Here is a 112,313-nt window from a genome sequence, read left to right on the forward strand (position 1 = left end):
CGAGTACAAGCGCGACAAGATCGAGGATCTGGAGCGCCAGCGCACCATCGGTACCGGTCCGGGTTATCAGTTCTGGGACAACGAGCTGGGCGCCTTCTCCATGGCCACGCTGCTTAACCGTTCCGACTATGAGTACGCCAACGGCGAGAAAGATAACTTCTACGCCATCAGCATGCGTTGGGATTACAACCGTTACCTGATCGGCAAGACGTTCGAGCTGTTCAGCACCGGTGAAGTAGGCAAGCCGCTGGCCAGCGCCGCCGACTACTCGCTGGATGCCGAAGTGGGCCTGCGTTACAAGGTTACCGACTGGGCGTCGCTGAACATGAAGGCCTCAAAGGATCAGGTCAGCGGTTCGGAAGGCGACAAGGACGAGACCCGCTACACAATCGGCTTCGGTGTGGGCTGGTAACGGATCCCCGCGAGATGCACGACGAAAAAGCCCCACATCACGCGGGGCTTTTTCGTATCTGGGCTATCCAGGGCTCGCGGTTGCTACAGACGGAAGCCGCCGTCGAGTTCGAGAATGCGCCCGGTGAAGTAGTCGTTTTCCAGCAGGTAGGCCACCGAGTGGGCAATTTCCCGCGGTTTGCCCAGGCGCTTGAGCGGAATTACCGCCGTCATGCGCTCCAGGGCTTCGGGTTTCATGCTGGCGACCATGTCGGTCTCGATGAAGCCCGGCGCCACCCCCGCCACGCGTATGCCATAACGGGCCAGCTCTCGGGCCCAGACCACGGTGTCGGCGGCGACGCCGGCCTTGGCGGCCGAGTAGTTGGCCTGGCCGACGTTGCCAGCACGGGAAACCGAAGAAATATTGATGATCGCGCCTTCGTTCTGCAGTTCGATCATCTTCGCCGCCACTTCCCGCGTGCACAGGAACACGCCGGTCAGGTTCACATCGATCACCGACTGCCACTGCGCCAAGCTCATCTTGCTCATTTCGCCGTCCTTGACCTTGATGGTCAGGCCGTCGCGCAGAATACCGGCGTTGTTGACCAAACCATTGATCGAGCCGAAGTCATCGGCGATCTGGGCGATGGTCTGGGTCACTTGCTCTTCACTTGCCACGTTGCACAGATAGGTGCGGGCCTGGACGCCCAGCGCCCGACAGGCCGCCGCGGTTTCGTCGAGTTTCTCCTGGTTGAGATCGACCAGGGCCAGACGCACCCGTTTCTCCGCGAGGTACTCGGCCATGGCCCGGCCAAGGCCCTGACCGCCGCCGGTGATGATGATGACCTTGTCTTCGAGTTGCATGCCGATCCCCTTCGAATCAGTTTGGCGGGATGCCGTTACAGCACTGTAGCGATTATCCTAAGCGCTTGTCTGCGTCCGCCAGGAGTCTTGATATGAGTGTGCAAGCCAATCGCCAGGCCCGGGAGTTACTGCTCGGGGAGTACCGTGGCGCGCTGTCCACTCACTCCAAAGCGATGCCCGGCTTTCCTTTCGGCTCGGTGGTGCCCTACTGCCTGGATGCTCAGGGGTGGCCGCTGATTCTGATCAGCCGCATTGCCCAGCACACCCATAACCTCAAGGCGGACGCAAAGTGCTCGCTACTGGTCGGGGAGCGCGGTGCCGAGGACGTTCAGGCGGTGGGGCGGCTGACCCTGCTGGCCGAAGCGAAGATGCTCGATGATGCCGCCGATATTGAAGCGGCTGCCGAGCGCTATTACCGGTACTTTCCCGAATCACGCGGTTATCACAGTGCCCACGACTTCGATTTCTGGCACATGCAACCCGTGCGTTGGCGTTACATCGGCGGTTTCGGCGCGATTCACTGGCTCGATGAGGTGGCGCTGGGCAACCACTTCGCCGGTGACACCGAGCGGCGTATGCTTGAACACATGAACAGCGATCATGCCGACGCCATCGCGCATTACGTCGCCTTGAGCGGGCTGCCCGCCACGGAACCTGCACGGATGGTCGGGATCGACAGTGAGGGGTTTCACCTGCGTATAGGTCACAGCCTGTACTGGCTGGCCTTTCCAATATCCTGTAACACTGCCGGGGAAGTGCGCGAAGCCTTGGTGCGCCTGGCGCGGGCCGATACGTGGCCAGCGCAATTCGAGGCTTCAGCTTGAATTAAGCGCAACACCCCATACTTACCTCCTACTGGAAGTCGTTCTTCCGTCAAGGAAACCGCGATGCGCATTTTCATGTTGTTGTTCCTGTTGTTCCCAATCTTGGAACTGACAGTACTTATTTCGGTGGGTAGTGCCATTGGTGTGCTGCCGACCATCGCACTGGTGATCGCTACGTCGATCTTCGGTGGTCTGATGCTACGTATCGCTGGCATCACCACAGCCTGGCGTGCCCGCGAAAGACTGGCCCGTGGCGAAATGCCGGATCAGGAAGTCCTGCAGGGGCTGATGATGGCCGTAGGTGGCGCACTGTTGCTGCTGCCGGGCTTCATCAGCGACGCCATCGGTCTGCTGTGTCTGCTGCCGTTCACCCGTCGCAAGCTGGTCGAACGCGTGCGTCGTCGTGCCGCCGAGCAGGCCGAGCGTCAGCGCGCCTTCGCTGATGATCTGGCCGCGCGCAATGGTCAGCCCGGTTCTGGCGCAAGTCGTCCGAACGTGCTCGAGGGCGAGTACGAGCGCCGCGACTGACCGAGCACTTTTTAACTGCAATCGAACCCCGATCTGGCCTCGTCAGTTCGGGGTTCGCTGTTTTCGCACGGACGATTTTCGTTCCCCTGACGGGAAAAATTTTCACCCCGTGCCCTTGAATTGCTCTTGTTCGACCTTATGTAGCGGTCACCGCAAGGTTTTTCAGCGTATCTGCGTTGAAACATATTTCGGCGTTACGTGTAGTGCGCAGCGCCATGATCCTGCCGGTGAGAACACCGGTTGAAGTCAACAACTATTGGGAGAGATCGACAATGAAGCTTCGTCCTTTGCATGACCGCGTCGTGATCCGTCGCAGCGAAGAAGAAACCAAAACCGCTGGCGGTATCGTGCTGCCGGGCTCGGCCGCTGAAAAGCCGAATCAGGGCGAAATCGTCGCTGTTGGCACTGGCCGCGTTCTGGATAGCGGTGAAGTTCGTGCGCTGGCCGTCAAGGTTGGTGACAAAGTGGTTTTCGGCCCTTACTCGGGCAGCAACACTGTCAAAGTCGACGGCGAAGACCTGCTGGTGATGAGCGAGAACGAAATCCTCGCTGTTGTCGAAGCCTGATTTCCCGCAAATCTCCGTTTAACCGTCAAGAATTGAGGATCAATTTCCATGGCTGCTAAAGAAGTTAAATTCGGCGACTCTGGCCGTAAAAAAATGCTCGCCGGTGTCAACGTCCTGGCCGACGCAGTAAAAGCAACCCTCGGCCCAAAAGGCCGTAACGTCATTATCGAGAAGAGCTTCGGCGCTCCTCTGATCACCAAAGACGGTGTTTCGGTTGCTAAAGAAATCGAACTGAAAGATCGCTTCGAAAACATGGGCGCGCAACTGGTCAAAGACGTTGCTTCCCGTGCTAACGATGACGCCGGTGACGGTACTACCACCGCAACCGTTCTGGCTCAGGCTATCGTCAACGAAGGCCTGAAAGCCGTCGCTGCTGGCATGAACCCGATGGATCTGAAGCGCGGCATCGACAAGGCGACCATCGCCATCGTTGCTGAGCTGAAGAAACTTTCCAAGCCGTGCACCGACACCAAGGCTATCGCTCAGGTAGGTACTATCTCCGCGAACTCCGACCATTCCATCGGCGAGATCATTGCCGAAGCCATGGAAAAAGTGACCAAAGACGGCGTCATCACCGTTGAGGAAGGCACTGGCCTGGAAAACGAACTGTCGGTTGTTGAAGGCATGCAGTTCGACCGCGGCTACCTGTCCCCGTACTTCATCAACAAGCCGGACACCATGGTTGCCGAGCTGGACAGCCCGCTGCTGCTGCTGGTTGACAAGAAGATCTCCAACATCCGCGAACTGCTGCCAGTTCTGGAAGCAGTGGCCAAAGCTGGTCGTCCGCTGTTGATAGTGGCTGAAGACGTTGAAGGCGAAGCCCTGGCGACTCTGGTTGTGAACAACATGCGTGGCATCGTCAAAGTTGCAGCCGTCAAGGCTCCAGGTTTTGGTGATCGTCGCAAGGCCATGCTGCAGGACATCGCTGTTCTGACTGGCGGCACCGTCATCTCCGAAGAGATCGGTCTGAGCCTGGAGACCACTACCCTGGAACACCTGGGTAATGCCAAGCGCGTCATCCTGAACAAAGAAAACACCACCATCATCGACGGCGCTGGCGTCAAGACCGATATCGATGGTCGTATCTCGCAGATTCGTCAGCAGATCGGCGACACCAGCTCGGATTACGACAAAGAAAAACTGCAAGAGCGTCTGGCCAAGCTGTCCGGCGGCGTTGCAGTGATCAAGGTCGGTGCCGGTTCCGAAGTTGAAATGAAAGAGAAGAAAGCCCGCGTTGAAGACGCCCTGCACGCAACCCGCGCAGCCGTCGAAGAAGGTGTGGTACCTGGCGGTGGCGTGGCACTGGTTCGCTCCCTGCAGGCTATCTCCGAGCTGCGCGGCGACAACGCTGATCAGAACGTAGGTATCGCTCTGCTGCGTCGCGCTGTTGAAGCGCCCCTGCGCCAGATCGTGGCTAACTCCGGTGACGAGCCAAGCGTTGTGGTCGACAAGGTCAAGCAGGGTTCGGGTAACTACGGTTACAACGCTGCTACCGGCGAATACGGCGACATGATCGAAATGGGTATCCTGGATCCAGCCAAAGTGACCCGTTCGGCACTGCAGGCTGCTTCCTCGATCGCCAGCCTGATGATCACCACCGAAGCCATGATCGCCGAGATCAAGGAAGACGCTCCAGCTGGCGGCGGTATGCCAGACATGGGCGGCATGGGTGGCATGGGCGGCATGATGTAAGCCACCCGGTACCTGCAGTAACAAGAAACCCCGCGCTTGCCGCGGGGTTTTTTTATCTGTAGTTTCTGGCGACTGCCGTGGCGGTATACCGTTCGTCTTGAGAAAAGTTGCAACTGCTTATCGTGATCTAGTGTTAGCAGACGGCGTTTGCAGCGCCATCAAGAGGTTGCAATCATGAGATTAGAAATAGCGCGAGGTTTGTTCCTCGTCGCGGCGCTCAGTGTATCGGTGGCTGCGGCTGCTTCCTGGTACGAGCCTGGCCATGGCGTGGTGAGCAGCCATGGGCGCAGCTATTGTGCCAACCCTGATCTCAAGCGCATCTCGGCTGCTCAGGCGCAGGCCAGTCAGAATCTGCTCTGGTTGGTGTTGGGCCTGTCTCAGGGCATGCGACCGCAAGGTTGAAAGCGCCCACTCATACCCCGCTGACAAAACAGTGAATTTCTCCCCTGCTGGAAAACTCCGATACCCTGCGAGCTGACCCGAGCACATCGGCCAGATTTCAGGGAGTTCCAGCATGTCCACCCAACAGCGCCTCGGCGAAAGCTTCAGTCAGTTGCATCGACAGGATGGCCTGCTGGTGCTGCCTAATCCCTGGGATGCTGGCTCGGCGAAGATGCTGGCGAGCCTTGGCTTCCAGGCCCTGGCCACCACCAGCGCAGGATTAGCGTTTTCTCTGGGCCGGCGTGACGCCGAAGGTGCGGTATCCCGCGACGAGGCCCTGGCCAATGCGCGGGATATCGTCGCCGCTACGGCGCTGCCGGTGGCCGCGGATCTGGAAAACGGCTATGGCGACAGCCCGCAGGACTGTGCCGAGACGTTGCGTTTGGCGGCTGCGGTCGGCCTGGTTGGTGGCTCCATCGAGGACGCCACGGGGCGAGCCGATGCGCCCATCTATGCGTTCGAGCTGGCGGTGGAGCGCATCCGTGTCTCGGTCGCCGCTGCCCGTAGCCTGGGCTTTCCCTTCACCCTCACCGCGCGTGCAGAGAATTACCTGCACGGCCGCGCGGATCTGGACGACACCATCCGCCGCCTAGTGGCCTACGCCGAGGCGGGAGCCGACGTGCTCTACGCACCCGGGCTGACACGGCGCGAGGAGATCAGCGCGGTGGTGCAGGCGGTGGCGCCGCGGCCGGTCAACGTGCTGGTCGGCTCGCCAAGTCTGAACCTGTCGCTGGACGAATTGGCCGAACTCGGCGTCAAGCGGGTGAGCCTCGGTTCCAACCTGGCTAGGGTGGCCTATGGCGCCTTTCTGCAAGCCGCTACGGGGCTTGCCGACGGCGGCGATCTGCGTGGTGCCCAGCAAGCGCTGCCGTTTGACCGAATTAATGATCTGTTTCGCGGCTGAGCATGCGCAATTTTCTGATCGCCTTGCTGTTGCTCGTCGTCGTGGGTGGGCCGCTGGCGCTGTACCGGCAGTGGATCGACGTACCGCCACGCTGGAACCCCTGGGCACCGCTGGATCTGCGTGATTCGCCAAACTGGCTGACCGGCTACAAGCTCGGGCGCCTGCAGGACGACCCTGCGTTGTGCCGCACCGTGCTGGACACCTCCTCGCTGCGCTATGTGACGTTGGCCGACAGCACGCCCAGCGCTGATTGCCCGCTGACCAACACGGTACGCGTGCAGGGCAGTGAGGTGCGCTTGAGCAGCACGTTCATCGCCACCTGCCCGGTAGCGGCGGCATTCGCTCTGTTCGAGCAGCATGGCCTGCAGCTGGCGGCGCAGCAGGTATTTGGTCAGCGTGTCACGCAGGTTGATCATGTCGGCAGCTTCGCTTGTCGCACCATCGCTGGCAGTCAGCGGCGTAGCCAGCATGCGTCGGCCAATGCGCTGGATATCGTCGGTTTTCGCCTGGCCGATGGCAGCCGTATCAGCGTGCTGCGCGACTGGCCCGGCAGCGATGACAAATCGCTGTTCCTGCGTCAGGTACAGCAGGCTGCCTGCACCACCTTCAACACCACCTTGGGGCCCGACTACAACGCTGCTCATCGCGACCATTTCCATCTGGATATGGGCCTATTTCGGATGTGCCGCTGAGCGATCAGACGGCCAGGCGTTGTTGCAGCGTCAGACGGCCAAGCAACAGCTCCCAGGGATTCAGTGATTCCGTGAGCAACTCGTTGGTCTTGCCCTGTTCGCTTTCATCAAGCGTTGTCAGGGACTGCGGTTGCAGGGCCAGTTGATCAAGGGTGAGGGCACTGTCGGTGTCGTGCACCGAGCAGACGAACTGGCGCTGCATCATCACATCTTCGAGGGTGCGAATGCCTTGTACCGGGGCCTCATCCGCTGCTGCCGGCGCGGGGAGCGGGAGCATGCTATTGGCAGGGCTCTCCATCGACAGCAGCACGCTGCGCAGAATCTGGTCGTACAGCGCCGAGCTGGCACTCGAGGGTGTGCCGGCTTTCTGAGACGCGACCCGGGTATCACCGGGAATACGGGAGATGACATCGAACATCAGACGGCTGGCTCTGGCAAACTATCGCATAGACAGGGTATCGGCCGCGTAACGGTTGAATTGAGCCCATTACCGTTATTGATGGACGATCCGCAATGAGTGAAAAACAGCCCGCCGCGCGCATCCGCATGGAGGCCCTGGCCCCGCATCTGCACGAGGCCGCACAACAGTGGGCGCAGCGCCTCGGGTTGCCGGTGGAGGGGGATGCCGAGTTCGCGCTGCAACTGGGCGAAGCTGGCTTGCAACTGGTCGAACTTGGCCCTCTGGCGCCGGGGCCGGTGCGGGTGGATTTCGTCGAGGGCGCGGTCGCTCATCGGCGTCAGTTCGGCGGCGGCACCGGGCAGATGATCGCCAAAGCGGTCGGCGTTCAGCCGGGCATTCGCCCGCAGGTGCTGGATGCCACCGCTGGCCTCGGGCGTGATGCCTTCGTGCTGGCCAGCCTCGGCTGCACCATCAGCCTGATCGAACGCCAGCCGCTGATTGGCGCGCTGCTCGAGGATGGCCTGCAGCGGGCTGCCACTGATGCCGAGGTGGCGGCCATCGTCGCGCGCATGCGTCTGCTGCAGGGCAACGCCATTTCCATCATGGCCGACTGGCAGGAGGAAGCGCCTCAGGTGATCTACCTCGACCCGATGTTTCCCCATCGCGACAAAAGCGCGCTGGTGAAGAAGGAGATGCGCCTGTTCCGTCCTTTCGTAGGAGACGACCCGGATGCTCCGGCGTTGCTCGAAGCGGCCCTCAAACTCGCCAGCCATCGTGTGGTGGTCAAGCGCCCACGCAAGGCGCCGGTCATCGAGGGGGCGAAACCGGGTTACGCGCTGGAGGGCAAATCCAGCCGTTACGACATCTACCCGCTGAAGAAACTCACGCCTTAGAGCCTGTTCACGATCTTTCGGCTCGACTTCAGCGTTTTAGCTGCAAAGTGGCGGGAGCGGACATGGGGTGCTGCTGCTTTTGTGGGAGGGGCTTTAGCCCCGATTTGGTCTGTCTAGGCATAAAGAGTTCGCGGCTAAAGCCGCTCCCACGAGGTCGCTGAAAGTCAGCTTTTGCCTTGTAGCAGCCTCTTTAACGTCGCCTAGAAAGATCGTGAACAGGTTCTTGAACCAACCGCTCTGCGGTCGCGATCCAACCTGAACGTTTTTACTGGCACCTACCTCAGATTCTGAACGGATGCACCAGACATCCGAGCGAACCGAGGTAGCCCCATGAGCGAGACCATCACTGACGGCTCAGAACGCCGTGCGATTTCCCTGTCGTTGAACGGCAGCCCCCTTAACGTCGAGGTGTATCCGTGGATCACCGCTCTCGATCTGTTGCGTGAACAGCTCGACCTGATCGGTACCAAGAAGGGCTGTGATCATGGTCAGTGCGGTGCCTGCACGGTGCTGCTCGACGGCCGCAGGATCAACGCCTGCCTGACCCTGGCGGTAATGCTCGACGGTCATGAACTGACGACCATCGAAGGTCTGGCGCAGAACGGTGAACTGCACCCGATGCAGCGCGCGTTCGTCAAACATGATGCCTTCCAGTGCGGCTACTGCACGCCCGGACAGATCTGTTCGGCGGTTGGGCTGGCTGCTGAAGGGCGCATCGACGATGCCGCTGACATTCGCGAGCGGATGAGCGGCAACCTCTGCCGTTGCGGTGCCTACAGCAACATCGTCGCCGCCATCGAAGAAGCCTTGCCGGCCTGCGAGAAGGCGGTGCGCCCATGACGCCTTTCGCCTACAGCAAACCCCAGGGCATCGACGAAGCCGTGCGCATGGCCGGGCCGGATAGCCAGTTCATCGCCGGTGGCACCAACATCGTCGACCTGATGAAGGAAAACCTGGTGCGGCCCAAGCGGTTGATCGATATCAACGCCTTGCCCCTGCGCGACGTGGAGCCCACTGCCGATGGCGGCCTGCGCATCGGTGCGCTGGTCAGCAATGCCGATCTGGCCTGGCACCCGGAGGTGGAGCAGCGCTATCCGCTGCTCAGCCAGGCGCTGTTGTCCGGCGCTTCGCCGCAGTTGCGCAACATGGCCAGTGCCGGCGGCAACCTGCTGCAGCGCACCCGCTGCCATTATTTCTATGACAGCCAGGTGTCGTGCAACAAGCGCGAGCCCGGCAGTGGTTGCCCGGCACGTGAGGGCCTCAATCGCTACCACGCGTTGTTCGGTGCCAGCGAGCACTGCGTGGCGGTGCATCCGTCGGACTTCTGCGTGGCACTTGCTGCGCTCGACGCTCAGGTAATGATTACAGGGCCCGGCGGAGAACGTCACGTGCCCTTCGCCGAGTTTCATCGCTTGCCGGGGGACACGCCGCAGCACGACACCGTGCTGGAAGCCGGTGAGCTGATCCTGGCCATCGAGTTGCCGGCCGAGGGTTTCGCGTCCCACAGCGCCTACCTCAAGTTGCGTGATCGGGCCTCGTTCGCCTTCGCCCTGGTATCGGTGGCGGCAGCGCTGAAGTTCGATGCCGACGGTCAGATCCGCCAGGCTCGCCTGGCCCTGGGCGGGGTTGCGCACAAACCCTGGCGGCGCACCGAGGTGGAAGACAGCCTGGTTGGCCTGGTGCCCAGCAACGAGCACTTCGAGGCGGCCGCCGAGCTGCTTCTCAAGGATGCTCAGCCGCTAACCCACAACGCCTTCAAGGTGGAGCTGGCGCGCCGCGCCATCGTTCGCGCCCTGACCACCGCCGCAGAAGGAGTTCGCTCATGAACGCGCCTACGCTCGGCAAACCTCTCGACCGCGTCGACGGCCCGCTGAAGGTCAGCGGCCAGGCCCGCTATGCGGCTGAGTACTCCGCTGACGGTTTGCTGCACGGCAGCGTGATCTGCAGTGTGATCGCACGCGGCCGCATCACCCGCATCAATGCTTCGGCAGCCCAGGCTCTGCCCGGCGTGAAGCTGGTGCTCAGCCACGAAAATCGTCCGCCGATGGCGCAGGACGACGAGAGCTATGAAGACGACGATGCGGCCGACGGCTCGCCGTTTCGCCCGTTGTTCAATGCACGCGTGCGTTACAGCGGCCAGCCGGTGGCGCTGGTGGTCGCCAGCAGCCTGGAGCTCGCTCGCCATGCCGCTTCGCTGGTGCGTATCGAGTATCAGCAGCAGCCTCATGCCACGGATCTGCTGCAGGCGCTGGACAGCGCCCATGCAGCGCCGGCCGAACTGCCGGAGCGGCGCGGTGATGCTGACGCGGTCATTGCCGGCGCGCCGGTTCGCCTGGAACTCGAATACGAGTTGCCCAACGAATATCACCACCCGATGGAGCCCCATGCCTCGACGGTGATCTACCAGGCGGACGGGAGCCTGCTGGTGCATGACAAGACTCAGGGGCCGCAGAACAGCCAGCAGTACCTGGCCAGCGTGCTCAAGCTCGATCCTGAGCGAGTGCGCATTCTGTCGTCCTTCGTGGGTGGCGCATTCGGCTCGGGGCTGCGTCCGCAGTATCAGTTGCCACTGGCCGCCATGGCGGCGCTGAAGTTGCAGCAGTCGGTGCGCGTCACGCTGACCCGTCAGCAGATGTTCACCTTCGGCTATCGCCCACGCACCGTACAGCGGCTGCAATTGGGGGCTACCGCCGACGGCAGGCTGCAGGGGCTGGTGCACGAAGTGATCGGCCAGACCTCGCGTTTCGAAGATTTCACCGAACACGTCGCCGAGTGGTCGGGCATGCTCTACCACTGTGACCATCTGCGCCTGGCTTATCGGCTGGCGCCACTGGACGTCTACACCCCGCTGGACATGCGCGCGCCTGGCGCCGCGACAGGGTTGTTCGCCCTGGAGTCGGCGATGGATGAACTGGCCTGGGCGGCGGGCGTCGACCCGGTGCAACTGCGCCTGACCAACTACGCCGAGACCAACCAGAACGAGGGCAAGCCCTACTCCAGCAAGGAGCTGCGCGCGTGTTATCAGCAGGGCGCCGACGCCTTCGGTTGGAGCGACCGCAGCCCGCAGCCGCGCAGCATGCGCAACGGTAATCAGCTGGTCGGCTATGGCATGGCTACCGGCGTCTGGGAGGCCATGCAGATGCCTGCCAGTGCCCGCGCCACACTGACCGCCGATGGTCGTCTGATCGTCGCCAGCGCGACCTGTGATATCGGCCCCGGTACCGCCACGGTGATGACCCAGATCGCCGCCGATACCCTCGGCATCGATCCCGCCCACGTCGAGTTCCGGCTCGGCGATTCGAGCCTGCCCAAGGCGCCGCTGCAGGGCGGCTCCTTCACCGTCTCTTCGGTCGGCAGTGCGGTGCGTGAAGCCTGCCTGGCGCTCGCCGAGCAGCTCTGTGATGCCGCCCGGCAACTGCCGACTGCGCCGTTCACCGATGCTAGCGCATTGCGTTTCGTCGGCGGGCGCGTGCAACAAGGTGAGGACGCTACCCGCTCGGTTGATCTCGGTACGCTGCTGGCTCGCCATGGCAGCATCGAGGCCGAGGTGCAGGCGCAGCCGGGCAAACTGCGCGAGCGTTATGCCAGCGCCACGCACTCGGCAGTGTTCGTCGAGGTGCAGGTGGATGAGACCTTGGGTACGGTGCGGGTTACTCGGGTGGTCAGCGCGATTGCCGCTGGCCGGGTGATCAATGCCAAGACCGCGCGCAGCCAGATTCTCGGCGGCGTGGTTTGGGGGATCGGAATGGCACTGCACGAGGAGGCGATGATCGATCACGAGCTGGGTCGCTGCATGAACCACAACCTGGCCGATTATCACCTGCCGGTACATGCCGATATTGGCGACATTGAAGTGATATTCGTCGACGAGGATGACCAGATCGTCAACCCGCTGGGCTCCAAGGGCGTTGGTGAAATCGGTATCGTCGGCGTCGCTGCGGCGGTCGCGAATGCGGTTTATCACGCTACCGGCAAGCGCATCCGCCAGTTGCCGATCACCCTCGACAAACTGCTCTGATCGTCAGTTGCCGAAGTCAGTGAAGCTGTCGTTACCGACCGCTTCACTGAAGATTCTCTGCCGGCTCGCTGCGCAGCACCATCCAGATGCCGACAGCCGATATCGCCGTACCGAGCGCCATCAGCCAGGACAGTGGCTCATCGAACATGGCCCAGGCCCACAGCAGCGTCACTGCTGGGCTGAGATAGAGCACGCTGGCCACGCGAGTCGGTGTGGAGCGTTTCAGGCATATCCAATAAAGCCCGTAGCCGGCGAGGGTGGATATCCCCGCTGTCCACAACACACTCAGCACGAAACCTGTCGACGGCACAGGTTTCAAGCTGCCCTCCAGCAAAGCAAGCAGCGCGAAGCCGATACTGGAAACGCAGCATTGCAGCCACAGGTTGGCAAGCAGGCCCAGCGAGGCGGCGCCGGTCGAGTGTTTCTGCCAGAGGGTGGCAACCGCCAGCGACAGCATGCCCAGAAGAGGCAGGCCATAGGCCCAGAGCGGCGCATCGCCCCAGGCGAGGGCGTCGGATGTCACCAGTACCACGCCGAGCAGGCCGATGGTCAGCCCTACCCAGGTACGCCATGCCAGGCGTTGCCGAAACGCTAGTGCCGCGAGTATCGCCATGCCGATTGGCAGCAGGTCGGCGAGCAATGCCGCCAGGCCTGCCGGTACGCCGAGTGCAATGCCCTGAACTACACCGGCAAGGTAGCCAGCCATGGCCAGAAAACCGATACCGGCATTGCGCAGCAGCACGGCCGCTGACGCCTGGCGCAACTGCCTGAGTACGAACGGCAGCAGTACCACGCAGACCAGTACGCAGCGCCAGAACACCACCAGCATGGCCGGTGCGTGATCGATGGAAAACCGCGCGCCGATGAAACCGGAGCTCCAGGCCACCACCAGCCCCGCTTCGAGCAGCAGCAGGGGAATGGTTTTGTGCCAGATGCGCATCGCGTGTTGGCCAGGCATGACAATCCAGGGGATGAAGGGTGTATGCACAGGCTAAGGAATGCGGATAATCTAATAAATCAAAATGTATTGAATCAGTGATTCGGTTTTGGTGAAGTATGAATGGCGTTCTCGATATCGAGCTGGTGCGTACCTTCCATGCGGTAGCGCGCAGCGGTAGGTTCAAGGCCGCAGCCGAGCAGCTGCACAAGAGCCCGGCGGCGATCAGCGTGCATATCCAACGGCTCGAAGCCGTCGCTGGCGGGCGTTTGCTGGATCGCGACAATCAGTCGGTTGGTCTCACGGCACTGGGCCGGCGGCTGCTGATTTCGACCACCGATCTGCTCTCCACCCACGACCGGGTGTTGGCGGAGTTACATGGGCCGCGCCTGGTCGGACGAATCGGGCTGGGGGTGCCCGATGAGTACGCCGCACATGTGATTCGCGACATCCTGCCGATTTTCGCGGCAGCCTGGCCCAACGTCGTGCTGGAAGTGAAAACGGCGCCCAGCCACTCGCTGCGCGATCAGGTGCAGCGCGGCAAACTGCACGCTGCGGTGCTGACCCAGCCCAAGGGGCAGGAGGGCGAGCCGGCAAACGTTCTGGTCGCCACCACGCCGGTCTGGGTCGGTGCAACGATCAGCCTGTTCGAGCAACGTGATGCGCTGCCGCTGGCCGTCCACGCCGCGGATTGCCCTTACCGCAGTGCGATGCTGGAGTCGTTGAAGCAGAGTGGTCGCAAGTGGCGCGTGGTGCTCGACAGCCCCTCGAGTCAGGCCATCAAGGCCTGTGTGGAAGCAGGCCTGGCGGTCACCCTGATAGACCGTGCCCGAGTCTCTGAAAGCATGCGCATTCTCGACGGTTTGCCGCAGGTAGCCGAGCATGAGGTGGTGTTTCTGCGCTCATCTACGGCGCAGAGCAACGAGGCCCTCGAGCTGCTCGCGCAGGCGATTCACCAGCATTTCCGGCTCTGATGGGGCTGGTCATCCTGCCAGCTCACCCGTCGTTCTGCGCAGTCGGTTGGCATCCTTGGCGGGTGGCAGGCCGAACATGCGTGCATAGTCTCGGCTGAACTGCGAAGGGCTTTCGTAGCCCACTCGGTATCCGGCGCCTGCCGCATCAAGCGCTTGCGCCACCATCAGTCGGCGCGCCTCCTGTAACCGCAACTGGCTGCGAAATTCCAGCGGGCTCATCGAGGTGACCGCCTTGAAATGGGCGTGAAACGTGGAGCGGCTCATGCCGGCCATATCGGCGATGTCATCGATCCGGCAGGTTTCGCTGTAATGGTCGCGTAGCCAGGCAATCGCTTTGGATATCTGGCTCAGTCGGCTGTCCGCTTTGGCCATTTGCCGAACCACGCCGTTGCCGCTATTGGCCAGCAGCCGGTAAAGGATCTCGCGCACCGTCAATGGCGCCAGCTCTTCGGCATCGCCTGGTGTATCCAGCAGCATGGCAAGCCTGGCTGCTGCATCCAGCAGTTCGGGTGTGGTGTCGTTGAGTTCGATGCCGGCAACTGGCGGGCCATTATTCTCGTCCGCAGCGGGGTGGCGCAGCACGAGATCACTCAACACCGTCCTATCCAGATCAAGCACCAGGCACAGATAGGGCGCCGCCTCACTGGCCTCGATGACCGAACCCATCACCGGTATGTCCACGGACGCGACCAGGTATTTGGCTGCGTCATAGACATACGACGTGGTTCCGGCCGTCACGTGCTTGCGGCCTTGGGCGATAAGGCAGAGCGTCGGTGCATAGACGACAGGCATCGGCATTGTGGGTGTGCCCGAGCGCACCAGGCTGACACCCGCAATCGGTGTCCGATGTATGCCATCGGTTGTGGCATGACGGCTGATGAGGTCGATCAGCTTTTCCAGAGAACCCATGCTCGCTCCTGCAAGGCCCGTGAATTAGGCATCTGCCCATCCGGACGATCGTGTAAGGACACAGGACAATCCTGCTACAAGCCGGCGCTCCTGAAAGGGCAGACTCATTCCCTAGACATTAAGGCTCTGTTTTCTGCAAGGCGTTCATCATGAACGCTCTTTCAGTGCTCTACCACTACGGCTTGTTCGGACGATCAGGCAGTAGTACCCAGTGGAACTCGATGGTTCGGAAACGCTACCCGCCTCCACGGGGGCGTGAAGGCTGGGCTTGGTAACTGCCGTTGAGCCCTGATGCAAAGGCACCACGCCATGATCATTTCTGGCCAAACCCGTGGAAACCATCACACCAAGAGGATCTTTACGCATGGGCACATCAATCGTTAAACACACCCGCTTAGCCGTTTTGGCATGCGCGATGCTGATCGGCATCGGGTTGTTGTCAGGTGTGGCCAACGCTGCGGCAAAAAACGATGTGGCGGCACGTAACAAGCAAATTGTCACCGAAGCATTCGATCGCTGGGCCGCCGGTGGAAGCACGTTTTTCAGTGATGTGCTGACACCGGATGTGGTCTGGACGATCAAGGGCTCTGGCCCCACTGCGGGCGTTTATCGAGGCGTCGATGCGTTCGTCGAGCAGGCTGTCCGGCCGTTCGTATCTCGCTTGTCCAGCCCCATAAAACCGGTCAGCAAGCAGGTTTGGGCGGATGGCGAGCACGTCATTATTCAATGGGAAGGCAGTGGTGTTGCGCGTGACGGGCAAGCCTACAGCAACAGCTATGCTTGGATTTTCCACATGCGCAATGGCAAGGCCTTTGAGGTCACTGCCTACCTCGACCTGGTGCCTTACGACGATGTTTTACAGCGTATTCCTGCGCCCGAGTGATCGAACCGGCTTGGGTTGTCGCATCTGCTCGGCATTGCAGGCGATAGCCCAGCTTTGGCTGCGACTAAACGGAGGCTGACATGAACTATCGATCAGCAGTCATGAGTGGCCTGATGTTGGGCATGCTCCATTTGCCAAGCGTGCCCGCAGCAATGGCCTCGAACCAGGCTGCCATCACCGATAACTGCGAACAGCGATCACTGGAGAACAGCATGGCCCAGCACCCCTATGTCGGCATGTGGGTAACCGATGACGGCCACATTCGCCACGAACTCTTGCCGAATGGCCGCTACGACGAGGCCCGTGGCAAGCAGGAAAGTGCCTACCAGGGTCGCTATGAGGTCGAAGGTAGCCACATCGATTATTGGGACGACACCGGCTTTACCGCTGACGGTGAGTTCGTCGATCACGATACCTTGCACCATGGTGGGATGATCTTTCGGCGCCAGTGATAGCAGCTGTTGAAGCAACATCAAATGGTGGTGTTATTGGCTTCATAGGTTCTATGAAATTACCGATGTGCGCTGGCAATGGTCTGTGTCTCTTTTCATTGTCTGGGTGAAAAGACAACAGACCTGCGTGCCGGTCAGGTTGAGATAATTTGCAATAAGTGAGTGCTTGAGTGCGGCGTGGCGCCTGATAAATTGTCGCGGCGACACCGGGCCCCTCTGACAGCTTTCCAGCTGCCATGTCGGAGTTGCAGTTTGTACAACTCTGACTTAGGAGGGGCTTATGAGCACCCTAGAACCGTTCTTAATGGCCGAGTTCCTCGGCACTGCCACCTGGTTGTGGCTCATCTTCATCACCATCGTCATCAGCTTGCTGGTCTTCGACCTCGGGGTGCTTCACCGTGAGCACCGCGAAATCGGCGTCAAGGAAAGCCTGCTGCTGTCCGGCGGCTACATCACCGCCGGCCTGCTGTTTGGCCTGTGGGTCTGGCACATGAAGGGCGCCACCTCCGGTATGGATTTCTATACCGGCTTTCTGATCGAGAAATCGCTGTCCATGGACAACGTCTTTCTCATGGCGATGATCTTCAGCTTCCTGGCCATCCCGCGTAAGTACCAGCATGAAGTGCTGTTCTGGGGCATCCTCGGAGTCATCGTGCTGCGCGCGATCATGATCGGCCTGGGCGCCGCATTGATCTCCGAGTTCAGCTGGATTCTCTACGTGTTCGGCGCCTTCCTGCTGCTGACCGGCGTGAAGATGCTGTTCAGCAAGGTCGATGACCACCCGGATCTGTCCGAGAACAAGCTGATCAAGTTCGTGCGCAAGCGCATGCGCGTCACCGACCGCTTGCACGAGGGCCGCTTCTTCGTGCGTCAGCCGGATGCGAACGGCAACATGGTGCGCTGGGCTACGCCGCTGTTCCTGGCGCTGGTGCTGATCGAGTGTGCCGACCTGGTGTTCGCGATCGACAGCGTGCCGGCGATCTTCGCCATCACCCAGGATCCGTTCATCGTCTATACCTCGAACATCTTCGCGATCCTTGGCCTGCGCGCGCTGTACTTCGCCCTGGCGGCGATGATCCACCGCTTCGCTTACCTCAAGTACGCCCTGGCTCTGGTGCTGGTGTTCATCGGCGGCAAGATCTTCCTGGTCGGCATCATCGGCAAGACCCCACCGGTGATCTCGCTGAGCGTCACGCTCGGCCTATTGATCGGTGGCGTGCTGCTGTCGCTGTGGAAAACCCGCAACGATCCGCCCGCCGTCGAAGCCGAAACGCCCCGCCAGTAACGCTCTAATGCCCCGGCTTGCCGGGGCCTTCATCACCTCTGGAGATGATCCATGAATCCATCACCCATCGCTGCGTTCGTGCTGGTTGCCGTGATTGGTTTGACCTCGGCCGGCTGCGGTGTCGCCGAAGAGTCGGCGCAGAAGCTTACCGAAAAGGCCGAGCAGGCCGTGCAGGAGATCGCTCGCGAGGCGGTCAGTGACACCCTCAATGCCTTTAACGAGCAGATCGATCAGGTACAGAAGTCGACCCGCGAGATGCTCGGCCAGCCTGAGGACAAACCCGAGCGAGAGGCCGAGAAGCCTTCACCTTCTTTCAAGGAGGGCGTCGAAACCTGAATATGTTGAGCCGGCTGTCAGAGGGTTGCCGCTGAGCTGAATGCTCGGTGGCGGTTTCTGAGTCGGCCTACGCTATGGCGCCCTGCGTAATAATCGGTGAGCGCCTGGGCAGCTTGCTCACTGTCTAGAAATGCGCGTTTCGCTGAGTAGGATTCGACCGGGAGGCGACTCCATCCACTCAAGCGGTAGGGCTGCATCCACAGGGTCACAGCCCTACCGCTATCGCTAACCTCCAGTAGCCCTCTGGGACTTCAGCGGCGTACCATCACGCTTCCGTTAACCAGGCGGCCGTGATTGGCTGCCGACCCGAGGCGCCGCATCGGAAATGCTTTCTGCCGAGCTCAAGTCCTTTCACATGGTCGCCCGCCTGGGCAGCATCACTCATGCGGCGAAGAAGCTCGGCCTCAGCCAGCCTACGGTCACCACCCAGATTCGCAATCTGGAGTCGCAGTATGGTGTCGAGCTGTTCTACCGAGGCGGGCGGCGCTTCACCCTGAGCGAGGATGGCGCGCGCCTGCTGCCGATGGTGCAGGCACTGCTGCAGCAAGAAGCCGATATCGAATTCTACCTGCGCAATTGCGGGCAGTTACAGGGCAGCCTGCGCATCGCCGCTACTGCTCCGTACTACGTGCTCGACCTGGTTCAACGCTTTCGCGAGCGACTGCCGCAGATTCAGGTGACGCTGGAAATAGGCAATTCGCTGCAGGTGATCGAGGCACTGGAGGAGTATCGAGTCGATCTGGCTGCCTCCTCGCAACTGGAAGAGGACACGCGCTTCACCCGTTTGCTGCTCGGCGAGGATCCCTTGGTACTGGCCGTACACCGCAGCCATCCGCTGGCCAATCACAAGCGTCTACCGCCCTCAGCGCTGGCCGGACACAGTCTGTTGATGCGCGAAGTGGGCTCGACCACGCGCCAGCTTACCGAGCAGATGCTCCGCGATGCTGGCGTCGCCTTGGGATCGTTGCTGGAAATCGGCAGCCGCGAGTCGATTCGCGAGGCGGTGCTGCGCAATATCGGCATCAGTGTCATCGCTCGTCACGAGGTGCCGGACAATCAGGAGCTGCGCGTCATCGCCCTGGACGGCGCACCGCTGATTCCCGAATACCTCTACTGCCTGCGCGAACGCCGCCAGGCGCGCCTGCCGGCGGCCTTCCTGGCCATCGCCCGTGAGTACATCGAGGCCTGATCGGGGCTTTGTCTTCACAAAAACGCTGATACCACTATCGGCGGCTTTTGCCCTACTGCCACAAAGCCTTCGCATGCCGGCCCCAAGATGACACTCGTTCGATTCCAAACGAGGTTCCTGGCATGGCTACCGTCGACCTGCAACTGCGCGACATTCACAAAGGCTTCGGCACCTTCAAGGCGCTGGATGGCGTATCACTGGATGTCAAAGCCGGCGAGCTGGTCTGCCTGCTCGGGCCATCCGGCTGCGGCAAGACCACGCTGCTGCGCTGCATCGCCGGCCTGGAGCATCAGGAGCAGGGCAGCCTGCACTTCGCCGGGCGAGACGTTTCCGCGCTGCCGCCCCAGGCGCGTGACTACGGCATCCTGTTTCAGTCCTATGCGCTGTTTCCCAACCTGACGGTCACCCAGAACATCGCCTATGGCCTGTCCGGCCGTGGGCGAGACGAGGTGCGTCGACGTGTCGAGGAGATGCTCGAGCTGGTCAGCCTGAGCGGCAGTGGGCACAAATATCCGGCACAGCTCTCCGGCGGCCAGCAACAGCGCGTTGCATTGGCCCGCGCCCTGGCGCCGAGCCCTTCGTTGTTGTTGCTCGACGAGCCGATGTCGGCCCTTGATGCCCAGGTACGCGAGCACCTGTGCGGCGAGCTGCGCAGCCTGCAGCGCCAGCTTGGCATCACCACCCTGATGGTCACGCACAATCAGGAAGAGGCCATGTTGATGGCTGACCGCATCGCGGTGATGAATCAGGGGCGGATCGAGCAGTACGCCACGCCACAGACCATCTACAACGCCCCGGCGACGCCTTTCGTTGCCGAGTTCGTCGGCCAGGGCAACTGGTTGCCGTTCGAGCGCGATGGCGCCCACGCCCGTGTCGGCCGACTGAGCATGCGCCTGGCAGACACCGGGCAAGGTACGGGCGGGCGCCTGTTCTGCCGCCCGGAAGCGATCCTGGTCAACCCCGAGCTGGAGCAGGACAACCTGTTCCCGGCGCATATGCGCGAGCTCACCTTCCTCGGCAATCGCTGCCGCCTGAGCTTCGAACTCGACGATCTGCCGGGTCACGCGCTTTTGGCCGAAATGGCCCCCGAAGCGCTGCCGCATCTGCACGGTAAGCAGATTCGCGTGGCCTTGCCGCCGCGCAGCCTGCAGGTGTTCGCCTGATGGAGCAGGTCACGACGTTGGGTCGTGCCGTGAAAACCGCACAGCGCTCGACGAACCTGGTCGACCGGCTATTCGTGCTGGGCGGGCAGTGGCTGTTGCTGGCGCTGTTGGTGCTGGCCGTGCTGCTGCCCCTGCTGGCCATGCTCTGGCGCGGGCTGGCGGGTGACCCGGAGCAGGGTGGTGGCCTGGCGGCTGCGGCAGAGCTGTTCGGCAGTGCCAATTTTCGCTGGCTGCTCGGCAACAGCCTGACCAGCGCGCTGGCGGTGGTGATGATCGTGCTGCCCCTGGCGTATGGCTTCGCTTATGGCTTGCTGCGCACTTGCCTGCCGGGCAAGGGGCTGTGGCGCGGCCTATCGCTGCTGCCCCTGCTGGCGCCCTCGATGTTGCCGGGGATCGCGCTGATCTACCTGTTCGGCAATCAGGGCATGCTGCGCGATTGGATGCCCGACAGCATCTACGGCTTCTGGGGCATCGTCCTGGGCCAGGCCATCTACACCTTTCCCCATGCCCTGATGGTGTTGCTCAGCGCCCTGGCGCTGGCTGACGCGCGCCTGTTCGACGCTGCTTCGAGCATGGGCGCCTCACCCTGGCGCGCTTTTCGCAGCATCACTTGGCCAAGTAGCCGACAGGGCGTTTTCGCTGCCGGCTGCCTGGTCTTCACCCTGTGCATCACTGATTTCGGCGTCCCTGTGGTGGTCGGTGGTGACTACCAGGTGCTGGCGCTGGAAGCCTACAAGGCGGTGCTTGGTCAACAGCAGTTTGGCCGTGGCGCTCTGATCGGGCTGTTCCTGCTGCTGCCGGCGCTGTTCAGCTTCAGCGTCGACTTGTGGTTGCGCCGCCGTCAGCGTGACGCCATGGGCGGTCGTGCCCAGGTTTATCACCCGCAGCCCCGTGCTGGTCGCGACAGTGCCTTTCTGCTGCTGGTGGTGCTGGTGTGCACGGTTCTGCTCGGCGTGTTCGGCATGGCGGTGTACTCGTCGCTGGTCAAGTTCTGGCCTTACGACCTGTCGCTGTCGCTGCACAACTACGCGTTCTCGGATCTACCCGGTGGCTGGCTGGCCTATCGCAACAGCCTGTTGCTGGCCACTGCCACGGCACTGTTCGGCAGCGTGCTGATCTTCACCGGCAGCTACCTGCTGGAAAAGACCCGGCAAAGCCCGTTGACCCAGGTGCTGCGCCTGTTGTGCTTCATCCCCATGGCCGTGCCCGGGCTGGTGCTCGGGTTGGGTTACGTCTTCTTCTTCAACCTGCCCGCCAATCCGCTGCATGACCTCTACGGCAGCTTGGCGTTGCTGGTGGTGTGCACCGTGGCACATTTTCTGACCACCGCGCAGATGAGCGCCGCCGCTGCCCTGCGCCAGCTCGACGGCGAGTTCGAGTCCGCCGCGCTGTCGTTGAAGGTGCCGCTGTTGCGCCACTTCCTGCGGGTGACCGTGCCGATCTGCCTGCCGGCGCTGCTGGATATCGTCCGCTATCTGTTCGTTTCGGCGATGACCACCGTCTCGGCGGTGATCTTCCTCTACAGCCCGGACAGCGTGGTGGCGTCCGTCGCCGTGCTGAACATGGACGATGCCGGCAACGTTGGCGGTGCCGCCGCGATGTCGACCCTCATTCTTCTCACCTCCGCCAGCGTGTCGCTCCTGCTGGCCTGGGCGTCGCGCGGCTTGCTGCGCCGCTCCCAGGCCTGGCGTGCGGCGCCTGGCCTTTGATCTCCCGGAGCATCTCTATGCGCTACCAGCACCCCGATCATCTGCAGGCCGTCATCCTCGACTGGGCGGGCACCGTGGTCGATTTCGGCTCCTTCGCCCCGACCCGCATCTTCGTCGAGGCGTTCGCCGAGTTCGACGTACAGATCAGCCTCGCTGAGGCTCGCGGCCCCATGGGCATGGGCAAGTGGGATCACATCCGTACCCTGTGCGACCAGCCTGCGGTCGCCGAGCGGTTCCAGAAGCGCTTCGGGCGCCTGCCGAGCGATGCCGACGTGACCGCCATCTACGAGCGCTTCATGCCTCTGCAGATCGCCAAGGTCGGCGAGCATTCAGCGCCGATTCCCGGAGCGCTGGAGGCGGTGGCAAGCCTGCGTGAGCGCGGCCTGAAAATCGGCAGCTGTTCAGGCTACCCGAAGGTCGTCATGCAGCAGGTGGTCGAACTGGCTGCTGTGGCCGGCTATCGCCCGGATCATGTCGTCGCCACCGATGAAGTGCCCAAGGGCCGCCCAAGCCCCGCTCAGGCGTTGGCCAACGTGATCGCGCTGGGGCTCGACGACGTGGCCGCCTGCGTCAAGGTCGATGACACCGAGCCCGGCATTCTGGAGGGCCGTGGTGCCGGTATGTGGACGGTGGCGCTGCGCTTTTCCGGCAACTTTCTGGGCCTTACCTGGGAGCAGTACCAGGCGCTGCCCAGTGAGCGCCTGGAGGCCGAGCGTCAGCGTATCGATGCATTGTTCGCCGACAGTCAGCCCCATTACCTGATCGACACCCTGGCCGATCTGCCGCCGGTGATCGATGCCATCAACGCTCGTCTGGTTCGCGGCGAAAGCCCGCAAGGCTGCTGAGCCCGTCTTCCCTATTCGTACGCCCATCCTTCGCACACAGGAACCACACCATGTTCAAGCGCATCGCCCTTACCGCTGGCCTGCTCGCTGCCGGCGCCCTGCATGCCCAGGCCGCCACCGAACTGACCGTCTACAGCGCTCTGGAAGTGGAGCAACTCAAGCCTTACCAGCAGGCATTCGAGAAGCAGCATCCCGACATCCGCATCAAGTGGGTACGTGATTCCACCGGGATCGTCACCGCCAAGCTGCTGGCCGAGAAGGATCGCCCACAGGCCGATGCCGTCTGGGGCCTGGCGGGCTCCAGCCTGGCCATCCTCAAGCAGCAGGGCATGCTCGAAGCCTACGCGCCGGCCAGCCTGGACAAGATCGGCGCCAACTACCGGGACAGCGACAATCCGCCGTCCTGGGTGGGCATGGACGTATGGGCCGCGAGCATCTGCTTCAACACCATCGAGGCGGAAAAACAGGGCTTGCCGAAGCCGACCAAATGGGAAGACCTGACCGACCCGGTCTACAAGGGCAAGATCGTCATGCCCAACCCGGCGTCTTCCGGTACCGGCTACCTGGACGTCAGCGCCTGGCTGCAGATCTTCGGCGAAGACGGCGGTTGGGCCTACATGGACAAGCTGCACCAGAACATCGGCCAGTACACCCATTCCGGTTCCAAACCCTGCAAGCAGGCAGCCGCCGGCGAGTTCCCCATCGGCATATCGTTCGAGTACCCAGCCATTCAGCTCAAGCGCAAGGGTGCGCCGCTGGCCATCGTGTTGCCCAAGGAGGGCCTGGGCTGGGAGATCGAAGCGAGCGCGATCATCAAGGGCACTCAGCACCTGGATGCAGCCAGGAAGCTTGCGGATTTCGCTGCCAGCCGGGAGGCCATGGAACTGTACAAGGCCAACTTCGCCGTACTGGCTCAGCCGGGCATCGCCGAGCGTTTTCAGGAGCTGCCGGCCGACTACGAACAACGCCTGATCAACAACGACTTCGGCTGGGCCTCGGAGAACCGCGACCGCATTCTCGCCGAATGGCGCAAGCGCTATGACGGCAAGTCCGAGCCGGTCAGCCAGTAACCCGCGCGTTCTCCATTTCAATCTGCTGGCCGCTCCGGCGGCCACGTCCCCTCTCGAGGAGTTTTCCATGAGTCAGCACGACTGTGACTTGCTGATCGTAGGTGCCGGGATACTGGGCCTTGCTCATGCCTGGGCGGGTGTTCGTCGCGGCCTCAAGGTTCGCGTATTCGAACGCAGCTACATGCCTCTGGGTGCATCCATTCGCAATTTTGGTCAGGCCCTGGTGACCGGCCAGGCTCCCGGCCCGATGCTCGACCTGGCGCGCCAGTCCCACGGCCTTTGGGCGCAGCTGGGCGCGGCCGCCGGGCTGTCGATGAAGAAACAGGGTTCCCTGGTGCTGGCCCGCACCGAAGCCGAAGAGGCCATGCTGTCGGCATTCTGCGCCGGTCGTGCCCAAGAGCTTGGCTACCGCACCGAACTACTGCGCGGGGCAGCCCTCGACAGTCTTTATGACGGCCGCTTCGCCCATCACCGTGCAGCCCTGCATGGCCTGGACGACCAGCAGCTGTTCTCCCGGGAAGCGCTGCCACAGATTATCGATTACCTGGCTGGCCAGGGTGTCGACTTCCACTTTTCGACGCTGGTACGGGACGTCGAGCCCGGCAGTGCTCTGACCACGGCGGGGCGCTTTTCGGCACGGCACATCGTCGTCTGCTCCGGCCACGACTATCAGACCTTGCTGGCCGAACAAATGGCCAGGTTGCAGCCGTCTGTCTGCCGCCTGCAGATGCTGCGGGCTCGGCTGGCGCAGCCGCTGGATCTGCAGCACGCGGTGCTCACGGGACTGAGCTGCGTGCATTACGGCGCCTTCAGCGATCTGCCCGAGGCAGAGGCGATCCGCACCGAGATACGCCGCGATTACCCGATATTGGAAGAGCGCGGCATTCATTTGCTGATCAGCCCGACGCCTTACGGTGAGCTGATCATCGGCGACTCCCACGACTACGGCAGCGATGCCGTGCCGTTCAACGAGGAAGATGTGGATGATCTGCTCATCGAACTTGCTGAGCACACGCTGGGCGGGCGCCTGCAGGTGCTCGAGCGCTGGCAGGGCGTATACGGTACGCGCGGCCCAGGGCCATTCAGCGTGTCGCGTGCTGCCGAGGGCGTGACTGCGGTGCTGATGCACACCGGCTTGGGCATGAGCGTTGGCCTCGGCCTGGGCGAGCGAACCGTTGCGGCACTGTTTGGCGAAGGGGCGTGGCCGGACGCGCACTCGGCGTGAGGGCTGGCTAAGTGTTATGGCGTCATGCCCGATGGCAGATAGCGCCTACGCCATGATGGCTGGCCGACCACAGCTTCTGCGCGATCAGGCGACAGGGGCCACGTGGGCAGCCGTGGCGTAGCGATTCTTGCCCTCGTGTTTGGCTTCATACAGCGCCAGATCAGCGCGGCGCATCAGGCTGGTAAGGGGCTCCCCCTGTTCGCGTTCTGCCAGGCCCGCGCTGATGGACAAGTTGAGGCCATACAACTGGTTCGAGTTGACTGCTTCGACAATGCCCTGAGCCAGACCCTGTGCCGCCGCTAAATCTGCCACGTGGGCGGCGACTGCGAATTCTTCACCACCCAGACGCGCGAAGCTGTGCCCGCTGCTTTGCTCGTTAAGCACCTTGGCCACTTCTACCAATACCCGATCGCCAACCTCATGGCCGAAGCTGTCGTTTATCTTTTTGAAGTCGTCGATGTCGAGCATCAGGAAAAACAGCCGGGTTGTCACCGCGTTATCTGTCGCGGTTGCAGCAAGCGCCTCCATGAACGCCCGCCGGTTGGGCAGGCCGGTGAGGGTGTCCTTGTAGGCCATGTCATGAAGCTGTTGCTGTAAGTCGAAAACGTTTTTGCGAATGCGGCAAAACGTTTGGCACACCAGCATGGCGACCATCATGCTCGCGAGGATGAGCATCAGCGTCAGGGTCAGATCCAGCTGGCGCTCGAAGCTTGGTTGCACCACGTAGAACAACGTGGCCCAAACCGCTGCGCCGGTACTCAACGCGTGCCATGGGCGAACATGCATCGCCGAAACCGGCAAGCTCATGACCAAACCGATGGGCAAGAACCAGGTGATGGGGTTACCCACCGCGTTCGCTATCGAGCCCAGGCACGCAGTGGTGGTGCATACCAGCAGCAAGTCGGTGAGCCACAACTGATGCGTCGTGGTCGCCCGGTAAGTGAGGTAGCAGGCGAGTGTCGTGACTAGGCAGTAGCTGTAGAGAAGCGGAGATATGCCTTGTGTCGCGTCGACCACCACGAGCACCAGAAAGCCCGCTACTGCCGCCAGAATGTCACTTCTGAGTACCAAGGGACGCAGTTGCACGAACGACTTCTGCTCAAAGCTTTCTTCAGGGCCGTACATTTTCTTACTACCTCGCCAATGCTCGGGCGCCTATCAAGTGTTTCGGTAACCGTCTTGCGCGAGCAGGCGTGCTTCACGGGTAATGATTATCATGGTTGATCTGCTCATGCTAGCGGGCAGAGAGTGCGCGCAGATTGCGGGGTAGATTAAATGAATTCGTCGCCCTGATGAGCCGCTGAAAACGAAGTGTCGCGTGGTATTGGCATTTTCAACGGTGTTCCACGGGCTCGTTACCGAGTAGTAGAACGCTGCCTTTTGACCCGATACATCTCGCCATCCGCATGGCTGAGCAGCGTGTCGGCATCTTCCCCATGCGCAGGGTAGCGGGCCACGCCGATGCTGCAGGAGGGCATTTTCAATCCGTCGAATTCATCGCCCAACGGCTCGGCCATTGCCGCAAGAATCTGCTCCACCTTTTCGCTGATGGCGCTCTCCGACTGGATATCCGTCAACAGCACGGTGAATTCGTCGCCGCCCAGGCGGGCCACCGTATCCGTCTCGCGCACGCAGCTTTCCAGCCGGCGGGCGATCACGCAGAGCACCTGATCGCCCGCGGCATGCCCGTGGAGATCGTTGATACCCTTGAAGTCGTTGATATCCAGAAACAGCAGCGCCAGATTGCTGTTGTGGCGGTGTGCCGCTCGCAGCGCCGATGCCAGCCGATCATTGAACAGCGAGCGGTTGGTCAGTTTGGTGAGCGGGTCACGATGGGCGAGGAAACGTAATTCCTCTTCGGCTTTGGCGAGGGCCGTCACATCGCGAGCGACACCGATCCGTGCGCCCACCTCTTCAGACCAGAAGGCAGCCCAGAGGATGTAGACGATGCCGCCATCCTTGCGGATGTAACGGTTGCGGAAATCGAAGTGGGGCTGGCCATTCATGACGCGGACAATGGAGGCCTTGGTGGCCGCCAGATCGTCCGGGTGCATGTAATGGGTGATCGTGGTGCCGATCAGCTCGTCGGCACGGTAACCCAGCAGCGCCTCGCAGGCAGCGCTGACGAATACGATCTGGTTGTCGCTATCGACCACAAACACCGTGTCCAGCATCAGGTGGATCAGTTTGGGGTAGAGCGCTTGCAGGTCAACGGGCATAAGTCAGGATTGTCCGGTTTAGGGCGCTTGCTCACGGTTCGATCGCGAAGAGAGGCGGCGAATGATCCTGCAGCTGACCGGCAGGCATGTGCCAGGTGCTGCGGCAGTTATGCGCGCCAGGACAGCCTACACAGAGTCATGCCGCCCTAACTAGCTGGCGTAAAAAAAAACCTTGGCGAGACGGCTGGGCCAAGATCCTAGCCTTTGCTTCTCTAGCCATCTTCGGCGTGTTTGTCGGAGAGCGCTGATAATCCAATACTACGATTTTCAGAAGCCCGTGGGCCGCCAGTTAGACTGATGGCTGGGCAGGATTGCCGTCACACCGGCTCACTCGATTCGCGAAGCGCCGGTAAGCCACGAGTGCGCTCAGCAACACCACGGCGGCCCCGCACAGTGCCACGCTGAAACCCGCAGAGGCCTGTGCAAGGTCGACTACCTGACCCGAGGCGAATGCACCTGCCGCTACGCCGACGTTCAATCCGGCCAGCAGCCAGGTCATTCCTTCGGTGAGCTGGCTTTGCGGTACGGCGCGCTCGATCAGGGACATGGCGACGATCATCGTGGGCGCGAAGAACAGACCCGCGACGAAAACGCTGGCAGCCAGTGTCGGGATGCTGTCGGCCAGCAGCAGGGGCAGGGTGGTGATCGCCGTTGCAGAGCCGCCGAGGAAAAGCAGGCGGTGCATCGGTGTGCGTAGCGTAAGGGCTCCGAAAACCAGGCCTGCAAGGCAGGAACCCACTGCATAGGCCGATAGCACCAGGCTCGCCGCCGCCGGGTTGCCTGCCTCATCGGCAAACGCCACGCTGACGATATCCACAGTGCCGACGATGATGCCCAGGCCCACCATCAGCAGCGTCAGCAGACGCACGTCAGGTAGATGAATCACCGACCTCGAGCGAGTAGCGGCAGTGTCCCCCGTCTCGCTTGGCGGCTCGCTCGCGCGCTGCACGACTAGCGCAAACACACCAATCGCCAGCAACAGCATTCCGACCAGTAAGCCGGCTTGAGGAAACACCGCCACGCTCAACCCGACTGACAGTGGAGGCCCGACCACGAATGTCACCTCGTCGAGCACGGTCTCCAGAGAGAAGGCGGTCTGCAATTGCGGCTGGCCACGGTAAATGGCCGTCCAACGGGCGCGTATCATCGCCGAGATGCTCGGCATGGCGCCCGCCATCAGTGCGCCGATGAACAGCAATGCGTCGTGCATCTGTAGCCAGGTCGCGGCGAGTAGCAACGCCAAGCCAGCGATGCAGACTGCAGCAGCAACAGGCAATACCCGGTACTGACCGTGGCGATCGACCAGACGCGAAATCTGTGGCGACAGCAGCGCATAGGCCAGCACGAAAGAGGCCGCAACCGCTCCAGCCAGCGCGTAGCTACCGCGTAATTGCGCCAGCAGGGTGATGATGCCGATTCCGGTCATCGGCAACGGAATTCGCGCAATCAGCCCGGCTAGCACGAAGCCCTTCGAGCCTGGCGCAGTGAACAGTCCCAGGTAGGGGTTGGCCATTTCATTCTCCTTTTTCATGGCCACCATAGGGGCCTGCGATCACTTACATACGGTATGTATGTATAAAATCATAGATTCATACGCTTCGTATGTAAATAATGGTTTACCTGGCTCTAAGGAGAAAACGATGGCTCGCCGCACCCGCGCCGAAATGGAGAAAACCCGTTCAGCCTTGCTGGTCACCGCACGCAAGGTGTTCTGCGAACGCGGTTATGCCGAGACTTCGATGGATGATCTAACCGCGCAAGCGGGCCTCACTCGCGGCGCGCTCTACCACCATTTCGGCGACAAGCAGGGATTGCTGGCTGCGGTAGTGGCGGAGATCGACGCTGAGATGGATGCGCGCCTGCAGGCTATCTCCGACAACGGCACCGATACCTGGGCGGGATTCCGTGATCGCTGTCGGGCCTATCTGCAAATGGCCCTGGAGCCTGAAATCCAGCGCATCGTGCTGCGTGACGCGCGTGCCGTACTCGGAGGGGCCACGCCCGATTCTCAACAGCAGTGCATCCGCTCCCTGCAGCAACTGATCGAAGGGCTGATCCAGCAGGGGATCGTCGATGACGTTGATCCGCAGGCATTGGCATTGCTGATCAATGGCAGCCTCGCCGAGGCGGCCTTCTGGATCGCCAGCGGTGAAGATGGCAACGCCCGGCTGGCACAGAGCATGGCTGCTCTGGAACTCTTGCTCAGAGGCCTGCTTATCGAGCGGTGATTGCACGGGCAGGGCATCTGTCTACGTTTTCTCTTCACCTGTTCTGGGCAAAGCAGGCAATGGTCATTCACCGCTATCGATTGGAAAGCCCTGAGTTTGCTCCCGCCAAATCAGGCAAAACGGTTCGAAGGAATGCGCGCTTTGCAGTCATCGGCATAGGTGCCTGTCCATCCGGGTGTAGTGGGTTTCCGGGATCACCGCGCGATACCTCGAGGGCTGCTTGCTCGTGTGAATCCTTCAGCGGTTCAGAACATGGCGATACAAATGCACCCGCTCCAGGCCGGGTTTTTTGACGAAATTTCTACATTTCCCGCAGCAATAATTGCGCCCGTTCGACCGCTCCAGTTCGACTACGCATTTAATGAGGCCTACATGAAATCTCGACTCAATTACCTGGCAATCGGTGCCCTGAGTATCATTGTTCTTAGCGGGTGTGATGCTGCGGAAAACGCGGCCAATAAAGCCGTTGAAGATGCCAAGGAAAGCGCCAGTCAAATTGCCAAGGACACCTTCAGCGAATCGGTAAAGCAGTTCAGCAAGCAGCTCGATGACGCCCAGGAAGCGACCAACTCCTGGATCGATGGCAAGGCGCCGGAAGACAAAGAGTCTGAAAATAGTGAAGCTGACGAGCCTCGTGATAACGAAGCGTGATTCGTCTCTCGGCGTTGACTCATCTGGTCTCTTTGGTGGGAATCAAGGGGCTTGACGCCTCCTCAATCCTCGATGCGATCCGTGGCCTCACGGTCGTGCCTGTAGTGGGTCTTGCAGGGGAAGTGCGGTAGCCAGGACTCGCGCCGGGTCGTCCAGCTTTCGTAGGTTGGCAGCAACTGGTCTGGCGCATCGAGTGCGCCCAGATGCACTTCGATTTCATCGGCGCTACGGGCGAAAACCGATGAGCCGCAGCGGGGGCAGAAGCAGCGCCCGGCGTAATCCGCCGTTTCGCCGCTGATAGTCACCGCACCTTCAGGAAATACCGCTGCCGCGTAGAACAGCGCGCCGTGATGCTTGCGGCAGTCGAGGCAGTGGCAAATACCGACCCGGTAGGGAAGGCCCCGGGCTTCGATGCGTACCTTGCCGCACAGGCAGCCACCGGTGAATCGATCCATACGCGCCTCCTCTGACCGACCAGCCAGGCTACACACTGGCTGCCACTCGCAACTGCAAGCGTGATGTAGACGGTAGCAGCCAGACGCAGAACGAGGGGCGGTCAGGCCCGGTAGGCGCGCAGGAACATCCGTACTGCTTCCTGAGCATGTTGCTCCTGCTCGGCCGCACTCTGGGGCGCGCCACAACCGATCAGCAGGCGGAAGTTGGCGCAGCCCTTGAACAGAGAAAAGAACTGATCCGCGGCTACCTTGGGCGAGTCGATGGATAGCTGGCCATTCTGATTCGCCTTGCTCAGCAAGCGCTCCATTTCCGCCAGTAGGGGCTGCGGGCCAGCCTCATAAAAGACTTTCGCCAGCAGCGGATCCTTGCTGCCGAGGCTGGTCATCAGGCGATGCAGTTCGACGGATTCGGCACTGTTGATCAGGCGACTGAAGCCGCTGGCGATATTCAGCAGCACCGTTTCCACATCGGCATGCTCAGGCAGCTCGAACAACAGTTCAGGTAGCTGCTCCTCACATTTGGCCTTCACCGCCGCGCAGAACAGCGTCTCCTTGTCGGTGAAGTGGCTGTACACGGTGAGCTTGGAAACACCCGCGTGGGCGGCGATGGCGTCCATGCTGCTGCCGGCATAGCCGTAGCGCAGGAACAGGCATTTCGCGGCTTCGAGGATGGCCTCGCGCTTGGCGGGATCTTTGGGGCGGCCGGGACCGCTGGGGGGCAATGAAGTATTCGACATCGGGCTATCTTAATACTGGACTGGCGAGTACGCTATTTTTACTATACCGAGCAGTACAAGTATTAAAAGTTCCCTGAAAGGACGCTCATCATGTTCCGCCATGCTCTGTCTCGCGTTGTGCCTGCTTGTCTTGTCCTGTCCCTGGTCGCCTGCAGCAATGCGGAGGCTCCGCAGCCGGGCATTCGCCCCGCCATGGTGGCGCAGCCGCAATTGGCTGCGGAGTTGGCAGATGTTTACCCTGGTGAGATAAGGGCGCGGCTGGAGCCGGAGCTGGCGTTCCGCATTGGCGGCAAGGTGACCAAGCGCCTGGTCGAGGTAGGGCAGCGGGTCGACAAAGAGGCACCGTTGGCCGAACTCGATCCGCAGGATGTGCGCCTGCAACTGGATGCATCCCGTGCCCAGTTGCAATCGGCCGAGTCCAATCTGCAACTGGCGCGTGCCGAGCGTGACCGCTACCGCACCCTGCAGCAGCGCGGGATGATCAGCAAGTCGCAGTCCGACAGTGCCGAAAATACCTTCCGCGCCGCCGAGGCTCGCCTGCGTCAGGTGCGTGCCGAACTCAATGTTGCCGATAACCAGGCCGGTTACGCGGTGCTCAAGGCGTCGCAGAGTGGCGTTATCGTGCAGCGCAGCGCCGAGGTCGGTCAGGTGGTGTCAGCCGGGCAGACGGTGTTCGTGTTGGCGGCCGATGGCGAGCGCGAGGTGCTGATCGACCTGCCCGAGCAGGTGATCGGTAGTCTGAACGTCGGCCAGGACGTCGCCGTGGAGCTGTGGTCGCAGCCAGGCGAGCGACTGGCTGGGCGTATCCGTGAGCTGTCGCCGGCGGCCGATCCGCGCTCGCGTACCTACGCCGCACGCATCGCCCTGCAGCAGCGCGACGCGCAGGTGGAACTCGGCCAGAGCGCACGGGTGTTCATCGCCCGTAACGGCGATGTACCGCTGGCAGTGCCGCTGTCGGCACTGACCGCCGAGAAGGATCAGCCCTACGTCTGGGTGGTCGATCCGCAAACCTCGAAGCTCAAGCGCACTGCGGTGCGGGTCGGCCCCTATGGTGAAAAGCAGGTGCCGGTGCTGGAAGGCCTGAAGGCCAGCGACTGGGTGGTGGTGGCCGGCGTACAGGTATTGCTGGACGGGCAGCAGATACGTCCCGTGGATCGGCAGAACCGAGCGGTAGACCTGGCGGTGAAGGAGTAAGCGTCGATGTCCTTCAACCTTTCCGCCTGGGCGCTGCATCATCGTCAGATCGTCCTGTACCTCATGCTGTTGCTGGGCATCGTCGGCGCCCTGTCGTACTCCAAGCTCGGTCAGAGCGAGGATCCGCCATTCACCTTCAAGGCCATGGTGGTGAAAACCAACTGGCCCGGCGCCACGGCCGAGCAGGTGGCGCGGCAGATCACCGAGCGCATCGAGAAGAAGCTGATGGAGACCGGCGAGTACGAGCGCATCGTGTCCTTCTCGCGGCCCGGTGAATCCCAGGTCACCTTCCTGGCCCGCGACTCCATGCACTCCAACGAGATTCCCGAACTCTGGTACCAGCTGCGCAAGAAGATCGGTGACATTCGCCATACCCTGCCAGGTGGCATTCAGGGGCCGTTTTTCAACGATGAGTTCGGCACCACCTTCGGCAATATCTACGCCCTGACCGGCAGCGGCTTCGATTACGCGGTGCTCAAGGATTACGCCGACCGCGTGCAGCTGCAGCTACAGCGGGTCAAGGACGTCGGCAAGGTCGAGCTGGTCGGCCTGCAGGACGAAAAGATCTGGATCGAGCTGTCCAACACCAAGCTGGCCACCCTTGGCCTGCCGCTCGCTGCGGTGCAGCAAGCCCTCGAACAACAGAATGCGATGGCCGTGGCGGGCTTCTTCGAGACCGGCTCCGACCGCGTACAGTTGCGGGTCAGCGGCAGTTTCGAGACGGTCGAGCAGATCCGCGATTTCCCCATCCGGGTGGCCGATCGTACCTTCCGCATTGGCGACGTCGCCGAGATCAGCCGTGGCTTCAACGATCCCCCCGCGCCGCGCATGCGTTTCATGGGTGAGGATGCCATCGGCCTGGCCGTGTCGATGAAGCCCGGCGGCGACATTCTGGTGCTCGGCAAGGCGCTGGAGGGTGAGTTCACGCGTTTGCAGAACAACCTGCCGGCAGGCATGCAGCTGCGCAAGGTGTCGGATCAACCGGCGGCGGTGAAAACCAGCGTCGGCGAGTTCGTCAAGGTACTCACCGAAGCGCTGATCATCGTGCTGCTGGTGAGCTTCTTCTCACTGGGCCTGCGCACCGGGTTGGTGGTGGCACTGTCGATTCCCCTGGTGCTGGCGATGACCTTCGCCGCCATGTACTACCTGAACATCGGCCTGCACAAAATTTCCCTGGGCGCCCTGGTGCTGGCTCTGGGCCTGCTGGTGGACGACGCGATCATTGCCGTGGAGATCATGGCGATAAAGATGGAGCAGGGCTACGACCGCCTCAAGGCGGCGAGCTTCGCCTGGACGAGTACGGCGTTTCCGATGCTCACCGGTACCCTGATCACCGCCGCAGGCTTTCTACCGATCGCCACGGCGCAATCGGGTACCGGCGAGTACACCCGGTCGATCTTCCAGGTGGTGACCATCGCGCTGCTGATGTCCTGGGTCGCTGCGGTAATGTTTGTCCCTTACCTGGGCGCGCGTTTGCTACCGGATCTGGCCAAGCAGGCTGCACAGAAACACGGCGGCAGCGCTGCCGGGCACGATCCCTATGACACGGCGTTCTACAAGCGCGTGCGGCGGGTGATCAACTGGTGCGTGCGACGCCGCAAGACGGTCATCGTGTTGACCCTGGCCCTGTTTGTTGGCTCGATCCTGCTATTCCGCTTCGTGCCGCAGCAGTTCTTTCCGGCATCGGGGCGGCTGGAGCTGATGGTCGATTTCAAGCTGGCCGAAGGCGCTTCGCTGATCGCCACCGAGGCCGAGGTGCGACGTTTCGAAGAGCGCCTGGCCGGGCATCCCGGTGTGGATAACTACGTGGCTTACGTCGGAACCGGCTCGCCGCGTTTCTACCTGCCGCTGGATCAGCAACTGCCGGCGACCAGCTTCGCGCAGATCGTGGTACTGGCGAAAACCATCGAGGATCGTGAGCTGGTGCGCAGCTGGCTGATCGGCGTGTTGAATGACGAGTTCCCAAGCTTGCGTACGCGCATCTCGCGTCTGGAGAACGGCCCGCCGGTGGGCTACCCGGTGCAGTTCCGCGTTTCCGGCGAGCATATCGATGAGGTTCGCGGGCTGGCCCGGCAGGTCGCAGGCAAAGTGCGTGACAACCCCTACGTGGTCAACGTGCACCTGGACTGGGAAGAACCGAGCAAGGTGGTGTACCTGAACATCGATCAGGATCGCGCCCGGGCGCTGGGCGTCAGTACCTCTGACGTGTCGAAGTTCCTGCGCAGCTCTTTGAATGGCTCGTCGGTCAGCGATTATCGTGAGGACAACGAACTGATCGAAATCCTCCTGCGCGGTACGCCAGTAGAGCGTCAGGCCCTGCAGTTGTTGCCGAGCCTGGCGGTGCCGACCGAGAGCGGCAAGAGCGTGGCGCTGTCACAGATCGCCACCCTCGAGTACGGCTTCGAGGAAGGGGTGATCTGGCACCGCAACCGCTTGCCGACGGTGACCGTGCGTGCCGACATCTATGGCCCGCAGCAGCCGGCGACGCTGACCCAGCAGATTCTGCCGACGCTGGCCGAAGTGCGCGCGAACCTGCCGGATGGCTACCTGCTGGAAGTGGGCGGTGCGGTGGAGGATTCCTCCAAGGGCCAGGCCTCGGTGAATGCGGGTGTGCCGCTGTTCATCGTGGTGGTGCTGACGTTGCTGATGCTGCAGCTGAAGAGCTTCTCGCGTTCGGCGATGGTGTTTCTCACCGCACCGCTGGGGTTGATCGGTGTGACGCTGTTCCTGCTGCTGTTCGGTCAGCCGTTCGGTTTCGTGGCCATGCTGGGCACCATCGCGCTGTCAGGCATGATCATGCGCAACTCAGTGATTCTGGTCGACCAGATCGAGCAGGACAGAGCCGCGGGGCTGGACACCTGGGATGCCATCGTCGAAGCCACGGTACGGCGCTTCCGGCCCATTGTGCTGACCTCCCTGGCCGCCGTGCTGGCAATGATTCCCTTGTCGCGCAGCGTGTTCTTCGGGCCGATGGCAGTGGCGATCATGGGCGGGTTGATAGTGGCCACCGCGCTGACCCTGTTGTTCCTGCCCGCGCTGTACGCGGGATGGTTCAGGGTCAAACCCGGCGACAAGTTGCAAGCCGTAAGCGACACCTGACGGCAAGTACCTGACCGCGCCGGGTGCGCGGTCAGGCGTGTTGCAGCTGCTTTAGAGCGCGCCGAAGACTTTCTTCGCCAGGCTGGTGGCGGCGGCCGCCGGGTTCTCGCGGATGCCGGCTTCCTGTTTGGCGATCATCTCGAACAGGCCATCGAGTGCCTGTTCGGTCACGTAGCTTTCGATATTCGCGCTCTTGGCGTCGAGCACGCCGAAGGTGGCTGCCTGGCCGGCGAAGCTGTTGTACTGCTTGGCCAGGCCGACCTGATCCGTTGCCTGCTTGACGATGGGCAGGAACTTGGCGCGGATCTGCTCGCGGCTGCTCTTGTTCAGGTATTGAGTGGCCGAGTCCTGCGGGCCGGAGAGAATGCTCTTGGCGTCCTGAACGGTCATTTTCTTAACGGCGTCGACCAGCAGGGCCTGGGCTTGCGGCACGGCGGCTTCGGCGGCCTTGTTCATGCTGGTTTCCAGCTGCTCGACCTGAGCGCCCATGCCCATCATCTTCATGGTCTTGGCCGCTTTGCCGAGGTTGCCCGGCAGCTCGATGCGCACCTCGGGGTTGCCGCTGAAACCACCCGGCTTGCCGAGCTGCTGCACGGCCACCTTGGCGCCCTGAGTGAGGGCATCTTTCAGGCCGCCGCTGGCGTCCTTCTGGCTGAGATCGGAAAGCGACAGGGCGAACACGTTGGCGGACAGCAGCAGACCGGCGACGAGAACAGGGATGCGGAGCATGGCAGTAACCTTCGAGCGGTGAGATATGCAGCGAGCTTAGCAGGCTGTCGATGTTCTCGGCGAAGGTTGAGCGGGGAAGGTACGAAGCGCTAGAGGGGAAACGGCACGCCCTGAGGGCGTGCCGGGTACATCGTTACTGGACTTCGAGAGCGGTCAGGCTTTCCAGGGTCAGTGCGCCGACGGCTTGGCCATTGGCGGTCTGGTATTCGGTCAGCGCGTCGAGGGTGCGCTTACCGAGCTTGCCATCCACTGTGCCCGGGTTGAAGCCGCGCTTGACCAGGCTTTGCTGCAGACGGGTCACCAAGTTGTCGTTGATATCGCCGTCGCAGATGGTCTGGCGCGACACGATGCGCGCGTTGCCTTCGAAGCGGGTGACCTGCAGCTGGCGCTTCTCTTCTGGGACGATGATCTGGTTGGCTTCGACCGGACGAACCACTTCGGTGGAAGCGACCTTGGTGTACTCCGGATCCAGCGTCACTTCGATGGCCTGGGCAGGCTTGTCGACGATCCAGCGTGTCACGCTCTTGTATTGGGCCGGGTCGGTCTCGATGCGTACGGTTTCCGGGGAAACCAGTTTCTTGACCTTGACCACTTCCTGCTTGGCCGGTACCTGGCGTGCACAGAACGACATCGCGCCGGTACCGCTCGAGTAGCGGGTGCCGGCTGCACGACACTGGTCGAGCACGGTCTTGGCTTCTTCGAGGGTGACGGTTTCCTGGGTGTTTTCGTAGACCGCCGGCACGACGATGAAGCGCTTGACCTCAGGGCGGATCTTCACCTGCTCGGATACCACGCGGTAGGTCGGCGGTTCGATGCGATAAGTCTTGGTGCCCTCACGGGTGACCACCTGCTTGAAGCCCTTGTCGAGCTCGGCAGGGGTGACGGTGATCTTGTTGACCGAGTCCTTGATCACGACTTCCTGGGTGCTCTGCACCGGACGCGGTCTGACCTGGGCATGAACCCAGCACTGACCCGGCTGGATTTCGTATTCCTGAGGCTCCTGGGCACTCGCTGCAGGCACCGACGGGCTGGCCACTGCGGACTGAACGCTTGGCGCTACTGCTGGTGTCGGCTGCGCTGCTGCGGGCGCGGCAGCGGCTTGCTGAGCGACTGGAACCGGTTGTGCCGGCTTTTCTTCGTTATTGGTCGATGTGGCCGAAGGCTGCATGGCGCAGCCCGAAACCATGATCGCCAGTGATCCCAGAATTGTGTAATAACGCACGAAAATCCCTGCCCTAAATGGCCCCAACGACGCATCTTAGGGACTGTTGCCGTAAAGCTCAATAACGGACGAAGCCTATCGTCGTGTCAGATCGACATGATGGCTCGACCCCAGCCCTCAGGCTTAGAGTCCGTCCAGCAACTCCTCGCTGCGATCCATGGTCACCTGGCGGATCGACAGACGAATTTCCGCTGGCAGCACGCGCTTGGCGGCGCCTTCGGCCAGTTCGGCGAACTCCGGGTGGTGGCTGAGTTTGCCGGCTTCGTCCTTGCGCAGCACGCCCTGGTCGAGCAGGGTCTGGATGAAGTGGCGGAACAGGCTCTTGTCGAAGAATTCCGGGGCGTTCAGACCATGCAGGATCGACAGGCGCTGGGCCATGACCGTACACAAGTCTTCCAGCTCCTCGGCGCTGATGCTGTTCTGCCCGGCATTGAGCAGCAGTGCGCTGGCCATATAGAAGCGCTGCAGCGTTTGGGCGATGGCGCGTGACAGCAGGGTCAACAGCACGAAGTGCCGCGAGCTCGGCGCCGGGCGCACGTACAGGTCGTTCTCGACCTTGAGCAGACCCTGTTCGACGAAGGCCTCCAGCCACTGATCGACCACGCCTTCGAGCTCGTCCGCAGACCAGCGGATGTACAGTTCGGCCTGCAGGTACGGATACAGCGCGTGAACGAAGCGCAGGATCTGTTCGCGGCTCATCCGCCCGCTGCTCTGGAAGAAGCTCGCCAGCAGGCCGGGCAGGGCGAAGATGTGCAACACGTTGTTGCGGTAGTAGGTCATCAGGACGGCGTTCTGCTCATCCAGATAGAGGATGCGCCCCAGGGCATCCTTCTGCTCGGAAAGCAATTCCATGCCGCGCACGTATTCGATCAGGGCCAGACCATCGCCTTCCGGCAAGGTGGTATGTGGCGAGTAGGGCACGCGGCGCAGCAGGCTCTGATACAGGTCGAGGATGCGGGTCAGCGCGCGCTCATCCAGAGCCAGTTTGCTAGTGGAAAGCAGCGCCAGGGCCACCAGGTTGACCGGGTTGATCGCCGCTGCCTCGTTGAGGCGCTGAGCCACCCGCTCACCGAGGCGGTTGGTGGTTTCGTTGAGCCACGCCGGGCGATAGTCCGGTCCCAGGTTCTGGTCGCGCCAGTCCGGCTGCTGCCCGTCGAGAAAGCTGTCGAGCTTGATCGGCTCGCCGAAGTTGACCCACACATGACCAAAGCGCTGCTTGAGCGCACCGATGACCTTGAAGATATCGAAGATCGATTCCTTCTTCTTGCTCGCACCACGCAGCTCGCCCAGGTAAGTGCGGCCTTCCAGTACACGCTCGTAGCCGATGTACACCGGCACGAAAACCACCGGCAGGCGATGGCTCTGCAGGTAACTGCGCAGAGTGATGGCAAGCATGCCGGTCTTCGGTCGCAGCATGCGGCCGGTGCGCGAGCGGCCACCTTCGACGAAGTATTCAACTGGGTAACCCTTGCTGATCAGGGTGTGCAGGTACTCGTTGAACACCGCCGTATAGAGCGGGTTGCCCTTGAAGGTGCGGCGCATGAAAAACGCCCCGCCACGGCGCAGCAGACCACCGATGATCGGCATGTTGAGGTTGATACCGGCGGCAATGTGCGGCGGTGTCAGGCCGTTGCGGAACAGCAGGTAGGACAGCAGCAGGTAATCGATATGGCTGCGGTGACAGGGCACGTAGATCACCTCGTGACCCTGGGCGATGTCCTGCACGCCTTCGATGTGATTGACCTTGATGCCGTCGTAGATCTTGTTCCAGAACCAGGACAGGATCAGCTCGAGAAAGCGGATCGCCGTGTAGGTGTAGTCCGAGGCGATTTCGTTACCGTAACGCAGGGCGAGGGCTTCGGCCTTTTGCGCCGAGATGTTCTCGCGCTCGGCTTCCTCGGTTATGGCCTGGCGAACCTGAGGGCCATGCACCAGGCCTTTGACCAGGTTACGCCGGTGCGACACGTCCGGGCCGATGACCGCGGCCTTCTGGTTGCGAAAGTGCACCCGCAGGATGCGATGCACCATACGCAGGGTGCGTTCTTCGCCCTTGTTCTGGGCGATCAGCTCGCGCAGTTGAATCGGTGTGGAAAACTGCACGCGGGTGGTACGGCCGAGAATCAGAATGCTGACCAGGCGGCGCAGGCGACCGGTGACGGCCCAGCTGTCGGCGAACAGCAGTTTCCAGGCGCTGGTTTCATGATCCGGCGACTGGCCCCAGAACACGCTGACCGGAATGATCTGCGCCTCTTCCGCGCTGTTTTCGCCCAGGGCGGCGACCATCCGCTGCAAGGTCGGCGAGATGCCGCGCTTGTCCTGGCGACCTAGCCAGTCGGGCTCCGGAGTCAGGTAGAAGAACGCCGCCGGCTCCATCAGGTCGCCCACTGCTACCGACAGTACCGGCCGTGGCAAACCGGCCTTGGTGCATTCGCGGTCGAGTACCGCCAGATCACTCACCGAAGGCTGCTGCAGCACGTAGAACACCGGCTTGCTGCGGTCGAGCTTGAGAGTGAACGCCGACTGGTTGATGGTTTCCGAGCGCACCCACAGGTACAGCAGGCGGCGCAGGGTACCGAATGCAAGACGGCGAAGCGGGGAGCGGGTCATACGGTTCTGGCTACGGCAACGAGCCTGGGCCCGGGGGCGTTAGTGTGCCGGATCACTGCTCTGGCGGCAAAATCTTGTAAAGGTTGGTGTTTCGTCGGGGAAACTTCATTTAACCGCTACTTGGCTGGTCTGTCGCGTGCTCTTCCTTGACCGCATTGATGAAAGCCTGCATGGCTGACGACTGGATGCGGTGGCGCCGGGTAATCAGGCCGTAAGGCGGCAGGCGTGGCTCGAAGGTGATGGGTAGCACCGTGAGCAGGTGTTTGCCGGGGTAATCGTTGACCACCGATACCGGGGTCACACCGATCATGTCGGTCTGCTGCAGTAGCGACAGCAGGGTCATGATCGAGGTGGTTTCGACGATGCTGCTGGGAATGTCGACCCGCGCATTGTGAAACGCCTGGTTGATGATGGTACGCATCGGGCTCGGGTGCTGTTGCAGCACCCAGGTCATATCCTGCAGTTCTTCCCAGGTCAGATGCGTGGCGCTTGCCATCGGATGTTGGGCGCCGGCAATCACGCAGAGGGTTTCCTCGCCGAGGCTGTCGAACAACAAATCATCGGTGCGTGCGCCATCGGGAATACGGCCGAGCACTACGTCCAGTTGATCCTGTTGCAGGGCCTGCACCAGTACGTCGCTGGTGTCGACCTGAATGCTCATGGACAGCCGAGGGTGGCTTTGCTTCAGGGTAGCGATGGTGCGTGTCAGTAGACCCGAGGCCAGCGCCGGAATCGCGCCGATGGTGACCCGCCCGAGGTTGCCGGACTCGAGCGCGGCGAACTCCTCGCGCATGCCTGACAGTTCAGCGAAAATCATTTTTGCGTAATAGATCGCGGTTTCGCCGAAAGCCGTGGCGCGCATGCCGCGCGGCAGACGCTCGAACAGTTCGACGCCCAGCAGGCTCTCCGCTTCATGAAGCATCTTGGTCGCTGCTGGCTGGGTCATGCCGATTTCTTCGGCGGCCCTGCGCAGCGATCCAAATTCCTGCAGGGCCAGCATCAGGCGCAGCTGCCGCAGGCGCAGGCGGCTGTGGATGATGCTGGCGTCTGGAATGCGGGACATGGCGCGGCTCGTGATTGGAGAATTGGCCAAGGGTGACAAGAAATCGCGGCGCTCGCCAGTCATCAGCGAGCGTCCGGTTGCGGTGGCCAGGAATAACCCGGCTTGCTGACGATCACGAGGCATGGTTTGTCTGCCTGGAGTGCGCAACGGCCATGGTGTTGTCACTGGGCGCAGCCGCGGGGGGGATTGGAATGATGGGATAACCGAGTGTCTTGAGCGTATAACCCAGGGTGCTGAAGATCTGCATCAGCTCGCAGAACCTCGCCACGGCGGCCGTCGAGAGGGCCTGGATGGGCGGCAGGCTTGGCTCATAACGCATCAGGCCAATGTGCATGGCTTATCTCATTATCGTTATTAGGGATTGCCCGGAGTGTGCGAAGCGACGCGATAAGCGTCTACTCAAAATAACTGATAGTCCGATAGCCTGAGGTTATCTCTTGGATTTTCCCGAGCGATAACCTCAGGCTATGTCCGTATGAGCAGCTTTGATTAGACGGTTATCGTTGGGCAGGCCGATAGTTTGGCTCAGCCCAGCGGCCATCTGCCGGCCGGCACTACAAAAACAACAACGTAGAGGTACTTCACATGGCCCAGGCTCAACCTGTTGCCCTGCAGGTGCGCGCACCCTTGGATCAGCCACTGACCAGTAGGCTGCCCCGCGCATACTGGCGTCTCTTCGTCATCCTTTTCGTACTCCCCGTTATCGCTCTGATCGACAGGGCTCTTCTGTCTATCGGCAAGCCAGCCAGCATGGGCGAGTTCAGCCTGAGCCTGGACGTCGTGCTGCCTCGCGCGCAGCAGCAATCGCTTTTTTACCGTAACGCACGGCGCCTCTACCGCACCGTGCCCGATGTCATCCGCCCGTTGGGGATGTCGGCCGACCTGAGGACTTTTGTATGAGCAAGCCAACCCTTCCCCGCCTGGCCATGGTACTGGGCGACCCGGCCGGCATCGGCATGAGCTGATCGCTCGTCTGCTCGCCGAGCCGGAAGTACGCCGCAAGGCCCAGGTGTTGCTGATCGCCGACGAGGCGGAAGTGCGTCGCGGCATGGATATCGCGGGGCTGTCGTTCCCTTACCGCATCATCGATTCAACCGAGACCTTGGAATTTGCCGATGATACGCCGCTGCTGCTGCCGTTTCGTGGCGCTGCTGAAGGTGAGTTTCCGCGCAGCGAAGCCAGCGTGATCGGCGGACGCTACAGCCTTGACACGCTCGAACAGGCACTGCGTCTGACTGCCGCTGGCGCCACCGATGCCATCCTGTTCGGTCCGTTGAACAAGACCTCGCTGCACATGGCGGGCATGGGCCACAGCGATGAACTGCACTGGTTCGCCGAGTATCTGGGCTTCGATGGCCCGTTCTGCGAGTTCAACGTGCTCGACAACCTGTGGACCTCGCGGGTGACCTCCCATGTAGCGCTGGCCGAGGTGCCGGGCATGCTCAGTCAGGATCGGGTGATCGAAGCGATTCGCCTGATCGACACGGCGCTCAAACGTAGCGGCATGGAGAAACCGCGCATCGGCGTTTGCGGGCTGAACCCGCACAACGGCGACAACGGCAGCTTCGGGCGTGAGGAGCTGGACATCATCGGCCCGGCGGTGGAGCGCGCTCGCCAGCAGGGTATCGACGCCATTGGCCCGTACCCGGGTGACACCATCTTTCTCAAGGTGCAGGGCGACAGCCAGGCCTTCGACGCGGTGGTGACCATGTACCACGACCAGGGCCAGATCGCGATCAAGCTGATGGGCTTCTCGCGTGGAGTCACGGTGCAGGGCGGCTTGCCGATTCCGATCACCACGCCGGCCCACGGTACTGCCTTCGATATCGCCGGGCAGGGCAAGGCCAATGTCGGCGCGACCCGTCAGGCCTTCGAGATCGCCTGCCGCATGGGAAGTCGCCAGCGGGGCTGATCCAACAACGCAGTTTTCGAGAACAACAATAACAAGGAGCCATTCATGGCTAGCTCATTTCGCAATGATCGGCAGCCCCTGCGGCCGCCGATGAGCCGCTCTGTGCGCGGCGTACAGGATCGGGTGGAGGATCTGCCATGCGTCTGCTAACGCTGCTGTTCTCACGTCTGTTCGAGAGCATCGTGGTGTTCTGCCTGGCCACCATGATGGTTCTGGTGTTCTTCAACGTGGTGCTGCGCTACGGCTTCAACTCTGGCATCGCCTTGTCGGACGAAGGCGCCCGCTACCTGTTCGTCTGGCTGACCTTCATCGGTGCAGTGATTGCGCTACGCGACAATGCGCACCTGGGCGTTGACCTGCTGTATCGCCGTCTTCCCCCCTCGGCCAGCGTGTCTGCGCGGTGGTTGCCGAGCTGCTGATGCTGTTCTGCTGCGGTTTGTTCCTGATTGGCAGCTACAAGCAGACGGTCATCAACATGGACAACCTGTCGCCCGTCGCCGGCCTGCCGCTGGGGCTGATGTACGCCGCCGGCGTGGTGTGCAGCGTAGCGATGTCGGCAATCATCCTTAATCGTCTGTATCTGCTGCTGTTTCGCCATGTCGCTGCGGATTTGGTGATGCCCAAGAGCCCTGAAGACGTGCTGATTTCCGAGGTGACGAAATGACCATTGTGGTGTTCCTCGGCTCCCTGCTGGGTGCCATGGCCATGCGCATTCCCGTGGCATTCGCCTTGCTGCTGGCGGGCGTCGCATTGATGATTCAGCTCGATACCTTCGACGCGCAGATCCTGGCCCAGAATCTGGTCAGTGGGGCCGACAGCTTCCCGCTGCTGGCCATCCCGTTCTTCATGCTCGCTGGCGAGCTGATGAACGCCGGCGGCCTGTCGCGCCGCATCGTTGCCTTGCCGATGGCGCTGGTGGGCCACAAGCGTGGCGGCCTGGGCTTCGTGGCGATCATCGCCGCCATTGTCATGGCGTCGCTGTCCGGCTCGGCCGTGGCCGATACCGCCGCGGTGGCAGCAATGCTGATGCCGATGATGCGCAAGGCCGGCTACGACCCGAATCGGTCGGCGGGATTGATCGCCGCAGGCGGGATCATCGCGCCGGTCATTCCGCCATCGATTCCGCTGGTGGTGTTTGGTGTAGCGGGTGGTGTATCGATCACCAAGCTGTTCATGGCCGGCATCGTACCGGGGCTGATGATGGGGCTGGCGTTGTGGGCAACCTGGTGGTGGTTGGCACGCAAGAGTGATCTGCCTTGCGGTGAAAAGGCACCACTGTCGGAGGTCTACAAGGCGTTCACCGACGGTATCTGGGCGCTGATGCTGCCGGTGCTGATCATCGGTGGTCTGAAACTGGGTATCTTCACACCCACCGAGGCGGCGGCCGTGGCGGCGATGTATGCGCTGTTCATTTCGCTATTCGTCTACCGCGAGCTGAAGTTCAGGGATCTGTTCAAGGTCTTCCTGGATGCCGGGCGTACCACAGCGGTGGTGATGTTCCTGGTGGCCGCAGCGCTGGTGTCGTCCTGGCTGATGACCATCGCCGAACTGCCGATGATGGTCAGTGGGCTGCTCGAGCCGCTGATCGATCGGCCGCAACTGCTGCTCGTGGTGATCATGCTGATTGTGCTGATGGTGGGCACCACCATGGATCTGATGCCGATCGTGCTGATCCTCACGCCGGTATTCATGCCGGTGATCAAGATGGCCGGTATCGACCCGGTGTACTTCGGCATCCTGTTCATCCTCAACACCTCCATCGGTTTGATCACGCCGCCTATCGGCAACGTGCTCAGCGTCATGAGCGGGGTCGGCAAGGTGCCCCTCGATGGCGTGATGCGCGGTGTCATGCCGTTCCTGTTCGCCCATCTAGTGGTGCTCTCGTCGCTGATCATGTTCCCCGCGCTGGTGATGACGCCGATGCGCTGGTTCCTCCCGTAACGCTCCGTTTACCTCACTGCAAGGAAGAAACGATGAAAAATAACAAGAACAAACTGCGTGTGTGCGGCTGCCTGCTGTTGCTGGCGTGTTCGGTCTGGCGGGCCGATGCGGCGACCACCCTGCGTTTCGGCTTCGCCGGCTCCGATAGTGACACCCAGAGTGTGGCGGCGAAGGAGTTCGCTCAACTGGTCAAGGATGGTTCCAACGGCGAGCTGGTGGTACGCCCCTACGGCAACAGCATGCTGGGCAACGACCAGGCGATGATTGCCGGCGTACGGGGCGGCACTATCGAGCTGGAAATGTCAGGTACACCTAACTTCAGCGGCCTGACCCCGCGCATGTCGGTGCTCGATCTGCCGTTCGTGTTCGCCGACAGCGCGCATGCCTACCGTGTGCTTGACGGCGAGATCGGCCAGAAGTTGCTCGACGACCTGGAAGCTCACAACCTCAAAGGCCTGGCCTACTGGGAGGTGGGCTTCCGTGACATTACCAACTCGCGCAAACCGGTGCGTGTGCCGGATGACGTCAAGGGCCTGAAAATTCGTACCTCCAGCAACCCGTCACAGATCGAGGCCTTCCGCCTGCTCGGCGCCAACCCGCAGCCGCTGCCGCTGGCCGAACTCTACAACGCGCTGGAAATGAAGGCCGTGGATGCCCAGGAACACCCGCTGAGTATCACCTGGTCGTCGGGCTTCTACGAAGTGCAGAAGTACCTGTCGCAGACTCATCATGCCTACACCGCGCTGATCCTGGTCATGAACAAGGAGAAGTTCGATGCCATGCCCGCTGCCCAGCAGAAACTGCTGGTCGATTCGGCCCGCGCCGCCGGCCGCTCGCAACGCAAGATGAACGCCGAGAATGACAGCAAATTCCTCGTCGAGCTTGAAGCCAAGGGCATGCAGATAGAGAAGGACGTCGACCGCGAAGCCTTCCGCAAGGCTGTTTCTGCGCCGCTGCGCGAGACCTTCATCAAGCAGCACGGCAGTGATTTGCTCGAGGCCATCGACGCTCAGCGTTGAGTACCGTTCACACTTTCGCGGTGCCTCGGCGCCGCCTTTAGGAATCGACACGATGAGTCAGGAAATTCTTCTTCTGGTGCAGAAATGCGCGCACACCTTCAGCTTCTACGACGTATCGACCGGCGATGCGATCAAGCACATCCGCCTGCCGGATTTCCCCCACGAATTTGTGGTGGATTCCAAGAACCGCTTCGCCTATGTCGGCCACTACGGCATCGAAACTTCCAGCCATGAAGGCGAGGGCGGCTGCTCGGTGTTCGTCATCGACCTGGAGCGCGGCGAGCACGTGCGCACCCTGAGCATCTGGCCGTTCCGTCGCCCCCATGGTTTGGCGATGGATGATCAGGATCGTCTCTATGTGCTCAGCGAGGGCGACTCGACCCTGCTGATCTTCGATCAGCCGCATATCAAGGACGTGCCGGATCGGGCGATTCCGTCCGGCGGTTACAAGAGCCATCTGGTTGCCCTCAACCGTAGTGGTGAGACCGCCTTCGCCCTCAACCTGCTGAGCAACACCATCACCCGTCTCAAGCCCCAAGATCCGACCGTTGCGCCTGTGCCTCTGCAGCCGGGCAGCATGCCCGAAGGCAACTGCTTCAGCCGTGACGAGCGCACGTTGTACGTCGCCACCCGTGGTGACAACAGCATCGTCGCCGTGGATGTGGAGACGCTCGAAGTGACCCATCGCGGACGCACTGGTGCCGACCCGACACGTATCTACCGTGACCGCCAGGATCGCCTCTACGTGACCAACTACGCGGAGCATTCGATCTCGGTATTCAACACCGCACTGGAGCAAATCCACCGCATCGAGCTGGATACCCACGCCATCGCCATGAGCCTGCACCCGACCCGCGACCTGGCCTTCGTCACCCTCAAGGATCAGCGTGTCGGCATGCTGGATCTGCAGACCTTCACCTTCCAGCGCTACTTCCACACCCTGCTCGAGCCAGATGTGTCTCAGGTCATCGTGCGCTGAATTCCCGTCATCATCGGAGAGTACTCATGAGTAATCTGTTCATTCGCGGTGTCGCCGCCCTTAGCCTGGCCCTGTTGCTGCCAGGCGTTGCCGCCCAGGCGCAGGAGCGCACGTTCAAGCTCAGCGCCGGTGACCCCATCGACGCCCCCGGGCCTCAGGGTGCCAAGCTGTTCGCCGAGCACCTGAAGGCCGAAAGCGCTGGGGCGTTGAGCGTCAAGGTGTTCCCTTCGGCGATGATCGGCAACGATGTGCAGATGCTCGGCGCACTGCCAGCGGGCACCGTCGAATTCGCCCTGGTGGGGGCGCCGACACTGGTCGGGCTGGTCAAGGATTTTGGCGTGCTGGATCTGCCCTACCAGTTCAACTCCACTGCCGAAGTGGATGCCATGCTCGACGGGCCGATGGGCCAGCAACTGCTCGCCAAGCTGGAAGAAAAGGGCCTGGTGGGCCTGGGCTTCTGGGAGATCGGGTTTCGTAACCTGACCAACAGCAAGCGGCCTATCGAAAAGTGGGAAGACCTCAAAGGCTTGAAAATTCGCACCGTGCAGAGCCCGATTTTCCGTACCTTCTTTGATCACCTGGGGGCCAACGCCCAGCCGATGCCGATCAACGAGGTGTTCGGTGCTCTGGAAATGCATGCCATCGACGGCCAGGAGAACCCTATCTCGCTGATCGCCACCCAGCGCTACAACGAGGTGCAGAAGTACCTGACCCTCAGCGAGCACATCTATACCGCCTACGTGCTGCTGATGAGCAAGAAGACCTGGGACTCTCTGGATGACGCGCAGCAGGCGCAGGTGCGCAAGGCCGCCGAGCAGGCGCGCAGCGAGCAGCGCCAACTGGCCCGTCAGGCCAACAGTGAGAAGCTCGCCGAGTTGAAGGCGTCGGGCATGCAGGTCAATGCCCTCAGCAATGAACAGCGCCAGCGCTTCGTCGATCAGGCGAAGATCGTCACCGAGCAGGTGCGTGGCAGCATCGACGCCGATTTCGTCAGCGCCTGGCAGGCCGAATTGCAGCGCTTGCGCGAGGCCAACTGAAATGTCCGAGTGCCTGCATCAGCGTCTCGGTCTGCCCCATGCAGCCGACGGGCAGCGATTGATCGATGCCCACCACCACCTGTGGAACCTCGATACCCATCGCTATCCGTGGCTGCAGGACGACGTCGATCAGGGCTTCTTTCTCGGCGACTACGCGCCCCTGCGTCGCAACTATCTGCCAGAGGATTATCTGGCCGACAGCGCTGGGCAGCGGGTGCTCGCCACGGTGCATTGCGAAGCCGAGCACGAGCGTGCCGATCAGGTGGCGGAAACCCGTTGGGTGCACGAGCAGCATGCGCGCTACGGCTTTCCCAATGCGGTGGTGGCCCATGTCTGGTTCCACCGCCCGGACTGCGAGGACATCCTTGGCCGACATCTGCAATACCCGCTGCTGCGCGGTATTCGCAGCAAGCCGGTGACGGCCTCGCGCCCCGAACTGGCCTCCAGCGTGCGCGGCCAGGCCGGCAGCATGCAGGACGACGACTGGCTACGGGGCTTTGCCTTGTTGGCCAAGCACGGTCTGTCCTGGGATTTGCGTGTGCCGTACTGGCACCTGCAGGAAGCGGCGCAGGTCGCCGCTGCCTTTCCCGAGGTGCCCATCGTGCTCAACCACATGGGCTTCCCCTGGGATCGCAGCGCGGCCGGGCTCGAAGGTTGGCGCACCGGCATGCAGGCTCTGGCGGCGCAGCCGAATGTCAGCGTCAAGATTTCCGAGCTCGGCCTACGTGATGAACCGTGGACGCTGCAGAGCAACCGCGGCGTGATCGAGGAAACCTTGTCGATGTTCGGCATCGAGCGTTGCCTGTTTGCCAGCAACTACCCAGTGGCCGGTTTGCGCATCGGTTACGGCGACCTGGTCACCGCGATGAGCACGGTGCTGGAGGGATATGACAGCGCGCAGCGCGATGCCTTTTTCTGGCGTAACGCCAGGGATTTCTACCGGATCGCCCTGGAGGGCTAGCCCTATCAGTGGCATCCCGTAGTCGCTGGCGAGCGTCTATCACCTGATATTTCACAGGTACTCAGCATCGGTTCATTGGCCCGAGGGGGAGGCGTTTGCCCGACGTTTCATCTACCGCCCCGGTGACGCTTTGCCGGATGCGGCTGCCCGATAACGCGCAGATGGCTTTTTTCGTTCAAGGCATTTCCTGTGGTTATCACTGAATGCGCATAAGTGATTATCCGCCGCCAAACGCTCTGGCTAGAGTCGGCGGCAATAGGCAGCGATGGCTGTCGCGATAAACCAATAAGAAGCCCGCCTTGAGTCCTCGCAAGGTGATGACAGGCAAAGAAGGAGCTGACCATGACAACAAGAATAACGGTCGAGGCACTGTCCTCGTCCATCGCCAAACGCTGCGTGCGGCTCCTGTCCCTTCTGATCCACCGATCCAATCGTCCCTCAACCACCCTAGCCGTGCCGCTGAACACAGCGCATGTCGGCTGACCGCCAATACGTAGTGAAAGGAGCTGTGAACATGAAAATAAAATCTATCCGTACCCGCGTCTTCGAATGGAAAGGCAAGGTGGTACCGCCGCAGGCCCACTTCTGCACCAATGCCAGCGATATTCTCTTCGAGCGCGGCGATGCCATGGGCTCGTTCCGTTTCCATGGTTGGCTGGTGGTGGAAGTGGAGACCGACACCGGCATCGTCGGCATCGGTAACTGCGCCCTGGCACCGCGTGTGGCCAAGGAAATCATCGACACCTACCTGGCACCCATCGCCATCGGTGAAGACCCCTTCGACAACGAATACATCTGGCAGAAAATGTACCGTCAGAGCCACGCTTGGGGCCGCAAGGGCATCGGCATGGCAGCGATCTCGGCGATTGATATCGCCATCTGGGACATCATGGGCAAGGCGGTGGGCAAGCCGGTCTTCAAGCTGCTTGGCGGGCGTACCAAGGAAAAAATCTGGACCTACGCGTCGAAACTCTACGCTAACGACAACCTCGACCTGTTCCTCGAGGAAGCTCAGGGTTATCTCGACCAGGGCTTCACCGCACTGAAGATGCGCTTCGGTTACGGCCCTAAAGACGGCCCGGCGGGTATGCGCCGTAATATCGAGCAGGTGCGCGCGTTGCGTGAGCTGGCTGGCCCGGATATCGACATCATGCTCGAGTGCTACATGGGCTGGACCCTGGAATACGCCCGGCGCATGCTGCCGAAACTCGCCGAGTTCGAGCCTCGCTGGCTGGAAGAACCGGTGATCGCCGATGACCTGGAAGGCTACATCGAGCTGAAGAAGATGGGGATCATGCCGATCTCCGGCGGCGAGCACGAGTTCACCTCGTATGGCTTCAAGGACATGCTCGAGCGCCGTGCCGTGGACGTGATTCAGTACGACACCAACCGCGTCGGCGGCATCACCGCAGCGCGCAAGATCAACGCCATGGCCGAAGCCTGGTCGGTGCCGGTCATTCCCCACGCCGGGCAGATGCACAACTACCACCTGACGATGTCGACCACCGCTTCACCGATGGCCGAGTTTTTCCCGGTGTTCGATGTCGAGGTCGGCAACGAACTCTTCTACTACGTGTTCAAGGGCGAGCCGGCGCCGGTCAACGGCTACATCCAGTTGGACGACAACAAGCCGGGCCTGGGCCTGGAAATCTCCACCGAGTACCTGAGCGAGTTCAACATCATCGAGTGATGGTTGGCTGCGCCTTTCGCAACATCAAAGCCCCGGTCTGACCGGGGCTTTTCATTAGCGTCGGCGCAACAGCCCGAATAGACCGATAACGGCCAGCAACAGCAGCAATGCCACAGCAGAGGTGCTCACGTACAGGCCCGTGGTGCCGAGCAGCGGTTTCTCCACCCGTTGATAGGTGGGCTGTTTGAGTAGCAGGTTCAGCGCCGCGTCTAGCTGTGCAGTGTGAATCTGGCGCAGTTCCTTGGAGTGATCGGCGAAGCGACCCTCCTCGTAGTCGGCCAACGAACTCCAGTACGTGTCGGCGAGGGCGCTGTTGCCCTGGGCCGTCCAGCTCTGGCGGGCGAGGGCGACGTTGCGCAGGCGCTCGACGGTTGCGTCATCCAGGCCGTCTCTGGCGAGCCTGTGCAACAGGTCGTGCAGACGCTGTAGAGTTTGCTCGACATCGCCGCGCGCCACCTCGGCGTTGATGCTGAAGAAGCTGCTGCTGGCATAGGCACTGCGTTCGACGCTCGGCCCATAGGCCAGACCGTGATCGAGACGCAGATCGCGGTACACCGCCCACTGCAGATAGTCGCGCAGCAACTGCCAGGTGCCGTGGTCGAGCTCGCCGACGAAGGGCTCGGCGAAGATCAGATGCACCTTGGCGGTTTCACCGACCAGGCCATTGACCAGCGTACGTTCGGGCTCGGCCTTGCCGGTGCTTTCCGGCAGGTCGCGCAGCTCGGGCATGGGGCCGGGCGGCAATTCGCCGAAGCGCCGCTCGAGGTAGGCGGGCAGGCGGCGATCGAGATCACCGACCATGATCAGGGTGATGTTGTTGGCGACGTACCACTCGCTACGCAGGCGCTCCAGGGCATCGGCCGTCAGATGCTCCAGGTTGTCCGGCTCGGCGCAGGCCAGGCCCAGTTCTGCAGCCAGCTGCGCGGTGGCGTCATCCGCGCTGCCGGAGCTGCCGAGCAGGCGCTGCCAGGCAGCAGGGTGTTCGCCATTCTCGTGGGCGATGACGCCCTTGGCGGCGTCGATGCGCGCTTCGTTCAGCTCGGTGTTGAACAGTGCCGAGAGCAGCAGATCGAGGGCGGCGCGCTGATTGGCGGCCGGCACTTCAAGTACGAAGGTGGTGTCGCTATCGCGGGTGTAGGCGTTCCAGTCGCCGCCCAGGGCCTGCATACGCTCTTCCAGCCCCGCCTCGCCGCTGTCGTCGATGCCGCTGAACAACAGGTGTTCGAGCAGGTGCGGCAGCTCCTTGTGGCGGCAGTCGAACTGATCGAAACCGACACCGACTACCAGGCGAATGGACACATGGCCGCGTTCGCTGGTGGGCTTGAGGATCAGTTGCAGGCCGTTGTCCAGCGGATAGCCTTCCACCTTGAGGCGGTCCGCCGCCAGCAGGTGGCTACACAGCAACAGGCTCAGCAACAACGTCAGCGTGCGGCCGGTGGAAAGCACTACTCGCCACCTTCTTCGGCGAGCAGGGCGCCGGTTTCATGGCTGCCGAGTACGGCGTAGGCACTTGCGCAGAACAGCGAGTTGAGGCGTTTCATGTCGTCGATCAGTTCCAGGTGAAGAGAGCTGGTTTCCAGACTCTTGACCACCTGCTTGTGTAGACGTTCGACATGTAAATGGGTCAGCCGGCGTTCCTGGATGCGGAAGCGACGCTTCTCGCGCAGCAATTGGCGAGCGGCATCGGCGTCAGCGGAAAAGAATACCGACAGGCCCAGACGCAGGTTGCCTAGCAGGCGCTCCTGCAGTTCGGTGAGTTCCACCAGGCCGCTTTCCGAGAAGGCGTGTCGCTGTGAGGTCTTCTCGTCCTGAATCTTGCCGAGCATGCGTTCGATGATGTCGCCGGCCCTTTCCAGGTTCGATGAGAACTCGATGATCTCCGCCCAGCGCCGGCTGTCGTGCTCGCTCAGTTCCTCTCTCTGCACCTGGGCCAGATACAGCTTCACGGCGGTGTAGAGGGCGTCGATGTCGTCGTCGATACGGCGCAGGTCCTTGCCGAGAATTGGCTGGCTGCCACGCAGGGCGTCGAGCAGGTGGCCGAGCATGCTGTCGACCAGGTCACCGATGCGCAGGGTTTCACGTACCGCATTGGACAGCGCCAGGCTCGGCGTGGACAGCGCAGTGGGATCGAGGTGGCGAGCCTTGGCGACGGCGTTCATGTCCGGGCGATCCGGCAGCAGCCAGTTGCAGAAGCGCGCCATGAGGCCGAGGGTCGGCAGCATCAGCACGCAACGCAGGCTGTTGTAGAGCACGTGAAAACCGATGACCAGTTCCGCCGGATGCCATTTGAGGCTGTCCAGCCAGTGCACCAGCGGGTCGAGTACCGGAATCACCAGCACCAGGCCGATCAGCTTGTAGAGCAGGCTGCCCAGGGCCACGCGGCGCCCGGCCTGGCTCTGCATGCTGGCATTGAGAAAGGCCAGCACGCCGCTGCCGATATTCGCACCGATCACCAGGCCGATAGCCACTGGCAGGCCGATCACCCCGGCACCGGTCAGCGTCGCGGTGAGCAGCACCGCAGCCAGGCTCGAGTAGGAAATCAGCGCGAACAGTGCACCGACCACGGCGTCGAGCAGCAGGTCGCCGGTGAGCGAGGCGAACAGTACGTGAATGCCCTTGGCTTCGGTGATCGGCGTGGCGGCGGCGACAATCAGCTGTAGCGCCAGGATCATCAGACCCAGGCCGATGGCCACACGACCGAGCTGGCTGGCGCGGGTCTGCTTGCGGGACAGGAAGAACACCACGCCAAGGAAGATCAGCAGCGGCGACAGCCAACTGAGGTCGAAGGTCAGCACCCGCGCCATCAAGGCGGTACCGACGTCGGCACCGAGCATGATCGCCAGCGCCGGGGTCAGCGCCATCAGGCCCTGGCCGACGAAGGAAGTGACCAGCAGTGCCGTGGCGTTGCTGCTTTGCACCAGCGCGGTCACGGCAATGCCGGCGACGAACGCCATGGGCCGTTTGCCGACGTTGTGGCTGAGCACGCGGCGCAACTGTGAGCCGTACACCCGCAGGATGCCGGTACGCACGATATGGGTGCCCCAGATCAGCAGGGCAATGGCGGAAAGCAGATTGAGCAGAGTCAACATCACGCATCTCCCTGATACGCAGATTCGATCCCGATACTTGGGATACTGCCGGTGACGGGGGATTACAAAAGTCAGTCACATCGAGTGTGGCTGTGCTTGTACGCACCCACATAAATGAGCTGTAGCCGTCGTTCGCCTTATGTGCCAACTCTGCGAGTAGACGACGGGCACGCCGAGCGAGGGTCGGCCTAGGGTTACATGCGGGTTGGAGAGGTCTGGGGTAGGAGAGTTCGAGGAAATTGAGCCGTGAATGTTTTGCGCGCCCATAAACAAAGGGGCCTGATTAGGCCCCGTTGTTTTTAGCTGTTGCTATTACTGCCCAGGAACGTCCTTGCGCAGTTTCACCGGGTCTACGTCGTCCTTGCCTTCTGCGCGGCGGCGGGCGCCACGCAGGCGGATGTTCAACGCTTCGACACCCAGCGAGAAGGCCATGGCGAAGTAGACGTAGCCTTTCGGTACGTGGACTTCGAAGCTCTCGGCGATCAGCACGGTGCCGACCACGATGAGGAACGACAGGGCGAGAATCTTCAGGCTCGGGTGTTTCTCGATGAAGTCGCTGATGGTGCCGGCGCAGATCATCATCACGATGACGGCAACGACGATGGCCGCGACCATGACCGGTACGTGGGAAACCATGCCGACGGCGGTGATCACCGAGTCCAGCGAGAACACGATGTCGATGATGGCGATCTGAATGATGGTGCCGATGAAGTGCTTGGCCGCACCTTTTGGCGCTTCCACATTCTCTTCTTCGCCTTCCAGGCTGTGATAGATCTCGCTGCTGCTCTTCCAGAGCAGGAACAGGCCACCGAAGAACAGGATCAGGTCACGGCCGGAGATACCCTGGCCGAAGATGAAGAACAGATCTGCGGTCAGGCGCATGATCCAGGTAATGGAGAGCAGCAGCAGGATGCGCGTGACCATGGCCAGGGCCAGGCCGAAGAAGCGGGTGCGCGCTTGCAGGTGCTGCGGCATGCGGCTGACCAGAATTGCGATCATGATGATGTTGTCGATGCCCAGAACGATTTCCAGGGCAGTCAGAGTCAAGAAGGCAACCCAGATTTCCGGGTTGGTCAGCCATTCCATTAGATGTTCCTTGCAAGTGAGTGGACGACTGGCGCGAAAACGCGGCCAGGGTGCCGAATTTTAGCGCCAGTCGTGTGAAGATTTCGTCAAAATGTGTGCGGATCAGCTACCGAATAGCGGAAACACGCCCAGCACCAGGGCTGCAGCCAGGATGGCCATGCAGATCAGTACCGCCCATTTCAGGGTGAAGCGCTGCAGATCACCGAATTCGATCTTCGCCAGGCCGATCAACAGATAGGTCGACGGTACCAGCGGGCTGAGCAAGTGCACCGGCTGGCCAACGATCGACGCCCGGGCCATCTCCACGGCGCTGATGCCGTAGCCCGACGCCGCCTGGTTGAGCACCGGCAGGATGCCGTAATAGAAGGCGTCGTTGGACATGAAGAAGGTGAACGGCAGGCTCACCAGTGCGGTGATCACCGCCAGGTGTGGGCCCATTGCATCGGGGATCACGGCCAGCAGGCTTTTCGACATGGCGTCGACCATGCCGGTACCGGTGAGGATGCCGGTGAAGATGCCCGCGGCGAAGATCAGGCCGACTACCGCCAGGACGTTGCCGGCGTGGGCAGAGATACGATCCTTCTGCTGCTGCAGGCACGGGTAGTTGATGATCATCGCGATGCTGAAGGCGATCATGAACAGCACGGGCATCGGCAGCAGGCCGGCGATCAGCGTGGTCATCAGAATCACGGTGAGGAGGGCGTTGATCAGAATCAGCTTCGGACGACGAGCTTCCGGGAACTGCGAAACGCTGATCTCGTCCTGGGTGATCTTGCCTTCCGGCAGTTGCAGCACGCCCAGGCGCTTGCGTTCACGCAGACCATAGTAGTAAGCCACGCCGAACAGCACGATGGCACCAACGATCATGCCCGGAATCATCGGCACGAAGACGTCCGATGGGTCGACGTGCAGGGCGCTGGCTGCGCGAGCGGTCGGGCCGCCCCACGGGGTCATGTTCATGATGCCGCCGGCCATGATGATCAGGCCGGCCATGATGGTCGGGCTCATCTTCAGACGGCTGTACAGCGGCAGCATGGCGCCTACGCAGATCATGTAGGTGGTCGAGCCGTCGCCGTCCAGGGAAACGATCAGTGCCAGGGCCACGGTACCGACAGCGACCTTCAGCGGGTCACCCTTGACCAGCTTGAGGATCAGGCGCACGGGCGGATCGAACAGGCCCGAGTCGATCATGATGGCGAAGTAGAGGATGGCGAACATCAGCATCACGCCGGTAGGCGCGAGCTTGCTGATGCCTTCGAGCATCATCGGGCCGATCTGGGGGGCGAAGCCACCGATCAGGGCGAAGATGATCGGGATGATGATCAGAGCGATGAGCGCCGACAGGCGTTTGCTCATGATCAGGTACATGAAAGTCGAAACCATGGCAAAGCCAAGGAAAGTCAGCATGGAGATTCTCCGGACGTGATTCGGCTACGGTGCGAAAAGGCGGTCAGCGTTAGCGACGAGGCGAACGGAGGGGGTGGAGAAGGCGTGGAGAGCGAGGGCGGAGCATGGTTAATTACCTGTTTTATTCTTGTTGACGGCAGCTGCGGGCCTCTCTGGCGGCAGCTCATCGACCGATCTATGTCGGTCAGTGAGCGGATGCTAGAGCACAAAGCTTTCAGCCAGCTTTCGCCGAACTCAGATAATTGCTGGATGTTTCGCCGCGGCTACATAAACCGGCGCGGGCCCGTGAGCCCCGCCAGCCGTGGGCTACAGCATTCGCTCGAGTAGATAGAGCGTGGCGACCAGGGAGGCCGCGGCGAGTAGATGTTGCAGCGTGATGATGCCGGCCATCAGGTTGGCATCGCCGCCCAACTGGCGAGTCAGCACATAAGCGGTCGGTGCGGTGGGCAGGGCGAAGAACAGTACCAGTACGGTGCTCTCCATCACCGGTAGTTGCAGCGCGTAAGCGACGGAGAATGCCAGCAGCGGCATCAGTAGCAGGCGCAGCAGGCTATTCCAGGTCAAAGCGGGGATTTCGCCACCCAGTTGCTCCGGCTTGAGTGCCGCGCCAACGCACAGCAAACCCAGCGGCAGGCTGGCGGCGGCGAGCAGGCTGAGCAGGCGGCCACTGCCGCCCGGCAAACCGAGGCCGCTGAGATTGACCAGGGCGCCAGCGAAGCAGGCGAGGATCAGCGGGTTGCGGATGATCGGCAGTAGCAGGCCGCGTGCGCTGACGCCACGCTCGGCGGTCAGCGACCACACCGACAGCACATTGACCGTCGGCACCATCAACGCCAGCATCAGCGCGGCCAGGGTCAAGCCTGGCTGGCCAAACAAACTGCCCACCGCCGCCAGACCCAGATAGGTGTTGAAACGCAGAATGCCCTGGCTGAAAGCACCGAAGCGCGACGCCGGCCAGCCGCGCAGGCGGCGTACGATCAGCAGTGCCAGCCAGGCTATGCCCAGACCAAGCAGCACGGCCAGCGCCAGCCTGGGTAACTGCGGGTTGTCCAGCGGCGCAGTGGCCAGGCTGTTGAACAGCAGGGCGGGGAATAAAATGAAGTAATTGAGGCGCTCGGCCCCGGGCCAAAAGGCTTCACTGGGAAAACCGCGACGGCGCAGTTCATAACCGGCAACGATCAGTGCGAAGAGTGGCCAGAGGGCCAGAAGCAGTTCGGTCACGGGAGCCCCCGGTGGTGGTGAGCGTGCATCTTCGCCAGTGCCGCACGATCAGGCAAGCCAGATGCGAGCTGGATATCAACAGGCTTCAGGAGAGAACGATGAGCGATCTACATAGCGGTGGCTGCCAATGTGGCGCATTGCGTTATCAGTTCCAGGCGCCTTTGAGCGATATCGCCCATTGCCACTGCTCGATCTGTCGGCGCAGCACCGGCGGCATTCTGGTCACCTGGATCACCGTGCCGCTACAGCACTTCACCTGGCTGCAGGGCGAGCCCGCGCGCTACGCCTCGTCAGCGACCTGCACACGGTATTTCTGCCCAACCTGTGGTGCGCATTTGGCTTTACTCACCACCCTGAGTCCGCAGTCGATGGATGTGACCATCGCGACGCTGGATCACCCGGAACAGGCGCCTGCGGATCGGCATATCTGGGTCCAGAGCCGATTGCCCTGGCTGCAGGTGGATACGCACTTGCCGGAAGAGCGGCAGGAGCGGATTGAATAGCTTGCCTCTAGGCCAACCAAGTGACGGTCGCCGTAGCGCGTAAGCCTCCTCTTTGTCTGGTTTTCCCTAAAGAATGCTCGCTTTGGGCCGATCAAGAGTCGTCCCTTGACATGCCTTCGTGCCGCATATGGATGCGCTTTCGCTGTTTAACGTGCCGCAGTACATAAGCACGACGACAGACAATCTTTTTCCCTTGGTAATTGAATCTGCCGAAGTCCATGGAATAGGTGATACCCCGTGCTCAGAAATATCCCGTTGAGTCGCAAGCTCTTACTGATACTCGCGTGCCCGCTGTTTGGGTTTCTCTGGCTCGCTGCATTGCAGGTCGCCAGCAGTTACCAGACCTTGCAGGAGATGGATCGAACCCAGGAGGCCAGCGCCGCCGCTCAGAAAGTCAGTCAGTTGATTACCGTGTTGCAACGCGAGCGGGGCGCCAGCGGGATTTTTCTGGGTAGCCAGGGCAAAAATATGCAGGACGTCTTGCTGCGCATGCGTGGGCAGACCGACACGGCGCTGGGCGAAGTGCGCGCGCTGTCCGGCAGCGCGGCTGATCAGCTCGACGAAGCCCTTGCCGCGTTGAGCGGCCTGGATGCGACTCGCGGGCAGATCGACAAACTGGCGATCGACAACCGTGAGTCGGGGGCGCGTTATACCGCGATCATCCGCACGCTGATCGGCTACACCCACGGCCTCGAGCGCAGCGTCGACGATCCATCGCTGGCCCGCGTACTGTCGTCGCTCACCCAGTTCATCGAGATGAAGGAGCGGGCCGGGCGTGAGCGCGCCATGCTCGGCGTGGTGTTCAATCAGGATCGTTTCGACGCCGATCTGCTCTCCACCTTCAGCCGCAACCTGGGCGAGTTCACTGCTTACTCCGAAGGCTTCCGCCGCAACGCCTCGGCGGATTTCGTGCGCAAGCTCGACGAGAAGATGCAGCAGCCCAGTGCCGTGGAAGTCGCCCGGTTGCAGAAGCTGGCCTTCGACACGCCGCTTGGTCAGTCGCTGGGCGTCAAGTCTACCGACTGGTTCCAGACTTCCACCAGCCGCATCGACCTGATGGGCGAAGTGGAGACCGAGCTGGGTCAGAGGGTCGGCATCCTGGCCGCCCAGGCGCGTGACAAGGCCGCCGGCGTGCTGTGGATGACGGTGATTGGCGTGCTGGCCGCGCTGGCGGTGGTGACCGTGCTGTCCTATTTGATCATCAGCAACATCAACTTCGCCGTGCGCGAGGCGAACACCGCGCTACTGGCCCTTTCCCAGCGAGACTTGACCGCACGCTCGACCTATCAGGGCAAAGACGAATTCGGCGAAATAACCCGTAACCTCAACCGCATGGCTGAAGAGCTGGCGCAGATCGTGCGCGAGATTGGCTCCGCCACCGCCCAGGTGGCCACCGCAGCGGAAGAGTCCTCGGCGGTGACCCTGCAGACCAGCAACAGCCTGGAGCGTCAGCGCCAAGGCACCGAGTTGGTGGTGACCGCCATCAACGAGATGAGCGCGACGGTTCGCGACGTGGCGCAGAGCACCAGCGATGCTGCGCAAATGTCCCGTCAGGTGAACCTCAGTACCACCCAGGGCCGCCAGGAAATCGAGCGTACCGTGGAGGTCATCCGCGAACTGTCCACCCAAGCGGATGAGACCGCGCGGATAATCGGCGATCTGAAACAGGAAAGTGATTCGATCTCTGGCGTGCTCGACGTGATCCGCGGGATTGCCGATCAAACCAACCTGCTGGCTCTCAACGCGGCCATTGAAGCGGCGCGGGCCGGCGATCACGGTCGCGGCTTCGCGGTGGTCGCCTCCGAAGTCCGTACCCTGGCACAGAAGACCCAGGAGTCCACCGGCAATATCCAGGAGATGATCGCCAATCTGCAGAAAGGCTCGGATCTCGCCACCCATTCGATGGAGGAAACCCTCGGCAAGGCGCGCGCAGGTGCGGCCAACATCGAGCGCGCAGGTGACCTGCTGGCCGATATTGCCGCCGGCGTCGCCGGGATCAACGACCGCAACATGCAGATCGCCACGGCTGCCGAAGAGCAGAGTGCGGTCGCCGAGGACATCAACCGTAACGTGGTCGAGATCAACGATGTCGCCATCCAGGTCAGCTCCGGTGCCGAGCAGACCGCAGCCACCAGCCTGGAGCTGGCGCGGCTGGCCGAGCACCAGCAGAAACTGGTGAACCGTTTCCGCCTGGGATGACGGTCGTGCGGACGCTGCCTGGCCTGCAGGCAGTGTCATGGCTGGCTGCGTTGCCGCCAGTCGGCAGGGCGCGGATATTTATGAAATCTTGCTCATGGCCGCTGGTCAGAGCCTGACTCCTACTGCCCGGGTTCATGCGATGCCACTGATAGTCATAGCCGAAGACGAACGCTCGATCAGAGAGCTCCTCGTGGAGATCTTCGAAGACGAAGGTCATCAGGTGAAAGCTTTCCCCTGTGCCGACGACGCCTGGGAGTTCCTGTCCAGCAGCGACGGGCAGGTACAGATGGTGTTGACCGACTTCAGCATGCCTGGCGATATCGACGGTATCTTTCTCGCCCACCTGATTCGCGATCGCTTCCCAGATATGCCGATCATCATCTCTTCCGGCTTCCTGGAAGGGACGACCGATTTCGAAGGTTTGAACGTGGCGGTGATCCCCAAACCGTGGACGGTCAATCAGCTCCTCGCCATATGCGCGGCGATGACCGCTGAAAAAGCACCCCAGGCCGGCATTCAGCCGGTTTGATCGCTTCCAGTAACGGCTGCAAGGCCTCGCGGCTGTCTCGTTACACAAGACTTCTCTCAGGTGACTGCACAGAAAGGTTGGTGGATAGGTAGAATCGCCGCCCCCGTTTTACTGCTGGAGATGTCACGTTGGCCATTCACTACTCGCCTGCCCCGGATATTGTCGCTTGTGGCCGCACTGGTGCGAGCCTCAGCGCTACTCAGGATCAGGCGCAGGTTTCCTGCAAACTCTGCCTTCGCTCGCTCGAAAAGGAGGCTGCCCCAGCCGCGGCAGCCAACCGCACGCCAACCCTGGCCGAGCTACGTGCCGCTGCTCGCGCCGCCAAGGCTCCGGCCAAGCAACCTGAGGCTAAAGCTGCGCTGAGCGTGCGGGCCGCATGGCAGCAGAAGCTGGAGCAGATTCCCGGTCGCAACCGGCTGCCACGCGGTGCTGCTCGCCAGGCGTACGTGTAACTTGCTGCCTCATCAGGGCTGCGAGACAGCCCTGATTGTTTGATGCCTGCATTACTGCCTTACCTTACTTGGCTTCATGCTGGTGTAACCCTTCCTGAGTGCGTAGCGCCATAGTTTTTTCATCTAGGCGTTAGGTCACTTCAAGTAACTTTCTAAACTTGATAATCACTCCTGATAAACACTTCAACATTCGGCCGGAAATACGGGGTCGCCTGAAACTCTTGGTTTGGATTGGAATAGGCAAGTTTGCCTCTGAAGAAAATTTATCAGTCGCTGATGAACTTAAAGTGCAGTTGCATCTTCATGTGTCAAAAAATGAAATTTCTCTCCCCGTTATTACCTGAATAACCACTGTCCAGTTACTTGTAGTCTATTCATGAGCCCCGCTCATTAGGTTTTGCAGTATTTCGCTACTAATCACTGTGGCCGATAGCTGCTAGCGTCAGCAGCCGTTTGTCTATCGATCCTTTAAGTACGGATGTGTTCTTATTCGCGAATGCCTGTTATCTGTTGAATGGATCAATCGCGGTACCTCGTGCTGTTCTTTACCCGAGTGAACGACGAACTTTGCCATGCAGACTATTCCCTGACTAAAAACAGTGAACCGAAATGAGAGCCGCAGCTACCAAGTTCAATGCACTGGTGCAGTGGCAATAAAACGAAATGAGTCGTGGCAGCCGCCGATGTTCAGCAGCTCGCCAACTTGAACGACCTTGAGGTTACCGTGATGAAAGACCAGAACACCTTGCAGAACCCGGTGGTTGAAGTGGATCCGGCCGCAATGGCGGTATCGCCGACGCGCCGCAGCTTTCTCAAATTCGGTGCCTCGGGCATCGCGGCGGCGACGCTCTCCGGCCTGATTCCCGACAGCGCCCTGGCGACCGTCCAGAATGCGGTACCCGGTATCGAGGACAAATCGGCACCCGGCGTCGGCGAGCAGCGTATTCGGCTGGTCGTGAATGGTCAGGTGCACACGCTGAACGTGCCGGCCAATGCGGTATTGCTGGATGTATTGCGTGACCGCCTGCAACTGACCGGCACCAAGAAGGGCTGTGATTACGGTCAATGCGGCGCCTGCACCCTGCTGGTCAATGACGTGGCGATCAATTCCTGCCTGTCCCTCGCGGTGCAGCATGACGGCGACAGCATCACCACCATCGAAGGCCTGGCCCAGGGCGATACCCTGCACCCGGTACAGGAAGCCTTCTGGGAGCACGACGCCTATCAGTGCGGCTACTGCACGTCCGGGCAGATCATGAGCGCCGTGGCGATTCTCAAGGATCCGAACATCCCCAGTGACGACGCCAGCGTTCGCGAAGCCATGAGCGGCAACATCTGTCGCTGCGGCGCCTACAAGAACATCCTCAGCGCGGTGCAGTCCGCGCGGTCGAAGATGGGAGGGATGGTCTGATGCGTACTTTCAATTTCGTGCGTGCCGAGTCGCCCGCACACGCCGTCGGTTCGATGACTGGTGACGAACCGCGCTCTTATCTGGCAGGCGGCACCACGCTGCTCGATCTGGTCAAGCTGGACGTGATGAAGCCCGAGCAGATCGTCGACATCAACCACCTGCAACTGAAGCAGGTCGAGCGCCTGGCCGATGGCCGGCTGCGCGTCGGCGCGCTGGTCAGCAATACCGATCTGGCCAATCACCCGCTGGTGCGCGAGCACTATCCCGTGCTGTCCCAGGCCCTTCTGGCCGGTGCCTCGACGCAGTTGCGCAACAAGGCGACCACCGCCGGCAACGTCATGCAGCGGGTGCGCTGCAATTACTTCCGCGACGGTACCTCAGCCTGCAACAAGCGTGAGCCGGGTTCGGGTTGCGCGGCCATCGGCGGCTTGAATCGCAGCGTGCACGCGGTGCTGGGAACCAGCGAGCACTGCATTGCCACGCACCCGTCGGACATGTGCGTGGCCATCGCTGCCATCGGCGCACAGGTCACCGTTCGCGGCGCCGCTGGCGAGCGACAAATCCCGTTCGGCGACTTCCACCTGCTGCCTGGAGAAACGCCGTGGCGCGAGCATGCGCTGGAGCGCGGTGAGCTGATCACCCACGTGACCCTGGACGCGCCGCTTGCCGGCAGCCGCTCCGCCTATCTCAAGCTGCGCGACCGCGCCTCTTATCAATTCGCCCTGGCTTCCAGCGCGATCATTGTGGTGCTCGACGGGCAGCGCATCGCCGACGCACGCGTCGCTCTGGGTGGGCTGGGCAGCAAGCCGTGGCGCGCTACCGAGGCCGAGCGGGCGCTGATTGGTCAGCGGGCCACCCCGGAGACCTTCGCCCGGGTGGCGGAACTGGCGGTGAAAGGGGCGCGGGCTTACGAGCACAACGCTTTCAAGATTCCACTGGGGCAGCAGGTGGTTATGCGCAACCTGCGCGACCTTACGACTTAGACCCTATTCACGATCTGCTGCGCGTCGGCCCTACTGCGTTAAAAACAAGCTCGGAATGCTCATTTACAGCCGTAAACTCCGCTTCCTCGCTTATTTTTGCCTTGTATGGCTCTAGCTCGCTAGATCGTGAAAAGGCTCTTCAGGAGCTTATTCATGAGCGATAAAATCATCGGCGTCGCCCAGCGACGCGTAGAAGGTCGTCAGAAGGTCAGTGGCGCGGCGTTGTATGCCGCGGATCATCATCTGGACGGTCAGCTTTACGCCTATGGCGTTTACAGCAGCATTTCCAGTGGGCGGATAGTGGTGGTTCACGACGAGCAGGCGCGGCGTATGCCCGGTGTCGTCGAGGTGCTGCACCACGGCAATTTCCCTCGCCTGCATCGCACGCCCAGTGGCGCCAAGAACCTGATCAAGAACATCCTCACCGCCAGCAAGGTGGATGAGCACCGGCTGCCCTTCGAGGACGACCGGGTCTACTATCCAGGGCAGTTCGTAGCCCTGGTGGTGGCCGAGAGTTTCGAGCAGGCGAGGGCGGCCGCCTATCAGGTGAACGTCGATTACCAGGCGGACGAGTCGATCAACAGCCTGCAGGATGCGCTGCGTACCCGTGGTGCGCGTGCCGGTGGTGGTGGCCACGAGCGTGGCGATCCCGAAGCGGGGTTTCAGCAGGCTGCGCACCGCATCGACGTGACCTACACCACGCCGGTGGAAACCCACAATCCCATGGAAATGCACGCCACCACCGCCCACTGGCGTGATGGTCGTCTGTTCGTCTACGAAAGCAGCCAGGGGGTGGTCAACCACCGCAACGTGCTGGCCAATGTCTTCGATCTGTCCACCGATCAGGTCAAGGTGCTGGCGCCCTACATCGGCTCCGGTTTCGGCGCCAAGCTGTGGCCCTGGCCTCACTCCATCGCCGCCTGCGCGGCTGCCAGGGTCACCAAGCGGCCGGTGCAACTGATGTTGCCGCGCGAGCAGATGTTCACCACCGTTGGCCATCGCCCGGAAACCCGCCAGCGGATGCGCCTGGCTACCGATGGCGAAGGCAAGTTGCTGTCCATCCGTCACGAGTCCTACAACAGCACCTCGACCCTGGATAACTACACCGAGACCTGCGGCGGGGTGACCAAGAGCCTGTATTCCTGCCCGAACGTGCTGGTCAGCCACAGCATGGGCCAGGTGAATCGCGGCACGCCAACCTCCATGCGAGCACCCGGCGCGGCACCCGGGCTGTTCGCCCTGGAGTCGGCTATCGACGAGATCGCCCTGGCCAGTGGCGTCGACCCGCTGGTGTTCCGCCAGAAGAACCTGGCCAGCAAAGATGAAAGCACTGACTTGCCGTGGTTCAGCAATCACCTGCCGGAAGCCATCGAGAAGGCTGCCGAGCGCTTTGGCTGGCATCAGCGTAATGCTGCCGTCGGCGCCATGCGCGAAGGCGACGAGCTGATCGGCTACGGCGTGGGCGCCTGCAACTGGGAGGCCTTTCAGGTCGCCACCGATGCGCGGGTAATCCTCCGCGCCGATGGTCGCGCGCTGGTGCAGTGCGGCTTGCAAGACATCGGCACCGGCACCTACACCATCATCGCGCAGACCGTCGCCGAATTGACTGGCTTGCCGATGGATCGTGTCGAGGTGCAATTGGGCAACTCGTCGTTCCCGCCTGGCGCCCTGTCCGGTGGCTCCTGGGTGACTGCCAGCCTGATGCCTGCCGTCGCCGGCGCGACTCGCCAGGCGCTGGACAAGTTGCGCGAGTACGCGGTGATGAACAATGGCCCCTTCGCCGGCCAGGATCCACAGAGCCTGGAACTGGGTGCAAGCGGACAGCTGAGCAAAGGCGGCGTGAACGCCAGCTTTGCCGATGTACTGACCCGCCAGCGCCTGTCACGGGCAGAGGCGACCTACCACAGCGGTGCCTCGGAGAACGACAAGTACTCCTTCCGCTCCTTTGGCGTGCACTTCGTCGAAGTGCGCTGGGATCCAGGCATCTCGCGTCTGCGCGTTGCACGGGTGGTCAGCGCCATCGACGTGGGCAAGGTGGTCAACCCGCTGGCGGCGCGCAATCAGGTCGAGGGCGCGATCATCATGGGCATCGGCATGGCGCTGTTCGAGGCGGCCGAGTACGACCCGCGCAATGGCTTGCCGGTGAACAACAACTTCGCCGAGTACATGGTGCCCGTGCATGGCGACCAGCCGGATATCGATGTGCTGCTGCTCGACTATCCGGATTACCAGCTTGGCGAATTCGGCGCACGGGGCATTGGCGAGATCGGCGTGACGGGGCTCGCAGCCGCCGTCGCCAACGCGGTCTACCACGCCACCGGGCAGCGTATTCGCAGCCTGCCGATCACCAAGGAAAAATTGATGGCCACCCGGTAATCGGGGGCGTGAACGAGCGCAGGCCGTCAAACGAGTGGCCTGCGTTGCCTGGGTTGAGGTGGCGAGGTGGTGTTGATGAAGCAACTTGACCTGCAGGTAATTCAGCAGGCTCGTGCCTGGTTGGCAGAGGGGCAACCGATCTGGTTGTGCACCGTGCTGTCGACCTTTGGTTCTGCTCCCCGCGCGCCGGGTGCGATGTTGGTGGCGTTGCCTAACGGTTCATTCTGCGGGTCGCTGTCTGGCGGCTGCGTAGAAGAAGATTTTCTCGAGCGGGTGGCCAGCGGCTCGTTCGCTACCCGCAATCAGGTGGTGCGCTACGGCGAGGGCGGATTGACGCCAACCCGTGCGTTGCCCTGTGGCGGCGTGCTCGATGTGCTGGTCGAGTACATCGAATCGGGCGCGGCTGCCGAGGCGATGCTGGTGCAGGTCGAGCATGCCCTTGGTGGCGGCGAGTTGCTGATCCGCGACGTGCCGCTGGGCAATGGGGTCGGTGAGTGTCGGCCAGCCAGCATGAGCGATGCGAGGATTCAGCGCGGCGAGGAACATGTGTCGATCCGGGTCGGCGCCGTGCTACGGGTGATCCTGGCAGGCTGGTCACCGGTCGCCGAGTTCTGCGCCAGCTTCGCGATGTCGCTCGGTTACGAGGTGATTCTCTGCGATCCGCGTCCCGAGGTGATCGCCGAAGTGACCCTGCCAGGCATGCAGGTACTCGAACTGCTGCCGGCCCGTTTCATCGCCGAGCAGGGCGCCCACCGCGCCACTGCGGTACTGGCCCTGACCCATGATCCGCGTATGGACGACCTGACGCTTATCGAAGCAGTACGTACCGAGGCCTTCTACATCGGCGCCATGGGTTCGCAGCGCACCAGCGGTAAACGTATGGAGCGTTTGGCACGCCTGGGCGGGCTGACGCCTGAGCAGATGCAGCGAATTCACGCTCCGATCGGCTTGCAACTGGGCAGCAAGTCACCGGCTGAAATCGCCCTGGCGACCATGGCCGATGTGCTCAGGGTCGCCAACGGCATCGACCGGGGCGCGGTGTAGGCATGGTTTCGCACGCTCCTGTGGTGATCGTTCTGGCGGCGGGTCGCGGCTCGCGCTTCCGTGCTTCTGGTGGCGCAGTGAGCAAGCTGCAGGCCGATCTGCACGGCAAGCCGGTTCTCGACCATGTGCTGGCGGCGGTCGAACGCTCAGGGCTCGCCGTTCACGTGGTACACAGCGCCCGTGGTGATGGCATGGCCGATTCGATTGCCGAAGGCGTGCGGGCTACCGCAGGTGCTTCGGGGTGGCTGGTGCTGCCGGGCGATCTGCCATTGGTGACCGCGCAAAGCATCCGCAGTGTGGCTGCTGCCCTGGCGGACAGTCCCGTGGTGGTGCCGGTCTTCGATGGCGCCAAAGGCCATCCGGTGGGGTTCGCTCGCGAGTGCTTCGACGAGCTGGCTGTGCTCAGCGGCGAGGCGGGCGGGGCATCCGTCGTGCAGCGTTACCGTGCTGCGGGACGCGCGCTGCAACTGCCACTCGATGATCCGGGCATCCTCACAGACATCGATACGCTCGAAGATCTGCTGCGGGTACGCCGTCTGCTCGAAGCTTTCGTTCAGTTCAGGGGCTCTGGCGAGCAGGTGTGAGCTAGTGTAGCGTCACAGATCAAATGTCGTATCCGAGCGATTGGGCTGAGTGGTCGCTCAAAGACGAGAGCGGACGTTCGCGTAACTTGTGGGAGGGGCTTTAGCCGCGAGCTCTTCACGCCTAGACAGGCACAATCGCGGCTAAAGCCCCTCCCACAAAAGCAGCAGCGCCCGATGTCCGCTTCCGCCCCATGGCTGCCATCCCACATTACGATACCCCGGTCGCCGCCTCGGGCACATCGACCACCCTGGCCGACATATGACCGTTGTCGCGAAACTAGGGTGATAAGTGCAAAAGAAGCGACGACCTGATGGTCGTCGCTTGCGCATTGTCCACGGCAATCCGTTCAAGCAATCGCCGTGGCCGCCTCGGCTCTCCTACAGAATGCTCAGCGGGTATTCGACGAAGGCGCGAATCTCGTTGAGATCCGGGCCTACGTCATTGCTGGAGCGGTAGATGGAGTTGCGCAGGCGCACGGAGAGGTCTTTGACCGCACCGTTCTGCACGGTGTAGCTGACCTGGTTGAACAGCTCGCGCTCCTTGCCTTCCTTGTCGCCACCGGTGTCGATGTTGTCGCCACGCACATAGGCGAACTTGTAGCGCAGGCCCGGTACGCCATAGCCGGAGAAGTCCAGCTCGTAGCTGGCCTGCCAGGAGCGCTCGTCCTTCAGGTTGAAGTCCGAGTAGTAGGAGTTGGCCAGGTAGACGCTGCTGCCGCCATCGCCGTAATCATAGGCATAGCCGGCGTCGCCGCTGCTTCGCTGGTGGGCGATGATGAAGGCGTGGTAACCGACGCTGTATTTGGCCGCCAGGCTCCAGATGTTGTTGCGGTCATTGCGGCCGTCGCCGCCGAAGTCCAGCGCTGCGTCCGAGTTGTCATCGTAGTCGGTGCGGTACAGGTTGAAATCGAAATTGAGCGCCTGGGTGTCGCTCAGCTCGGTGGTGTAGTTGAGGTTGGCGTAGTACTTCTCGTAAACGTCCTCCACATCCGAGTGATACAGCGCGGCGCTCAGGTTGTCGGTGAAGGCGTAGCTGCCACCCAGTACATCGATCTTCTTCAGGCGGTTGGCGTCCCGCGCCGGATCGCCCATCGGGCTGTCGGAAGTGAAGCGGCCAGCATTCAGTTCGAGGCCCTGCACTTCGTTGCTGGTAACCAATGTGCCAGTGAACGATTGCGGGAGCAGGCGGCTGTCGTCATGGGCCAGCACAGGCAGCGACGGGAACTGGTTGCCGTAACGGACTACTGTATTGGAGAAGCGCAGCTTGACCGCCGCCCCAGCCTGGGAAAGGTCGTCGACCGGGCGGCCATCGCCGTCGGTATCGAAGAACGCGCTGTAATTGCGGCCCCGACCGCTGTCGAGCTTGACCCCGAGTAGACCGAAGGCATCGACACCTACGCCGACGGTACCCTGGGTAAAGCCGGACTCGAAGGTGGTGATGAAGCCCTGGCCCCACACCTTGGCGTCGGCGGCGTTGTTCTTGAAATCGCGGTTGAAGTACGCATTGCGCAGCAGCAATTTCAGGCTGCTGTCGGCGATGAATCCGTTGGATTCGGATTGCTCACTGGCCTGTGCCAGTGGAATGCCTGCTGCCAGACACGCGCAGGCGAGTGCGAGTTTCTTGTGTTTGAACATGGATGCTCCTAGTCGATTGGCAGGTGTTGAAGTATTGATTCACCAATGTCACAACATAATTATTATGTGCGCTGGATATACCAGCGCAGTGCGATAGTTATCATCGGCGTTGGCGCATGAGCCAACCACAGGAGTCGATTATTACTATCGATGGAAATGATGCGTAGCGGCAGGGGTTTACCTATAGCATTCGAGGCGATGAACTCATAACCATTGGCTCCGAGAGTAGCCGGTGGTCTCTCCAGTTCATCATCCTTTGGTTTCCGCCTCACTATGAGGCGGTTTTTTTTGCCCGTAGAAAAGTACTTTGAATTAAAGCGGTAAGTTTGTTTTGTGCTGTTTTTCATTGGAATGGGCAATACGCTTTGGGCTCATTCATGGTAAGGCGCGATATTGATAGTTGGATATTGTTATTGATGACTTCTGCTCATAAGGGTATTCGTTTATTGATACTTTATTTACACCGAATTTATCTTTATAGATTGTCTGTTTGCCGGCGGGCACAAGTCAGTGCGTCGTCACTTTTTCCTGTCGCAAAGGCTTACAGGAAAAAGCGGCACCCCGTTGCGCTGTCGAGGTCACATGAGGCCGCAGCCGATTCACCTCCTGAACAAGCGAGATAAACCGTGTTTCACCTGATCACGGGCCTCATAGCCCTGTATGTATTCTGGCGAATGATCTGCATCCAGCGCTGGTCGCGCGCCGTCAAAGGCGTGTTGGGCGTGCTGATCCTGCTGGTCGCCGAGCACCATCTGATCACCCGTACCTTTTTCGGCAGCATGGCCTCCCCGGAGATTCCGGGCGAGATACTGATGTTGCTGGGCTGGGCATTCGGTGCGCTGATCGTCAGCGCGTTGGTGCTCTTAGTGCTGGATTTCACTGCGCTGGTTTTCGCACGGGCTGGCTCCGTCGGCAGTGCCGTCAAGGCGCCCGGGTTACGGGCAGGCGTCGGCTTGGCTGCCATGTTGCTGACGGCTTTGGGCGTCTGGCAGGCAGTGCGGGTGCCGGATGTGCGCGACGTCGAGATCGAGCTGGCGCAGTTGCCGGCCGAACTGGATGGCCTGCAGTTGGTGCAGCTCACCGATCTGCACGCCAGTCGCCTGCTGCAGCGCCCGTGGATGGAAGCGGTGGTCGCCAAGGCCAACGCGCTGCAGCCGGATCTGATGGTGATCACCGGCGATCTGGTCGATGGCACCGTCGCTGCCCGTGAGCAGGATGTCGAGCCGCTGCGTAATCTGCGCGCACGGCTCGGTGTGTACGCGATTCCCGGCAACCACGAGTACTACGCGGAGTATCAGAACTGGCTTGGCCACTTCGAATCCCTGGGGCTGCCCATGTTGCTCAACGAGCACGTGACCATCGAGGACGCGGGTGCCAGCCTGGTGCTGGCTGGCATCACCGATCCGGCCGCCAGCCGTTTTGGTCAGCCGCTGCCTGACATCGAAGCCGCGCTCGCCGGGGTTCCCCCGGAGGCGGCGGTGATCCTGCTTAGCCATCGGCCACTGGCGGCTGCGGGCAATGCCCTGGCCGGTGCCGATCTGCAGTTGTCCGGTCACACCCACGGCGGTCAGGTACTGGGCATGCACTGGGTCACCCAGGTCTTCAACGAGGGTTATGTGTCCGGTGAGTACGCGGTGGGTGACATGCGTTTGTACGTTAGCAATGGCGCGGGGCTGTGGAATGGCTTCCCGCTGCGCCTGGGCAAACCTTCGGAGATCACCCGCATCACTTTGCGTGCAGCCAAAGGCTAGCTTCGGCTGAGGAGCGAACCGTCGGTAACGACGGTTCGCTCGGCTGCCTCACTGCGCCGAAGCGGCCTGTGGCGGCGCTGCGTACTGCTCGTCCGAGACCTTTTCCATCCAGTCGGCAGCCTTGCCGTCCAGCTGCTCGGCAATGGCGATATGGCTCATCGCCGTGGTCGCGGTCGCGCCATGCCAGTGTTTGACCCCCGGCGCGATCCACACGGTATCGCCCGGGCGGATTTCCCGCCGTGGGCCGTTCCAGTTCTGCACGTAGCCCACGCCGCTGACCACGATTAGCGTCTGCCCAAGCGGATGGCTGTGCCAGGCAGTGCGCGCACCCGGCTCGAAGGTCACCGTGCCGCCACTGACCCGTGCAGCATCGCTGCCCTTGAACGGCGCATCCAGGCGGACGTTGCCGGTGAAGTATTCGGCGGGCACCTGCACGGACGGCTGTTCGCCGGCTCGTGCGATGCGGATATCGGTGGTTTCTTGCGCATCGCTGAGGCTGCCCAGCGATAGCGCGGCAGCTGTCACGAACGCCTTGGTTCGACGTGCACTCATATCGGATCTCCTCAATCGATAAATTGATAGGGCGTCTCAGCCGCTGATCTCGGCGTCTTCGAGCCAGCGGTTGACGCGCTCCATGGTGCGGCGCTCCTGATCGGCTTCCAGGGTGAAGCCTTCGAGCACCCGCGCGCCCTTCGCATGACTGGTGAGGATCGATCTGCTGTCCCCCAGGCCATGGCCGCCATGGGTGACGAACGGGATCAGGATTTTTCCGGACAGGTCGTGAGCGGCCAGAAAGGAACGGATCACCGGCGGCGTGCTGCCGCCCCATATTGGAAAGCCCAGCAGCAGCGTGTCGTACGAGGTGAGATCCACCTCTGTGGAGGCGAGCGGTGGTCGGTAGCCACTGTTGCGTTCCTGACGCGCCTGCTCGACGGTTTGCAGGTAGTCCTCGGGATAGGGCGTGGCCGGCTGGATCTCCAGCAGGTCGGTCTTCAGCGTACGCTGCAGCAGGCCGGCGATGACGCGGGTGTTGCCGCTTCGCGAGAAGTACGCCACCAGCAGGCGCGAACCCTGTCCTTGTACCTCGGCGCCCTGGGTGCCGGCGCTGGCGCCAGCCAGAAAGGGGGCGCTGGCGAGCGCGGCGAGCAGCGTGCGGCGCAGTGGGTCGTGGGCATCGCTCATGAGCAGTTTCCGACTTTCATCGACCGACCCTCGCCTGCAGCGCCGCGGGATAGCGATTGCCGGTCACCGGAATCTGTTCGACCGCATTGCTGATCCGGCTCATCTCGGCGGCATCGAAGGTGAGTGCTACGGCGGCCAGGTTCTCTTCGAGCCGCGCCAGTTTGGTGGTGCCGGGGATCGGCACGATCCAGGGTTTGCGCGCCAGCAGCCAGGCAATCGCCACCTGTGCCGGTGTCGCACCCTTGTCCATGGCGATTTCCTGCAGCAGCTCGACCAGAACCTGATTGGCGTCCAGTGCGCTGGCTGCGAAGCGCGGCACCTGGCTGCGGAAATCGTCACTGCCGAACTGCTGGCCCGACTTGATCGCGCCGGTGAGAAAGCCCTTGCCTAGTGGGCTGAAGGGCACGAAACCGATGCCCAGCTCTTCGAGCAACGGCAGGATTTCCTGCTCCGGCTCGCGCCACCACAACGAGTATTCGCTCTGCAGGGCCGCGAGCGGCTGCACGGCATGGGCGCGGCGGATGGTACTCGCGCCGGCTTCAGACAGGCCGAAGTGCAGCACCTTGCCCTCGGCAATCAGCTCGGCGACGGTGCCAGCGACATCCTCGATGGGCACCTGTGGGTCGACGCGATGCTGGTAAAGCAGGTCGATACGCTCGGTGCGCAGACGCTTGAGCGAGCCCTCCACGGCCAGGCGAATCTGCCGTGGCTGGCTGTCGAGTATCTGCTGTTTGCCGTCGTCGCCGAAGGTGAAGCCGAATTTGCTGGCGATCACCACCTGATCACGCATGGGGGCCAGGGCTTCGCCAAGCACGTCCTCGTTGATGAACGGCCCGTACACTTCGGCGGTATCGAAGAAGGTCACGCCGCGATCCGCTGCGGCGCGGATCAGCGCTATCGCCTGGCTGCGATCGGTTGCCGATCCATAACCGTGGCTCAGCCCCATACAGCCGAGGCCGATGGCCGAGACTTCGAGACCGCTGTTGCCGAGTTGGCGTGTTTGCATCTGCACTTCTCCTGTCTGGTTCGGCCGCTGTTCTCTGGTGTCGGGCGCAGTGGCATCGAATAAGCCTGACTTACCTTAATCAGCGACGGAGCACAGCACTAGGTAGCAAAGCCGGCATAGAGTCATGAGGTGGATTCATGAGTTGATCGATGGTTTTCATGAGTTTTGCTCACCACCGTATGCGTGATTCTGGTCTTACTCACGCGAGGTCTGGGCCCTAGGCTTTCAAGACCTCAAGTGAACGGACAGGTGTTCCCATGAAATCCCGTGCATCCCTGGCATCCACACTGCTCTGCGCCGTTTCCCTGGAAGCTGTCGCTCAGGGCGTACCGGATACGCCCGCCGCCCGGCAGGCGCGACAGACCGCACCCCAGCTGTTCGCCTATACCGAAACGGTGCTGTTCGGTGATCTGTGGAAGCGTGAGGCGCTCGCGCCACGGGATCGCAGTCTGGTCACGCTGTCGACGCTGGTCGCTAACGGGCAGTCGGCGCAGATGACCTCGCACATCAATCTGGCGCTGGACAACGGTGTCGAACCGGAGGAGATCGTCGAGTTGATCACGCACCTGGCGTTTTATGCCGGCTGGCCAAGCGCGATGTCGGCAGTGGGCGTTACAGGCGACGTGTTCGAAAAGCGCGGCATCGATCCAGAGCGTTACCAGACGGGAGGCCAGGCGCCGTTGCCGGTCGATGAAGCGGCTGAAACACGACGGACGAAGAGTGTGCGCGATAACGTGGCACCGGTTGCGCCGCGTCTGGCGCGTTACACCGACGACGTACTGTTCGCCGACCTCTGGCTACGACCGCAGCTGGCGCCGCGTGATCGCAGTCTGGTTACCGTGGCGGCGCTGATCGCCCGTGGTCAGGCCGAGCAGATGCCGTTCCACCTCAACCGCGCCATGGATAACGGCCTGACCCGCGAGCAGGCCGCCGAGGTCGTCACCCACCTGGCGTTCTACGCGGGTTGGCCGCGGGCGATGTCGGCCTTGCCGGTATTGCAGTCGGTTTTCGAGGCACGTCAGTAGGCCTGTGCAGGCACTACTCAGCCCGTGTGACGCAACGCATCGATGATCACGCCGAGGGCGCGGGAGTACTGGCGGCGATTCGGGTAGTACAGGTGGTAGCCGGCAAACGGCTCGCACCAGTCTTCCAGCACGCGCACCAGGCTGCCGTCGGCCAACTGTTCCTGCACCATGTCGTCGGGCAGAAAGGCCAGCCCGCAGCCAGCCAGGGCAGCGCGTAGTACGGGCGTGCTGCTGTTGAAGGTCCACTGACCCTCGACGCGGGCCTTCACTTCATGGCCGTCCTTCTCGAAATCCCATTGCAGCAAGCCGCCGTAGGTGGGCAGGCGCAGGTTGATGCAGCAATGCCGAGCCAGATCCGCCGGGGTGAGCGGGATCTCGTAGCGGGTGAAGTACTCCGGCGAGGCGACCACCGCCATGCGCAGGGTCGGGCCGATCGGTACGGCGATCATGTCCTTGGCTACCTGATCACCGAGGCGCACGCCGGCGTCGTAACGCTGCGCCACGATATCGGTAAGGGCGTAGTCGACAGTGATCTCGACCTTGATATCCGGGTAGGCGCACAGCACCTTGTGCAGCTTGGGCCAGAGGATGTTGTTGGCGGCGTGCTCGGACGTGGTGATGCGCAGCGTGCCAACCGGCTTGTCGCGAAACTCGCTGACGGCGATGATCTCTGCTTCGATCTCTTCGAGGCGCGGCGCCACCGTGGCGTAGAGCCGCTCGCCTGCCTCAGTGAGTGCCAGGCTGCGCGTGGTGCGGGTCAGCAGGCGTACGCCGAGGCGTGTTTCCAGGCTGCGAATGGTGTGGCTGAGGGCCGATTGGGAAACACCGAGGTGCGCTGCGCCGCGGGTAAAACTGCCCTCCCGGGCAATGACCACGAAGGCCTGCAGGTCGTTGAAATTTTCTCTGGGCATCTACGATTCGGGCTCGGGGGAGGATGTTCAGCGCAGCATCATAAGCAGGTCATGGGCGTCTCGTTCAGCGCTAATTTTCTCTTTTGATGTCAGCCGCAGTATCAGGCAAGCAGCATTGTCGCCCCTGGGCTCGCAGCTGCCGTTAGGCCTGAGCAGGCGGCTGTGAGCGGGCTGCGGTGCTCGCCCGAACGACCAGTTCGAAAGGCAGGATCAGGCGATGCTCGGCGATGCTCTTTCCTTCCAGCAGGGCGAGCAGCATTGCCACCGCGTGCTGGCCGAAGGCCTCAGCCGGTTGCGCGATGGTGGTCAGCGGCGGGTCGCAAAAGGCGGCGAAGGAGATGTCGTCGAAGCCGGCGACCGAAATGTCCTCGGGAACCCGCAGGCCGGCTTGGCGAATACAGCGGATGGCGCCCATGGCCATTTCGTCGTTCTCGCAGAAGATCGCCGTCGGGCGCGGCTCGGCACGCAGCAGGTGCGCCGTCGCGGCATGCCCGGACTGGCAGTCGTAGTTACCGTCCTGCAGCAGGGCGGGATCGAGCTCGATACCCGCGGCGTCGAGAGCTTCACAATAACCGGCGAAGCGCTCGCGGGTCAGCGGGCTGTCCGGCGGCCCCTGGATCAGCCCGATACGGCGATGACCAAGATCCAGCAGGTGCTCGGTCATGGTACGGGCGGCGCCGCGGTTGTTCAGGCTGACCGTGGGCCAGGGGGCGTCGTCGACGATCTCGCAGATGTTCACCAGCGGCGGATGATCCTGACGCGCGAACGGGTCGAAGGCGCGCAACTGGATAACCCCGTCGGCCTGCCTGGCATCCACCAACTCGGCGAACTGTCGCTCGGTTTCCGGGTTGCCCAGGGTATTGCACAGCAGCACCCGATAGTCGAACGCGCTGGCCGCTTCCTGAATACCGCGGATGACCTGGGCGAAGAAGGTGTTGGCGATATCCGGTACCAGCACCACCAGATTGCGGGTGCGCTGGGAGCGGAACTGGATGGCCATCAGGTTGGGTTTGTAGCCGGCCTGATCGACGGCATCGAGGACTTTTTCGCGGGTTTCCGGCGACACCTGGGCAGGGCTCTTCAGGGTACGGGATACCGTGGCGACCGAGACGCCAGCCAGTGCGGCTACCTTGCGGATATTTGTCATGCACCCTCTGTTTTCTGGCCGGCGGCGAGGGCCGGTTCGCCGGTAGATTACCGCAACCCGGCCGTCGTGGCGCGCTTGACCTGGCTAATGCCGAGGTCTATATATCTTTCAATGTAACCGGTTACATTGATAAGAATAGCCATAAAATAGCGTAAGACGGAGTCTTTCAATGCCTGCTGCAAACGTAAGGCTGGGAATGATCGGCGGTGGCGCTGGCGCCTTCATCGGCAAGGTGCATCGACAGGCTGCCGCCTTGGCCGGAGGCATCGAGCTGGTGGCCGGTGCCTTCAGCCGTGATCCGGCCAGCAATGCCGAAACCGGTCGCGAGTGTGGCCTGCCTGCGCAGCGTGTGTACGCCAGTTGGCAGGCGCTGCTGGAGGGCGAAGCGGGCCTCGCCCCCAGTGAACGCATCAACCTGCTGGCAATCGTCACGCCCAATCACCTGCATGCGCCCATCGCTGCCGCTGCGTTGCAAGCCGGCATCCATGTGTTCTGCGAGAAACCCGCCGCATTGACCAGTGCCGACACCCGCCGCCTGGCGCAGTTGCTCGATAACGCCGATGTACTCTACGGGCTGGCCCACACCTACCAGGGCTACCCGATGATCTGGCAGGCCCGGCACATGGTGCAGGCCGGCGAGATCGGCCGGGTGCGCAAGCTGTATGTCGAATATCCCCAGGGCTGGCTCAGTGACGACTTGGCCGGCCAGGGCAACCGCCAGGCTGCGTGGCGTGGTGACCCGCAGTTGGCAGGGCAGGGCGGCTGCATCGGCGATATCGGCACTCATGCTTTCAGCCTGGTCGAATTCGTCAGTGGTCAGCGTATCGAACGCATCTGTGCGCACCTGGCTACCCATGTGCCCGGCCGGGCGCTGGACGATGATTGCGCGATGCTGTTCCTCACCGAGCAGGGTGCCAGCGGCGTGCTGCTCGCCAGCCAGGTCTGCGCCGGCGAAGAGAACGCCCTGAAGATCCGCATCTACGGTGACAAGGGTGGCCTGGAGTGGCGTCAGGAAGAGCCCAACAGCCTGATTCATCGCTCGCTCGACCAACCGATGCGCGTGCTGCGTGCCGGGGCCAACCACAGCTGGCTGTGTGACGAGGCGCTGCGCCGTATTCGTCTGCCGGCGGGTCATCCCGAGGGCTATCTGGAAGCCATGGCCAATCTGTATGGCGACTTCGCTCGGGCGATTGCCGGCTCCCGCAGCGCTGCTGCCGCACTGCCAGGCATCGAGACCGGCGCGCGGGGCATGGCCTTCATCGAAGCGGCGCTGGCCAGCCACGCCAGTGAGGCGAAATGGACGGTGCTGGCACCGACCGCAGGAGTACAGTCATGACGTCCAGTACAAAAGGTATTCGCGGCCCGGGCATTTTTCTCGCCCAGTTCCTCTCCACCGAGGCGCCGTTCGACAACCTGAAGAACCAGGCCTGCTGGGCGGCGTCGCTCGGCTACAAGGGCATCCAGTTGCCGACGCTGGGGCCGCAGTGCATCGACCTGCAACGCGCCGCCGAGAGCCAGACTTATTGCGATGAGCTCAACGGTATGTGTGCCGAAGCCGGCGTTGCGATCAGCGAACTGTCCACTCACCTGCAAGGCCAGTTGGTTGCCGTACACCCGGCGTTCGACAGCCTGTTCGACGACTTCGCCCCGATGCATCTGAGAGGCCGCCCCCAGGAGCGTACCGAGTGGGCGGTCAGCCAGTTGAAGCTGGCGGCGCGGGCTAGTCAGCGGCTGGGCCTATCGGCTCACGCGACTTTCTCTGGCGCGCTGCTCTGGCCCTATCTGTATCCCTGGCCGCAGCGCCCGGCGGGCCTGGTGGAAGAAGGCTTCGCCGAACTTGGGCGGCGTTGGCTGCCGATCCTCAATGCCTTCGATGAGGCGGGTGTCGACCTCTGCTACGAGTTGCACCCCAGCGAAGACCTGCACGACGGCGCCACCTTCGAACGCTTCCTGGACGCGGTCGGCGGTCATTCTCGCGCGAACATTCTCTATGACCCCAGCCACATGCTGCTGCAGCAGATGGACTACCTGGGTTTCATCGACCGTTATCACCCGCGCATCCGCATGTTTCACGTCAAGGACGCGGAGTTCAGGCCCGATGCCCGTTCCGGGGTGTATGGCGGTTATCAGGCGTGGGTCGATCGCCCCGGTCGTTTCCGTTCGTTGGGCGATGGGCAGATCGACTTCAAGGCGATCTTCAGCAAGCTCACCCAGTACGGCTATCAGGGCTGGGCGGTGCTGGAGTGGGAGTGCTGCCTCAAGGACGCTGCTCAGGGCGCTGGCGAAGGGGCGGATTTCATCGCCCGCCATTTGATCACCCGTGCGCAACGCGCCTTCGACGATTTCGCCGGGGTCACCAGCAGCACCTCGCGCAATCGGGGGCTGCTGGGCTTGGACTGAATATGTTTAACGCTGTCTCGTGAACAACAACAAGGATAAGAACATGAGCACTTTGAATGTCAGGTTGGGCGTGATGATGTTTCTCCAGTTCTTCATCTGGGGAGGCTGGTTCGTCACGCTGGGTACCTTCCTGGGGCGGACCCTGGAGGCCAGTGGGGGACAGATCGGCATGGCCTACGCGACCCAGTCCTGGGGGGCGATTCTGGCGCCCTTCGTGGTCGGCCTGATCGCCGACCGCTTCGTCAACGCCGAGCGCTTGCTGGCGATCCTCCACCTGGGTGGCGCGGTGCTGCTGTACCAGCTCTACCGGGCCGATGATTTCGCCACCTTCTATCCACTGGTGCTCTGCTACATGGTGGTTTACATGCCGACGCTCGGGCTGGTCAATGCGGTGGCGTTCCGGCAGTTGAGCGACCCAGCGGCGCAGTTTTCCAGGGTGCGGGTGTGGGGCACGCTGGGTTGGATCGTGGCCGGCCTGGTAATCAGTTTCGTGTTCGCCTGGGATGCCCAGCAGGCCATCGCCGATGGCGCCCTGCGCAACACCTTCCTGCTCTGCGCCGGCGCCTCGCTGCTGCTCGGGCTGTACAGCTTCAGCCTGCCAGCGACGCCTCCGGTGCCCGGCCAGCAGACCGGCATCAAGCGCCTGCTCGGCCTGGATGCCTTGCAGATGCTCAAGGATCGCGGCTTCGCGACCTTCTTTCTGGCCTCCATCCTGATCTGCATTCCGCTGGCCTTCTACTACCAGAACGCCAACCTGTTCCTGACAGAAATCGGCGTCGCCAACCCGACCGGCATGATGACCCTTGGTCAGGTTTCGGAAGTGTTGTTCATGCTGCTGTTGCCGCTGTTCATCAAGCGTTTCGGGATCAAAGCGACCTTGCTGGTGGGCATGGCCGCCTGGGCGCTGCGCTATGTGCTGTTCGCCTACGGCAATAGCGGCGAGCTGGTGGCATTTTTGGTCGCCGGTATCGTCCTGCACGGCGTGTGCTACGACTTCTTCTTCGTCTCCGGGCAGATCTACACTGACGGCAAGGCCGGCGAGAGCATCAAGAGTTCTGCGCAGGGCCTGATCACCCTGGCCACTTATGGCGTCGGCATGCTGATCGGTTTCTGGGTGGCCGGCATGGTGTCCGACCACTACTCCATCCAGGGCGCCCACGACTGGTTCAGCATCTGGCTGTTCCCAGCGGTGTTCTCGGCTGGCGTGCTGCTGGCCTTCCTGCTGACCTTCCGCGAGCGCGCCGCGGGCAAGCCGGTTGGCTGAGGGTTGCCATCGCAGATGGTGCAAGCCACCTGCGACGTGCGGGTCAGCCATCGCAGCGGGCCTCGGGCTGTTTGAGCAGCATGCTCAATTGCTGTGGCGGGTGATGGATCAGACCGTTTGGTGTTTCGCAGACGCGCTGGATGAAGTTGTCGGTGAACAGCAGCTTGCCATGCACGAAATGCTCGTTGGGGCGCAGGTTGGGGTTGTCGATGCGCGTGCCGAGGCGCGCGGCAAGCCATTTGCCGGCCTCGTAATGGCTGATCCAGCGCTCCGCTGACAGGCTCGCCATGACTTGCGGCTGCGCCTCGCGGCCAATGACGATCACCGGCACGTCGCTGACTTCCGGCACCAGATCGTTGTGGCCCCAGTGGCCTCCCTCGCCCAGGCGCTGGCCATGATCGCCGGTGATGATCAGGTAACGCTCGCCTTCCAGGCGGTCGAAGTCGGCGATGACTTCGGCCAGCAGGCTGTCGAGGTAATGCACCGAGTTGTCATAGGCATTGCTCTGCCCGTTGGCGCCCTGATCCGCCCAAGGCGCCGGCTTCGTTTCATGGCGATAGTTCTGCGCGTAGGGCAGGTGGGCGGTACGCAGGTTGAGCACCATGAAGTTGCGCTCACCCCAGCGCTGCTTGTCGAGCACGTCGAGCAGGGCGCGATCCTGCTGTTTGAGGAAACGTACCGGGTGATCCTCGCGGGTGATCGACACATCCAGATAGCGGCTGCCCAGGTTGGCCAGCAACTTGGATTCCTGGGAGGAAATCCAGTGGGTGCGAAAGCCCGCCTGCTTGGCGAAGCGGAACAGGTTGATGTCACCTGTGCGCAAGAGCGAATCCTGCCCTGGTTCACGGATCGGGTTGATCAGGTAGGGCAGGCTGACATCGGTGGCCACCCCGGCGGCGATGCCGGGGCGTACGAAGGCGCTGGGGTGGTCACGCAGGTAACTGGCTAGTTGTGGCGTGGTATCGCGGCCGTAGCCGAACACCCCGAGGCGATCACTGCGCAGCGAGTCGGCGACCACCAGCCAGACATGTTTCGCCTGGCTCATGCTCGGGCTCAGCGCATACGGCGCGAAGGAGGTGGGCGGCAGCTCGACCTCCGGCTTGAACGCCAGATGCACGGCCCAGGCGGAGAACACGTTGAGGTTGTTGTGCAGCGCGCTGCGGCTGGGGCTGGCGGCGAACGAGTCGAGGTTGCGGTAGGTGGCGCGGTAGGGTTTCGAGAGCAATACCACGGCGATCAGCACCAGCGCCCAGCGGCTCTCCGGCAAGCTGATTCTGCCCGGCAAACGCCAGTGCAGGGCGAGCAGCAGGCCGTAGGGAATGGCCACGCAGAGCAGCACCGGCCAGTGCCGAGCGAAGCTATCCGCCGCGGTTTCGCGAACCTCGCCCGGGTCGTTGAGCAGCGACTGGATATCGATGGCGGTCAGCGGTTCGCCGAAGAAGCTGATATTGGCCAGCTGCATCAGTTGCATCGCCGCGAACAGCGCCAGGATGATCATGCTCAGCCAGCGCAGGTTGCATAACCAGAGTCCCAGGCTGAACAGCCAGAGTATGGCGACGTAGCCGGCTTCCAGTTCGGCGTGGTTGTTGTCGGTGAACAACTGCTGCAGGAAATCATCGGCGAGCAGCAACAGACAGCTAAGGGTGGCCAGGGCCACGAGCGACAGCCAGGAGCGCGGCGCTCCAGAGCTAAAACGCGCACGTATGGGCAGCATGGGGTTTTCCTGAGGTATCAGCGGTCTTCGGAATGGGCGCGGCGCTTGCCGGTGATCATCGACAGCGGCAGGTTTTCGCGCAGGTGAATACTTTCGATGAGCGCGGCGGCCATGTGGATGACCACCAGAGCGGCCAGGCCATCGGCGACCCAGCCATGCAGCGTGAGTGGCCAGTCGACGCCCCACAGGGCGTCCACTTCCTGCATCAGAAAGCCGCTGATGCCCAGGGTGGCGATGGTCGCCATCATCAGCAGCATCACCACGGCGCCCAGCGGGGAATGGCCGAGGCGACGATAGGCACGGCCGCCGAGCAGGTGACCCAAGTGTTCGGCGAGGCGCGCGCGAGTCGGCCAGAAGTCTGCCCAGCGGGCGCTGCGCGAACCGACGAAGCCCCACACCAGGCGAACCGCCAGCCAGGCGCAGGCGTAGTAGCCGAGCCAGGTGTGCCAGTCGTCACCTTCCTCGGTGAAGAAATAGTTGGCGACGAAGACTCCGGCCACCGACACATGGAACAAGCGGATCAGCGGCGCCCAGAGTCGTATCGTCGCCGCGGGCATCAGTCTTCGATCTCGGTCTTGATCGCCTTGCCAGATACCGGGTCGTGATAGATCTCGACCTTGCGCTTGTCCTTGTCGAAGCCGTAGATCTCGTAGCAGTTGCCTTTGGTGATCTTGAACTTGTTGATCTGGTAACCCTGCTCCTTCAGTTGTGCCTGGAATTTCTCCGGGTCTTGCCAGGTCGAGCGGTCGGCGGTGGTGCATTCGGTGCTGGCCAGGGCCAGCGGGCTGCCAAGCAGAAGTGCGAGAAGGGCGAAGTAACGCATGGTGGGACTCTCCTGTGGTGGTGAGCCTCACCTTGCGACGCGAAGCTTAGGAAAGTCTTAATGGGCAAATCTCGGTAACAACAGTCCGTGCAAATCGGGCTGCAGACGGCGCATCATGGCCGCCGCCATATCTGACGAGGTGCGTCGCGTGCGTGTCCTGCTGGTTGAAGATGATCGCGCCCTGGCGCGCGGAATCCGGGTCGCCCTGCGCGGCGAAGGGTATACGCTGGACTGGCTGGAAGACGGCATCGAAGCCGCCCACGCCCTGCGCAGCGAGCAGTTCGATCTGGTGCTGCTCGACCTCGGTCTGCCGCGCCTGGATGGCATGACGCTGCTGCGCCAGTTGCGCGCGCGCAGCGAGAATGCCGTACCGGTGCTGGTGCTCACCGCCCGTGACGCCATGGAGGATCGCATCCTTGGGCTGGATGCTGGTGCCGACGACTATCTGGTCAAACCCTTCGATCCCGAGGAACTGAAAGCGCGTATCCGCGCCTTGCTGCGCCGCAGCCAGGGCAGGGCGCAGCCGGTGCTGGAGTACGCCGGCGTGAGCCTCGACCCGGCTACCCAGGAAGTGCGCTATCAGGGCCGCAGCGTGCCGATGACACCCATGGAATATCAGCTGTTGCATCAACTATTGATCCGTCCCGGCGTGGTGGTCACCCGTGAACGCCTCGGCAACGCCCTCTACGGTTGGCAGGAAAGCGGGCCTGGCAACACCCTCGAAGTGCTGATTCACAACCTGCGCCGCAAGTTGTGCAGCGACCTTATCCGCACCGTACGCGGGGTCGGTTACCTGGTGGAGCGCGCGCCATGATTTCCATCCGTACGCGCATTCTCGCGCCGACCATCGCCTTGGTGCTCGCCGGCAGCCTGGCCCTGGTGCTGCTCGCCCTGCGCGACAGCCATCGGCAGACCGAGGCGGTCTATGACGCCCAGTTGGTACAGGCCGCGCGGGTGCTGCAAGGCATGCTGCAGCAGCCGGACGGGCAGCCGATCAACTGGCAATTCGTCCGGCAGGCGCTGGACAATGCCCTGGATCTATCGGCCGACGGCATCTTTTCCCACCCTTATGAAATCAACCTGGCGTTCCAGGTGTGGGCCGCAGACGGCACGCTGCTGGTGCGTTCCGAGCACGCGCCACCACTGGCGTCGCCGCCCGCGCCAGGGATTCACGACTTCTTTCTCAACGATCAGGAATGGTGTGGCGTGCTGCTGGAGGATGCCGGCCAGGGCCTGCGCATCTGGGTGGGCGAGCGTGAGGATCTGCGCCAGGACCTGATCCATCAGATTCTCCAGCACACGCTGATGCCGACGCTGGTCTGTTTGCCACTGTTGGCCGCCTTCATCTGGCTGCTGCTGGGTTGGGGATTGCGCCCGTTGCAGCGTCTCGCTCAGCAACTGCGCGAACGCCCGGAGCACAGCCTCGAACCGTTGCCGGCCGGCCCGTTGCCACCGGAGCTGGAGCCGATGCGCCTGGCCTTGGATGACGTGTTGAGCCAACTGCGTGCGTTGCTCGAACGGGAGCGACGCTTCATCGCCGATGCCGCCCATGAGCTGCGTACGCCCCTGGCGATTCTCGATATCCATGTGCGCAACGCGCTGCAGGCCGGCAGCGTGCAGGAGCGCGAGGAAGCCCTGGCATTCCTGCAGCAGGGCGTGCATCGCGCCACCCGCATCGCCAGCCAGTTGCTGACCATGGCCCGCCTGGAAGCACCCTCGCAGAACCTGCAGCCTCTCGATTTGACGGCGGTGGTGCGCGAGGAGCTGGCGGATCTGGCGCCGCTGGCGCTGAACCGGCAGATCGAGCTGGAGCTGGAGGCCGACGAGGCCGTGGTGATCCAGGGCGAACGCGGGCTGATCGTCATCCTGCTGCAGAACCTGGTCAGCAACGCGCTGACCTTCTCCTCACCGGGAAGCGAAGTGAGCGTGCGGGTTCGCCGTGAAGGCCAGGGCGTGCAGCTGCAGGTCGTCGATCAGGGGCCGGGTGTCGAAGACGCCCGATTGCCGCGTCTGGGGGAGCGCTTCCACAGTGCGGGCAACCCTCAGGGCGCAGGGCTGGGGCTGGCCATCGTCGGCATGATCGCTCGCCATCTGGGCGGCTCCATCGGCTTCAGCAATGCCAGTCCGAAGGGCTTCAGTGCCGTGGTCAGGTTTCCTGATTCGGTGACTTGATGATTAGATAAAAGTCGTTCGGCTGCTTTCAGGGCCGGCTCTCGAGAGTGATAACTACAACTGCAGCCCGCCGCTGGCTTTGTGCAGCGTGCGTAGGTGATCGCCAAGCAGCTTCAGGTTGGCCTCGTTGGCTTCTAGCTCGGCCAGGCGCTGAGGCTCCAGCAGGCGACGCACTTCCTCGTCGAGGTCGGCGCTGAGCAGGCTCAGTTGCTGCTGGCGATTGCGGGTTTCGCTTTCCAGTCGCTGCCATTCACCCTGTTGCGGCAGGCCATAACCACCCTCGAGCAATTCTGCCGGGCGACTGAGAAAGCCGGTGCCGGCGAGGATCTGCTCCAGGGCGTCACCGGCCTTGTCCAGGTTCGGATCCTTGGCGGCGCGGCCGGTCAGGTAGCGCTGCTTGAGTTCGTCCTGGGAGAGCAGTAGCTGACGGCGCATCGCTGCCTGTTCGAGCAGCAGCATGGCGGCGCTGGCGCGCAGGTCAGCCTTCTCGAACCACTCTCGGCGTTCGCTGGACGGCTGCTCCAGCCAGTCCTCGACGCGTTGTTGGCGGATCGGCAAGCGCTGCTGCAGCACCTTGAACATGGCCTGGTAGCGGTCACGGAACGAGTCGAAGCGGTAGCCCAGTCGCAGCGCCTCGCGGGAGTTCTCGAGCATGCTGCTATCGGCCAGGCCGCGTGCTTCGAGCACTTCCAGCAGGCCGATGGGCGTGATGCTGTCAAGGTTCTGCAGGCGCGCCATATCGGTGCCGCTACGCAGCAGCTTGAGGGTTTCCACCGCACAGTTGTTGGAGACGAAGAAGTAGTCGCCGTCATAACTCCAGTGCTGCTCGACGGCGCGGGCGACCAGTTGCTCGAGGCGAGCGCGGGGCAGCGTCAGTGGCACCGAGGCCAGGCTGCGCAGTTCAACCTTGGTGTATTCCTCGATCACCTGGGCCAGGGGCAGCACGAATAGGCGCGAGGGGTAGGCGCCGGTGAGGCCGTCCCAGCTCGACAGCTGGACGTCACCGACGAAGGCTCGGTAAGACAGCACCAGATGCTGATCGAGATCCAGCCGGCAGTCCGGCCCACGTGGCCGGCCCGGTGCGCAGATCACCAGCCGTAGCATGCTGTGGCCCCAGCGACTGGCCATGTTCTGGTTGGCTTCGGCGAGCAGATAGTCCACTTCGTAGACCCGCTCGGGGTCGAGATTGGCCAGCGCCTGTTTGTCGAAATCGCGGCCCGCATTGAGGTAGGCGTAGCCGGTGCCGCAAGGCGTGGCGTTCGCCGGTGACCAACCGAAATGCTCGCTGAAGAAGCGCGCCAGGGAAGGGCGGCGACAGGCATATTCGGGGTCGAGGAGAAAGTACTCCATGTTCACCGCGACGAATTCGCGGGCGTTGCTCAATTCGTAGATGTCCGGGCTGCGCGCCACCTGGCCGTTCTGCTGGTCGCGCTCACCACGGGTGCCGACGCGCTGCGGCCAGCCGGCCAGGTCGAGCAGGCGTGGATCGTCGCTGAGAGTGAAGCGGCGTTCGGTCTGGCCACGGCATTCGGCCGGCAAACCGACTGCGCCCATGCTGCCGTTCTGGCGCTGGCAGCGCTGCAGTAGCGTGCGCTGTTCAGTGCCCCAAAAAGCGCCGCGATCATAAAGGTGTGTCACTTCATGGAGCACAGTGGCCAGCAGTTCGTTGCGCACAGTGCCATGGGGGCGCCCGGTGGCAGCCTTTGCTGCACTGCCGTCGGCGAGGCCGGGCAACAGGCTGGCATTGAGCTCGACACCGCTGAAACGGCCAGCGCGTCCATAGATCTGCTCGGGCATGGCTACCCAACGCACCCTGACGTCGCGATCTACCGATTCACGCAGCCGCGGAGGCATTGCTGCCACGGCTTCGTCGAGCAGCGCCAGGCTGGCCTGGCGCTCGACGCTGTTTAGCTGGCCGTCATCCAGGGTCAGCTTGAGCTGGGCGTGACTGACCGTGCTGACCAGCAAGGTCAGCAGCAGAAGCCAGCCGCGGGGGGCCATCACAGAGCGAGAATGGCTTCGGCCAATACCTGATCGGAAGCATTCTGCGCTTCAGGAAGCTGGCTGCGCAGCGCGCCAAAGGCGGCTTCCAATTGGGCGCCACGGATGTCGCCCTGGCTGGCCACGAAACTGGCAGCGTCGTCACGGGCTTCGATGACCACTTTCATGTCGCGAACCGACGTGGTGGTGTCCGAGGTGAAGTCGATGGTGCGATCGAGGGCGCGGACGATGATGTTGCTGGTGGCCACCAGGGTCTGGGCCTGAACGGCGCCGGCGAACAGGGCAAGGGATACAGCGGCGGCGAACAACGGACGCTTCATGAACGGTCTCCGAACGGGATGAGAATAAATTGGATTGGCTGGTTGGACGAAGAACACCTGCCGCAGTTCCAGCAATGATCAGGTGTTTAAAGCGCGAGGATGGCCTGCGCCAGTTGCCCATCATCGGCTTGCAACGTCGGCAGGCGGCCGCGGATGTGTTGCAGTGCGGCTTCCAGGTGCGCACCACGCAGCGTGCCCTGGCTGGCGACGAAGCTGGCAGCGTCATCCTTTGCGGCCAGCACGACCTTGTTGTCGACAACCGAGGAGGTCGCGTTGGAGGTGGTATCGATGGTGCCTGCGAGTGCATCGACCAGAGTATCGGTAGTCACCAGAAAGCTGCTGGCAGAGGCGCCAGCAGCCAGGCTGAACAGGCTGAAAAACGCGAGGGTGCGGGCGATTGGCATGGTCTGGACTCTACGGTTCGCTGAAAGCGAGCATTCTAACCGCTTCGCGTGGAACCGTTGAAAAAGACCTGCACAGTTTGTGTAAGGGGGTATGCGACTTGGCGATTGTGCGAATCACCTAGCCTTAAACGACAAAACCCCGCAGGCGCTGCATGCCGGCGGGGTTTTGCGGGAGAAGCTCAACGGTCGCGATTAGCGCCAGAACGGTTTGCTCAGTTCGGCGTAACGCTGGCTTTCGCTGATGCCGGCATCGGCCAGCAGGCGAGTGTCGAGACGCGCCAGTTGGCGGCGGCTGACGATGCGACGCTGCCACAGGAGCAGAGTAGCGAGAAGATTCAGCGGCAGGCTGGTGGAAGATTTGGACGAGTTGTCGACAAGCAGATCGGAACTGAGGGTACGTTCCATGGTGTGCATCCTTCCGCTTTTGGCGGGGTTGGTAAGTTCTGGTGCCTATTTTCGTCCTTGCGCGGGGTTAGCAGTAGCCACAGCTGAAGTAAATAAGCTGCGTACTAGATAGGTTGCTTTGTAACTGTTTCGCTAATTTAGAGGGTAACTGTACCGGTGTTTGTGGATTTGCCGTGACTCGTGTCGTTTTGCAGTGCTTTGACCTGTAAAACTTATTATTTTCAGGGATAAGCAGCCGATACAGTTTCAATTGTGCGCTGTCGTTGCTTAGCTCATTATTTTTATTTTTGCGCCATCAAGCCCGGATCGCACCATGCTGTATTTGTATGCAAATTCTGTGTCAGATATTTGCGCACTGTTACTCGCTCATTGCGTCCCGGTTACCTGAATGAAAAAAGACGAAGGCTTTTACGGCCTTCGTCTTTTTTTAGATTGCTCAGGGGGCTAGATGAAAGCACACGGGGGCTGTCATATAGCCGGCAGATGCACTCCGAAGCTCTGCGTTCAGCGTCCTAGGACATCGCCACCCGGTGACGAGATGGCAAGGATGAAGGTGGCCATTTGTTGCGAGTCGAGACGCTCGAAGTACCAGAAGCCTCGCAGGTGCTCGAAAGCTGCTTCCAGTCTGGCCGAGCGGTATTCCCCGGCAGTGGCCACGTGCATCGCGGCATCGTCCTGAGCGCTTACGATCTTCTGTTCGCCCGTCGAAAGAGCATTGGCGATATCCTCGACGCTGGAATAGACACACACATAGGTGGTGACCAGAGGGTCTAGCACCGTCCCAATAGGCAGCAGAGTTGTCGAGGCAGTTGGGTTTGCTCCATATCCGTAAATGCCCTTGCCGGTAGTTTGCGCGGTAAGCGGAATGTCGCCGTCGAACTCGTAGCCCAGCCATACGCTGGAAGACGGGTTTGCAGCCACTGAGCCCACTGAGAGGCCGAAGACAAAAGATAAAAACAAGCTCCGCCAGGCTCGGCGGACGAAACGAGGGCGCATGGTTCACTCCTTGAACACGCTGACAGACCGCGTATTTTTTGCGGCGACGCGCACTCTAGCGCAATCCCTGCCTAGTCGGCGAGTACTGTGCCAGCGCATCACTCTCGGCAGAGTTGTTTGGCCAGTTATGCCTGATGGTCTACTTAGGTAGAGAGCTAAATCGCCCAATATAGGCGTCCAGTTAGGCGAGCTACCGGCGTGTAAGCACACGCTGCTGCCAAGTCACGAGCAGGCGCTGCAGTGGGCAGGAAATCTTGAGCGGTATCGCGGCGATGTGGCGTTGCGCAAAGGTTTCATGACATGTTCCTTTACCGCTCCACAGCGGCATTCGGTGGCTGTTGAGGCACTTCATGATCCGCTTGGAGAAGGAAAGAGGCGGGGGCGGCCAGGCCGTATTTTTTCGGTAAGATTTCAACTTGTCGAGAACTGTACCGGGCGTGTGGGCGGCGAGTTTTCTCCCAGAGGGGGCGATGAAAAGCCTGACATGAGGGTGGGTTCTTTCTGAGGTTGGGTGATCGTTCCCATGCGGAGCGTGGGAACGATCAATCAAAAGAAACGCTTGAGGCTGAAAGGGCTTTCAATCCACGGCTTTGAGCATGTCTTCGATGACCTTCTTGGCGTCGCCGAATACCATCATGGTCTTGTCCAGGTAGAACAGTTCGTTGTCCAGGCCGGCATAGCCGCTGGCCATTGAGCGCTTGTTGACGATGATGGTCTTGGCCTTGAAGGCTTCGAGGATCGGCATGCCGGCGATGGGCGATTTGGGATCGTTCTTCGCTGCCGGATTGACCACGTCGTTGGCACCGAGCACCAGCACCACATCCGCTTGACCGAACTCGGCATTGATGTCTTCCATCTCGAACACCTGGTCGTACGGCACTTCGGCTTCTGCCAGCAACACGTTCATGTGCCCTGGCATGCGCCCGGCCACCGGGTGGATGGCGTATTTGACCGTCACGCCCTTGTGCGCCAGCTTCTCGGTCAACTCCTTCAGGGCATGCTGTGCGCGGGCCACGGCCAGGCCGTAGCCGGGGATGATGATCACGCTGTCGGCGTTGCCGAGCAGGAAGGCAGCATCGTCCGCCGAGCCCGATTTCACTGGCCGCTGCTCGCCGCTGTCCGCTGCCGGGCCGGCATCCGTGGCGCCGCCGAAGCCGCCGAGAATGACGTTGAAGAACGAACGGTTCATGGCCTTGCACATGATGTAGGAGAGGATCGCGCCGCTCGAACCGACCAGGCTGCCTGCGATGATCAGCATCGAGTTGTTCAGCGAGAAACCGATGCCAGCTGCTGCCCAGCCCGAGTAGCTGTTGAGCATCGACACCACCACCGGCATGTCGGCGCCGCCAATCGGGATGATGATCAGCACGCCGATGACGAAGGCCAGGGCCACCAGCACGGCGAACGCGATCAGATTACCGGTGAAGGTGAAGTACAGGCCGAGCGCGAGGATCGCCAGGCCAACAGCCAGGTTGATCAGGTGCTGGCCGGCAAACTGTACTGGCGCACCCTGGAACAGGCGGAATTTGTATTTTCCGGACAACTTGCCGAAGGCGATCACCGAACCGGAGAAGGTGATGGCGCCAATCGCTGCGCCAAGGAATAGCTCCAGGCGGTTGCCATGGGGAATCGGGTCGCTGATCGCGGCGACGATACCCAGGGACTGTGGCTCGACCACCGCGGCGATGGCGATGAAAACGGCGGCCAGGCCGATCATGCTGTGCATGAAGGCGACCAGCTCTGGCATCTTGGTCATCTCCACGCGCTTGGCCATGATCGAGCCCGCAGTGCCGCCGACCAGCAGGCCGACAATCACGTAGCCGATGCCTTGCACGGCCAGTTCGCTGCCGAGTTTGTAGATCAGGCCGAGCGTGGTGAGCACGGCGATGCTCATGCCGATCATGCCGAAGGCATTACCGCGCCGTGAGGTGGTCGGGTGCGAGAGGCCTTTGAGTGCCTGGATGAAGCACACCGAGGCCACGAGGTAGAGGAGGGTGATCAGGTTCATGCTCATCGATTACTTCTCCACCGGTGCGGCAGCCGATGCTGCTTTCGGGGCCTTCTTCTTGAACATTTCCAGCATGCGCCGGGTAACCAGGAAGCCACCGAAGACGTTGACCGCCGCCAGGGCCACGGCCAGGGTGCCCATGGTCTTGCCCAGGGGGGTGACGGTCAGCGCGGCGGCCAGCATGGCGCCGACGATGACGATGGCAGAAATTGCGTTGGTCACCGCCATCAGTGGGGTGTGCAGGGCCGGTGTGACGTTCCAGACCACGTGGTAGCCGATATAGATGGCCAGCACGAAGATGATCAAGTTGTAGATGCCGTCGGAAATCAGATCCATCGGAGTGATCCTTTTTGTAGTGATTGGCCCTCTCCATAAAGAGAGGGAGGCCATCATTTGTTGATGCGCACGATTTCGCCGTCTTTGCACATCAGGCAGGCGGCGACGATGTCGTCTTCCAGATTGAGGTGGAAGGCGCCGCTCTCGTCGATCACCAACTTGAGAAAGTCGAGCAGGTTGCGGGCATACAGCGCCGAGGCATCGGCGGCGACCAGGGCCGGCAGATTGCTGTGGCCAACCAGTGTCACGCCGTGCTTGACCACCACCTTGTCCAGTTCCGTCAGTGGGCAGTTGCCACCCTGGATCGCGGCGAGGTCGATGACCACCGAGCCGGGTTTCATGTCGGCGACGGTGGCTTCGTGCAGCAGCGTGGGAGCCTTGCGGCCAGGGATCAGTGCGGTGGTGATGACGATGTCGGCCTGCTTGGCGCGTTCGTGCACCGCCCTGGCCTGGCGCTCCATCCACGAGGCGGGCATCGGGCGGGCGTAACCGCCAACGCCTTCGGCGCATTCGCGTTCTTCATTGGTCTCGAACGGCACGTCGACGAACTTGGCGCCCAGGGATTCGATCTGCTCCTTCACCGCAGGACGCACATCGGAAGCCTCGATCACCGCGCCCAGTCGTTTGGCCGTGGCGATTGCCTGCAGGCCGGCGACACCGGCACCGAGGATCAGCACCCGAGCGGCTTTCACCGTGCCGGCAGCAGTCATCAGCATCGGCATGAAGCGTGGGTAATGGTTGGCCGCCAGCATCACCGCCTTGTAGCCGGCGATATTGGCCTGGGACGAAAGCACGTCCAGGCTCTGGGCACGGGAGGTACGCGGCGCCGCTTCCAGAGCGAAGGCGGTGATGCCGCGTGCGTTCATACGCTCGATGGTCTCGACGCTGAACGGGTTGAGCATACCGATCAGCACGGTGCCGGGCTGCATGAGCGCCAGCTCGGTGTCGTCCGGCGCTACCACCTTGAGGATCAGGGCTGCGCTGAATGCTGCCGTGGCATCGCCAATGCTCGCACCCGCCGCTTCATAGGCGCTGTCGGTAATGCTGGCTGCGATGCCTGCACCGCTTTGAACGGTGACCTGATGGCCCTGGCCTATCAGCTTCTTGATGGTTTCCGGCGTCGCGGCAACCCGCGTTTCGCCTGCATGGGTTTCGAGGGGAACACCAATGTGCACGCTTGCATCTCCTGCGATCGTTGCAGATTCACCCGGGGGCGACGGAGGTACGGTATCGACTAAAGTCGATAGCTCGCATTCTGCAAAGGAAGCGGATCAGTAAGCAATATTCATGGAGCGTTTATTTCGCATGACTACAAGTTATCGGAGATATTGTTATTTTTCATGCTGAATTATTATGATAAATAACAGAATTAAGTCGTTAATTTCATTAAAAATGATGCTATCAGGAATAAATGTCTGAAAATTTGGTTGGTTGTCTTTTTGGCGGGTGCGACGCGGTGTCACATCGTTCAAGATCATTTACGGGTGGCTGAACAGGGTTTTTGATCGTTATGTAGCGATATTTGGTTTGCGCTACAAGGTGTGGAGGCCGTATCGCTGGGCATCGGAACCTGGGCGTCGTCTCACTCGACGCCAAGCTACACAGGGGCTGCGGTGCTTGGCTCGCAAGCGCCGCTGTCGGTAAGACTATGTGAGTCGAACAGACCGAAAGCTGTTCATGAGGCGTGCAGCCGAATGGCACGCCTGCGGTGTGATCGTTAAGCCGTAGCCTAGGTTGAGCGAAGGATACCCAGGGCTGTAGTCCCGGTGCGATCAGCCCGTGCGCCAGGTGATTTCCTGCACGCCGTCGGCGCTGATGCGCAGCCACTGATCGGCCTGCTCAGTGCTTTCCTCTTCTTCCCAGCTGCCAGGCGCGCAGCGGACTTCCACATCCAGAGCGGCGTAGGCAGCCTGCGCGCAGGCCAGGTCGTCTTGCCATGGCGTGGCGTCGCTCTCCAGGTACAGGCTGTGCCATTTACCAACGGCCTTGGGCAGCCAGGTCACTGGTACTTCGCCGGCGCGGCACTGGAAGGTCTGACCTTTCTGTTGCCAGTCGGAGCAGGGGCCCAGGGCTTGAGTCAGCCAGGCGGCGATGGCCTGGTGATCGGCGTCCTTGAGGTATATCTCGATATCCGGTTGGCGCATTTTCATCCTCATCTGGTCGGGGCGCTCAAGGCGCGTCACGCTCGATCCAATCGTAGCGGATGGCGACGGTCACTTCGAAGCTTTCGGCGATCACCGCCGCACGGCGTTCGGCACTAGCGCGCCAGCCATGGGGCGTCATCGCCAGCAGGTCGGCTCGTGCTTCTGGCGTGTCGAGCAGCAGTGGGAAACTCAGGGTTTCGCTGTGCGCCAGGCGCATGCCCGGCGGGATCAGCTCTAGGTGTTTCTGGTCATCGTAATCGCGCACCTCGTCGTAGAGCTTCTGGCGCAGCTCCATCAGGTGCTCGCGGGTTGGCCCCATGCGCAGCAGACCGCCGCCTGGGGCGAGCAGGCGTTTGGCTTCCTGCCAGTCCAGCGGGCTGAACACACTGGCCAGTAACTGGCAACTGGCGTCTGCCAGGGGCACGCGGGCCATGCTGGCGATCAACCAGTTGAGCTGAGGAGCACGCTTGCAGGCGCGCTTCACCGCTTCTCGGGAGATATCCAGGGCATAGCCGTCGGCCTCTGGCAGCGCCTCGGCGATCTGCGCGGTGTAGTAACCCTCGCCGCAACCGATATCCAGCCACTGCTGCGGGCCGTAGCCGGCCGCCAGTTGTGCCAGTCGGGCAGCCAGCGGCGCGTAATGGCCACCATCGAGAAAGCGCCGGCGCGCCTCGACCATGGCGGCGTTGTCGCCCGGGTCGCGGCTGTTCTTGTGCTGCACCGGCAGCAGGTTGAGGTAACCCTGGCGCGCACGGTCGAAGCGGTGGTTGGCGGGGCAGGCCACGCCGTTGTCGACGGCCTGCAGCGGCGCCTGGCAGATCGGGCAACTGAGCATCAGGCGAGCAGCTTGACCAGGGTCTGGTAGTAGATCTCGGTGAGGATATCGAGATCGCTGGCCAGCACGCGTTCATTGACCTGGTGGATGGTCGCGTTGACCGGGCCGAGCTCGACCACCTGGGTTCCCAGTGTGGCGATGAAGCGGCCATCGGACGTACCGCCGCTGGTGCTTGGCGTGGTTTCGCGACCGGTCACGCTGCGGATGCTGGCGCTGACCGCATCGAGCAGGGCACCCGGCTCGGTGAGGAACGGCAGGCCCGACAGCGCCCATTCGATGTGATAGTCCAGGCCGTGCTTGTCGAAGATGGCGTTGACCCGCTGCTGCAGGCCTTCGACCGTCGACTCGGTGGAGAAGCGGAAGTTGAACACCGCGGTCAGCTCGCCAGGAATCACGTTGGTCGCGCCAGTACCGGAATTGAGGTTGGAGACCTGGAAACTGGTGGGCGGGAAGAACGCATTGCCGTCGTCCCAGTGCTCGGCGGCCAGTTCGGCTAGAGCCGGGGCGGCCAGGTGAATCGGATTCTTCGCCAGGTGTGGATAGGCCACGTGGCCCTGAATGCCGCGCACGGTGAGGGTCGCACCCAGGGAGCCACGGCGACCATTCTTCACCACGTCGCCGACCAGCGAGGTGCTCGATGGCTCGCCAACGATGCACCAGTCCAGGCGCTCGTTGCGTGCAGCCAGGCGCTCGACCACGGCTTTGGTGCCATGGTGAGCAGGGCCTTCTTCGTCGCTGGTGATCAGAAAGGTGATGCGGCCCTTGTGGTTCGGGTATTCGGCGACGAAGCGCTCGACGGCGATGATCATCGACGCCAGACTGCCCTTCATGTCGGCGGCGCCCCGGCCGCAGAGCATGCCGTGCTCGTCGATCAGCGCTTCGAACGGGCCGTGCTGCCAGGCCTGCACCGGGCCGGTGGGTACCACGTCGGTGTGGCCGGCGAAGCACAGTACCGGGCCATCCTGGCTGCCATGGCTCGCCCAGAAGTTGTCCACGTCCTCGATGCGCATGGCTTCGATGGCAAAACCCACAGCCGCGAGGCGGCGAATCATCAGCTCTTGGCAGCCTTCATCCAGTGGTGTCACGGATGGCCGACGGATCAGATCGCAGGCGAGCTCGAGGGTGGGGGACAGGGCCGTCATGGGAACTCCGGTAAAGTAATGCGCGTAAAGCAGTGCAGGGCGGGAAGGGCGCATAGCTTAAAGCAAAACGCGCCTGCCTCGTAGGCGTTCAGCCTTTTGGCGCTACATGGAAAGGCGCTTCGCTTGACCCGGCTACAAGAGCCGATGCAATTCGCACCCGTAGCCTGGCGTTGAGCGAAGCGATACCCAGGGATTGTTTGCGCGGTTGCCGCTCACCAACCCGAAAAGAAAACGGCGGCCAATTGGCCGCCGTTGTCGTGTCGCTCACCGGGATCAGGCGTTCTCCGCCTCGGTCTGTACCACCGGAATTTCCAGCGGTTTCGGGCTGGACGACAGCAGCGCCATGATCAGTGCGGCGAGGTACGGCAGCGATTGCACCAGCAGCATGACCACCCAGAACTTCACGTCGTAGCTGGGCAGACCCTGAACGATGGCGATGCCCAGGGCTCCGCCCCACAGCAGGAGCATGATGAAGACTTCTTCGCGCGCTTCGGCGAGGGCCACCATCAGGCCGTGGCTGGAGCGCATCTTCGGCGTGCGGAAGAACGGGATAGACTTGGTGAACGTGCCGTACAGCACCGCCTTGGCGATGGTGTGCGACAAGGCCAGCCCTGCTACCGCCGCACAGAACGCATCCTTGAGGTTGACCCCGACTGCCCGCTGATACAGGAAGATGATCTTGCCGACCTTGAACAGGAACAGCGTCAGCGGCGGGATCGCGAAGATCAGCAGCGGTGGGTCGACCCGTTGCGGCACGATGATCATCGCCGCCGACCAGAGCAGGGCGCCGGCGGTGAAGAAGATGTTCAGACCATCGGCTACCCAGGGCAGCCAGCCAGCCACGAAGTGATAGCGTTGGCCGCGCTTGAGTTCGCTGCCTTTGCCAGCGAGCAGTTCGCGGGCGTGCCCCTTCATGATCTGAATGGCGCCGTAGGCCCAGCGGAAACGCTGCTTCTTGTAGTCGATGAAGGTGTCCGGCATCAGCCCTTTGCCGAAGCTGTCATGGGCATAGGCGGCCGAATAACCTTTCTCGAACACGCGCAGGCCGAGCTCGGCATCTTCGCAGATGGTCCAGTCGGCCCACTTCAGCTCGTCCATCACGGTACGGCGGATCATGGTCATTGTGCCGTGCTGGATGATCGCGTTGCGGTCGTTACGGGTCACCATGCCGATATGGAAGAAGCCCTTGTATTCGGCGTAGCAGAGCTTCTTGAAGGTGCTTTCCTCACCGTCGCGATAGTCCTGCGGTGACTGCACCACGGCGATCGACGGGTCGGCGAAGTGCGGCACCATGTGCTTGAGCCAGTTGCGGTCGACGCAGTAGTCGGAGTCGATCACCGCCACCACTTCGGCATCCGGTGCGGTGTGCGGCAGAATGTAGTTCAGCGCGCCGCCCTTGAAGCCATGCAGCGGCGCCACGTGGAAGAAGCGGAAGCGTGGGCCGAGCTCTTCGCAATAGTCGCGCACCGGCTCCCACACCGCAGGATCCTTGGTGTTGTTGTCGATGATCAGGACTTCGAAGTCCGGATAGTCGAGGTTGGCCAGGGCATCCAGGGTCTGTTTGACCATCTCCGGCGGCTCGTTGTAGCACGGCACGTGGATCGACACTTTGGGGCGGTAATCGCTATCGCCCAGCACCGGCGTGAAGGGGCGCCGTCGTTGCGTCCACACCGTCTCGGCCAGTTCGTGGGCCTCGGTGAGCAGGACGATGAACACGCCGATGGCGCCGACGCCGAGCAGCAGCCCGACCAGCATGCTGAACCAGGTGCTGTATTGCTGGCTGTAGTCGTAGCCGATCCACACCAGGGCCGAGCCGCCGGCGAAGGCGACGAAGGTCAGGAAGGTGCGCCCACGCTGGTGCAGGGCACTGCCGTCGATGAGCATCAAGGCCAGGGACAGCAGCGCCATGACCACCGAGGCAACCGCCAGCAAGCGCCATTGCGGAATGGCGACTACCGGCCCTTCGAAGTTGAATTTCGGATTGCGGTCGAGGTTGTAGACGCCCCAGTAGGCGCCCACCGAACCTTCGTCACCGGCTTTCCACGGCTGGTCGAACGCCTCGATCACGAAGTAGTTGTAGCCCTGGGCGTTCAGGGTGGTGACCAGGGTTCGCAGGTAGATCGCCTGATCCGCCTGGGTCGCCTCGGCGCCCCCGCGCACGCGGCCATTGCTCGGCCAGCCGACCTCGGAGAGCAGCAGCGGTTTTTTCGGGAACAGCTTCTTCAGATCGCGGGCGCGATCGAGGGTGAACTGCGTGGAATCCTGCATGCGCATGAATTCCCAATACGGCAGTACGTGGGCCGCGATCAGGTCCGCGTGGTCGGCCAGCTCCGGGTATTCCTCCCAGATGTGCCACTGCTCAGAGGTGGTGACCGGCACCTTGACCGCCGAGCGCACCCGATCCATGTAGGCGGTCAGCTGCTTGACGGTAACCTCGCGGCGGAACAACGCCTCGTTACCGACCACCACGCGCACTACGCTGCGCGAGTTGTTGGCGATCTCGATGGCCTTGGTGATTTCGCGCTCGTTGCGCTCCTCGTCAGGGCTGATCCACACACCCAGCGTCACGCGCAGGCCGAACTCTTCGGCGAGCAGTGGAATCTTGTCCAGGGCATCATCCACCGAATAGGTTCGGATGCTATCGGTCTGCTTGGAGAGCAGTTCGAGATCCGCACGCATTTCTTCGTCGCTGGGATAGACACCCGTTTGCGGGTTCTGCCCCTGACGGAATGGCGAGTAGGAATAGCCGGATACCTGCTCGGGCCAGTCCGGCGCGGTCACAGGACGGTTGTAGAGCGCCCAGATACCGGTGAACAGGGCGGCAATAGCCAGGAAAACAATCAGATTGAGGCCGAACTTGCGCGAAAGCATGCTGTGTCAGGTTCCGAAAGGTGGAACGGGGAGAGGGCCGGCGAGCGCCGGTTGGCGCGCATGCTACTCCGTCGTTGAATGACTGTATAGCACAGCTCGGAGCGCTTGTTTGAGTATGAGCCGCAGCGTTTTCAGTGGCACCGGGCGTTCAGCTACGAAGCCCGCCAGATGGTGCTTGGGGTGAGCGCCCAGGCTTCCTATAATGCGCGCCCACCAAGAGGAGCCCGCATGTCGTTCGATGAGCAACGTTTCGCCGGAATTGCCCGGTTGTATGGCCGTGAAGGCGCAGAGCGGCTGACGGCTGCCCATGTGGCTGTGGTCGGGATCGGCGGCGTTGGCTCCTGGGTGGCCGAGGCGCTGGCGCGTTCCGGGGTGGGCGAGATTTCTCTGTTCGACCTCGACGATGTCTGCGTCAGCAATACCAACCGGCAGGCTCACGCCCTGCAGGGTCAGGTCGGCCGCGCCAAGGTCGAGGTGATGGCCGAGCGCCTGCGGGCCATCAACCCGGCCTGCGTGGTGCATGAAGTCGCCGACTTCGTGACCCGCGACACCATGGCCGATTACATCACCGTCGAGCTCGACGCGGTGGTCGACTGCATCGATAGCGTGGCAGCCAAGGCGGCGCTGATCTCCTGGTGCAAGCGCCGCAAGATCGCCATCATCACCACCGGCGGTGCGGGCGGGCAGATCGATCCGAGTCAGGTGCAGGTGGGGGATCTGAACAAGACCTTCAACGACCCGCTGGCAGCCAAGGTGCGCTCCACGCTGCGCCGCGATTACGGCTTTTCCCGCACGCCGGGGCGCAACTACAGCGTGCCCTGCGTGTTCTCCACCGAGCAGCTGCGTTACCCCGGCGCTAATGGTGAGATTTGCCTGAGCAAGGCCTTCGTCGGCGAGGGCGTGAAGCTCGACTGCGCCGGCGGCTTCGGCGCGGTGATGATGGTGACCGCCACCTTCGGCATGGTCGCTGCCGCCCGTATCGTCGATCGTCTTGTCGCCGGAGCACGGCGGCCTTCTGAGCGGCCCGTGGCGAAAGCCTAAGTCGGCTCGATCAACTGGCGCATCTGGCGCACCACCGCGTTCATGCCATTGGCGCGCGAAGGTGAAAGCTGGCGAGACAGCCCAAGGCTGTCGAACCACTTGGCGATATTCAGACTTGCCAGTTCGTCAGCGCTCAGGCCATTGACGCGAGCCAGCAATACGGCCAGCAGGCCACGGATGAGGCGGGCATCGCTGCTGGCGCGGAAGTGCCAGTGACCGTCGCGGATTTCGCCACTCAGCCACACCTGGCTTTCACAGCCGTGCACACGATCGGCATCGTGGCGTTCGATCAGCGGCTCCAGGCGCTCTCCCCACTGCATCAGCAGGCGTGCACGCTGCTCCCAGCCGGAACATGCGCTGAATGCGTCGAGGGCCTCACGGGCGTTGTCGGGCAGGCTCATTGCAGGAGCTCCAGTGCCTTGTCCAGTGCGCTGAAGAGGCGCTGCAGATCGTGCTCGTCGTTGTACAGGCCCAGAGACACGCGGATCGCGCCGTTCACCCCCAGGCGTTGCAGCAGCGGCATCGCGCAATGATGGCCGACCCGTACGGCGATGCCTTGCTCGGTGAGCAGGTGGGCAAGGTCGCCGCTGTGTACGCCGTCTACGGTAAAGCAGGCCAGCGCGGTTTCCGGCTCGCCGAGCAGGCGCAGGCCCGCGTAGCCTTGCAGGCCGGTCAGCAGCATGCGGTGCAGTGCGGCTTCATGGTCGCCAATGGCTCTGGCGTCGAGGCTGTCGAGGTAGTCCAGGGCCGCGCCGAGGGCGATGACTCCGGATACCGGCGGCGTACCGGCTTCCAGGCCGAGCGGCGCGTCGCGAAAGGTCGAGGTGAGGTAGTCCGCCTGCTGCACCATTTCACCGCCAAATTGCCAGTGCTGCAGGCGCTGCAGTGCGCTGCGCCGGCCATAGAGCAGGCCGACGCCATCGGGGCCATAGAGCTTGTGGCTGGAACAGACGTAAAAGTCGCAGCCCAGTGCCTGCATGTCCTGGTGGCCATGCACGACGGCCTGGGCGCCATCCACGACCGTCAGGGCGCCTCCGTCGCGAGCCTGTTGGATCAGCGTGTGCAGCGCTTGCATGCGGCCCAGCACGTTGGATAGCTGAGTAACCGCGAGCAGCCGCGTGCGCGTGCCGATCAACGTGGCGGCTTGCTGCAGGTCGATATCGCCCTGAGGCGTCAATGGCAACACCACCAGCTTAAGGGCCTTGCGCGCTACCAGCTGCTGCCAGGGCAGCAGATTGGCATGGTGCTCGGCGGCGCTGACGACGATCTCGTCGCCCGCCTCGAACAGGTGTTCCAGCCCATAGGCGAGCAGGTTGAGGGATTCGGTAGCGCCGCGGGTGAAGACGACCTCTTCACTGTCAGCGGCATTCAGCCAGCGCGCGGCCTTGTTGCGGGTGTCTTCGAAGGCACGGGTGGCGCGCTCGCCGGGCAGATGCTGGGCGCGGTGCACATTGGCGGCACCACCGGCGTAGTAGTCCAGCAGGGCATCCAGTACCGCTTGCGGTTTCTGCGCCGTGGCGGCGCTGTCGAGGTAGGTCTGGCCTTCGCGGTCGAGGGCCAGCATGCCGGGGAAATCGGCGCGCCAGGGGGAAATCAGGGTCATCCGGATCTCATAACGCTAAATGTAAAAGCGGGCTGCGCCCGCGATGATCATCAAGTCTATCGCGTGCCACAGCCCGCTCGGGCAAAGCCTGGCTCAGTTGTGAGCGTGCAGGGCTTCGTTCAGCTCAATCGCCGACTTGTTGGTCTTGCACTCCACCGCGCCACTTTGCGAGTTGCGACGCAGCAGCAGGTCTGGCTGACCCGCCAGATCACGACCCTTGACCACCTTGACCAGGTTGTTCTGGTCGTCGAGCAGGGCGATCTTGGTGCCAGCGGTCACGTACAGGCCGGCTTCGACGATATTGCGATCGCCCAGCGGGATACCGATACCGGCGTTGGCGCCGATCAAGCAGCCTTCGCCCACGGAAATGACGATGTTGCCGCCGCCAGACAGGGTGCCCATGGTCGAGCAACCACCGCCCAGATCCGAACCCTTGCCGACGAATACGCCAGCGGATACGCGGCCTTCGATCATGCCTGGGCCGGCGGTACCCGCGTTGAAGTTGACGAAACCTTCGTGCATCACGGTGGTGCCTTCACCGATGTAGGCGCCCAGACGGATACGCGCGCTGTCAGCGATACGCACGCCGCTAGGTACCACGTAGTCGGTCATTTTCGGGAACTTGTCCACCGAGAAGACTTCCAGCAGGTCGCCCTTCAGGCGCGCTTCCAGTTGACGCTCGGTCAGTTCGACCAGATCCACCGCACCCTGGCTGGTCCAGGCCACGTTGGGCAGCAGCGGGAAGATGCCGGTCAGGTTCAGGCCGTGTGGCTTGACCAGGCGATGCGACAGCAGGTGCAGCTTGAGGTAAGCCTCGGGGGTGCTGGTCAGGGCGGCATCTTCGGCCAGCAGGGTGGCGACCAGCGGCTTGGCGCTTTCCGCCAGGCGGGTGAGCAGGGCGCTCTGTACCGAGTCGATATTTTTCAGGGCACTGGCCAGTTCACCGGCCTGCTGGTTGGTCAGCGCGATGGCCTGGTTGCCGCCGCTGTAGCCGAGCTTCTCGGTGACCTTGGCGACCAGTTCGGCGCTCGGGTTGAGCAGGGGCTGTGCATAGAACACTTCCAGCCAGGTGCTTTGACGGTTTTGGGTGCCGACCCCGAAGGCCAGGCTGAACAGAGTGTTGGACATGATCTTTTCCTTGCAACGAATTCGATTTAGGTGACGGTATCAGGCCAGTTCGGCGGCATAACGCTCGGGTTTGAAGCCGACCAGCGTACGCGCGCCCAGATCCAGCACGGGGCGCTTGATCATCGACGGTTGGGCCAGCATCAGTTCGATAGCTTTGGCCTGGTCGAGATCGCTCTTCTGGGCGTCGTCGAGCTTGCGAAACGTGGTACCGGCGCGGTTGAGGATGGTTTCCCAGCCGTGCTCGTCACACCACTTCTGCAGATTGCCGCGGTCGATGCCGGCGGTCTTGTAGTCGTGAAACTGGTAAGCGATACCTTGCTCTTCGAGCCAGGTACGGGCCTTCTTCATGGTGTCGCAGGCCTTGATCCCATAAAGGACGTTACTCATTGATTTCCCTCGGAAGGATTCCACTCGTCGAATCCTCCTCAATACCTTGTTAATTGCGAGCGGTGGATTATGCCACGTCGGCCCGGCTTGCGGCGCTGTCAGGGCATAACTCGATCTTCGTGCCCTGCGCAGCCTCTATCCGACGCGTTAGAATGCAGAGCCCATGCGCGCCATGTGGCCTTGTTCGTAAAGGATCTCTCCCGTCATGCAGCTTCTCTACACCATCCTGATCATGTTGCTGGTGGTCAGTGGTACCCGTATCAGCGCCCAGTTCATTCCCCTGCCACTGCCGATCCTGCAGATTGTGATCGGCGCATTGCTGGCGATTCCGGTACTGGGGCTGCATGTACGGCTGGATCCCGAGTTGTTCCTCCTGCTGTTCATTCCGCCGCTGTTGTTCGTCGATGGCTGGCGCATGCCCAAGGGGCAGTTTCGCAAGCTGCGTACACCGATCCTGTTTCTCGCTTTCGCTCTGGTGTTCTTCACCATTCTCGGTGCCGGTTATTTCATTCATTGGTTGCTGCCTCAGGTGCCGCTGGCGGCCTGTTTCGCGCTGGCAGCCGTGCTGTCGCCGACCGATGCGGTGGCCGTTTCGGCGATCACCCACGGGCGCTTGCCGAGCACCCTGAATAACTTGCTGCAAGGCGAGGCGCTGATGAACGACGCCTCGGGTCTGGTGGCGTTCAAGTTTGCGGTGGCGGCGACGTTGACTGGGGTGTTTTCCTTCGCCGATGCCAGCCTGCAGTTCGTGCTGGTGGCGGTTGGCGGGTTACTGATCGGCATGGCGCTGAGTTATCTGTTGGGGCGCTTGCGGGCCTGGATGATCGCCCGCGGCTGGGAGGAGCCGGCGCCCCATGTGTTGCTGATGCTGTTGCTGCCTTTCGCCGCCTACGTTGCCGCCGAGCACCTGGGGCTGTCGGGCATTCTCTCGGCGGTTGCCGCCGGAATGATGCAGAGCCGCCTCGACCTGCTGCCCCGCCAGACCACCACGCGCCTGCTTAATCGCGGTGTGTGGGCGATGCTCGAATTCACCTTCAACGGCCTGATCTTTCTGCTTCTGGGTCTGCAGTTGCCGGACATCATCAAGGCCGTAATCGGTGATCACGCTGACGGCTGGCAGCTGCTGCTTCCGGCCTTGGGCTACGTACTGGCGGTGTATGCCGTGCTGATGACACTGCGCTTTCTGTGGGTCTACAGCTACTGGCGCACCTCCGGCATGCTGCGTCGCTGGCGCGGCAAGTCGACCCGTTTCGCCGGGCAGTCGCGCCTCGCCCTGACTGCAGTGCTGACCCTGGGTGGCGTACGGGGCGCCGTGACGCTGGCCGGCGTAATGTCGTTGCCGCTGTTGCTCAATAATGGCCAGGCGTTTCCCGAGCGTGATCTGCTGATCCTCATCGCTGCCGGGGTGATCCTGCTGTCGCTGCTGGTCGCCAGCGTGGCGCTGCCGAGTCTGCTGCCGCTGCTGCCCCAGGACAATGTGGCGCGCCAGGAGGGCGAGCTCAATCGTCACCGTGCCCAGGTGCTCGAGGCGGCCATTCGCGGCCTGGAGGCCGACGATGAAAAGGCCGCAGATACCGACGGTGCAATCGCTGCGGCCGAGATTCGCGCCAAGCTGATGAGCGAATACCGTGACCTGCTCGAACGCACCCGAACGCGCAGTGTCGAGGAGTCGCGCGACAACCAGCGCCAGGCCGACCAGCTGGAATATCGCATGCGTCTGCATGCGCTGCGCACCCAGCGCCTGGAGCTGTACCGGATGCGCAAGGAACACCAGTTAGACGACGACATGCTGGCGGAGATTCTTCGCGACCTGGATAACGCCGAGGCGCGGCTGCTCAAGGGTTAGGGTCTGTTGACGTTTCAGCGCAAGCCGCGTTGCTGCGAGAAATCTCGCCAAGCGAGGCGGAGGACGCAGGGAATGGCATCCCCTTTTCAAGTCCTCCAACGACGCATGGCGAGATTTCCCGCGCAACCCGTAGGGCCGGGCCAGTTTTTGCGCGATGCTGCGTTACTCGGTGTCTCATTTGGCCAGCCAAACTTCGCACCTCGTGCCTTACCTCGCGCAAAAACTGGCTCCGGCGCGGTCGTGCTGAAACATCAGCAGACCCTAGTCAGGGCTCGTAGTGCTTCAGCTCGCGGGCGATCAGCAAGCGTTGGATCTCGCTGGCGCCCTCGTAGATCTGGGTGATGCGCGCATCCCGGTAGTAGCGCTGCACCGGGAAGTCCTCCAGGTAGCCGTAGCCGCCATGCACCTGCAGCGCCTTCGAGCACACGCGCTCGGCCATTTCCGAGGCGAACAGCTTGGCCTGTGAGGCTTGTGACAGGCACGGCTGGCCGGCACTGCGCAGGCGGGCGGCGTGTAGGGTGAGCAGGCGAGCGGCGTTGATCTGGGTGTGCATGTCGGCGAGCAGGTTGGCGATGCTCTGATGCTCGCCGATGGGCTTGTCGAACTGCACCCGTTCGCGAGAGTAGAGCAGCGCGGCCTCGAAGGCGGCGCGGGCGATGCCGACGGCCTGAGCGGCGATACCGATGCGTCCGCCTTCGAGGTTGGACAAGGCGATGCTCAGCCCCTTGCCGCGCTCACCGAGTAGATTGCTGGCGGGAATGCTGCAGTTCTCCAAGGCGATGGCGCAGGTGTCCGAGGCGCGAATGCCCATTTTGTGCTCATTGCGTTCGATGCGAAACCCGGGGGTGTTGGTCGGCACCAGAAAGGCTGAGATGCCCTGCTTGCCGAGCGCGGCATCGGTGACCGCGAAGACGATGGCCAGGCCGGCACGGCGGCCGTTGGTGACGAATTGCTTAGCCCCATTGAGCACCCAGTGGCCGTCACGCAGTTCGGCACGAGTGTGTAGGTTGTGGGCTTCAGAGCCGGCCTGCGGTTCGGTCAGGCAGAAACAACCGATCACTGCTCCGCTGGCCAGGCGCGGCAGCCATTCGTTCTTCTGGGCATCACTGCCATGGTTGAGTAGCGGGCCACAGCCTACGGAGTTGTGCACGCTCATCAGGGTGCCGGTGGCAGCATCGGCAGCGGAAACTTCCTCGATGGCCAGGGCGTAGGCCACATAGTCGAGATAACTACCGCCCCAGGTGTCCGGCACGATCATGCCCAGCAGGCCCATTTCGCCCATCTGGGTGACGACCGTATCATCGATCCAGCCGGCTTTTTCCCATTCCTGGGCGTGGGGTGCGATGGCGCGTCGGGCGAACTGCCGGGTGCAGTCGCGGATCATGCGTTGTTCGTCGTCCAGCTCGATGTCGTGCATAGCGACCTCTCTGTTGTCATTGGCCCACGCCGGATCACGGCAAGCGGGCAGGTATGGCCCTCACGGATCGCGTGGCTGGCCTGACTACAGGGTCGCCCAGTAAAGGGCTAATCGCAAACGCTGGAATGCGCGCGGTGACGGGCGTCACCGCGCGCTAGGTCAGTTCTGCTGGCGCAACTGGTCGAGCAGGTTGCTGTCCGGGTAGCCATCGGCCGGCCAACCAAGCTGCAGTTGGAAGGCACGAATCGCTTTGCGCGTGTTGGCGCCAATGATGCCGTCCGCATGGCCAGAGTCGAAACCACGGGCGTTCAAGCGCTCCTGCAGCTCGACGCGCTCGCTGCGGCCCAGTTGCCGGTCGCCTTCCGGCCAGGCGCCCTGCACGCCATTGCCACCGCGTAGGCTATCGGACAGCAGGCCGATAGCCAGTGCGTAGGACGTGGAGTTGTTGTAGCGCAGGATGCTGCGGAAATTGCTCAGCAGCAGGAACGCCGGTCCCCGGTGTCCAGCGGGCAGTAGTAAGGTGGCGCTGGCATCGTCACGTGGGGAACCTAGCGGCTGCCCAACTGGGTGTATGCCAAGGGCACGCCATTCGCTCAGGCTACGGCGTACTTCCGGGTCAGCCATGGCATAGTCGAAGCCCCGCGGCAGTTGCACTTCGAAGCCCCAAGGCTGGCGCAGTTGCCAGTTGGAACCTTGCAGGTAGTGAGCCGCCGAGGCCAGCGCGTCGGCCTGGGAAGTCCATACGTCGCGCTTGCCGTCGCCGTCGAAGTCCACGGCGTGTTCGTTATAGGTGGTGGGCATGAACTGGGTCTGGCCCATGGCGCCGGCCCAGGAGCCGACCAGGCTTTCCGGGGCGATATCGCCGTGCTGGAGAATCTGCAGAACGGCCAGCAACTGGCTGCGCCAGAAGGCCTGACGGCGGCCTTCATAGGCGAGCGTCGCCAGGGAGCGCACCACGTTGTGGCTGCCGATGTTGCTGCCGAAGTTGCTTTCCAGGCCCCAGATGGCGACCAGTGTTTCCGCGTCGACGCTGTAGCGCTGTTCGATCTGGTTAAGCATGGCGCGATTCTGCGTCAGCAAGATACGGCCACGAGCGACGCGGCTGGGGGAAACGGCCCCTTTCAGGTATTCCCATACCGGGCGGCTGAACTCTGGCTGACTGCTGTCGGCCTTGACCACATCCGGGTTGGGGACGACGCCCGCAAAGGCGCGGTCGAACAGGGTCGGGCTGATACCTGCGGCCATCGCGTCGCTGCGCAGCAAGTCACGCCACTGTTCGAAACTCAGTTGTTCTTGAGCAGGCTGAGTGAACGCGGTGTTGGTTGGAGTAGTACTCTGCGGGGTGCTCGGAGCTGCCAGGGGCTGGGCAGGGGCGTCGGCACAGGCCGTGAGCAGAAGCAGAAAACTGGCCGCAGCGGTGACAGGCAGGCCGCGAGTGAACAGGTTGGGCATGATTATCTCAACACGTTTTGCAGGCGAGCACCTTAGCACGGATGAGCGGGAATGCGGGCTGTACGAGTGTTCAGACCGCCTTTTTCGACAGCCCCAGAAACGAAAAAGCCTCCCAGTTCTGCTGGGAGGCTTGGCGGCGGTAGCTGCCTTTTCCTTTGCCGGGGCGTTCTTGGCGTGAGCGGAACAGCGGCTGGGCGATGATGGATTTGGCCTTGTTCGGGCGTGCTTTTTTGCTCATGGCATGTCCTTGGTCAAGACTCGCGTCGATGCGAGCGGAACAAATCATGCGCCGCTAGTGGGGTAATGTCCACACCTGAAGTAGGTGTTAAGCACCTGTTCACGATCTGCTGCGCGTCGGCCCTGCTGCGTTAAAAACAAGCTGGATTGCGAGCCCAGTCAGAATGCTCATTTCCAGCTTGTAAACTCTGCTTGCTCGTTTGTTTCTGTGGGGCCCGCCCAGGCCTTGCATGTCTCTAGCTCAGTCGTGAACAGGTTCTACGCGCCGAGCTTCAGGCGTTGACCGGCCATCATCAACACCAGACGCGACAGGCTGGCCCATGGATCGCCGGCGGCTTGACCTTTGACCTGTGCATCGATCTGCTGGGCATCCATCAGCAGCGCATTCCAACGCGCGGGCGAGTGACGCTGCAGGGCTTTGCTGAGCAACGGGCGGCGTTTGTCCCATACAGGAGGGCGTGCCGAAGCGAAGGCCTTGTCCAGCGGCACGCCCTGGCTGAACTGATAGGAAATATTGGCCAGTTGGCGCAGCTCGCGGGCCAGCATCACTACGATGAACAGCGACTCCTGGCCTTCTCCACGCAAGCCGTCAAGCATCCGCAGGGCGTGGGCGGCTTCGCCATTGAGGATGGCATCGATCAGGCCGAACACATCATAACGGGCGCTGTCGGCAACGGCTGCCTGCACGGTGCCGGCATCGATCTGCTGGCCGTCTGCGAGTAGCTTGAGTTTCTCGATCTCTTGGGCTGCGGCCAGCAGGTTGCCTTCTACCCGGGCGGCGATCAGGTCTATCGCCTCGGCAGTGGCGTTCATGCCGGCCTGGGCCAGGCGCTGACGAATCCACTGCGGCAACTGGCTGGCGTCCACCGGCCAGATCTGCACGAACTGGCAATGGGGGCCGTCGATCAGGGCCTTGGCCCATTTGGTCTTCTGCGCGCTGCCGTCGAGCTTGGGCAGGCTGATCAGCAGCAGGGTGTCTTCCGGCGGCCGACCCAGGTACTCGATGATCGCTGCTGCGCCCTTGTCGCCAGGCTTGCCGTTGGGGATGCGCAGTTCGATGACGCGCTTCTCGGCGAATAGCGACATGCTGGCGCCGGCTTGGTAGAGCACGCCCCAGTCAAAATTGGCTTCGGCGTGAAACACCTCGCGCTCGCTGAAACCTTGCGCACGGCTGGCGTTACGAATGGCGTCACTGGCTTCCTGGCACAGCAGCGCTTCGTCGCCGCAGACCACGTAGACGGGAGCCAGGGAACCTTGAAGGTGTTTGCCGAGTTGGGCAGGGGCGAGTTTCATGGGTCGAGAAACCGAGGGGCCAGCAGAGTGGCCCCAACCGGCTTATTGCACCGGCAGTTCGATGGGCGATTGCTGTGGCTGTGCGGCTTCGCGCTGGCGTGCGGCTTCCAGTGCGTCGGCTTCCGCCTTGGCTTTGGCTTCAGCGGTCTGCTGCAGAGCGTCGAGCTGATCCGGAGTGATCTGCTGCAGGCGTTGGGCCAGCTGCTGTACTAGGTCACGGCGCATTTCGGTGCGCAGTTGAGCCGACTCCTGATCGTTGCTGATCAGGTTGTTGGAGTCCTGTACGTAGTAGCTCTGCACTTCCAGCTGGTTGTTCAGCAGCAGCAGGTTCTTGGCACCGCGGATCTCGTAGTCCAGGGTCAGAGTGCGCTCGTACTCAACGCTGCGCGCCGAGCTGGTGTAGCTGGCGGAGCGCTGGCTTTCCTGCTCGCGGGCCAGGTACAGCTTGTAGGCGGCGCCCGGGAATACCCGTACACCGTTGTTTTCCAGCACTTCGCGAACGTCACGTACGGTATCGCCGTAGCTGTCGCGCGCGCTGACTTCCAGCTCCTTGAGAGCGAACGTCACGTCACCGGTACCGCGCAGCTGGAAGCCACATGCGCCGAGCAGGCTTGCCAGGCCGATTACCAACAGATTGCGCTTGATCATCTCGTTATCCCCTTGTCCTGCCGGCTCCGCTGGCCAGCATGGGCAGGCACGGGTGCCTGCGTTGCCGATACGTTGACCCGGTGCCGGCAGCATGCCGACACCTCAGTTGTCGCCTCAGTTGGCGACGATGTTGACCAGCTTGCCAGGCACCACGATGACCTTGCGGATCGTCAGCCCTTCGGTAAAGCGTTGTACGTTTTCGTTGCTGCGTGCAGCCGCTTCCACCGCTTCGCGGCTGGCGTCGGCCGGCACGTCGATCTGGCCGCGCAATTTTCCGTTGACCTGAATCACCAACTGCAGGCTGTCCTGCACCAGGGCCGCTTCGTCCACGATTGGCCATGTGGCATCGATGATCGCTTCCTCGTGACCCAGCTCTTGCCACAGTTCGTGACTGATGTGCGGGGTGATCGGGGCGAGCAGCAGGGCGACGGTTTCCAGGCCTTCCTGCAGCAGAGCGCGTTGTTGATCATTGTCCTGTGGGGCTTTCTCCAGCACGTTCATCAGGGTCATCACCTGAGCGATGGCCGTGTTGAATTTGTTGTGCTGGCCGATATCCTGGCTCGCCTGCTTGATTGCCAGGTGAATGGCACGGCGGACTTCCTTGCTGCTGTCGTCAAGTTTGGCGACATCCAGTACGCCCGGCAGCCCTTTGCTGACGTGGCCCTGAGCCAGGCGCCAGACGCGGCGCAGGAAACGGTTCGCGCCTTCAACGCCGGCGTCTGACCATTCGCAGCTCATGTCGGGCGGAGAGGCGAACATCATGAACAGGCGGCACGTGTCGGCGCCGAACTGGTCGATCATCGACTGCGGGTCGACGCCGTTGTTCTTCGACTTGGCCATCTTCTCGGTGCCACCGATTTCCACCGGCAGACCATCGGATTTCAGCTTGGCGCTGATTACCTTGGCCTTGCTGTCACGCTCAAGCTCGACATCTGCCGGGTTGAACCAGGTAAAACCACCATTGGCTTCGCGACGGTAATAGGTGTCGGCGACCACCATGCCCTGAGTCAGCAAATTCTTGAAGGGTTCATTCGACGACACCAGGCCTTCGTCACGCATCAGCTTGTGGAAGAAGCGCGCGTAGAGCAGGTGCAGGATGGCATGTTCGATCCCGCCGATGTACTGATCGACAGGCAACCAGTGGTCAGCAGCCGATTTTTCTACCAAGCCGCCTTCGTAGTGCGGCGAGGCGTAACGCGCGTAGTACCACGAGGACTCGACGAAGGTGTCCATGGTGTCGGTTTCACGTTTGGCCGGGGCGCCGCATTTCGGGCAGTTGCATTCGTAGAACTCGGGCATGCGCGCCAGCGGCGAGCCAGCGCCATCGGGTACTACGTCCTCGGGCAGCACGACCGGCAGTTGATCTTCCGGCACTGGTACGTCGCCACAGGCGTCGCAGTGGATGATCGGAATCGGGCAGCCCCAGTAGCGCTGGCGGCTGATGCCCCAGTCGCGCAGGCGGAACTGAGTGCGCGAGGCGCCGAGTTGCTTCTTCAGCAGGGCGACTTCGATGGCGTCGAAGGCACCTTCGAAGTCCAGGCCGTCGAACTCGCCGGAATTGATCAGTTGGCCATGCTCGTTGTACGCGGCTTGCCACGGAGCAGGTGTTTCGTCACCGGCACTGGTACGAACCACGGCCTTGATCGGCAACTGGTACTTGATGGCGAATTCGAAATCGCGCTCGTCGTGAGCGGGCACGGCCATGACCGCGCCGTCGCCGTAGTGCATCAGCACATAGTTGGCGACCCACACGGGCAGTTTCTCGCCGGTCAGTGGGTGCTCGACGAACAGTGGCGTGGGCATGCCACGCTTTTCCTGAGTGGCGACGTCGGCTTCCGCCACGCTGCCGGCTTTGCATTCAGCGATGAACGCCTGCAGCTCAGGGTTGTTCTGTGCGGCCAGCGTCGCCAGCGGGTGTTCGGCGGCCACCGCGACATAGGTCGCGCCCATCAGGGTGTCTGGACGGGTGGTGAAGACTTTCAGTACACCCGCTGCGCCGATGGAGTCGACGTCGTAAGGGAACTGCACTTCCATGCCACGGGATTTGCCGATCCAGTTGCGCTGCATGGTCTTGACCTGTTCCGGCCAGCCATCCAGTTCATCCAGACTGCTCAAGAGCTCATCCGCGTAGGCGGTGATCTTGAAGTAGTACATAGGAATTTCGCGCTTCTCGATCACCGCGCCGGAGCGCCAGCCGCGGCCGTCGATGACCTGCTCGTTGGCCAGTACGGTCTGGTCGACCGGATCCCAGTTCACGGTGCCGTTCTTGCGATAGATCACGCCTTTTTCGAACAGGCGGGTGAACAGCCATTGTTCCCAGCGATAGTAGTCCGGCTTGCAGGTGGTGATTTCGCGTGACCAGTCCACCGCCAGGCCCAGGCTGCGCAGCTGGGTCTTCATGTAGGCGATGTTTTCGTACGTCCACTTGGCAGGGGCCACGTTATTTTTCATGGCGGCGTTTTCCGCCGGCATGCCGAAAGCGTCCCAGCCCATGGGCTGTAGTACGTTCTTGCCCTGCATGCGCTGGTAGCGCGCGATCACGTCACCGATGGTGTAGTTGCGCACATGGCCCATGTGCAACTTGCCGCTCGGGTAGGGGAACATTGACAGGCAATAGAACGTGTCCTTGCCGGGCTGCTCGCTCACTACAAAGGATTTCTGCGAGTCCCAGTGGGATTGCGCGGCGGCTTCGATTTCGCGTGGCTGATACTGTTCGTGCATGGCTACTTGCGCTAGGGAAAGGGGCTTTCGGGAAACGCCGTAGCATACATGACCCCCCTTGACGGTGGGAAACGTTGATTGCTCTGCCTGGCGTGTACGTCGCCGTTTGTCGCGGTGCCCGGCTCTCTTTGGGGCGAGCGCTAAGCTCAGTTGCAGGGCGTGCTGCCCGGAGGTGTGCGATGGAGCATTTAACAGGTGTCGATGACGAGGCTGATCCCTACGGGCGTTTGCT

General features: G+C 62.1%; 103 protein-coding genes and 2 pseudogenes (2 of these 105 cut by a window edge). 55 read left to right on the plus strand and 50 right to left on the minus strand.

Annotated elements, in window-relative coordinates; all coding sequences use genetic code 11:
- Positions 1-412, plus strand: partial view of a DUF481 domain-containing protein gene (locus ACZ0AI_RS22480; protein ID WP_463563755.1) — the end only. 593 nt of this gene lie to the left of the window's left edge; the window shows 412 of its 1,005 coding nt (coding positions 594-1,005); its start codon lies off the left edge, out of view; the stop codon is at positions 410-412.
- 83 nt (positions 413-495) lie between these two features.
- Here ACZ0AI_RS22480 and ACZ0AI_RS22485 read toward each other — a convergent pair whose 3' ends face one another.
- Positions 496-1,254, minus strand: coding sequence for an SDR family oxidoreductase (locus ACZ0AI_RS22485; protein ID WP_463563756.1), 759 nt, complete (start codon positions 1,252-1,254; stop codon positions 496-498).
- A gap of 92 nt (positions 1,255-1,346) precedes the next feature.
- Here ACZ0AI_RS22485 and ACZ0AI_RS22490 point away from each other — a divergent pair, with 92 nt between their 5' ends.
- From ACZ0AI_RS22490 to ACZ0AI_RS22520, 7 genes are all read left to right on the plus strand, one after another.
- Positions 1,347-2,078, plus strand: a complete 732-nt coding sequence (locus ACZ0AI_RS22490) for a HugZ family pyridoxamine 5'-phosphate oxidase (RefSeq protein WP_463563757.1) — start codon at positions 1,347-1,349, stop codon at positions 2,076-2,078.
- A gap of 63 nt (positions 2,079-2,141) precedes the next feature.
- A complete protein-coding gene (locus ACZ0AI_RS22495; RefSeq protein WP_463563758.1) occupies positions 2,142-2,606 on the plus strand; it encodes an FxsA family protein in 465 nt (154 codons plus the stop codon).
- A gap of 272 nt (positions 2,607-2,878) precedes the next feature.
- The gene (locus ACZ0AI_RS22500) at positions 2,879-3,172 is read left to right on the plus strand and encodes a co-chaperone GroES (protein ID WP_042554944.1); all 294 of its coding nucleotides are present in this window, start codon (positions 2,879-2,881) and stop codon (positions 3,170-3,172) included.
- Between the two features lie 48 nt (positions 3,173-3,220).
- Positions 3,221-4,864 carry a chaperonin GroEL gene (gene groL, locus ACZ0AI_RS22505; protein ID WP_463563759.1) on the plus strand — a complete coding sequence of 548 codons (1,644 nt, stop codon included), beginning with the start codon at positions 3,221-3,223 and terminating at the stop codon, positions 4,862-4,864.
- Positions 4,865-5,038: 174 nt separating this feature from the next.
- Positions 5,039-5,266: a hypothetical protein gene (locus ACZ0AI_RS22510; protein WP_131178862.1), complete on the plus strand. Its 228-nt coding sequence runs from the start codon at positions 5,039-5,041 to the stop codon at positions 5,264-5,266.
- Positions 5,267-5,378: 112 nt separating this feature from the next.
- On the plus strand, positions 5,379-6,209 hold the full coding sequence (locus tag ACZ0AI_RS22515) for an isocitrate lyase/PEP mutase family protein (protein WP_463563760.1): 831 nt from the start codon (positions 5,379-5,381) through the stop codon (positions 6,207-6,209).
- A gap of 2 nt (positions 6,210-6,211) precedes the next feature.
- Entirely contained in the window at positions 6,212-6,901 is a 690-nt protein-coding gene (locus tag ACZ0AI_RS22520) for an extensin-like domain-containing protein (protein ID WP_463563761.1), read from the plus strand.
- 4 nt (positions 6,902-6,905) lie between these two features.
- On the opposite strand, the gene ACZ0AI_RS22525 is transcribed toward ACZ0AI_RS22520, so the two are convergent.
- The gene (locus ACZ0AI_RS22525; RefSeq protein ID WP_225835003.1) at positions 6,906-7,319 is read right to left on the minus strand and encodes a hypothetical protein; all 414 of its coding nucleotides are present in this window, start codon (positions 7,317-7,319) and stop codon (positions 6,906-6,908) included.
- Positions 7,320-7,447: 128 nt separating this feature from the next.
- Between ACZ0AI_RS22525 and ACZ0AI_RS22530 the strand changes: the two genes are divergently transcribed.
- From ACZ0AI_RS22530 to ACZ0AI_RS22545, 4 genes are all read left to right on the plus strand, one after another.
- Positions 7,448-8,194: a class I SAM-dependent methyltransferase gene (locus ACZ0AI_RS22530; RefSeq protein ID WP_463566003.1), complete on the plus strand. Its 747-nt coding sequence runs from the start codon at positions 7,448-7,450 to the stop codon at positions 8,192-8,194.
- A 330-nt stretch (positions 8,195-8,524) separates the two neighbouring features.
- A complete protein-coding gene (locus ACZ0AI_RS22535; RefSeq protein ID WP_225834999.1) occupies positions 8,525-9,034 on the plus strand; it encodes a (2Fe-2S)-binding protein in 510 nt (169 codons plus the stop codon).
- Positions 9,031-10,020, plus strand: a complete 990-nt coding sequence (locus ACZ0AI_RS22540; protein ID WP_463563762.1) for an FAD binding domain-containing protein — start codon at positions 9,031-9,033, stop codon at positions 10,018-10,020. The genes ACZ0AI_RS22535 and ACZ0AI_RS22540 overlap by 4 nt, the downstream gene beginning before the upstream one ends.
- Complete coding sequence (locus ACZ0AI_RS22545; RefSeq protein ID WP_463563763.1) at positions 10,017-12,212, plus strand: xanthine dehydrogenase family protein molybdopterin-binding subunit; 2,196 nt, start codon at positions 10,017-10,019, stop codon at positions 12,210-12,212. The genes ACZ0AI_RS22540 and ACZ0AI_RS22545 overlap by 4 nt, the downstream gene beginning before the upstream one ends.
- 43 nt (positions 12,213-12,255) lie before the next feature.
- Here ACZ0AI_RS22545 and ACZ0AI_RS22550 read toward each other — a convergent pair whose 3' ends face one another.
- Positions 12,256-13,170, minus strand: a complete 915-nt coding sequence (locus tag ACZ0AI_RS22550; RefSeq protein WP_463563764.1) for a DMT family transporter — start codon at positions 13,168-13,170, stop codon at positions 12,256-12,258.
- A 98-nt stretch (positions 13,171-13,268) separates the two neighbouring features.
- On the opposite strand from ACZ0AI_RS22550, the gene ACZ0AI_RS22555 reads away from it, so the two are divergent.
- The gene (locus ACZ0AI_RS22555) at positions 13,269-14,123 is read left to right on the plus strand and encodes a LysR family transcriptional regulator (protein ID WP_463563765.1); all 855 of its coding nucleotides are present in this window, start codon (positions 13,269-13,271) and stop codon (positions 14,121-14,123) included.
- Positions 14,124-14,132: 9 nt separating this feature from the next.
- Here the strand turns inward: ACZ0AI_RS22555 and ACZ0AI_RS22560 are convergent, their stop codons facing one another.
- A complete protein-coding gene (locus ACZ0AI_RS22560; protein WP_225834992.1) occupies positions 14,133-15,032 on the minus strand; it encodes an AraC family transcriptional regulator in 900 nt (299 codons plus the stop codon).
- A 364-nt stretch (positions 15,033-15,396) separates the two neighbouring features.
- Here ACZ0AI_RS22560 and ACZ0AI_RS22565 point away from each other — a divergent pair, with 364 nt between their 5' ends.
- The 10 genes from ACZ0AI_RS22565 (at position 15,397) to ACZ0AI_RS22610 (ending at position 25,189) form a co-directional block, all read left to right on the plus strand.
- On the plus strand, positions 15,397-15,915 hold the full coding sequence (locus ACZ0AI_RS22565) for a nuclear transport factor 2 family protein (protein WP_463563766.1): 519 nt from the start codon (positions 15,397-15,399) through the stop codon (positions 15,913-15,915).
- Between the two features lie 212 nt (positions 15,916-16,127).
- On the plus strand, positions 16,128-16,367 hold the full coding sequence (locus tag ACZ0AI_RS22570) for an Atu4866 domain-containing protein (protein WP_463566004.1): 240 nt from the start codon (positions 16,128-16,130) through the stop codon (positions 16,365-16,367).
- Between the two features lie 280 nt (positions 16,368-16,647).
- Positions 16,648-17,652 carry a TerC family protein gene (locus ACZ0AI_RS22575; protein ID WP_463563767.1) on the plus strand — a complete coding sequence of 335 codons (1,005 nt, stop codon included), beginning with the start codon at positions 16,648-16,650 and terminating at the stop codon, positions 17,650-17,652.
- Between the two features lie 51 nt (positions 17,653-17,703).
- A complete protein-coding gene (locus ACZ0AI_RS22580; RefSeq protein WP_463563768.1) occupies positions 17,704-17,988 on the plus strand; it encodes a hypothetical protein in 285 nt (94 codons plus the stop codon).
- 325 nt (positions 17,989-18,313) lie between these two features.
- Complete coding sequence (locus ACZ0AI_RS22585) at positions 18,314-19,177, plus strand: LysR family transcriptional regulator (protein ID WP_463563769.1); 864 nt, start codon at positions 18,314-18,316, stop codon at positions 19,175-19,177.
- Between the two features lie 122 nt (positions 19,178-19,299).
- Positions 19,300-20,340: a putative 2-aminoethylphosphonate ABC transporter ATP-binding protein gene (locus ACZ0AI_RS22590; protein ID WP_463563770.1), complete on the plus strand. Its 1,041-nt coding sequence runs from the start codon at positions 19,300-19,302 to the stop codon at positions 20,338-20,340.
- Entirely contained in the window at positions 20,340-22,049 is a 1,710-nt protein-coding gene (locus ACZ0AI_RS22595; protein ID WP_463563771.1) for a putative 2-aminoethylphosphonate ABC transporter permease subunit, read from the plus strand. Before ACZ0AI_RS22590 ends, ACZ0AI_RS22595 begins: the two co-directional genes overlap by 1 nt.
- A gap of 17 nt (positions 22,050-22,066) precedes the next feature.
- On the plus strand, positions 22,067-22,894 hold the full coding sequence (gene phnX, locus ACZ0AI_RS22600) for a phosphonoacetaldehyde hydrolase (RefSeq protein WP_463563772.1): 828 nt from the start codon (positions 22,067-22,069) through the stop codon (positions 22,892-22,894).
- 50 nt (positions 22,895-22,944) lie between these two features.
- Positions 22,945-23,964 (plus strand): putative 2-aminoethylphosphonate ABC transporter substrate-binding protein, encoded by a 1,020-nt coding sequence (locus ACZ0AI_RS22605; RefSeq protein WP_463563773.1) that lies wholly within the window; start codon positions 22,945-22,947, stop codon positions 23,962-23,964.
- A 67-nt stretch (positions 23,965-24,031) separates the two neighbouring features.
- Positions 24,032-25,189, plus strand: coding sequence for a TIGR03364 family FAD-dependent oxidoreductase (locus ACZ0AI_RS22610; RefSeq protein ID WP_463563774.1), 1,158 nt, complete (start codon positions 24,032-24,034; stop codon positions 25,187-25,189).
- Between the two features lie 84 nt (positions 25,190-25,273).
- On the opposite strand, the gene ACZ0AI_RS22615 is transcribed toward ACZ0AI_RS22610, so the two are convergent.
- The 3 genes from ACZ0AI_RS22615 to ACZ0AI_RS22625 form a co-directional block, all read right to left on the minus strand.
- Positions 25,274-26,314 (minus strand): GGDEF domain-containing protein, encoded by a 1,041-nt coding sequence (locus ACZ0AI_RS22615; protein ID WP_463563775.1) that lies wholly within the window; start codon positions 26,312-26,314, stop codon positions 25,274-25,276.
- A 230-nt stretch (positions 26,315-26,544) separates the two neighbouring features.
- The gene (locus ACZ0AI_RS22620) at positions 26,545-27,408 is read right to left on the minus strand and encodes a diguanylate cyclase domain-containing protein (RefSeq protein ID WP_463563776.1); all 864 of its coding nucleotides are present in this window, start codon (positions 27,406-27,408) and stop codon (positions 26,545-26,547) included.
- A 289-nt stretch (positions 27,409-27,697) separates the two neighbouring features.
- Entirely contained in the window at positions 27,698-28,921 is a 1,224-nt protein-coding gene (locus ACZ0AI_RS22625; protein WP_463563777.1) for an MFS transporter, read from the minus strand.
- A 127-nt stretch (positions 28,922-29,048) separates the two neighbouring features.
- Here ACZ0AI_RS22625 and ACZ0AI_RS22630 point away from each other — a divergent pair, with 127 nt between their 5' ends.
- Entirely contained in the window at positions 29,049-29,636 is a 588-nt protein-coding gene (locus ACZ0AI_RS22630) for a TetR/AcrR family transcriptional regulator (RefSeq protein ID WP_463563778.1), read from the plus strand.
- A gap of 264 nt (positions 29,637-29,900) precedes the next feature.
- On the plus strand, positions 29,901-30,287 hold the full coding sequence (locus ACZ0AI_RS22635; RefSeq protein WP_463563779.1) for a hypothetical protein: 387 nt from the start codon (positions 29,901-29,903) through the stop codon (positions 30,285-30,287).
- Between the two features lie 62 nt (positions 30,288-30,349).
- Here ACZ0AI_RS22635 and ACZ0AI_RS22640 read toward each other — a convergent pair whose 3' ends face one another.
- The gene (locus ACZ0AI_RS22640) at positions 30,350-30,742 is read right to left on the minus strand and encodes a GFA family protein (protein WP_463563780.1); all 393 of its coding nucleotides are present in this window, start codon (positions 30,740-30,742) and stop codon (positions 30,350-30,352) included.
- Positions 30,743-30,843: 101 nt separating this feature from the next.
- The gene (locus ACZ0AI_RS22645; RefSeq protein WP_463570093.1) at positions 30,844-31,479 is read right to left on the minus strand and encodes a TetR/AcrR family transcriptional regulator; all 636 of its coding nucleotides are present in this window, start codon (positions 31,477-31,479) and stop codon (positions 30,844-30,846) included.
- A 90-nt stretch (positions 31,480-31,569) separates the two neighbouring features.
- Here ACZ0AI_RS22645 and ACZ0AI_RS22650 point away from each other — a divergent pair, with 90 nt between their 5' ends.
- Together ACZ0AI_RS22650 and ACZ0AI_RS22655 are read left to right on the plus strand one after the other, a co-directional pair.
- Positions 31,570-32,673, plus strand: a complete 1,104-nt coding sequence (locus tag ACZ0AI_RS22650) for an efflux RND transporter periplasmic adaptor subunit (RefSeq protein WP_463563782.1) — start codon at positions 31,570-31,572, stop codon at positions 32,671-32,673.
- Between the two features lie 6 nt (positions 32,674-32,679).
- Positions 32,680-35,772, plus strand: coding sequence for an efflux RND transporter permease subunit (locus tag ACZ0AI_RS22655; protein ID WP_463563783.1), 3,093 nt, complete (start codon positions 32,680-32,682; stop codon positions 35,770-35,772).
- A 51-nt stretch (positions 35,773-35,823) separates the two neighbouring features.
- On the opposite strand, the gene ACZ0AI_RS22660 is transcribed toward ACZ0AI_RS22655, so the two are convergent.
- The 5 genes from ACZ0AI_RS22660 to ACZ0AI_RS22680 all read right to left on the minus strand — a co-directional run bounded on the left by ACZ0AI_RS22660 (position 35,824) and on the right by ACZ0AI_RS22680 (position 41,727).
- Positions 35,824-36,501: a DUF4197 domain-containing protein gene (locus ACZ0AI_RS22660; RefSeq protein ID WP_463563784.1), complete on the minus strand. Its 678-nt coding sequence runs from the start codon at positions 36,499-36,501 to the stop codon at positions 35,824-35,826.
- Positions 36,502-36,634: 133 nt separating this feature from the next.
- On the minus strand, positions 36,635-37,723 hold the full coding sequence (locus ACZ0AI_RS22665; RefSeq protein WP_463563785.1) for a peptidoglycan-binding domain-containing protein: 1,089 nt from the start codon (positions 37,721-37,723) through the stop codon (positions 36,635-36,637).
- A gap of 123 nt (positions 37,724-37,846) precedes the next feature.
- Complete coding sequence (gene plsB / locus ACZ0AI_RS22670) at positions 37,847-40,330, minus strand: glycerol-3-phosphate 1-O-acyltransferase PlsB (RefSeq protein WP_463563786.1); 2,484 nt, start codon at positions 40,328-40,330, stop codon at positions 37,847-37,849.
- A 109-nt stretch (positions 40,331-40,439) separates the two neighbouring features.
- Positions 40,440-41,393, minus strand: coding sequence for a LysR family transcriptional regulator (locus tag ACZ0AI_RS22675; protein ID WP_463563787.1), 954 nt, complete (start codon positions 41,391-41,393; stop codon positions 40,440-40,442).
- Positions 41,394-41,505: 112 nt separating this feature from the next.
- A complete protein-coding gene (locus ACZ0AI_RS22680; RefSeq protein ID WP_463563788.1) occupies positions 41,506-41,727 on the minus strand; it encodes a hypothetical protein in 222 nt (73 codons plus the stop codon).
- Between the two features lie 251 nt (positions 41,728-41,978).
- Between ACZ0AI_RS22680 and ACZ0AI_RS22685 the strand changes: the two genes are divergently transcribed.
- The 9 genes and pseudogenes from ACZ0AI_RS22685 to ACZ0AI_RS22725 all read left to right on the plus strand — a co-directional run bounded on the left by ACZ0AI_RS22685 (position 41,979) and on the right by ACZ0AI_RS22725 (position 50,932).
- Positions 41,979-42,293: a hypothetical protein gene (locus ACZ0AI_RS22685; protein WP_463563789.1), complete on the plus strand. Its 315-nt coding sequence runs from the start codon at positions 41,979-41,981 to the stop codon at positions 42,291-42,293.
- Positions 42,290-43,305 (plus strand): annotated as a pseudogene (locus ACZ0AI_RS22690) (4-hydroxythreonine-4-phosphate dehydrogenase PdxA). The gene ACZ0AI_RS22685 and the pseudogene ACZ0AI_RS22690 overlap by 4 nt, the downstream one beginning before the upstream one ends.
- A gap of 206 nt (positions 43,306-43,511) precedes the next feature.
- Positions 43,512-43,969, plus strand: a pseudogene (locus ACZ0AI_RS22695) (TRAP transporter small permease subunit).
- Positions 43,966-45,246, plus strand: a complete 1,281-nt coding sequence (locus tag ACZ0AI_RS22700) for a TRAP transporter large permease subunit (protein ID WP_463563790.1) — start codon at positions 43,966-43,968, stop codon at positions 45,244-45,246. Before ACZ0AI_RS22695 ends, ACZ0AI_RS22700 begins: the two are co-directional and overlap by 4 nt.
- 32 nt (positions 45,247-45,278) lie before the next feature.
- On the plus strand, positions 45,279-46,265 hold the full coding sequence (locus tag ACZ0AI_RS22705) for a TRAP transporter substrate-binding protein (RefSeq protein WP_463563791.1): 987 nt from the start codon (positions 45,279-45,281) through the stop codon (positions 46,263-46,265).
- A 52-nt stretch (positions 46,266-46,317) separates the two neighbouring features.
- Complete coding sequence (locus ACZ0AI_RS22710; protein WP_463563792.1) at positions 46,318-47,244, plus strand: YncE family protein; 927 nt, start codon at positions 46,318-46,320, stop codon at positions 47,242-47,244.
- A gap of 26 nt (positions 47,245-47,270) precedes the next feature.
- Positions 47,271-48,281, plus strand: a complete 1,011-nt coding sequence (locus ACZ0AI_RS22715) for a TRAP transporter substrate-binding protein (RefSeq protein WP_463563793.1) — start codon at positions 47,271-47,273, stop codon at positions 48,279-48,281.
- Between the two features lies 1 nt (position 48,282).
- Complete coding sequence (locus tag ACZ0AI_RS22720; protein WP_463563794.1) at positions 48,283-49,242, plus strand: amidohydrolase family protein; 960 nt, start codon at positions 48,283-48,285, stop codon at positions 49,240-49,242.
- Positions 49,243-49,756: 514 nt separating this feature from the next.
- On the plus strand, positions 49,757-50,932 hold the full coding sequence (locus ACZ0AI_RS22725) for an L-rhamnonate dehydratase (protein WP_463563795.1): 1,176 nt from the start codon (positions 49,757-49,759) through the stop codon (positions 50,930-50,932).
- Positions 50,933-50,986: 54 nt separating this feature from the next.
- Here the strand turns inward: ACZ0AI_RS22725 and ACZ0AI_RS22730 are convergent, their stop codons facing one another.
- The 5 genes from ACZ0AI_RS22730 to ACZ0AI_RS22750 all read right to left on the minus strand — a co-directional run bounded on the left by ACZ0AI_RS22730 (position 50,987) and on the right by ACZ0AI_RS22750 (position 57,735).
- On the minus strand, positions 50,987-52,378 hold the full coding sequence (locus tag ACZ0AI_RS22730; RefSeq protein ID WP_463563796.1) for a M16 family metallopeptidase: 1,392 nt from the start codon (positions 52,376-52,378) through the stop codon (positions 50,987-50,989).
- Entirely contained in the window at positions 52,378-54,021 is a 1,644-nt protein-coding gene (locus tag ACZ0AI_RS22735) for a Na/Pi cotransporter family protein (RefSeq protein ID WP_463563797.1), read from the minus strand. The genes ACZ0AI_RS22730 and ACZ0AI_RS22735 overlap by 1 nt, the downstream gene beginning before the upstream one ends.
- Positions 54,022-54,333: 312 nt before the next feature.
- Entirely contained in the window at positions 54,334-55,107 is a 774-nt protein-coding gene (locus ACZ0AI_RS22740; protein ID WP_225834899.1) for a TerC family protein, read from the minus strand.
- A 102-nt stretch (positions 55,108-55,209) separates the two neighbouring features.
- On the minus strand, positions 55,210-56,514 hold the full coding sequence (locus ACZ0AI_RS22745; protein WP_463563798.1) for a CitMHS family transporter: 1,305 nt from the start codon (positions 56,512-56,514) through the stop codon (positions 55,210-55,212).
- Positions 56,515-56,820: 306 nt separating this feature from the next.
- Positions 56,821-57,735 (minus strand): AEC family transporter, encoded by a 915-nt coding sequence (locus tag ACZ0AI_RS22750; protein WP_463563799.1) that lies wholly within the window; start codon positions 57,733-57,735, stop codon positions 56,821-56,823.
- 98 nt (positions 57,736-57,833) lie between these two features.
- Between ACZ0AI_RS22750 and ACZ0AI_RS22755 the strand changes: the two genes are divergently transcribed.
- The 9 genes from ACZ0AI_RS22755 to ACZ0AI_RS22795 all read left to right on the plus strand — a co-directional run bounded on the left by ACZ0AI_RS22755 (position 57,834) and on the right by ACZ0AI_RS22795 (position 67,816).
- Complete coding sequence (locus tag ACZ0AI_RS22755) at positions 57,834-58,238, plus strand: GFA family protein (protein ID WP_463563800.1); 405 nt, start codon at positions 57,834-57,836, stop codon at positions 58,236-58,238.
- A gap of 291 nt (positions 58,239-58,529) precedes the next feature.
- Entirely contained in the window at positions 58,530-60,437 is a 1,908-nt protein-coding gene (locus ACZ0AI_RS22760; protein ID WP_463566005.1) for a methyl-accepting chemotaxis protein, read from the plus strand.
- Positions 60,438-60,576: 139 nt separating this feature from the next.
- A complete protein-coding gene (locus ACZ0AI_RS22765) occupies positions 60,577-60,966 on the plus strand; it encodes a response regulator (protein ID WP_463563801.1) in 390 nt (129 codons plus the stop codon).
- A 128-nt stretch (positions 60,967-61,094) separates the two neighbouring features.
- The gene (locus ACZ0AI_RS22770; RefSeq protein ID WP_463563802.1) at positions 61,095-61,418 is read left to right on the plus strand and encodes a hypothetical protein; all 324 of its coding nucleotides are present in this window, start codon (positions 61,095-61,097) and stop codon (positions 61,416-61,418) included.
- A 781-nt stretch (positions 61,419-62,199) separates the two neighbouring features.
- Entirely contained in the window at positions 62,200-62,829 is a 630-nt protein-coding gene (locus ACZ0AI_RS22775; RefSeq protein ID WP_463566006.1) for a (2Fe-2S)-binding protein, read from the plus strand.
- Positions 62,829-63,812, plus strand: a complete 984-nt coding sequence (locus tag ACZ0AI_RS22780) for an FAD binding domain-containing protein (RefSeq protein WP_463563803.1) — start codon at positions 62,829-62,831, stop codon at positions 63,810-63,812. Before ACZ0AI_RS22775 ends, ACZ0AI_RS22780 begins: the two co-directional genes overlap by 1 nt.
- A gap of 153 nt (positions 63,813-63,965) precedes the next feature.
- Entirely contained in the window at positions 63,966-66,188 is a 2,223-nt protein-coding gene (locus tag ACZ0AI_RS22785; protein ID WP_463563804.1) for a xanthine dehydrogenase family protein molybdopterin-binding subunit, read from the plus strand.
- Positions 66,189-66,263: 75 nt separating this feature from the next.
- On the plus strand, positions 66,264-67,232 hold the full coding sequence (locus ACZ0AI_RS22790) for an XdhC family protein (RefSeq protein ID WP_463563805.1): 969 nt from the start codon (positions 66,264-66,266) through the stop codon (positions 67,230-67,232).
- Positions 67,233-67,234: 2 nt separating this feature from the next.
- Entirely contained in the window at positions 67,235-67,816 is a 582-nt protein-coding gene (locus ACZ0AI_RS22795) for a nucleotidyltransferase family protein (RefSeq protein WP_463563806.1), read from the plus strand.
- A gap of 378 nt (positions 67,817-68,194) precedes the next feature.
- Here ACZ0AI_RS22795 and ACZ0AI_RS22800 read toward each other — a convergent pair whose 3' ends face one another.
- Positions 68,195-69,451, minus strand: a complete 1,257-nt coding sequence (locus ACZ0AI_RS22800) for an OprD family porin (protein WP_463563807.1) — start codon at positions 69,449-69,451, stop codon at positions 68,195-68,197.
- 626 nt (positions 69,452-70,077) lie between these two features.
- Between ACZ0AI_RS22800 and ACZ0AI_RS22805 the strand changes: the two genes are divergently transcribed.
- A complete protein-coding gene (locus ACZ0AI_RS22805) occupies positions 70,078-71,202 on the plus strand; it encodes a metallophosphoesterase (protein WP_463563808.1) in 1,125 nt (374 codons plus the stop codon).
- Between the two features lie 48 nt (positions 71,203-71,250).
- On the opposite strand, the gene ACZ0AI_RS22810 is transcribed toward ACZ0AI_RS22805, so the two are convergent.
- Genes ACZ0AI_RS22810 through ACZ0AI_RS22820 form a run of 3 tightly spaced genes read right to left on the minus strand, consistent with a single transcriptional unit; the run spans position 71,251 to position 73,390 of the window.
- On the minus strand, positions 71,251-71,754 hold the full coding sequence (locus ACZ0AI_RS22810) for a (R)-mandelonitrile lyase (RefSeq protein WP_463563809.1): 504 nt from the start codon (positions 71,752-71,754) through the stop codon (positions 71,251-71,253).
- Between the two features lie 36 nt (positions 71,755-71,790).
- Positions 71,791-72,384: a flavodoxin gene (locus ACZ0AI_RS22815; RefSeq protein WP_463563810.1), complete on the minus strand. Its 594-nt coding sequence runs from the start codon at positions 72,382-72,384 to the stop codon at positions 71,791-71,793.
- 16 nt (positions 72,385-72,400) lie between these two features.
- On the minus strand, positions 72,401-73,390 hold the full coding sequence (locus ACZ0AI_RS22820) for an aldo/keto reductase (protein WP_463563811.1): 990 nt from the start codon (positions 73,388-73,390) through the stop codon (positions 72,401-72,403).
- 257 nt (positions 73,391-73,647) lie between these two features.
- On the opposite strand from ACZ0AI_RS22820, the gene ACZ0AI_RS22825 reads away from it, so the two are divergent.
- Positions 73,648-74,415, plus strand: a complete 768-nt coding sequence (locus ACZ0AI_RS22825) for a carboxymuconolactone decarboxylase family protein (RefSeq protein WP_463563812.1) — start codon at positions 73,648-73,650, stop codon at positions 74,413-74,415.
- Positions 74,416-74,432: 17 nt separating this feature from the next.
- Here the strand turns inward: ACZ0AI_RS22825 and ACZ0AI_RS22830 are convergent, their stop codons facing one another.
- Positions 74,433-75,326 carry a LysR family transcriptional regulator gene (locus tag ACZ0AI_RS22830; protein ID WP_463570096.1) on the minus strand — a complete coding sequence of 298 codons (894 nt, stop codon included), beginning with the start codon at positions 75,324-75,326 and terminating at the stop codon, positions 74,433-74,435.
- Positions 75,327-75,468: 142 nt separating this feature from the next.
- Complete coding sequence (locus ACZ0AI_RS22835) at positions 75,469-76,473, minus strand: LacI family DNA-binding transcriptional regulator (protein WP_463563813.1); 1,005 nt, start codon at positions 76,471-76,473, stop codon at positions 75,469-75,471.
- A 169-nt stretch (positions 76,474-76,642) separates the two neighbouring features.
- Here ACZ0AI_RS22835 and ACZ0AI_RS22840 point away from each other — a divergent pair, with 169 nt between their 5' ends.
- From ACZ0AI_RS22840 to ACZ0AI_RS22850, 3 genes are read left to right on the plus strand one after another with little or no spacing between them, the layout of a single operon-like run.
- Entirely contained in the window at positions 76,643-77,809 is a 1,167-nt protein-coding gene (locus ACZ0AI_RS22840) for a Gfo/Idh/MocA family protein (protein WP_463563814.1), read from the plus strand.
- Positions 77,806-78,873 carry a sugar phosphate isomerase/epimerase family protein gene (locus tag ACZ0AI_RS22845; protein ID WP_463563815.1) on the plus strand — a complete coding sequence of 356 codons (1,068 nt, stop codon included), beginning with the start codon at positions 77,806-77,808 and terminating at the stop codon, positions 78,871-78,873. The genes ACZ0AI_RS22840 and ACZ0AI_RS22845 overlap by 4 nt, the downstream gene beginning before the upstream one ends.
- 43 nt (positions 78,874-78,916) lie before the next feature.
- Complete coding sequence (locus ACZ0AI_RS22850; RefSeq protein WP_463570098.1) at positions 78,917-80,137, plus strand: nucleoside permease; 1,221 nt, start codon at positions 78,917-78,919, stop codon at positions 80,135-80,137.
- 43 nt (positions 80,138-80,180) lie between these two features.
- Here the strand turns inward: ACZ0AI_RS22850 and ACZ0AI_RS22855 are convergent, their stop codons facing one another.
- Genes ACZ0AI_RS22855 through ACZ0AI_RS22865 form a run of 3 tightly spaced genes read right to left on the minus strand, consistent with a single transcriptional unit; the run spans position 80,181 to position 82,674 of the window.
- Positions 80,181-81,851 (minus strand): phosphoethanolamine transferase, encoded by a 1,671-nt coding sequence (locus ACZ0AI_RS22855; protein ID WP_463563816.1) that lies wholly within the window; start codon positions 81,849-81,851, stop codon positions 80,181-80,183.
- A 17-nt stretch (positions 81,852-81,868) separates the two neighbouring features.
- The gene (locus tag ACZ0AI_RS22860) at positions 81,869-82,408 is read right to left on the minus strand and encodes a cytochrome b/b6 domain-containing protein (protein ID WP_463563817.1); all 540 of its coding nucleotides are present in this window, start codon (positions 82,406-82,408) and stop codon (positions 81,869-81,871) included.
- Positions 82,408-82,674: a PepSY domain-containing protein gene (locus ACZ0AI_RS22865; RefSeq protein WP_463563818.1), complete on the minus strand. Its 267-nt coding sequence runs from the start codon at positions 82,672-82,674 to the stop codon at positions 82,408-82,410. The genes ACZ0AI_RS22860 and ACZ0AI_RS22865 overlap by 1 nt, the downstream gene beginning before the upstream one ends.
- Before the next feature lie 148 nt (positions 82,675-82,822).
- Between ACZ0AI_RS22865 and ACZ0AI_RS22870 the strand changes: the two genes are divergently transcribed.
- Positions 82,823-83,488 carry a response regulator gene (locus ACZ0AI_RS22870; RefSeq protein WP_225834846.1) on the plus strand — a complete coding sequence of 222 codons (666 nt, stop codon included), beginning with the start codon at positions 82,823-82,825 and terminating at the stop codon, positions 83,486-83,488.
- Positions 83,485-84,846 carry an ATP-binding protein gene (locus tag ACZ0AI_RS22875; protein ID WP_463563819.1) on the plus strand — a complete coding sequence of 454 codons (1,362 nt, stop codon included), beginning with the start codon at positions 83,485-83,487 and terminating at the stop codon, positions 84,844-84,846. Before ACZ0AI_RS22870 ends, ACZ0AI_RS22875 begins: the two co-directional genes overlap by 4 nt.
- A gap of 54 nt (positions 84,847-84,900) precedes the next feature.
- Here ACZ0AI_RS22875 and ACZ0AI_RS22880 read toward each other — a convergent pair whose 3' ends face one another.
- The 12 genes from ACZ0AI_RS22880 to ACZ0AI_RS22935 all read right to left on the minus strand — a co-directional run bounded on the left by ACZ0AI_RS22880 (position 84,901) and on the right by ACZ0AI_RS22935 (position 98,308).
- Positions 84,901-86,847 carry a DUF7844 domain-containing protein gene (locus ACZ0AI_RS22880; RefSeq protein ID WP_463563820.1) on the minus strand — a complete coding sequence of 649 codons (1,947 nt, stop codon included), beginning with the start codon at positions 86,845-86,847 and terminating at the stop codon, positions 84,901-84,903.
- Positions 86,847-87,167 (minus strand): DUF2388 domain-containing protein, encoded by a 321-nt coding sequence (locus ACZ0AI_RS22885; protein ID WP_225834834.1) that lies wholly within the window; start codon positions 87,165-87,167, stop codon positions 86,847-86,849. The genes ACZ0AI_RS22880 and ACZ0AI_RS22885 overlap by 1 nt, the downstream gene beginning before the upstream one ends.
- A gap of 86 nt (positions 87,168-87,253) precedes the next feature.
- Positions 87,254-87,571 carry a DUF2388 domain-containing protein gene (locus ACZ0AI_RS22890; protein ID WP_463563821.1) on the minus strand — a complete coding sequence of 106 codons (318 nt, stop codon included), beginning with the start codon at positions 87,569-87,571 and terminating at the stop codon, positions 87,254-87,256.
- A gap of 192 nt (positions 87,572-87,763) precedes the next feature.
- Complete coding sequence (locus ACZ0AI_RS22895; RefSeq protein WP_463563822.1) at positions 87,764-87,976, minus strand: DUF1127 domain-containing protein; 213 nt, start codon at positions 87,974-87,976, stop codon at positions 87,764-87,766.
- A 504-nt stretch (positions 87,977-88,480) separates the two neighbouring features.
- Entirely contained in the window at positions 88,481-88,972 is a 492-nt protein-coding gene (locus ACZ0AI_RS22900) for a DUF2388 domain-containing protein (protein ID WP_463563823.1), read from the minus strand.
- A gap of 577 nt (positions 88,973-89,549) precedes the next feature.
- Positions 89,550-90,986, minus strand: coding sequence for an NAD(P)(+) transhydrogenase (Re/Si-specific) subunit beta (locus ACZ0AI_RS22905; RefSeq protein WP_463563824.1), 1,437 nt, complete (start codon positions 90,984-90,986; stop codon positions 89,550-89,552).
- 3 nt (positions 90,987-90,989) lie between these two features.
- Positions 90,990-91,316, minus strand: a complete 327-nt coding sequence (locus tag ACZ0AI_RS22910; RefSeq protein ID WP_463563825.1) for an NAD(P) transhydrogenase subunit alpha part 2 — start codon at positions 91,314-91,316, stop codon at positions 90,990-90,992.
- Positions 91,317-91,369: 53 nt separating this feature from the next.
- A complete protein-coding gene (locus tag ACZ0AI_RS22915; protein ID WP_463563826.1) occupies positions 91,370-92,491 on the minus strand; it encodes a Re/Si-specific NAD(P)(+) transhydrogenase subunit alpha in 1,122 nt (373 codons plus the stop codon).
- Positions 92,492-93,088: 597 nt separating this feature from the next.
- Positions 93,089-93,460, minus strand: a complete 372-nt coding sequence (locus ACZ0AI_RS22920) for a hypothetical protein (RefSeq protein WP_463563827.1) — start codon at positions 93,458-93,460, stop codon at positions 93,089-93,091.
- A gap of 25 nt (positions 93,461-93,485) precedes the next feature.
- Complete coding sequence (locus tag ACZ0AI_RS22925) at positions 93,486-94,295, minus strand: putative RNA methyltransferase (RefSeq protein ID WP_463563828.1); 810 nt, start codon at positions 94,293-94,295, stop codon at positions 93,486-93,488.
- Positions 94,295-95,437, minus strand: a complete 1,143-nt coding sequence (gene dapE / locus ACZ0AI_RS22930; protein WP_463563829.1) for a succinyl-diaminopimelate desuccinylase — start codon at positions 95,435-95,437, stop codon at positions 94,295-94,297. Before dapE ends, ACZ0AI_RS22925 begins: the two co-directional genes overlap by 1 nt.
- Positions 95,438-95,710: 273 nt before the next feature.
- Complete coding sequence (locus tag ACZ0AI_RS22935) at positions 95,711-98,308, minus strand: glycosyltransferase (protein ID WP_463563830.1); 2,598 nt, start codon at positions 98,306-98,308, stop codon at positions 95,711-95,713.
- Positions 98,309-98,536: 228 nt separating this feature from the next.
- Here ACZ0AI_RS22935 and tcdA point away from each other — a divergent pair, with 228 nt between their 5' ends.
- Complete coding sequence (tcdA, locus tag ACZ0AI_RS22940; protein ID WP_463563831.1) at positions 98,537-99,349, plus strand: tRNA cyclic N6-threonylcarbamoyladenosine(37) synthase TcdA; 813 nt, start codon at positions 98,537-98,539, stop codon at positions 99,347-99,349.
- Here tcdA and ACZ0AI_RS22945 read toward each other — a convergent pair.
- The 4 genes from ACZ0AI_RS22945 to ACZ0AI_RS22960 form a co-directional block, all read right to left on the minus strand.
- The gene (locus tag ACZ0AI_RS22945) at positions 99,346-99,750 is read right to left on the minus strand and encodes a SufE family protein (RefSeq protein WP_463563832.1); all 405 of its coding nucleotides are present in this window, start codon (positions 99,748-99,750) and stop codon (positions 99,346-99,348) included. The genes tcdA and ACZ0AI_RS22945 overlap by 4 nt on opposite strands.
- Positions 99,747-100,952, minus strand: coding sequence for an aminotransferase class V-fold PLP-dependent enzyme (locus tag ACZ0AI_RS22950; protein WP_463563833.1), 1,206 nt, complete (start codon positions 100,950-100,952; stop codon positions 99,747-99,749). The genes ACZ0AI_RS22945 and ACZ0AI_RS22950 overlap by 4 nt, the downstream gene beginning before the upstream one ends.
- A 93-nt stretch (positions 100,953-101,045) precedes the next feature.
- Positions 101,046-102,080 (minus strand): 2,3,4,5-tetrahydropyridine-2,6-dicarboxylate N-succinyltransferase, encoded by a 1,035-nt coding sequence (dapD, locus tag ACZ0AI_RS22955; RefSeq protein WP_463563834.1) that lies wholly within the window; start codon positions 102,078-102,080, stop codon positions 101,046-101,048.
- Positions 102,081-102,119: 39 nt separating this feature from the next.
- A complete protein-coding gene (locus tag ACZ0AI_RS22960) occupies positions 102,120-102,467 on the minus strand; it encodes an ArsC family reductase (protein ID WP_225834783.1) in 348 nt (115 codons plus the stop codon).
- A 205-nt stretch (positions 102,468-102,672) separates the two neighbouring features.
- Between ACZ0AI_RS22960 and ACZ0AI_RS22965 the strand changes: the two genes are divergently transcribed.
- Complete coding sequence (locus ACZ0AI_RS22965; protein ID WP_463563835.1) at positions 102,673-104,313, plus strand: Na+/H+ antiporter; 1,641 nt, start codon at positions 102,673-102,675, stop codon at positions 104,311-104,313.
- Between the two features lie 265 nt (positions 104,314-104,578).
- On the opposite strand, the gene ACZ0AI_RS22970 is transcribed toward ACZ0AI_RS22965, so the two are convergent.
- The 6 genes from ACZ0AI_RS22970 to leuS form a co-directional block, all read right to left on the minus strand.
- Positions 104,579-105,730 carry an acyl-CoA dehydrogenase family protein gene (locus ACZ0AI_RS22970; protein ID WP_463563836.1) on the minus strand — a complete coding sequence of 384 codons (1,152 nt, stop codon included), beginning with the start codon at positions 105,728-105,730 and terminating at the stop codon, positions 104,579-104,581.
- Between the two features lie 159 nt (positions 105,731-105,889).
- The gene (locus tag ACZ0AI_RS22975) at positions 105,890-107,182 is read right to left on the minus strand and encodes a lytic murein transglycosylase (protein WP_463563837.1); all 1,293 of its coding nucleotides are present in this window, start codon (positions 107,180-107,182) and stop codon (positions 105,890-105,892) included.
- Between the two features lie 70 nt (positions 107,183-107,252).
- On the minus strand, positions 107,253-107,420 hold the full coding sequence (gene arfA, locus ACZ0AI_RS22980) for an alternative ribosome rescue factor ArfA (RefSeq protein WP_463563838.1): 168 nt from the start codon (positions 107,418-107,420) through the stop codon (positions 107,253-107,255).
- A gap of 257 nt (positions 107,421-107,677) precedes the next feature.
- Positions 107,678-108,712, minus strand: coding sequence for a DNA polymerase III subunit delta (gene holA / locus ACZ0AI_RS22985; RefSeq protein WP_463563839.1), 1,035 nt, complete (start codon positions 108,710-108,712; stop codon positions 107,678-107,680).
- A gap of 42 nt (positions 108,713-108,754) precedes the next feature.
- Positions 108,755-109,360 carry an LPS-assembly lipoprotein LptE gene (locus ACZ0AI_RS22990; RefSeq protein ID WP_463563840.1) on the minus strand — a complete coding sequence of 202 codons (606 nt, stop codon included), beginning with the start codon at positions 109,358-109,360 and terminating at the stop codon, positions 108,755-108,757.
- A gap of 114 nt (positions 109,361-109,474) precedes the next feature.
- Positions 109,475-112,081 (minus strand): leucine--tRNA ligase, encoded by a 2,607-nt coding sequence (leuS, locus tag ACZ0AI_RS22995; protein WP_463563841.1) that lies wholly within the window; start codon positions 112,079-112,081, stop codon positions 109,475-109,477.
- 179 nt (positions 112,082-112,260) lie between these two features.
- On the opposite strand from leuS, the gene ACZ0AI_RS23000 reads away from it, so the two are divergent.
- Positions 112,261-112,313, plus strand: partial view of a hypothetical protein gene (locus ACZ0AI_RS23000; RefSeq protein ID WP_463563842.1) — the 5' end (the start) only. It continues 289 nt past the right edge of the window; 53 of the gene's 342 nt are visible here — the first part of the coding sequence; it begins with the start codon at positions 112,261-112,263; its stop codon lies off the right edge, out of view.

The organism is Pseudomonas sp. AC355 (assembly GCF_979258205.1).

What these genes read in the sequence shown, in the direction of transcription:
- ACZ0AI_RS22565 (WP_463563766.1), top strand. Translation starts at nt 15,397, where the DNA reads ATGGGCACATCAATCGTTAAACACACCCGCTTAGCCGTTTTGGCATGC.
- ACZ0AI_RS22595 (WP_463563771.1), top strand. Translation starts at nt 20,340, where the DNA reads ATGGAGCAGGTCACGACGTTGGGTCGTGCCGTGAAAACCGCACAGCGC.
- ACZ0AI_RS22715 (WP_463563793.1), top strand. Translation starts at nt 47,271, where the DNA reads ATGAGTAATCTGTTCATTCGCGGTGTCGCCGCCCTTAGCCTGGCCCTG.
- ACZ0AI_RS22835 (WP_463563813.1), bottom strand. Translation starts at nt 76,473, where the DNA reads ATGACAAATATCCGCAAGGTAGCCGCACTGGCTGGCGTCTCGGTCGCC.
- ACZ0AI_RS22765 (WP_463563801.1), top strand. Translation starts at nt 60,577, where the DNA reads ATGCCACTGATAGTCATAGCCGAAGACGAACGCTCGATCAGAGAGCTC.
- ACZ0AI_RS22975 (WP_463563837.1), bottom strand. Translation starts at nt 107,182, where the DNA reads ATGCCCAACCTGTTCACTCGCGGCCTGCCTGTCACCGCTGCGGCCAGT.
- ACZ0AI_RS22885 (WP_225834834.1), bottom strand. Translation starts at nt 87,167, where the DNA reads ATGAAGCGTCCGTTGTTCGCCGCCGCTGTATCCCTTGCCCTGTTCGCC.
- ACZ0AI_RS22855 (WP_463563816.1), bottom strand. Translation starts at nt 81,851, where the DNA reads ATGCTGCCCATACGTGCGCGTTTTAGCTCTGGAGCGCCGCGCTCCTGG.
- ACZ0AI_RS22990 (WP_463563840.1), bottom strand. Translation starts at nt 109,360, where the DNA reads ATGATCAAGCGCAATCTGTTGGTAATCGGCCTGGCAAGCCTGCTCGGC.
- ACZ0AI_RS22945 (WP_463563832.1), bottom strand. Translation starts at nt 99,750, where the DNA reads ATGAGCCTGCCCGACAACGCCCGTGAGGCCCTCGACGCATTCAGCGCA.
- ACZ0AI_RS22845 (WP_463563815.1), top strand. Translation starts at nt 77,806, where the DNA reads ATGACGTCCAGTACAAAAGGTATTCGCGGCCCGGGCATTTTTCTCGCC.
- ACZ0AI_RS22920 (WP_463563827.1), bottom strand. Translation starts at nt 93,460, where the DNA reads ATGCGCCAACCGGATATCGAGATATACCTCAAGGACGCCGATCACCAG.
- ACZ0AI_RS22705 (WP_463563791.1), top strand. Translation starts at nt 45,279, where the DNA reads ATGAAAAATAACAAGAACAAACTGCGTGTGTGCGGCTGCCTGCTGTTG.
- ACZ0AI_RS22895 (WP_463563822.1), bottom strand. Translation starts at nt 87,976, where the DNA reads ATGGAACGTACCCTCAGTTCCGATCTGCTTGTCGACAACTCGTCCAAA.
- ACZ0AI_RS22865 (WP_463563818.1), bottom strand. Translation starts at nt 82,674, where the DNA reads ATGCGTTACTTCGCCCTTCTCGCACTTCTGCTTGGCAGCCCGCTGGCC.
- ACZ0AI_RS22960 (WP_225834783.1), bottom strand. Translation starts at nt 102,467, where the DNA reads ATGAGTAACGTCCTTTATGGGATCAAGGCCTGCGACACCATGAAGAAG.
- ACZ0AI_RS22820 (WP_463563811.1), bottom strand. Translation starts at nt 73,390, where the DNA reads ATGCAAACACGCCAACTCGGCAACAGCGGTCTCGAAGTCTCGGCCATC.
- ACZ0AI_RS22520 (WP_463563761.1), top strand. Translation starts at nt 6,212, where the DNA reads ATGCGCAATTTTCTGATCGCCTTGCTGTTGCTCGTCGTCGTGGGTGGG.
- ACZ0AI_RS22605 (WP_463563773.1), top strand. Translation starts at nt 22,945, where the DNA reads ATGTTCAAGCGCATCGCCCTTACCGCTGGCCTGCTCGCTGCCGGCGCC.
- ACZ0AI_RS22580 (WP_463563768.1), top strand. Translation starts at nt 17,704, where the DNA reads ATGAATCCATCACCCATCGCTGCGTTCGTGCTGGTTGCCGTGATTGGT.
- holA (WP_463563839.1), bottom strand. Translation starts at nt 108,712, where the DNA reads ATGAAACTCGCCCCTGCCCAACTCGGCAAACACCTTCAAGGTTCCCTG.
- ACZ0AI_RS22825 (WP_463563812.1), top strand. Translation starts at nt 73,648, where the DNA reads ATGAAATCCCGTGCATCCCTGGCATCCACACTGCTCTGCGCCGTTTCC.
- ACZ0AI_RS22830 (WP_463570096.1), bottom strand. Translation starts at nt 75,326, where the DNA reads ATGCCCAGAGAAAATTTCAACGACCTGCAGGCCTTCGTGGTCATTGCC.
- plsB (WP_463563786.1), bottom strand. Translation starts at nt 40,330, where the DNA reads ATGACCCGCTCCCCGCTTCGCCGTCTTGCATTCGGTACCCTGCGCCGC.
- ACZ0AI_RS22840 (WP_463563814.1), top strand. Translation starts at nt 76,643, where the DNA reads ATGCCTGCTGCAAACGTAAGGCTGGGAATGATCGGCGGTGGCGCTGGC.
- ACZ0AI_RS22675 (WP_463563787.1), bottom strand. Translation starts at nt 41,393, where the DNA reads ATGTCCCGCATTCCAGACGCCAGCATCATCCACAGCCGCCTGCGCCTG.
- ACZ0AI_RS22815 (WP_463563810.1), bottom strand. Translation starts at nt 72,384, where the DNA reads ATGAGCGATGCCCACGACCCACTGCGCCGCACGCTGCTCGCCGCGCTC.
- ACZ0AI_RS22740 (WP_225834899.1), bottom strand. Translation starts at nt 55,107, where the DNA reads ATGGAATGGCTGACCAACCCGGAAATCTGGGTTGCCTTCTTGACTCTG.
- ACZ0AI_RS22660 (WP_463563784.1), bottom strand. Translation starts at nt 36,501, where the DNA reads ATGCTCCGCATCCCTGTTCTCGTCGCCGGTCTGCTGCTGTCCGCCAAC.
- ACZ0AI_RS22720 (WP_463563794.1), top strand. Translation starts at nt 48,283, where the DNA reads ATGTCCGAGTGCCTGCATCAGCGTCTCGGTCTGCCCCATGCAGCCGAC.
- ACZ0AI_RS22755 (WP_463563800.1), top strand. Translation starts at nt 57,834, where the DNA reads ATGAGCGATCTACATAGCGGTGGCTGCCAATGTGGCGCATTGCGTTAT.
- ACZ0AI_RS22780 (WP_463563803.1), top strand. Translation starts at nt 62,829, where the DNA reads ATGCGTACTTTCAATTTCGTGCGTGCCGAGTCGCCCGCACACGCCGTC.
- ACZ0AI_RS22615 (WP_463563775.1), bottom strand. Translation starts at nt 26,314, where the DNA reads ATGTACGGCCCTGAAGAAAGCTTTGAGCAGAAGTCGTTCGTGCAACTG.
- ACZ0AI_RS22725 (WP_463563795.1), top strand. Translation starts at nt 49,757, where the DNA reads ATGAAAATAAAATCTATCCGTACCCGCGTCTTCGAATGGAAAGGCAAG.
- dapD (WP_463563834.1), bottom strand. Translation starts at nt 102,080, where the DNA reads ATGTCCAACACTCTGTTCAGCCTGGCCTTCGGGGTCGGCACCCAAAAC.
- ACZ0AI_RS22540 (WP_463563762.1), top strand. Translation starts at nt 9,031, where the DNA reads ATGACGCCTTTCGCCTACAGCAAACCCCAGGGCATCGACGAAGCCGTG.
- ACZ0AI_RS22550 (WP_463563764.1), bottom strand. Translation starts at nt 13,170, where the DNA reads ATGCCTGGCCAACACGCGATGCGCATCTGGCACAAAACCATTCCCCTG.
- ACZ0AI_RS22795 (WP_463563806.1), top strand. Translation starts at nt 67,235, where the DNA reads ATGGTTTCGCACGCTCCTGTGGTGATCGTTCTGGCGGCGGGTCGCGGC.
- ACZ0AI_RS22495 (WP_463563758.1), top strand. Translation starts at nt 2,142, where the DNA reads ATGCGCATTTTCATGTTGTTGTTCCTGTTGTTCCCAATCTTGGAACTG.
- dapE (WP_463563829.1), bottom strand. Translation starts at nt 95,437, where the DNA reads ATGACGGCCCTGTCCCCCACCCTCGAGCTCGCCTGCGATCTGATCCGT.
- ACZ0AI_RS22645 (WP_463570093.1), bottom strand. Translation starts at nt 31,479, where the DNA reads ATGTCGAATACTTCATTGCCCCCCAGCGGTCCCGGCCGCCCCAAAGAT.
- ACZ0AI_RS22735 (WP_463563797.1), bottom strand. Translation starts at nt 54,021, where the DNA reads ATGTTGACTCTGCTCAATCTGCTTTCCGCCATTGCCCTGCTGATCTGG.
- ACZ0AI_RS22710 (WP_463563792.1), top strand. Translation starts at nt 46,318, where the DNA reads ATGAGTCAGGAAATTCTTCTTCTGGTGCAGAAATGCGCGCACACCTTC.
- ACZ0AI_RS22525 (WP_225835003.1), bottom strand. Translation starts at nt 7,319, where the DNA reads ATGTTCGATGTCATCTCCCGTATTCCCGGTGATACCCGGGTCGCGTCT.
- ACZ0AI_RS22560 (WP_225834992.1), bottom strand. Translation starts at nt 15,032, where the DNA reads ATGGGTTCTCTGGAAAAGCTGATCGACCTCATCAGCCGTCATGCCACA.
- arfA (WP_463563838.1), bottom strand. Translation starts at nt 107,420, where the DNA reads ATGAGCAAAAAAGCACGCCCGAACAAGGCCAAATCCATCATCGCCCAG.
- ACZ0AI_RS22530 (WP_463566003.1), top strand. Translation starts at nt 7,448, where the DNA reads ATGGAGGCCCTGGCCCCGCATCTGCACGAGGCCGCACAACAGTGGGCG.
- ACZ0AI_RS22935 (WP_463563830.1), bottom strand. Translation starts at nt 98,308, where the DNA reads ATGCTTTCGCGCAAGTTCGGCCTCAATCTGATTGTTTTCCTGGCTATT.
- ACZ0AI_RS22590 (WP_463563770.1), top strand. Translation starts at nt 19,300, where the DNA reads ATGGCTACCGTCGACCTGCAACTGCGCGACATTCACAAAGGCTTCGGC.
- ACZ0AI_RS22555 (WP_463563765.1), top strand. Translation starts at nt 13,269, where the DNA reads ATGAATGGCGTTCTCGATATCGAGCTGGTGCGTACCTTCCATGCGGTA.
- ACZ0AI_RS22545 (WP_463563763.1), top strand. Translation starts at nt 10,017, where the DNA reads ATGAACGCGCCTACGCTCGGCAAACCTCTCGACCGCGTCGACGGCCCG.
- ACZ0AI_RS22620 (WP_463563776.1), bottom strand. Translation starts at nt 27,408, where the DNA reads ATGCCCGTTGACCTGCAAGCGCTCTACCCCAAACTGATCCACCTGATG.
- ACZ0AI_RS22585 (WP_463563769.1), top strand. Translation starts at nt 18,314, where the DNA reads ATGCTTTCTGCCGAGCTCAAGTCCTTTCACATGGTCGCCCGCCTGGGC.
- ACZ0AI_RS22680 (WP_463563788.1), bottom strand. Translation starts at nt 41,727, where the DNA reads ATGCACATTGGCCTGATGCGTTATGAGCCAAGCCTGCCGCCCATCCAG.
- ACZ0AI_RS22630 (WP_463563778.1), top strand. Translation starts at nt 29,049, where the DNA reads ATGGCTCGCCGCACCCGCGCCGAAATGGAGAAAACCCGTTCAGCCTTG.
- ACZ0AI_RS22655 (WP_463563783.1), top strand. Translation starts at nt 32,680, where the DNA reads ATGTCCTTCAACCTTTCCGCCTGGGCGCTGCATCATCGTCAGATCGTC.
- ACZ0AI_RS22890 (WP_463563821.1), bottom strand. Translation starts at nt 87,571, where the DNA reads ATGCCAATCGCCCGCACCCTCGCGTTTTTCAGCCTGTTCAGCCTGGCT.
- ACZ0AI_RS22810 (WP_463563809.1), bottom strand. Translation starts at nt 71,754, where the DNA reads ATGAGTGCACGTCGAACCAAGGCGTTCGTGACAGCTGCCGCGCTATCG.
- ACZ0AI_RS22775 (WP_463566006.1), top strand. Translation starts at nt 62,200, where the DNA reads ATGGCGGTATCGCCGACGCGCCGCAGCTTTCTCAAATTCGGTGCCTCG.
- ACZ0AI_RS22900 (WP_463563823.1), bottom strand. Translation starts at nt 88,972, where the DNA reads ATGCGCCCTCGTTTCGTCCGCCGAGCCTGGCGGAGCTTGTTTTTATCT.
- ACZ0AI_RS22950 (WP_463563833.1), bottom strand. Translation starts at nt 100,952, where the DNA reads ATGACCCTGATTTCCCCCTGGCGCGCCGATTTCCCCGGCATGCTGGCC.
- ACZ0AI_RS22910 (WP_463563825.1), bottom strand. Translation starts at nt 91,316, where the DNA reads ATGGATCTGATTTCCGACGGCATCTACAACTTGATCATCTTCGTGCTG.
- ACZ0AI_RS22970 (WP_463563836.1), bottom strand. Translation starts at nt 105,730, where the DNA reads ATGCACGACATCGAGCTGGACGACGAACAACGCATGATCCGCGACTGC.
- ACZ0AI_RS22515 (WP_463563760.1), top strand. Translation starts at nt 5,379, where the DNA reads ATGTCCACCCAACAGCGCCTCGGCGAAAGCTTCAGTCAGTTGCATCGA.
- ACZ0AI_RS22860 (WP_463563817.1), bottom strand. Translation starts at nt 82,408, where the DNA reads ATGCCCGCGGCGACGATACGACTCTGGGCGCCGCTGATCCGCTTGTTC.
- ACZ0AI_RS22625 (WP_463563777.1), bottom strand. Translation starts at nt 28,921, where the DNA reads ATGGCCAACCCCTACCTGGGACTGTTCACTGCGCCAGGCTCGAAGGGC.
- ACZ0AI_RS22490 (WP_463563757.1), top strand. Translation starts at nt 1,347, where the DNA reads ATGAGTGTGCAAGCCAATCGCCAGGCCCGGGAGTTACTGCTCGGGGAG.
- ACZ0AI_RS22685 (WP_463563789.1), top strand. Translation starts at nt 41,979, where the DNA reads ATGGCCCAGGCTCAACCTGTTGCCCTGCAGGTGCGCGCACCCTTGGAT.
- groL (WP_463563759.1), top strand. Translation starts at nt 3,221, where the DNA reads ATGGCTGCTAAAGAAGTTAAATTCGGCGACTCTGGCCGTAAAAAAATG.
- ACZ0AI_RS22500 (WP_042554944.1), top strand. Translation starts at nt 2,879, where the DNA reads ATGAAGCTTCGTCCTTTGCATGACCGCGTCGTGATCCGTCGCAGCGAA.
- ACZ0AI_RS22575 (WP_463563767.1), top strand. Translation starts at nt 16,648, where the DNA reads ATGAGCACCCTAGAACCGTTCTTAATGGCCGAGTTCCTCGGCACTGCC.
- ACZ0AI_RS22800 (WP_463563807.1), bottom strand. Translation starts at nt 69,451, where the DNA reads ATGTTCAAACACAAGAAACTCGCACTCGCCTGCGCGTGTCTGGCAGCA.
- tcdA (WP_463563831.1), top strand. Translation starts at nt 98,537, where the DNA reads ATGTCGTTCGATGAGCAACGTTTCGCCGGAATTGCCCGGTTGTATGGC.
- ACZ0AI_RS22535 (WP_225834999.1), top strand. Translation starts at nt 8,525, where the DNA reads ATGAGCGAGACCATCACTGACGGCTCAGAACGCCGTGCGATTTCCCTG.
- ACZ0AI_RS22700 (WP_463563790.1), top strand. Translation starts at nt 43,966, where the DNA reads ATGACCATTGTGGTGTTCCTCGGCTCCCTGCTGGGTGCCATGGCCATG.
- ACZ0AI_RS22785 (WP_463563804.1), top strand. Translation starts at nt 63,966, where the DNA reads ATGAGCGATAAAATCATCGGCGTCGCCCAGCGACGCGTAGAAGGTCGT.
- ACZ0AI_RS22510 (WP_131178862.1), top strand. Translation starts at nt 5,039, where the DNA reads ATGAGATTAGAAATAGCGCGAGGTTTGTTCCTCGTCGCGGCGCTCAGT.
- ACZ0AI_RS22745 (WP_463563798.1), bottom strand. Translation starts at nt 56,514, where the DNA reads ATGCTGACTTTCCTTGGCTTTGCCATGGTTTCGACTTTCATGTACCTG.
- ACZ0AI_RS22965 (WP_463563835.1), top strand. Translation starts at nt 102,673, where the DNA reads ATGCAGCTTCTCTACACCATCCTGATCATGTTGCTGGTGGTCAGTGGT.
- phnX (WP_463563772.1), top strand. Translation starts at nt 22,067, where the DNA reads ATGCGCTACCAGCACCCCGATCATCTGCAGGCCGTCATCCTCGACTGG.
- ACZ0AI_RS22790 (WP_463563805.1), top strand. Translation starts at nt 66,264, where the DNA reads ATGAAGCAACTTGACCTGCAGGTAATTCAGCAGGCTCGTGCCTGGTTG.
- ACZ0AI_RS22850 (WP_463570098.1), top strand. Translation starts at nt 78,917, where the DNA reads ATGAGCACTTTGAATGTCAGGTTGGGCGTGATGATGTTTCTCCAGTTC.
- ACZ0AI_RS22925 (WP_463563828.1), bottom strand. Translation starts at nt 94,295, where the DNA reads ATGCTCAGTTGCCCGATCTGCCAGGCGCCGCTGCAGGCCGTCGACAAC.
- ACZ0AI_RS22570 (WP_463566004.1), top strand. Translation starts at nt 16,128, where the DNA reads ATGGCCCAGCACCCCTATGTCGGCATGTGGGTAACCGATGACGGCCAC.
- ACZ0AI_RS22635 (WP_463563779.1), top strand. Translation starts at nt 29,901, where the DNA reads ATGCACCCGCTCCAGGCCGGGTTTTTTGACGAAATTTCTACATTTCCC.
- ACZ0AI_RS22640 (WP_463563780.1), bottom strand. Translation starts at nt 30,742, where the DNA reads ATGGATCGATTCACCGGTGGCTGCCTGTGCGGCAAGGTACGCATCGAA.
- ACZ0AI_RS22880 (WP_463563820.1), bottom strand. Translation starts at nt 86,847, where the DNA reads ATGGCCCCCCGCGGCTGGCTTCTGCTGCTGACCTTGCTGGTCAGCACG.
- ACZ0AI_RS22650 (WP_463563782.1), top strand. Translation starts at nt 31,570, where the DNA reads ATGTTCCGCCATGCTCTGTCTCGCGTTGTGCCTGCTTGTCTTGTCCTG.
- ACZ0AI_RS22905 (WP_463563824.1), bottom strand. Translation starts at nt 90,986, where the DNA reads ATGAGCATGAACCTGATCACCCTCCTCTACCTCGTGGCCTCGGTGTGC.
- leuS (WP_463563841.1), bottom strand. Translation starts at nt 112,081, where the DNA reads ATGCACGAACAGTATCAGCCACGCGAAATCGAAGCCGCCGCGCAATCC.
- ACZ0AI_RS22485 (WP_463563756.1), bottom strand. Translation starts at nt 1,254, where the DNA reads ATGCAACTCGAAGACAAGGTCATCATCATCACCGGCGGCGGTCAGGGC.
- ACZ0AI_RS22610 (WP_463563774.1), top strand. Translation starts at nt 24,032, where the DNA reads ATGAGTCAGCACGACTGTGACTTGCTGATCGTAGGTGCCGGGATACTG.
- ACZ0AI_RS22875 (WP_463563819.1), top strand. Translation starts at nt 83,485, where the DNA reads ATGATTTCCATCCGTACGCGCATTCTCGCGCCGACCATCGCCTTGGTG.